This window comes from Agrobacterium sp. RC10-4-1 (genome assembly GCF_014138475.1).
Classification (GTDB): domain Bacteria; phylum Pseudomonadota; class Alphaproteobacteria; order Rhizobiales; family Rhizobiaceae; genus Agrobacterium; species Agrobacterium pusense.
On sequence record NZ_JACJIT010000003.1, the window covers coordinates 230,687 to 342,265 of the forward strand.

Genomic DNA, 111,579 nt, shown 5'->3' on the forward strand with positions numbered 1-111,579 from the left:
CGTTTTGGCTGCCAGTGTTCCGCGTAAGATCCCGCCGCCACGTGCGCCGACGACAACCCCATCAAACAGATAAACGCTTGGCGTGGATATATCGAGCAATGTTCCGACATTGCGATCCTGACTGACCTGAAACGCGGGGTTCAGATGGCGATTTTCGTTGCTGGCCTTGGTCGAATCCGCATCCGCAGCAGCCTGCGCAACGGCGTCGATTGCTGCCCGTTGCGCGTCACTTACAGGCTTGTCCTTGTCGGACGTGTTGTTGGCGTTGCTAAGGCCAACATCTGCCTTGTCCAGCGTGATATCGCCGGCAAGGTCTTTTCCATTCACCTTGCGAGTGGTCGGGACCTTTTCTGCCAACCCTTGGGAAAGGGCCTGCGCTGTCGCGTAGTATGCGGGCAACTGCCCACCAAACTTGAGCGTGTCGGGAGCTTTGCCGCCGATAATGATCTGGTCAATTTGCGCCTGCGCCAGATCGATCGAAGTTTTCAGATTTGCAAGCTGCGGCGCAACGTTCACCTGAATGTAGTTGAGTGACGCCTGAATGCCTTGGGCCTGCAAGCTTTCAAACGATGCCTCTAGTGCCTCGCGGGCCTTTAGCCGCTCATCAAGGTCGGCCATTGTGGAATTCCACAACAACCGATCAATGAGCGTCGTCGGCCAAGAGGGAAGCTGATAGCCGTTAGACCTCTCTGGCATAGTCAAGCACCTCGTCGCCTTCCTGTTCGATGATGGCCACCACGACCTTTCCAAGCATGGTGATTTCATTGAGCGGCTTGAAGGTGAAGGCCCCGCGCTTCACCGGGCGCGAAAGCTTCACCTGATAGGTTTTTTCCGTATCGATCTGGAAAGCCATGGGGACTCCTTAAAGGGCAGCAATGAAGGCGTCCTGCACGAACGGGACCGACACGACATTGTTTGTGGTTGCGGCTGGACGCATACGCGCAGCATTTGCCGCAGCGCCGAGCGTGTATGTGGAAAGATATGTCCGGCGCGTTGGCACCTGCGCATCAAAGATGATTTCCGTTGTGTCAGGATTTACCACCGCGTTGCCGACCATGATGGCAGGCGTGAAGGTGTGGCGCTCCGCGTCGAAAGCATCCAGCGTGTATTGCGTCTGGATATGCGTTGTAGCAAAACCGAACGGGAAGCTTTTGGTGACGGCCCGCATGGTGTTGCGGTTGCGGGCGACACGGGAAATCGCTTTCTCGTCAAGCTGGATCATGGGCTGCAAATCAGCCGTACCCATCATGACCATGCGCAATTCCACCGAGGCCGGAAGCCCGACAAGCGGATTGGTCGCCGGGTCGCCGTCATCAAGCTCCGTCCAAACGGTTGAGCCTGATGGACGGATTTCCCAGCCGAGGGCACAACCACCCGGCACCCAACCAGCGAACAACATGTCGATTTGCGTCATGCCGTCCGCGAGGTTCAAAGCCTGCATCGGGATAACCGTGCGAGGGCTGCGATAACGGGCGGCGTTGAGGCGGAAGCAGATATCTGTTTCCATCGAACCTTGAGCAAATGCGCCGTCAGTCGTCAGAAACTGCGTTCCGCCCGTGTACTTGTTCGCGGCGGAGACATGCAACGCATGCGCACCGGTCGTGACCGTCACGAAGGCATAGCGCTTGCCGCTCTCCAGTAGTGTGATGGGCAGAACAGCCTTGTTCCAACCGACGATAAGATTTGCGTGGTCAAGCTTGCCCTGCGCCAACACCGCATCGAAACGCGGCATGCCATTAGGTGTGGTTTCAACGATGAACACATGCACATCGCCATCAGCGCCGACGCGAGCAAACGAAAGGTCAAGGCTCGTCAACTGCATCGGTTGCGCGACAAGGAACGACTGCCCGTAGATGGAGCCGTTGACGCCAACTTTCTCAGTGACGTATTCCCAGAAGGGTTCGTTGTAAATCTCATATCGGATTTGCCGGACGCCATATTGCTGATGGCCCGGCCCGCCATTTGCGCCGACATAGACCACTTCGAAGGTCTCGCCGCCGACATTGAGCATTTGCCCCACCCTGGAATCACCCCCGAGGCCAGACCATCCCGCCACGTTTTCACAGGCCCATTGCGTCGGGCCATAGGTGATACGAATGCGGGAGGCTTCCTTGCGAACAAGCGTGGTTTCCGTGTGCACCAACTGCGAAATGTTCAGCGTGCCATCCAGCGACGTGTTTGCAATGCGCGTCACCTCGTCAAAGGCTGGCACCATGCGGCGACCGCGAAACACAATCTTTGGATCGTCTTCCGCCTGCAATTCGAGCCGGGCCTGAGCTTCGGCGGCAAAACCAAAGCGAACACCCTCTTCGATACGCGCAAGCCAGTCTACATGCACCATGTCCCATCGATCTTTGACAAGCGCGTTGTCGAAGACGTAGGCGCGGGCTTCGTCCGGCAAATCGACTTTCAAGCGGGCCGCGCCGATATCGCGTTGCATCTGGCGAATGATGACCGGACGGGGAATTTCCGTCAGCTTGGCCTTGATGTTGACGATCTGCGTTTCAATCGTCTCGGTCCGCATGAAGAGGCCATCAAGATCGACCTCCAGCGCGGTAACGCGGCCCTCCACTTCATAGAGGGTTTTCACGCGGTCACTATTGCCCGGCTCAATGGTATCTACCCCGGAAGAGGTCAGCAGCACAAAGGCAATACATGCGTCGGTGGAGGCCACAAGGGGCTTGACGGGAACCGGGTTCGCTTCGCCCGGCTGCACGATCAGTTCGACAACCCGGCGGATTGTCTTCGGCGTGGTGCGGTTGACGATGACGCTGGTTTCAGGATCGTCGGAAGTTTCGAACGGGCGGTTTGCCGTGTCCGTCACTTCTTTGCCGCGAAGCAGGATCGCAACCCAACGCTGGTCGGAAGCTGCCGCCGGGATATAAATCTGAAGGTTCATATCGTTCGGCGCTTCCTGCGCATAAACGATTTCCCCGGCAACATAGCGGCCAGCGGAGACCGTGATTTCCTGCGCCGATTTACGCGCCACCGTGAAAGCGGCCCAATGTGCGGGATAGCCGATGGCATCCAGCCAGAGGCCGTCCGTCGCGGCCTGCGCCTGTAAACCGATGGCTTCGAAATCGGCGTGATCGGCGATTTCAGCTTCTGCAAAGGAAGTGCGCTGCATGTGTCGTTACCCTCAATCCAGCCGCTTGCGATCCATGTAACCGCCGATGGCATGGCTTCCGTCGATGAAAATGTTGTCGTTAAAGGTGATGCCGCGCCGCCATGCGAAGGAAACCGAATAGAGCGTTTCCGGCGTCTTGGCGGTCGTCATGGCGCGCTTGGCGCGGCGGATAGGTTCAAGGTTGATTGCCGTCATCGCCGCCCGCCCGAAGGCGCTGCGGCCTATCTGAAAGCGGTTCTTCGGCGCTGTCAGCGTGACGCGAACAAGGTAATGCGCAACAAACGGCTGGTGCGCTATCGGCGTTCGGCCAATCACCGCCCGCCCGAAGGTGAAGCGGTTCGGATGTGCGATGCGATCCACGATTTCCGCATCAACAAACGCAAGGTAGCGTTTCAGCCCGACAAGCGTGCCTTTCAGCGCGCCCAAGGGAGAGGCGGGATAGAGCGTCGAAACCCCGGCGCACTGCGCAATCATTTCCCGCTTGCGCTCTTCGGTCCAATCATCAAACCAGAGATCGACGGAATGATGCACGGCCAGCCAAGGCAGGAACCGCGCGGGCGTCTGGTAGGGGTCCATCAGAACCGCGTAAGGTATCGGCAGATCGTCCGACATACCGGCGGCAAGCGCCTTTTCGAATGGCTCCGCCGATGATGGCAGCAACACGCCTACTTCGCTCATGCCCGCACCTCGACAGCGATGTTAAGGCTGGTCATCACCGGCACCTTGTAGGCGTCGGGCTGGATGACGACCGGCGAGAGGTCGCGCACCCTGATAACGCCGTCACCAAATGCCGCCCCCGAAAACAGCGCTTCGGGGATTTCCCCGCCAATCAGGATGCGGGAGGTCGCCGCTGCGGTGACACGCTTTTCCGCTTCCTGCCGAACGATATCCGCAGACGGCCCGACCGCCGGAATTTCGAGGACAAGCGAGACCGCGTATTCCGTGCGCCCGGCGGCCATGACCGAGATAGCCACGGATTCCGGGGCGCGGTTCGGGTTTGTTACCGACGACCGGACAGTGTCCAGCTCCAGGACGGTTGGAAGCCTGCCCATCGGGCCGATGATAACAACATCCGTATCACCGCGACGGCCATGCACAGCCCGGCCATTTACCCGCGCGTCCCAAAGCCCAAGGGCCTTGTCGGCAGATTGCGGCCAAGCCGTCCACGCATCAAACAGATATCGACCGGCTGAGGCAGCGGACGGTACATCGAAGGACAGGAAGTAACGTCGCAACAGCGCGTCATCGCCTTCCATAATTGCCGCCGCGTTTGCGGTTGCAGGGACAACGATGAGACGGAATACCTTCTGGTCCGCGACGACCGCATCAAGATCAGAACCTTTGGCATACGCCGCCAGCAGAGACCGGAAAGCGTCATTGACCCGTTGGCGATCAAGAAGCCTCAGATAAGACCACGCTTCGCCGACAACACCCGCCGGGTCCGTTTCGAGATCCTGCACGTCATATTCTGGCAGGCTTGGATTGATTGCTCGCTGCGCGTTCCAGAATGTGAGGAACCGGCTCTTGAACTGGCTGTAGAGCGTTTCAAAATCCAGCGGCTCAATTGCGTCTGGCACCGGCAGGCGGGACACATCAATCGTCGTCGGTACGTAAATCGCCATGGTCATCTGCCCCGATAAATGACGCGGACGCTGGCACTCTCCGCAATGGAGTAATCGCCACGATGGCCGCGAGGGTAATAGGTGCCGAAGATATCGAGCGCGATGACGCCACCGGCATCCGCTTCGGTCACGCGCCCGGCAGTCATGCGGAAGCGCGGTTCCCATTCGAGGATTGCCGTTGCGGCGGCAGAGTAGAGCGCAAGCACATTCCGCCGCGTCATCTTGCTGTCTATGAAATCAGGAACATTGCTGCCGAAGGTCCGCCGCATGACGCGGGAGCCTTTCGGCGTTTTCAGGATTTTGCGGATTGACTGCTGCGTATGCGGCCAATCATTCAGCGGTGCGCCGGTCTGACCGTTTACGCCGGTTGAGCTTGCCATGGGCGCTATCCTCTTTTTCAGGGAAAACGACATTGCCGAAGGGCGGCGCAAGCTCGCGGGCTTCGTCGTCGGTCAGGGGGATGATTTCGCCAGCCGACCGCCAGCGCCCGGCGATTTCGCAGCCGGTTCGAACCTTGTAGGTTTTCATGGGGATTTCCTCAGTCTACCGCGAAGACATGTTCCGAGCCTTCGACAATAGGCCACAGCCCCTTAGAAGAACCCGAGCCTACGTCCACCTTGTCGCCGATGCGGGCAACACGCTTGCCGCCGTCACCGCCAAGCTGAACGTTAGGTGATTCAATAATCACCGTCGGCGACGTGATTTTCACCTGTCCCGCAGCGGCTTCAATGACGGTGTCGTCAATCTTGATATGGAGCGGCGCGTCGCTGTTCTCGCGGGCATTGTCGTCGCTGTAGGTGGAAAAATCTATCTGCGCATCGGTCATGTCGCCGTTTTCGGAAACAACATCCACCTGTTCGCCGACGCTGTAGAGGACATCCACCTTGACGCCACCGGCAGCAAGCGTCCGCGCCTTGATCCATGGCGTCAGGTACGGCTTTCCCGCCTGTTCCGACAGCTTGACGCGATATTTGGATTTATCGTCGCTGACTTCCGCAATCGTTCCCTTGCGCCGCCGGTTGCGGTTCCGGCGCTCAAGTTCGGCCATGCGAACATAAAGGTCTGTTATCTGGTCAACCAAATTGGCCATCAGGGCGACCCCTCGTAAGGCGTGATCAACATGGCGTCGGCCTCGTCATGAATGAGACCGTACCGCCGCATGGCCTCCTGCAATTCGCTGGCGTTGCCTGAAAGCTGCGCACGAATGAGAGCAATCTTTTCCGCCATGGAAGGATCATTCGGAACAAGGTCGCTTTCGCACTTTGCAAGGAATTTGGCGAAAGGAGAGCCGGGATTGAGCGGTTGCCCGCACAACGGTTCGGCCACCATATTGGCAGTGATTTTCAGTTGGTGCGCGGCAAGCCGCATGCCGTTCGTATCGCCGCTGATGCGCGACCGCGAGGCGGAATGAAAAGACAGGCAAAGAGACCGGAAGATTTCCGCCCATTCGTTTTGCGGGTCATTGAGGGCATCGCCAGTCTGGCGAAGCGCCATATCAAGATGAAACTCAAATGTTGCATCCGTCGCAGGCATGCCGAGAATAACGCTTTCGTCCGTCTCGGCGTCCGTTACCGCGTGCGCCGTGGTTACGCCAGCCTCAAAAACGATATCGAGTTGCCCCGGCGAGGTCAGCGAGCGAAGCTCAAGGCCTTCCAAAAACTTCGAACCATCAGTGTAAACCGAGATAAACGGCTTATCCTTATCGGTTCGCAAGGAGCCATCGGCAGCGATATCGAGCACGCCGATTTCGCTGTCCAGCACGTTTTCGCCAACGACCGTGTTGCCCTTGGTCGCCTCCACGGCGGAGATACGGGCGGCAAAACGGATAAAGGACATGCAAGCTCCTAAATCTCTTTCAGGGCGACAGCAATAAGGTTGCTGTGCCGGTCACTGACGAAATCGACCGACCAAGCCGGTTCGCCAGCCCTGTCCATCGCACGCACCCGGTCACCGGATTGAAGCGCCGGGCCTTGGTATGTCGAGCGGTCAATGAACAGAACGGCATCCGCCGCAGCGAAGCGAACGCGATGAGGGCCGCTAGCGGCATTGCCTGCCGGTCGCGTTGTGTCGTCTTCCGTGTGAAGGGCCTCGCAGCGGATGACGATCTGCGGGCGTTCCGGGTCCACCCTGCCGTTCGACATGAACGACAAGCGGACCGTTTCGCCAAAAGCGCCGCCAACCTTACGGTCAACGGCAGCTTCCAGTTTCCGCCAATCGACCATGTTACTGGTCAACCAGCACTTCGCCGAAATCGGACGGGTTGATTGCATCCGCAGCGGCATAGCCGATCTTCGGACTCGCACCACCGTTGTCAGCGGTTGTTGCTTTAGCGCCATCCCAATAAAGGATTGCACCTTCAGCCCACCCCTGCGCTTTGGTCTTCGGCAGAGTGAAGAGACCCTTTCGGGCAATATTGACACGCTGACCAGCCTTGGCGGAAAACTCCGCTACGCCGAACAGCTTGCCGACAAGAACGCCGTCGCCGGAATTGACATCGGCGGGCGCGGTGACTTCCACCGTATCGGCGGGGCCTCGATAATTTTTCATGGTGATCTTCCTTGCGATCAACGTGAGGGGAAAGGGAGAGCCGGGCGGCTCTCCTAACGAAGTCAGGCGGGCGGCTTACGCTTGGCCGGGGTTGTGATAGCCGAAGCGGAAATCGGTCGCGCCGCAACCGAAGTCGTGTTCCACCGACATGCTGAAACCCTGCGAGCCGAAGGGTTCGTCCATGCGAACGCGCGGAGCCTCGTAACCTTCGAGGTAACCCCAACGGTAATTGGAGCCGGTCGAAGGATCGGCGAAGAGGTTCCAGGAATTGTCCGCGATCTGCGACGTTTCCACCAGTTCGAACTTGCCGGAGAAAATATTGACCGTGGAAACCGTGGCGGGCGTGATGGATGCCAGCAGCTTTTCCGCATCGGTCAACTGGTTCGGGCCGACCAGCATGATACGCGCCGGGTTTGCGAGCAACGGCTTGCCATCCAGAGAGGTTTGCCGACCCATCGACTTGCGGCCTTCGCCGACGCTATCGACAGTAATCGCAGAACCAGCAGCAGCAACGTTCTTATGGTCAGCATGGAAGACGGTTTTGCCGTCCGCAAGCTTGCCGTTGTACGCACCGCCGTAGAAGGTGACTTCTTCGAACAGGGCAACCGAAGCGCCGTAGCTCGTCAGCAGTTCGGCGATGGCGCCAAGATCGTCATTGATGAGCATCTGACGGCTGATATTCAGGGCGATGGCGTAACTGAAAGCCTGCACGGCTTCCTTACCTTCACCGAACGAACCGAACTTGATCTTGCCGTTTTCCAGAATCTTTTCCAGCATCGGGAAATCGCCGGTCTTGACGATCGTATCCGGGCGGAAGTCGCGGAAATTCTTCTTGCGGGCAAACCGCTTGAAGGTCGGCTGCGCCAGTGCGTAGCGCTGTTCCAGCGTGCGATTGACAGCCCCTTCAAAAATGACCGGGAAATCAGAAGTCGAATGCGCGGCACGGCTGAAGATGTTGTCGATATCGCGGGCATTCAGCATGCGGCGACCGTGGAAGTTCACGCAGTCGGCAGCGATATCGACCAGACCTTGGCCCATATACTGGCGAGCGGCGGCGGACGGACCGGCCTGCGGGACCGGCGCGCCGAGACCGTATGCCAGAGCTTCCACACGGGCCGAACGGATGGTATCGGCTTCGTCATTGCCGACCTGCACGCGAACGCGGCTATCGGTCGGCGTGGCGCGTTCATTGGTCACCATGTGGTCCAGAAGCAGGCCCCGGAAGCTATCCAGAGAAGTGCCGGAGCGGATATGGTCACGAGCGAAGTCAGGGAAACCCGCGCGCGCCGCCAGATCATCGATAGTCGTCACGCGCTCGCGTTCGGCCCGTTCCGCGTTCTGCGCGACAGCCTGCGGACTGGTGGCGATGGGCGTGGGAGCCGTGCCGCCGCGCTCCGCAGCTTCAAGCGCCGCAATCCCGGCGCGGACGCCGTCGAGTTCGGCAAGAATGTCCGAATGCTCTTTTTCGATGGCGCGGGCGGCTTCATCGGAAAGCCCTTCCACCAGTTCCTTGCGCTTGTTTTCAGCGCGCGTCGTCAGGTCAGCGGCGGTCGCCCGCAGTGCCAACAGTGCCGGCGTGGCCTGATAGACATGATCCAGCATGCCGCGCGTCTGCACGAATGCATCGTGACCGATCAGCGAGGCGGCGTGGGAAGGGTCGGCGGAAAGAATGGTGAAGGCGAGACCGAAGCAGACGATTGCGGCGACGGTCGCGAAAACATATGCAGCCTTTTTCATGGCGTGCGGTTCCTTTTGTATTACCGGGCAGGACAAGCGCCGTCGCCCTGCATCCCCGGTGGAAGTCAGGCGGCGAACTGAAAAAATTGGAATGAGTGTCAGCCTAAGCGGCGGGCCTCTTCGGCCATACGCATGCGGGCGGCACGAAGGCCGTGACCGGCGGCAGACTGGATAGAGAGCGGGAAGGTGGCTTCGCTGGATCGGACCTGCGCGCCGGGATCGGCCGGAACGGTGACGAAAGAAATCTCGTTCGGCGTCCAGCGCTCCACGTAAATCTTTTCGACCTCGCCTTTCTTCTGCGCTTCCTCCACCCGGATTTTATCGATGGAGTATCCTACCGACACATTCTTGATGATCTTGTCAGAGACCAGCCCGAACATGCGGTCGGCGGCAAGATCAATCCCGGCCTTCGGGAAACGGATGGTCGCCCATCCTTCGCCCTTTTCGATCCATGCCCGTTCGACAACAGCGATCTGCGAAAACGTGGACCACCGGGAATGGCTGTCCAGAACCGGCGCACCCAAATTCATGCGCGACAGGTCCAGCGCCCTTTCGCTGACGACAAGGATTTCATCGAACGGGACAGCCGTGTCCCATCCGGTATAGCGCAGACGGCGCACCGCTGCGCCGGCCGTGAATACCAGCGTCACGGTGCGCGCCTCTTCATCGATAGAACCGATATTGAGGTCTTGCCCGCGAACCTGCATCGGCAGGGACGCGGGCGCTTTGCGCAATTCAAGTTTCGTCATCGGCGGGGTCCTTGTCATCGTCTTCCGACTTGTCGTCGGGCGGGTCGTCTGTTTCGTCCCGCTGCTGCGCTTGCCCGGCCTGAGACATCCGCCGGGGGTCGCTGTCGAGAACAAGCTTGCGCTTGTCGATCTTGGCCGCGTCGGACGCGATTTCGTCCAGCACGTCATCCGGGTTTTCACCCATCTCGGCGATAACGCTGGACAGAGAGCGGAAGCCCGAGCGAACTTCCTTGATGCGGGCGTTCACGTCTTTGAGCGGATCGGCGGAATAGAAGCGCGGCGGCGACCACTCCACGGGAACCTTGGGCGTCTTGATGATGCCAGCGAAGTAAGCGGCTTCGCAGAACCAGTCCCAAATAGGCTGCAACAGCATCGGAATGATGATGAGCCATTGAACGGCGGAGATCGTCCGGCGGAAGCCTTCAAGCCCAACCTTGCTGGACGAATAGTTCACCTTGTCGAGCCGACCGGACAGGATAGCATGAGGAACGCGCCAACCTGCGGCAATGGTGTGCAGCATCGAGTTCTTGTACGGATCATAGCTGTCCGTCACTGCCGGTTGCGAAAACTCAATGCCCCGACCACCAACAGCATTATAGAACATGCCCGGCTCGAATTTTTCGACACGCCTGCCGTTCACGTCATAGATGCCGGGCTTCGTCGGCTGGCTATCCGCCATCGGCATTCCAAGCTGGTCGGCTTCGTCGCCGCCCGTCATCACGCCGACAATGCAGGCTTCCAGCCGCTTGCGCGTCAATTCCGATTGCTCGTATGACGCCAGATCGTAGGTATCGACCATTGCTGGCGCGCCCCACGGTGCGCCCATCACCTGCGTCCGCTGCTTCTCGAAAGCATGGGCAATATCGGACGCCGGAACCGGCTTCGAAACAATCGTGGATTTCGGGTCAAAGAAGCTATTGCCGGGATGCGAGCCGAACATCCAATAGGCGCGCTTCCTGCCGATGGCGTCAAATTCGATGCCTTGGATGATCTTGCCACCATCGGAAAGCACGCCTTCCTTGGTGGTGTCGATCAGGTCCGATTCCAGCACCTGTATTTGCAGCGGAACCGGCAGGCCATCTTCCAGCCTGCGGCGGCGGCGTCGGATCAGACCGTTACCGCTCTCAAACATTTCGCGGCCCGCGAGGTTAATACAGCCGTTGAAATCAAGATCGCCGTCCGCATCGCAAACCTTGCTCCACTCCGCAAAAAGCTTGTTGAGCTTTTTGTTTTTCGAACGGGGAATGATGCCGTCACCGATAGCGTGGGTGACAAGTTCGTGGATCGCCTTGGCAGCGTAAGGATTGTTTCGGGCGAGATCGCGCATGCGGTCCCGAAGCGCCCGACCGGCGCGCGCGATTTCCGCGTCCGCCGATGTGGATGGTGCGCGCCTGCCGGATTTCAGGCGGCTGGTTTCTGCACCGGCATATCCGCGCGTCATGATCGCCAGCGCGGCGCGGTGCTTTACCCGCCGAAGACCAGCTTCAGGCGAGAAATAACCAATGGTCCGGTCAAGAATGGTCGCGAGGCCCATCAGTCGAGCGCCGCAAAAATGGTACGGGAGCCGCCCGACCGGGTGGATTTCAGGGCGGCGAGTGCCTCCCTCATGTCTTTGAGAGAGTGATATTCCACCTCGCGGCGCGTGCCGCCAGAGTGGAATATCACCTTTCGCGCGCCCATTGCGATTGCATCTTCAAGCGCAGCAATTTGATCGTCTGTAGTCGCCATTATGCAAGCCACTCCGGTTTCGCGATTTCTTGTGTGTAGGTGGCGACCGCCGGTTCCGGCGGCGTCGAAAGTTCGCCCTCGCGGTGCGCCCAATTGGCATTGACCATCTGGCGGGCGGCGAAGGCATAAACGGTGCAGTCAAGCGCCTCGTGGCGTCGGCCCGGTATCGGGACAAACTGGCGGCTTGGCTGGCCTCGCAGATAGCGGACCTCCATCTTTTCGCCCGCAAGCTGCTCGTACCAGACTTCCGGCAAGTCCTTCGAAAACCGAATGGACTTAGGCCGGGCCAGCCTGCCGAAAATGTGGCTCTTGATGCCGTCCACGCCGACGATGAAAAGCCGTCCGCCCTTTACGCTGGTCTTGGAGCGCTCAATCCATGGCCGGTTGCCCGCAGCGCCCTTGATCGCCAGAACGCGGCGATTGAAACGCGGGAATGCGAAGCGATAGACCGTTTCCATGGTCTCGCCGTCCGAGCTATCGACGCAAACGGCATCGACCTTGATCCTGCCGCCAAGGGGATGGTCCCATTGCGTCGTCAGGGCAACGTCCAGTTCGGCCCATGTGGTATGGTCATCATAGCGACCCCACACAACCGTATGGCCGAGAACATAGGGAATGCCCTCTTTGTCCCAGCCGACGAAGGTTGCTTCCAGACGATCATCCTGCACGTCCACGCCGACCGTGATAATCAGCACTTGGACCGGGATATTTTCCAACCCGAAATCTTCGGCGCGGCCCGCAAGCTCGATATCGTCCAGTTCGTCGCCGTCCTCTTTCCACCCTTGGGCAAGGATGGTGTTGACGAAGGTTTGCAACGTCGAAGGGTCGTTTTTTACCGTGACGAATTCGCGCGCTAGCCGCCCCCAGGAGGCGTTAGGCAGAAGCGAAATCAGGGCGTTCATGCGGAAACCGGCATGATCCTTGATTTCCGGTCGAAGAGCGCGCCAGCGTCCATTCGCCACCATGCCCGGCTTGTGCCGTTCCTCCACAACAGAACCGCATTCGACGCAAACATAATACGCCTTTTCCGGTTCGCGCTCGGGCCAATGGATATCGGCCCATGTGATTTCATGGAAGTGACCGCACTCGGGGCAAGGCACCTCATAAATTCGCTTGTCCGATTGCTCATAGGCCCGCAACACATGGCTGGTCGCCTCGTAAACAGGCGTCGAACCCATGACAATCTTGCGGTCGGCAAAGGACAGCGTGCGGCGTTCCGCCAGCAGGATCGGCGACCCTTCCTTCGTCGCATCCATGCCGTCCGCCTCGTCAATGAAGAGGATGCGGACATTGTGACGGCGCAGGTTGCGCGGTGCCTTGGCGGCAATGACTTTCAGGAAGCCGCCGGGAAAGCGGCGGGCAAGAAGGGTGTTGCGTCCGCCTTCGCTGGTATCGCCGGTCAGAAGACCGCGAAGCGCTGGCGAGGCATCGAAAATCGGTTCAACGTCCGAAACCATATAGTCGCGGCAGTCGGCCTCTGTCGGCAGAAGCGAAAGGATCGGCGACGGGTCGTTTGAACAGAAACTGGCCATGGCGCTGGTCAACAGCGTCGTGAAGCCAACGCGGACCGGCTTGACCAGCGTGACACGCTCGATTGCGCTATCACCAATCGCATCGGCAATTTCACGCTGCGGGGGCCACAGCCGAACCTTGCCGGTCAGCGATGAAACGCCTTCCGGCAGATGGACGGTATGTTCAATCCATTCCGACAACCGAAGTTTCGGCGGCGGCAACAGGCTGTCCCATACCGCTCGCCGCAATGTCGTCAGCGCCGTTGTCATCGTCCTCGTCACCAAGTTCGGTAAGCGCCGACCGGATTTCTTGGCCGATCAGGTCCACATCGTAGGTCGTAAGATGCGGGAGCATCTGCCGACAGCGCGAAGGCACCGACAGAACGGCGTTGCGGATGCGTCGGCCTATGGAAACCCATTCGTTGCGCACGTCCGTCATCGAAATCAGTTCGCCGCGCATGGCCGCGTTTTTCATGGCCGTCTGGTCGGCCTGCTCTCGCGCCAGTCTGGCGCGTTCGGCAGTCAGAACATCCGCGCCGTCACCACCGCGACCGGCGGCAACACCACGCAAATGCTCACAGTAAAGCTGGATGGACTGGCGAAGATCGAAGCGATTCCGTTCTGTCTTCACCACGATTCCACGCTCTACGAAATCCGATACCGCCCGCTTCGAAACCTTCAGCAGTTCCGCCAGTTCGGACGCCGTGATTTCGATATCGAGCGAGGGCTTTTCCGGTTCGGCAGCTGCAGTTTCGGTAAGCAGCGGGAGGCTTTCGCCAGCTTCCGCATGTTTCTTGTGCGATTTGGCCGCGAAACTTGGGCTAACGTTGAACTTTGCCGCCGCCTCTCGAACCGTGTGGCCCTCGTCCATGAAGGCCACGACCTGTTCACGCAACTCGTCAGGATAGCTCTTTGCCATCTGATTCCGATTCCACTGAAAGGGCGGTGGAACCCCCCTATAATTTTCTTCACAGAGCGAAATCCCGCAGTCGCCCACACCCGCTACTTCGCCTCTTTTGGGGGAGGACCCGACCGAGGGGGGGGATGGGGTGGGTCGAGGTCGGGGGTCGGGGTGGCCGGTCAGGGGACCAGTTTGGCAAGAGCCGCTTCGACCCGCTCTTTCAGCAAGGGCGCAGCGATACGCTGGAATGCTTCGGCTGTCGCGCCGCTAGTCATTTCCTTCGGGATGAAGACGCCCGAGCGGGCGAAGGTGATCTTCGTGCCGGAGCGGTTGAGCCGGTAGTAGGCATGCCCGTTGAACTGCGCCACCGGTTTGCGATCAGGGAACTGTCCACCACGCAGGAACGCGCCGGGATAGAGCGTCGGCTTTCCGAATGGTCGAGCCACCACACCGGCTTCGGTTTCCTTTGGGCGCAGATATTTGAGGCGAATGTTTCCGCCCCGCGTGGTCATGTCATAGACGTAGCGGCCCGGCTTCGCGGTTGCCGGATTGCCGATGGCCTTAACGATGGTGGCGCGCGGCAAGCCCGTCTGTTTCGTCAATTCGCGGATGACAACGGTTTTCGTCCTGTTGCCGACCTGATTGACGATACGCGGCAGAACTGTCGGGAAGCGCCTTTTCAGTTCGGCTATCCGGTCGCCGTATTCCGCAAGATTGCGGTCGGCCCATTTCATGGACAGAACAGCCATCGTCAGATTTTCCCGGAAGTTGCCTACATCCTGTGCAAACGAAAAAGGCGACCGGGTTAGGGTCGCCTTCGCTCAAGTCCGCCGATGATATAGCTGTCGCACTGGCCTTGAATCGGTCTCTCTTGGCGAGAGGGTCAAGGCAGGGTCTACCCGGCATATCCGCGTGGAGGTTTTTGGAACCCCACTCGCCGGTCGAGACCGACGCGCTTGCACAGGATCAGCAGATCATCCTGCGCTATGCATAGTCACAACTTTTCGAGCAATGCAAGAGAGGTTTCGACAGGCGTAACAGCACCAAACATCTCTACGACGATGATAGCGCCGCTCGCGATACGTTCGCCGTCAACCACCTTATCCTTGCGCAGTTTGGTAACATGGCCAGTGAAACCCGCAAACGGCCCGCTGTTGAAACGAACGCCGTCACCCCGCCGAAAGCTCTTGCAGTGCTCCAAATCAAGGTCAAGCTCCTGAGTACCGAAGAGCTTGAATCGATTCATTTCCTCGTCTGATACACGATGCGGCGTGATCATGCCGCCGACGAAGCCAGCCACACCTTCCAGCCGGGCAATCCCGCAAACTGCGGCGGGAGAATACACGATGTTGACCAGCACATAACCGGGCATCATCGGGCGAGAAACATCATGGATAACCCGACCACGAACGACCTGTTTACCGCCGTTCTCCATAGGCAAAAAAGTTTTCACACCGGCTTTGCTAAGGGCGTCTTCAACAGCTTTTTCCGCCTTATGCTTCGTCTCCACCACGAACCATTCGTGTTTCCCCGGCTGATTCTCCGCCGCCATGGAAAGCATGGTGACGTTGAGTCGCTTCGTGTTCTGCATCTGGTCGAACAGAGACGCAAAACGCGACAGGTCATAAAGCTCCGGGTTGACCGGCTTGCTGGCGGCATAAATCTTCACGTTATGCATCATTGGTGCGTCCCTCGCTGATGGTGGAAAGAAATTTGGAAAGCGCGGCGTCAACCGCCGCTTCAAGATCGTCAGCCCCGTCATCGACCGGGGGGAAGTAGACCCATTCGGGCGGATGCTCGATAAAGGGCCAGCCGTTGCGCTCATGCAGTTGCTTCCAAGCCGCGAACAGATCGCTGTCGCGGTGCACCTGCCGGAAGTCCTGCACCAAGGGGAGAAGCGAGAGCGAGGTGTTGAAAGGCTCGCGGCGACGGGCAAGGTCTCGCATGGTGTTGACGAGTGGCCAGCCATTGTCACGGCGCTTTTCGAACATAAGCTGTTCGCGGGAAATCATGCCCTTGGCGATACGGGTTTCGTCAAAGCTGGTCACATACAGCAGGCCGGTCGGCTCTTTCGACAACGCCTCAAAGCGCGTTCCCATCCAGAGCTTGCCGCAAACCTTGGCGATGCCATGGGCGTTGATCGGCTCAGCAAGAACATGTTCCGGCAAGTCGCGCCAGTGACGGTTTTTGAGGTAGACCGCTGCGGCCATCAGGTCGGCAGGCTTGGCCCAACGAAGATAGGCAGGCGTCCGCTCCACGCACTCGGTCCGATCTTCCGGGGAAAGAGCGAACCATGCATTGCGGGCATATTCGATATCGCCCTTTTTCCACGTCGCGAACCACAGCGTGAAAGCGTGCTCAATCTTTTTTCGATCAACCTTTTTCAAAACTCCCTCTTCCGCGCCAGCGGCTGGAGAGTTTTCTGGAATGTTAGTTGGAAGATTCTTATCTTGGTGGAACTCCTCCACCACCTTCCGGTCGTCATTTCCACCACCTTCGGGAACGATTTCCACCACCTTGGCGACGGAACGCGGTGGAACTGTTCCACCACCTTGGGAGGCGCGTGCGTCGTCGGAACGTGGTGGAGGATTTCCACCACCTTCGCTGTCTTCGTTGCTGGCAGCATTGCCCGAAAGGTCACGGCCCGGCCACCGCGCAACATATTCGTTCCGCTTCCATTTCTGGCCGCGAAAACCGTGCTGCGTGACGACAATCCAACCGCTTTCTTCGGCGATTTCGAGGTGTTTCAGGACGGTTTTCTTGTCGAGGCCCGTCAGGTCCACCAGTTCCGAAATCGGCGGATAGCAGGAACCGCCGGTCGCATCCATTTTCAGGCCAAGCGTATGCAGCACAAGGCGCGTGATCGGCGGCAGGCCGGATTTACCGACCGCGTGACGCCAAGACCATGCGCGCGACATTGCGCCGTGATCCGGTTCCATCACTGTGCACCGCCTTTCCGCACCACGTCGCGCAGAAAAGAGCGCACGGCATGGACGCCGAGAACGACCGTATGCGGCAATCCGCCGTCCGGCAGGCGCGTGGCGTTGATGGCCGCAAACTCCACGTCCAACGCGTCCACGCCGAGCGTGAAATGCGCTTCCTGCAAAACCCGGCGGATAGTGGTGTGGTCGCGATAGATGACGCCCTGCGGCGCGCGCAAAAGCCAGTCGGCGCGCGCCGCGTCCGTCTGGCAGTCCGCCAGAATTTCAACGATGGGCATAAGGTCGGTCATCGGCTGATTTCCCGCTCTACCTTGCGCGCCAGAGCGCGGTAGCTGTCCATCGCCTTGCAGAGATCACCATGCGCCCGGCGCTGGTCAGCAACGGCCTTTTCGGCGCGCGCGGTCGCTTCATCGCAGGCGAGGAACGCACCTTCCACCAACTTTGTCTCTTTCAGGAACTCGTCATAAAGGGGGTTCGAACCTGCCGGGCCGAAGAACTGGTCGCGGACTTGTGCCACCCAATCACGCGGCACGCCCAAATCTTTCGCCACGGCAGAATCCGTCCAGGGGGATTTGTAGGCGTCTTGGGCGTAAACCTCATCCAGCTTGTCGTTGATAATGCGCCGGTCCTCGCGGCTCATGTCGCGTGGCCTGTCCGCAATCGTCGATACCGTGTCCGCCATGGCTTTCTGTCCTTTACGCTTGGCCGGGACGGCGTGGATCGAGCAGAAATCCTTGCGCGGATTGCTGCCGACCACCCATCCCTTGTTCTGAAAGTGCTGAGTTGCCGCGATTGGCGGCTTGCGATTGACCCCGGTTTGATGCGGGAAATAGGCGACAGCGCCGCAGCAGGCGCATGTGATCTGCATGGCCTTCGTGGACTTGTCGCCGTAGGGGATGGAAACTTCTGGAAAGATGCGGTCGCTCACACGGAAACCCTCTTTTTCCACGCGTCGAAGTCCGCCCGCAGGGCGATAAAAGCCCCCTGCGCACGTTCGTCCGTGTTGAGTTGCGTTTTGTTGGCGATGCCGAGTAGGCTTTTCAGCACGGTGGCGGCATGGCCTTGGTTGTAAATCGCGCGCGTCTGGTCCCGCATTTCCAAGAAGCGATGAAAAAGCGATTCCGCGCATAGATCATCGGCCAGCGCTGCAAAATCACCCTCGCGAAGTCCAACTTGACGCGCTTGCGCACCATTATGCCGGACGCGGATGGCCTCATAGGAGGCGAGGCGTTCACGCGCTGCCCGGACCGCAGTTTCGTCCCCGGCTGAGATAGCCGCAGCGAGCCGTAGCTTTGTCGTGTGAATGACCGGGCCAAACCGATCTGTTTCGATAGCGCCGCACTTGACTGCAAGAGTGCGCTTTGAAATTGCGATATCGAAGTGGACCCAACTGGCATTCCGATGTTTTCCGAAGGAAAGAACGGGATGCCCCTGAATCCACTTGCGTTGCACGCCGATGCGATCCGCCATCGCAAGCAGTTCGTCATCGGAATCCGCCCACATGTGACACATCACCATGTTGCCAAACGGGGCGCGCATGTCGTCAACGTAAACGCTCATGCCGCCTCGCTTTCCGCCGTCGCGGCTGCTTCCTGCGGCTGGAAATCCTTCCAGTCCACCCGGCGGACAACCGTGGCGCTGCCATAGTTTCCAGCCTCGTCACGTTCCCAAACGAACCACGCCGTGTTCATGCGGCTGCTGGCCTTGTTTCCGTCCCACCCGTCGCGGTGCATCATCGGAAGGCGGCGCTTGAAGACGTAGACGCGCGCAGGCGGGCAATCATCCATGACGAAATTGCGGTCATCGTCCGCGAAGCCGCAAAGGAAATTGAGATTGAGCAAAAGCGCCATTTTGCGCGGCTTGTAGACGCGGAGGGCGTAGGCCACGAAGGCATTGAGTATATCGCCGTAAGGCGGATTGGTGACGATGTCGTATGAGCCGGCTTCCGGCGGCTGCGAGGTCAAGAAGTCCTGCACCGCCTGCAATTCGCCGTTGCTGTCCGCCGTGCCATAATCGTTGATATCGGCCAGCACGACGCCGTAGTGAAACGCTTCCAGCATGCGCGAGATGGCACCGCGCCCGCAGGCGGGTTCCAGCACGCACGCGGTGAATTCTTCAAGTGCCAGCAGCGTAAACATCGCTTCCGGCGGCGTTTCGTAGAGATTCGGCCCACGCTCTTCCTTCGTGGCGCTAGCCGTGCCGACCGCCGCGCGAAGATTGGCCTTCGTCGGTTCAAGACCTGCTGAAAGCCGCGCCTGAATGGCCCGTTCGACAATGCCGGGTTCGCGCCGTTCCGCAGCGGCGAGCTTGCGGGCTTCGTGGATTTCTTTGCCGGTTAAGCCGGTTTCCGATTGTGAAAAAGTATTTCCATCGGAAATACTTTTGGGGCGACCACGCAAAGCCTCGCCTGACGCCTGCGCTTCATCCCACTGGTCGGCGATGATGATTTTGGCGCGACTTTCGATCAAGAGCGCGTCGGCTTGCATGCGCCGAGCCTTGGCGACCAGCTTTTCGGTTGCCCCGATCTGTTCCGCAAACTGCGCAGCGGTCTTCGCCTGATTATATGCGACCGACGCGACGATGCGGGCGTTCATAACGTCGCCTTCGTCCAGCAGCGCACGCGCCCGCTCTACCGTGGCGACCAACCCGGAAGCGTCCACGACCGGCACCACGGCGGCTTCCGTTTCGCGTTCCGGCATGTCGCCCGGCTCCGCAATCCCTTCAAGCATCGCCAGCATTTCGCGGGCGCGGTCGGTCGGGTAGTAGGTTTTGCCGTCCTTCTTATCGCGCGTAAGATAGCCGTTGCTTACAGACTTGTTTGCCGCAACACCTTGCTGTTGCGATTCGACCGTCACCACACCGTCGCGAACGGCGGCGCTGATGATGACAACGGCGCTTGGGCCGGGCTTGGGAAGCTTAACTTGCTTGTAAGGGGCCATCAGTGCGACCTCATCAAACGATCAAGGTACGCCTGCCCCAAGCCGGTAAGCTTCGCAGTCTCACCATCGGCGGTAATGTGGAGATAGCCGCAGCTGCGGCATTCTTCGGCGACGATATGGTAAGCGAGGCCAAGGGCGGACAAATCCAACTTGCCGCCCTCGCATTTCACATGTCGCAAAAAGCCCCTTGCACGTTCGGACAAGGGGCGCTTCATCAGTTCGGTGATAGCCGGATCGGTCTGGCGCTTCATTCCGCACCCCCGACGACGCTAAGCCCGACCTTGTGACCGCCCTTGGCTTTCACACTGGCGAGCGCCTTGCGAAATGCGGCCAGACCGGCTTCCAGTTCCGCCGCATCACGGTCCATTTTGGTCGCTTCGGCTGGCGTCACAACCATGTCGGCGATAGCAACCGCGCCGCCGGAAATCAGATCGCCAGCCTTGCGGACCATTTCGGAATAGGTGACGACGACGCACTGTTCGGCGGCGCGCTCGCCTTCCGGGTCGGCCAGCCGCCGCCCGTTAAGCTCCGCCATCGCAGAGGTAACGACCGGCACACCGCATTCACTTTCCAACGCGTAGACGGCATGCAGGGGCATCAATTCCGGGTCGGTCGCGTTGTTCATGCGCCCGATGTGGCTTTTTGAAATCGAGGAAATTTCCGCTGCACGCTCGATACCGCCCACGAGGCGGATAAGGTCACGTTGCGCGGCTTTGATGCGGTGAAACCATGCGTTTGAAATCATGAGACAATACCTTTCCCGCACCGGGAAAATCCCGGCGTTTTTCCCGTGGTGGGAACTGATTGGAGATGAGAGTTTCAGGGCGTCAGGAAGTTACGGAGGCCCACATGCAAAACGAGAGTTGCCCGCGCCGGGCGAGAAGAAGGAAAGCGCACCAGCGCGGGCCGCAGCAGGCCGGGAGGATTGGCCGCGCGAAGGAGAAACGAGGCCGCTCATTCTGCGGCCTCATGAAAAAGTTGCGGAAAGACGTTGCCCCGCGCCGCGAGGTTTGCCGAATAAATCGCCGAAACTTCCAGATTGGTAAGCGCGATAATGATTGGCCAATGGCGATCTGGAATCCCCCCTTTCGCCCACTTGTAAACCGCATCCTTCGAGAACGGATCGACAGTCAACCGGCTCGCATCCGCAATTGCTTTGGGGCCGCCAGCGCGGCTGATGATTTCAGCAATTGTGAGGGTCGGTGTCGTGTCCATGCACGCACCAATAATGGATTTAAAATCCAATTACAAGGCAACAGAAATCCAAAACGGAAAATAACTCCGGCTCTATGATGGCAAACATGAATTGGTGGCAAAGATTACAAGTGGCGATGGACGCCAAGGGCTGGAAGAAGAAGGAGCTTTCGAACCGCTCCGGCATTCCCTATGACAGCGTCAACAAATACCTGCGCGGAGACATCAGCCAACCTCGCGGCGATACCCTGAAAATCTTGGCTAATACGTTGGGCGTTTCGCACCTTTGGCTAAGAGACGGGATCGAGGTAACAGAGCATCAAAACGTTAAGCCCATTACAGGGCAACTTGTGGCAGCTGCGGTGATAGGCAGAGTCGAAGCCGGAACATTCCGAGAAGTTGACGCCTTCGACCAAAGAGAGCGAGAGCTAGTCTCGGTGCCGCCAGACGACCGATTCCCCAATGCGAGGCAGATGATATTTGACGTATCCGGGGACTCTATGAATGACCTCAAACCACGCCCAATCCTCGAAGGCGACAGAATTGTAGCCATTTCGTTCGAAGACATCGCCAATGAAGTGGTGTTGCGGGATGGCATGGTGGTTATAGTGGAGAGGTCAAAGGACGGCGGTATGACGCGTGAATGGTCAGTCAAGCAGGTGGAAATCTATCAGGACAGAACGGAATTTCACCCACGTTCAACGAACCCGAGGCACAAACCGATCATAATAAATCGTGACTATTCGGCAGATGACGGCACCCAAGTCGAGATTATCGCGCTGGCGCGCCGCATCATAAATGACTTGTCGTTTTAAGAGAGCCAACGGCGCTTGTTTATCGCGAATTCTCGGCACGCTTCGCTGATTTCCGTGATAATCCAAGGCTGCGGAGGCTCACACATCCGCATATTTCCCGCGTCGTCTAAAAAGCTCATTACCGGGATGACGTGAAAGCTATCGTCGTCATCCGACCCAACAGGCGCGATCCCTGCCACCTTAAAAGAATAGCCACGGAAACGCCTCTTGAGGAAGTCAGCGAAATGCGCTTCTGAAGCCGCTATCTGGTGGCGCTTTGGATATGGGGGAACGATAACAAATTCCAAAACTTCGGTTTCCCGCATGGCTTTACTCCTTTACTCCAATCAGTTGCGCAATCGGGTTGCCGCAAGGACCGCACGCGAACGGGATTTGCGCTAGGAAGCCGCTTTCAAGCAACTCGTCCACATCGCGCGGGCTGTCATCCCCAGGGGGAATTTCGACAACCCTAGACGTCTCACGAAGGCAGTTTTCACACCGCAGAAACAGCGTGAACGTCTTATATCTCATCAACGCATAGCCCATTTTGTTCTCCTTCCGTTCTAATATTTGCAAAAATGAACGGAGAGTCGAGTCGTTTTCGCATATTGGATTTTATTTCCATTTATAGATTGACAAACTCGTAATTGGATTTATTTTCCAATTCATCCAAGCCGCTAAACCTCGTTGCGGCTCTGGCAGAATGCCGGGCGGCGCACCCTCGAAATGTGAACATGCCGCCCGGCCCCCTTCAAAAGGATGGAGACAGGGCATGCACATCAAAACCGCGAATGACGAAGAGCTAACACAGGCGATGGCCGACGCTATCCAGCGTGTGGGCGAAGGCTGCACGAAAGCCGACCTGCGGGAATGGTTCACCGCAAAAGAAATCCGCCGTTGCGGTGATGCCGCTACCGCCCGCGTTCACGATACGCGGGTCAACGCTGCACGCGCTACGGACCCCGCTATCAAGTATCCCTACTACACGACCGCCGAGCTTGCGCGAGCAGCCACGGCGCCACGGCTTTCCACAGATGAGCGCATCAGGATGCTGGACGAAATCCAGCGCCGCGATGCTGTTGCAGCCGCTTGATGCCGTTTGGCGATGGCCTTCGGGCCATCATCAAACAGCATCACCGGAGAGCAAAATGGATACCGATGTAAAGAAGCTTCGCCAGCGCGCCTTGTATCTACGTCATTGCGCAGAAGTCGCGGAGCGCAACTTTGTCCCACCGACCATCGCCGAAGATGAAGATGCGGACGAAACCCCGACGCCGTTGCATGTGCGCCTGCGCGAAGCTGCGACCGAGGCGATTGCGGCGGCAAGCGCCCTCGAAATGGCGAGCGACCTTTGGCAGTACGCCGACGACTTAAACCGCGCCGCACTGGACGAGGCCAAGAAGCTCGATTGGTACGATGATGCTTATACGGGCTTCTGCGACGGCATGGCCGCAGTCTGAAACGTCCGCTCCGGTTTCCGCCTCACACGAGGCGGTTTCCCGAACGGATGGAGACAGCCTTGATCCAGATTTACCCCATGATCCCGACCGAGCGCCCTAAGCAGGCAACCCCGCCCTATGGCCGGTTCTTTCTGGCCTGCATTTGCGCCGTCCTCATCCTCGCCATCATCGGCGGCGCGGCGCTTTGCGCCACCAGCCTCGCCGAGATCAAGCGCCACCACGACGCCGCCTTGCGCGCGTGACCATCCTCCAAACCACAAGGAACCATCCGCATGAAGAAAATACGCGATGCCTCCACCATCATTGGCATGCTGGAAAACGGGCAGCTAAACCCCGCCTTTTCCGCCGAGATCGGCCAGACGTTGGAAAAGCTTTCGGACATGTCCGAAGCCAACCCCATGCAGAGCTTTAAGGGTTCCGTGACCCTGAAACTGTCCCTGTCCGTCAAGGACGGCATGGTGACGATTGCCGCCGACATGGAATCCAAAACCCCGAAGCTGCCGCGCAAGAACTCGGTCTTTTGGGTTGTCGAAGACGGCGCGCTTTCGACCGAGCATCCCCGCCAGCACGACATGTTTTCGCCGCGCGAAGTCTCCGCAGGCTGATTTCCCAATTTTAGCAACCGCGTCCGGCCAGTGACCGGCGCACCAACAGAGGAACCGAAATGGACCAACTCACCCAAACCGCCGTCGCCGAAATCGCAAAGCTAGCGGCGCTGACCAACGCCGCGATTGTGCAGGTTCCGGCACCTGCCGACGCCAAGGGCATTCCCTCCACCGTCCCGGCGCTGCTGGACCCGACCAGCGGCAAGCTGTCGGACGTGTCGGCAGTCTTCGCACCGTGGCGCACCCGCCCGGAGCGCAAGCAGGGCACCGCTTATGCCGAGACGCTGGAATCCTTCGTCCAGCTTGTCGAGCGCCACAAGACAGGCAACAGCGTGATTTTTGCTATTACGGACTGGCGTAGCCCGGCCTTCACTGCCGTTATAGACTATCATGGCGGCGACCCGGACAACGGCAAGCACCGCGTACACTATGCGTTTCCGCTTTCCGAAGAATGGAAAGCTTGGCAGGGCATCAATGGCAAACCGTTGACGCAAAACGAGTTTGCGGAGTTCATCGAAGACCATATTGCCGAACTGGCCTCGCCGGATTCTGACGAGACCAAAGACCTCGAATTGCTGTTCAAGGCCAAAGTGGCCTATCCGAACGAACTTGTAGTGCTTTCGCAGGGCTTGCAGATCAACGCCGAAACCCGCGTCAAGACGGCGGTAAAACTGCAAACCGGTGAAAGCCAGATCGTTTTCGAGGAAGACCACAAGAACGCCAACGGCGACCCCATCACCGTGCCGGGCGTCTTCGTCCTCAATATCGCGCCGTTCTTCCAGGGTGAAAGCATCCGCTTGCCCGTGCGCCTTCGCTACCGCCTTCGCGAAGGCAAGCTTTCGTGGACCTGCATGCTTTACCGGCCCGATACCCACATCACCAAGGCAGTAACCTTCGCTCTGCACGAAACCGCCGCAGAACTTGGCCTGCCGAAGTTCGCGGGCAAGCCGGAAATGTCGGTCTGATTTCACCCGGAGCGCGGGCGGTCGCCGCCCGCCTCCACACACTAAGTTACCCGAAACCGGTGTTACATGACCGAAGCCACATCAGCCGCTAATCGAAAGCAACGTCGCCCTTCCCTTCGAGTTCGCGACGTGGCCGCTACGCTTGAGGCATTGAAAAAGAACGGCATGACCCCAACCGCGCTGGATACATTGCCAGACGGTACATTTCGATGGCATTTTACGCCACCAGCACAGAGCGACGAAGATGATCTGGACCGCGAGCTTGCGGAGTTTGATAAAAAGCATGGTTACAGTTGAGCTAAAGGGCATCCACACCGTAAGGGCCAAGGGCAATGTTTACTATTACGCTTGGCGCGGTGGCCCAAGGCTCGACGGCCAGCCGGGAACGGCGGCTTTTATGGCATCATATAACGAAGCCATCGCCAGCCGCATGGAACCGGAAAGCGGTCGCTTCCGCTCCATCATCACCCACTACAAAGCAACCGAATTCAAGAAGCTTGCCGATTCCACGAAGCGCGTCTGGTCGCCGTGGATTGATCGCATTTCCGAATACTTCGGCAATCTGAGCATTGCGCAGTTCAACCGCACCGACAAAATCCGCCCCCGCATCCGGCAATGGCGCGGCCAGTACAGCGAAACGCCCCGCGCCGCAGACACCGGAATGCAGGTTCTTTCCCGCATCCTGTCCCACGGCGTGGACCCGATGGGCAAGCTTAGCGCCAATCCCGCCGAAGGCATCAAGCACCTTTACAGTTCCGACCGATCCGAAATCATATGGACGGACGCGGACATTGCGCAGGTAAAAGCCGCATGCTCTGACGAGTTGAAGTGGGTGATTGACCTTGCCGCCCATACAGGCTTGCGTGTAAGCGATTTGCTGAAACTGTCTTGGTCGCATGTCGGCACCGATGCCATCATCATTTCGACCGGCAAGAGCAAGCACAAGCGCGAGGCCATTATACCGCGCTACGACGCATTGAATGAAATTCTTGAGCGCATACCCAAGCGTTCGCCCGTCATCCTTACCAGCTCCAAAAAGAAGCCATGGAAGCCGAGCGGGCTGAATACAATGTTCTGGCGGGCGAAAGAAAAGACGAACATGCTGGAACGTGATCTGCACTTCCATGACCTTCGAGGGACCGCCGCTACAAAGTTCTATATTGCCGGTCTATCCGTTCGTGTGATCGCCGAGATCATGGCGTGGGAGGAAGAAACCGTTGAAAGAATCATCAGACGCTACGTTGGCCGCGCATCCGCAACAAAGGAAATGATCCGCTTGCTCAACGCCGCGAAGCTATCATCGGCAGATCAGTGAACGGATGAGTATTTAAACGAGCTTTTTTGGAGGACGGTAGTCGGTCGGGTCCAGACAAGCGTCATAAAACGCCTGATCCATTTTTATCCATTGAGTGTTATCTATCCCGCGCCTTGAAGTTGCACTCGGTCCATCAGGATAAGCGCAACAAATTTCCACGCTCCGGCCTTGCTCGTTCGCGATAGCTCTTACTTCGCTTGCAACCTCGGCTAGATCTTGGTCTTGACTAAATATGATGGCAACATCCCACTCCGACCGCCGTGCAGTGGCTACGATATCGAGAGCGAGACGGACATCGATCCCTTTCTCATGCGCCGTCACCACTGTGCAAGGGCTTCCCGATGCATCAAATGAACTCTCACGGTGATATCGCAACTTACGATGCGTGACATTTATCCCTGCGGTCTTCATAAACATGATGCGCTTCGCCCAATATGCGGCCCACATCGCACTTTGTTCATGACTCGGGACTCCGGTGTAAAACCGGGTCAAATTTGGAACCCAGCCTTGTTGGGCGCAGACTGCGTTATGTAGTTTAATAGGGTCGTAGTTTGGGTGGTGGTGGCCAAACGCATCCTTCGCGTGCTGAAATAGATTTTGGCCATCAAAAAAAGCCATCGCATGCTTTTTCTTAGTCGCTGTCGTCAATGTAACCCCCAGAAACCAAAAACCCCGCCGGGGGCCTTGCGGCCTGATCCGAACGGGGAGCTATTATGAACTCATAAGTAAGAGAAATAACTAGAAACGTCAATACGAACTGAATTGAAATTTTAGATGCGCTCAAATTCTCACGATAATCCAAACCTGAAATTATGGCGTGAATAGATGGGCGAAATACACCGCCTCCGTCTTTGCAAAATTATTTTATTCCCAGCTTTCCTTCGATATATGTTTGTAGGACGCCGAACCCAGCATCGACCACACCCGCGCCGAATTTATTCAGGAAAGTTTGCAAAAGCCTGCCGGCGCGTAGGCGCTTTTGCGGTGACGTAGCATCGTCCTCCAACTCATAAACAGCTGATTGAAGTTCAGCCCGGTTACTAAAGTCGCCTTGCCGAATGAGTTCCAGAAGCTCCGCTGTTTCCGGACCCACATGCTGATCCCCGTACATCTCTTGAGAAACGATTCCTTTAACATGGTTGATGAATTGAGGCCGTACGTTCACCGTTAGACTCGAAATAGCGTCCTTCCGGCCAATAGAAGTGCCAATACCCATAACATCGCTAAATCCAGCATTTTTCGTAACAACTTGTTCAACAAGATCAGCGATGGCTTGCAAATCGGCTCGATCCGCCACTTCGATGAGATCACTTTCGAGGCGATGGCGAATGTCTAGGACTTTTCGTTCACGGTCTTGCTTTATGTCGTTCGTCAAACGCCGGAGTTTTTTTGAATAGTCTGTTACTAACCTACCAACGGCATCGGCATCCGCCCCTTGTCGAATAAGCAACTGCTCAGCTTCTGAAGGATTCGCTAGACATAAATCCATCACGTTTGTGAAATCATCAAACTTTTCAGCGACGTCATCCTGTGACAACTGACCGTCTCCAAAGAACTCGTAGACGGTGCCATTGCTTGTTCCATGAGTAGATTGCTTCACCTGTAGACCCAGCGAGCGGCTGAGGTAATCCCGGAACAGAGTTAGCAACTCCACCGTCTGTTCTGCATAAATCTTGCCCGACGGCACATAGAACCGGAAAATTAAATTACTCTGATGAGACTCTACAAAGTCACCGGCCAACAAGCTCAACTCGAAGTTACGTCGGTACGGTACGACATTTAGACCATAAGATTTGAAAAGTTGGCTGACCTGAGTGCGCTGCTCTTCCGGTAACGATCCAAAGAGAACTTGCGGGCTTCCGAACCAAAGGTCTTCATCTTCGTCCTCTTCGGAAAACTCCGGGATGTCGTCGGGTTTGAAAAAAGTTTCATGCACGAAAACGATATGAGAACTTTGACTGATCTTCGTCAGCAGCGCAGCAGCAACCTCTGCATAATTCGGAGCTAGTAAAAGACCCATCGTGTAGTTTGTAAGTTTTACAAGCACGCCGAGCGGCGGGTCGGTTTCAAATATATCGACTATTGTCTCCCAGTTAGAAGCTCGCGATTCCAACCTTTTTTTTATGTATGGGACTCCAGCGGCCACCAATCGACTTTTCGCAGACTCTCTATCGCTGTCACTGAGGAAGAGAAACTTTTTTCGAGCTTTAGACATAGTGATTAAGGTCTCAATCAATCAAACAATATGCATGAGGAACTACGGCGTTTACAGGGTTGGAAAGGATGCTTTTCCGAAAAGTGCCCTGCTTCACGGGAGCCAAAATGGCGCGGCAAAAGAGATGACCCGCCAGCTAAATGAGGCAAGAGCGAACAAACCGTAATGCGATTTGGAAAGGTCGTGTCAGTCGGCAAATCTGCCTACTCACCCGACCTCCTCTCCAGCCTCATTAAGCTCAAGCTCTTCGAATGAACTCCGACCAGACGAGGCGACACCGCCGGGACTTGGTGGAAGTGGCGGAAACGGCGTTCCCATTTGGTGCGACACCACTGCAAACAACGAAGAGAACGCATGCCAAGCGGAAGTTGCGACAAAGGATTTGCCAACAGCCTCGACCGTCGGAATGTCATCGGACGGGTGCTGAAGGATGCATCCGTAAGTTGCCATCACAGACTGAAGTTCTTCGTCAGACCCAGCCTTTTTTTTCGTCACCGAAAAATCGCAACGAAAGAAAAATCTGTTGTCTTCAAGCTTCTCCGGTGTGTCTATCGAGGCCTGGTAGCGCAGCTCTACCTTTTCGCCATCGGCGTGGGGCAGCGCCATCAAATCGACCTCGACCAAGGACTGCCCGAGAAGCTCTATTGTGACTTCAGACGTTTCCATTTTTGGTTTGGCTGCTTTAGCCATGCAACTTCACTCTAGACATAGGTTTTAAACTTGCTTCTCTCACGCCGCCTCTGTGTTGCCCGACGTACATAAGCCCGTCGTCATCCTGTATCGCGTGATAAATCCCCTCGTAGAACGCACCACGATTAAAGTGCTGCTGCGCCTGCAAAAGTTGGATGGTCGCGGTGACGCTCATTTCTTGTCGCTTTTTAGAGAAAACTCCATCGAACCGGTCAGCGATGCCAGTGCAATCAAGTTTTTCTGTCGCGGCCAAGCAAATCCATGCGTTCAACGATATGCCCAAATCCGCAGCGGCCATTGCGGACTTGCGGTGCAAATCCGGCTCCATACGAACATTGAAGGAACCCTTGAACGGCTTCTGAGGATCGCGGCCAAGCTCTTTGCAGGTCGCGATATAATCATCAATAAGAGCGCGCGCACACGCCTCGACCTCAGACGCACTCTCGCACTCCGCGACGAGCAGGTCATCGATATGAAGAACTTTAATGAAGAGGCTTCCGTCCTCATATTCGACAGAAGCTTGATAACCCTTATAAGCGATCGGCTTCATAATTCTTTCCTATCAACGAGGAATTCTCGGATTTGCTTGACGAGATAGAACTTTATCTCTTTTCCCGGATGCGGCTCATGCGCAATGATGACCTTTTGGGACTCCTTGTGCACAAACTTCCTAGCAGAACCTTGTCCATTCTTCACTTCATACCCCAACCCCTCTAGCAGCCTGACCAGCTTGCTATAAGGGAAAGGCCCCTTGCATGACTTGAATTCGGATTTCAACGTATCGAAGCGCGTCATCTGTCATACCAATAATGAACGAGCCGCACTTCCGTTCCGTCGCGACTGAATTCCAGTTGCAGGGTTTTCCTATACATAGTTTTCGTTATGATCAAGTTAAATCCCTGCAACAAAATTTTGATTCGCCGCACAGCATACAAAGCGCAGAAACAATTTCAAATTGAATGCCCATTGGAATGCACTTAGGCACAGCGCGAATGATATTTCTTTCCCACTTTCTAAGGCGGGAACCACTGTGAGCAGACTGAACAGAGAACATAAGCTGTAAAACAGGCTGTAAAACTCACCTGCTTTTAGAACACAAAAAACGGCGGAAAGCCCTGAGAAATAAGGTGGAGCGGGTGAAGGGAATCGAACCCTCGTATTCAGCTTGGGAAGCTGCTGCTCTACCATTGAGCTACACCCGCACCCACAAACAAGACATCGGATAGTTCGCGGCGGGTGTCAAGCGCCCGCCGCAGCTCATTATGCGGCGCGAAAGTGCTTGGAGAGCTTCAGCCCCTGCGCCTGATAGTTGGAGCCGAGACCGGTGCCATAAAGGCCTTCCGGTTTTTCCAGCATATGCTCGTAAACAAGCCGTCCGACGATCTGGCCGTGTTCCAGGATGAAGGGCACCTCGTGGCTGCGGACCTCAAGAACGGCGCGGCTGCCGGTGCCGCCGGCCTGCGCATGGCCGAAGCCGGGATCGAAGAACCCGGCGTAATGTACGCGGAACTCGCCCACCAGCGGGTCGAAGGGGGTCATTTCGGCCGCATAGAGCGGCGGCACGTGGACGGCTTCGCGCGAAACGAGAATATAGAACTCGTCCGGGTCGAGGATCAGTTCGGCGCGGCCGCGCGCATAGAGCGGTTCCCAGAAATCGAGAACATCGTGCTGGGCCTTCTTGTCGACATCCACCACCGCCGTATGGTGTTTGCCGCGATAACCGATCAGCCCGTTTTCGCCAAATCCCTTGAGGTCGATCGAGAGTGCGATACCACCGCCCGTCACGTTCGGGCTTTCGCTGGCGACCAGCGTTTCCGTCTCGTGCAGTTTCAGAAGCTCGCTTTCACTCAGGAGCGAATGGCCAATGCGGAAACGGATCTGCGACAGGCGCGAGCCACGGCGAACCACCACGGGGAAGGTGCGCGGGCTGATTTCCAGATAGAGCGGACCTGTGTATCCCGCCGGTATCTTGTCGAATTCCTGCGCATTGTCGGTCATGACGCGGGTGAAGATATCGAGGCGACCGGTCGAACTCTTAGGATTGGCCGAGGCCGACATGTCCGCCGGCAGCGCAAGGCTTTCCATCAGCGGAACGATATAGACACAGCCGGTTTCCAGCACCGCGCCCTGGCTGAGATCCACCTCGTGAAGGCTGAGACGATTGAGCTTGTCGATGACCTTGGTTCCGGGGCCGGGCATGAAACTTGCACGAACACGATAGGCCCTGGAGCCAAGCCTGAGGTCGAGGCTGGCGGGCTGCACCTGATCGACATCGAGATCGGCCTCGCTTTTCAGCTTGCCGCCTGCAAACAGCGCGCGGATTGCGCCATCCGCCAAAATGCCCGTGGTTCTCATCATGGTCGTCATTCCTTTTTACGGCGACAAAACCAAAAGGAAAGCATTGACGCAAGCCGGTAACGGCAGTATGGCAAGCTTATCCCGTGGTGATTTGGCCGGTCGGCTTGCAGCCACGTTAAACAAGTGGCTAAAAAGACCGGGTGCTAGGAACCGGTCTGCTTTTGCGGCCGGTTTTTTTGTTTTGAAGGTGATCACATGAGCAATAAATGGCGCCCGGCAACCCAGCTCGTTCACGGCGGTACGCTACGCTCCCCTTACGGTGAGACGTCGGAAGCGATTTATCTGACCCAAGGCTTCGTCTACGAAAACTCTGAAGCAGCCGAAGCGCGCTTCAAGGGTGAAACCGACGGCTTTATCTACGCCCGATACGCCAGCCCGACCAATGACATGTTCGAAAAGCGCATGTGCCTGCTGGAAGGCGCTGAAGACGCCCGCGCACTTGCTTCGGGCATGGCCGCCGTCACCGCCGCCATCATGTGTCAGCTGCGCGCCGGCGACCATATCGTTGCCGCCCGTGCGCTCTTCGGCTCCTGCCGCTGGGTGGTTGAAACGCTCGCGCCGAAATATGGCATCGAATGCACGCTGATCGACGGACGTGATCTCGGCAACTGGGAAAAGGCAATCCAGCCAAACACCAAGCTGTTTTTCCTCGAAAGCCCGACCAATCCGACACTCGAAGTGGTGGATATCGCCGGCGTGGCGAAGCTTGCCAACCAGATCGGTGCGAAAGTGGTCGTTGACAATGTCTTCGCCACACCGCTTTTCCAGAAGCCGCTCGAACTCGGCGCCCATATCGTCGTTTATTCGGCCACCAAACATATTGACGGCCAGGGTCGCTGCCTCGGCGGCGTGATCCTTTCCGACAAGAAATGGATTGAGGAAGAGCTGCAGGATTATTTCCGCCACACCGGCCCGGCCATGTCGCCGTTCAATGCCTGGACGCTTCTGAAGGGCATCGAGACGCTGCCGCTGCGCGTGAAGCAGCAGACGGCCAATGCCTCGAAGATCGCGGATTTCCTGGCCGACAGCGGCAAGGTCGCCAAGGTCATCTATCCCGGGCGCGCCGATCACCCGCAGGCCGACGTCATTGTACGGCAGATGTCCGGTGGTTCGACGCTGGTGGCTTTCGAATTGAAGGGCGGCAAGGAGGCGGCCTTCAAGCTGCAGAACGCGCTTGAGATCGTGAAGATTTCCAACAATCTGGGCGACGCCAAGAGCCTCATCACCCATCCCGGCACCACGACGCACAAGAACCTCACAGACGAGGCACGGGCGGAACTCGGTATCTCCGGCGGCACTTTGCGCCTTTCCTGCGGCATCGAGGATACCGACGATCTGCTGGAAGATCTGGCAAAGGGTCTGGCAGCCGTTTCGGCCTGACATTCATATTCAATAATCGACATGGCCCCGCGGGAACGCCGGGCCATGTCGCGTTTGATGGCCTCGAAAGCCAGTATCAGGCAACCATTATTTACCTTTTCCGTTATCCCTAACGGTAAAAAACAGCGCAAGGGGAGACAGCTCCTGCCCCTCAAGTCATTCATTTTCTTGACGATAGCCAGAGCCTATAGTGTAGGATAAGCGGGCAGGGAAAATATCGAGGTGTGGCGCGTATGTATCGTGCTCTGACAAGGGATATCGAGGTGACGGTTGATCCGTATTATCTCGAAGAACAATCCGACCCGGATGACGACCGCTACGTCTGGGGCTACAAGGTCGTGATCGCGAATAACTCGGATGTTCCCGTTACTCTCATCAATCGCTATTGGCATATCACTGACCAGAATGGACAGGTGGACGAAGTCTACGGACCGGGTGTCGTGGGAGAACAACCGCATCTCAAGCCCGGCGACACCTACGAATATTCCTCCGGCTGCCCGTTGGACACGCCGTCCGGCCTTATGTTCGGACATTACGAGATGGAAACGGAAAGCGGAGAAGTGTTCAACGTCACCATACCCGCTTTTTCGCTGGATTCTCCGGGGCTGATGCGGGTCTTAAACTGACCCGCAGGCCATGAAAAACCGCGCCTTTGCAGGCGCGACCCTTATTCAGGCGTTTTCAAATTCGCTAACATCGTAGCGATAAGTGGTCGAGCAGAACTCACAGGTCACGGCAATCGCGCCATCTTCCTCGCTTGCCTTGATCTCTTCGGCGGTAAAGCCCGAGAGCACGCCCTTGATCTTATCCCGCGAGCAGCTGCAGCGATCGAAAATGGACTGCGGATCATAGATGCGCACGCCGCTTTCATGGAACAGCCTGAAGAGGAGTCGTTCCACCGGCACCTGCGGATCCGTCAGTTCGTCCGTATCCACGGTGTTCAAAAGCGTCACGGCTTCCGTCCAGGCATCGTCCTCCTGCACATCGTGACCGCCTTCATCGCCGTCGCCGCCGTGCAGGTCACGCATACGCAGCCGCTCGGGCGCCTGCGGCAGGAACTGGGCGATAACGCCGCCCGCACGCCAGCCATGACGCGGCTTGCCTTCCCCGTCGCGATCGAAGAATTCGGCCACACCGAGGCGCACACGGGTTGGAAGCTGCTCCGACTGACGGAAATAAACCCCGGCAATGTCTTCCAGCGACGAGCCATCGAGTGGCACGATGCCCTGATAGGGTTGCATGCCCGCGCCCTGATCGATCGTGAAGGCCAGAATACCGTTGCCCAACAATTGTTCCGGCGAAGTCGCCCCTGCCGCAAGGGCCTCCGCCAGCCGCTCCTCATCAAAACGGGCATAAGCGCGCATGCTTTCCGGCGCGGTGAAATCCGCCACCAGCAGGTCCACCGGACCGTCGCCCTTGGTCTGTACCGTCAGCTTGCCGGAAAACTTGAGCGATGTGCCGATCAACGCCGTCAGAACGGTCGCTTCCGCCAGCAGGCGGGCGACCGCAGCCGGGTAATCGTGGCGCTCGAGAATGGCATTCAGCAGCGGACCCACCTGCACGCCGCGGCCGCGCACATCCAGACCTTCGACCTGAAAGGGCACGACCTTGTCGTCGCCAGCAAAATCGAGATCGTCCAGTTCAACCGTTACATCTGCCATGTCATACTCCCTGGCGCAGCCGTGGCGCCGCTACCGTCCAAAAGTCCGGCTTTCGAAATGTGCTTTTTCCGCTTGTCGCACAGAGACCCGGGAAGAGAAACCGCTTCCGGGGAAAAACGTGCAAATCGTGACGAGGGCCCGCCAGAAAACCGACGAGCCTCTTCGAAGTCCAACAGATGGTAATCGCTGCCGAGAAGTTCAAGCACCCGCCCGACGTTGATCAAACGGGTGATATTTTCAGATGACGCCCATGCACCAGGCGATGATGGATTTCTGCGCGTGGAGGCGGTTTTCCGCCTCGTCGAAGACCACCGATTGCGGGCCGTCGATCACCGCATCCGTCACCTCTTCGCCGCGGTGAGCCGGCAGGCAATGCATGAACAGCGCGTCTTTTTCCGCCTTGGCCATCAGGGCTTCATTGACCTGATAGGGCTGGAAGATGTTGTGGCCGCGCGCCTTGTGTTCCTGATTCATGGAGACCCAGGTATCGGTGACGACGCAATCAGCGCCCGCCACCGCCTTGTCGGCATCGTGGCACAACATGATCTCGCCGCCATTGTTGCGGGCCCAGTTCAGGAACTTGTCATGCGGTTCGGAGCCCATCGGCACTGCCATCGTCATGCGGTAGCCGAAACGGGCCGAGCCCTCCACGAAAGAATGCAGGACATTATTGCCGTCCCCTGTCCACGCAATCGTCTTGCCTTTGACCGGACCGCGATGTTCTTCGAAAGTCATGATGTCAGCCATGATCTGGCATGGATGCGTGTCATCCGTCAGGGCGTTGATGACAGGCACTGTCGCATGTTCGGCAAGCTCGAGCAGGCGCGAATGATCTGTCGTGCGGATCATGATGGCGTCAACGTAACGCGACAGCACCTTTGCCGTATCACCGATCGTTTCTGCGCGGCCGAGCTGCATTTCCGTACCAGAGAGGAATAGCGTCTCGCCGCCAAGCTGGCGCATCCCCACATCGAAGGAGACGCGGGTCCGCGTGGATGGCTTTTCGAAGATCATGGCCAGCATCTTGCCGGCAAGCGGTTTTTCTGCCGTTCCAGCCTTGGTGGCCGCCTTGCGTTCGCGGGCATCGTCGAGAATTACCCGCAGGTCCTGCGAGCTGACGGCCGACAGGTCGAGAAAATGTTTAGGTGAAGCCATTTCAAACTGTCCCATGCTTGCGAGCCCCAGGAAAGAGGCCCGCCCTTCAGTGTTTCCTCAGGCGATTTTTGCCTGTTTCGCTGTGAGAGAAGCGGCGGCCGCTTCCACGCGTGCCAGCCCCTCACGGGCTTCTTCCGCCGTGGTGACGAGCGGCGGCAGGAGACGAATGACATTATCGCCCGCTGGTACGCCCAGCAGATGCTCGGCGCGCATGGCCTGCAAGAGCTCGCCCGAGGGCACCTTGGCCTTGATGCCGAGAAGCAGGCCTTCGCCACGGATTTCCTCGATAACGTCAGGATAACGGTCCTTCAGCGAAGCAAGGCCCTGGCGGAAAACCAGCGCGACGTCACGAACCTTTTCCAGAAAGCCGTCAGAGAGGACGACATCAAGCACGGCATTACCGACTGCCATGGCCAGCGGATTGCCGCCATAGGTGGTGCCATGCACGCCCGCCGTCATACCGGAAGCGGCATCAGCCGTTGCAAGGCATGCGCCCAGCGGAAAACCACCGCCGATGCCCTTGGCAACCGCCATGATATCGGGGGCGACACCAGTGTGTTCATAGGCAAAGAGCTTACCCGTGCGGCCAACGCCCGTCTGCACCTCATCGAAAATCAGCAGCAGACCGTGTTCGTCGCAAAGCGACCGCAGTAACTGAAGGAATTCCTTGCTGGGTGCGCGAATACCGCCCTCACCCTGAATGGGCTCGATCAGAAGCGCTGCCGTCTCGGCCGTGATGGCGGCTTTCAGCGCATCGACATCACCGAAAGGTACCTGGTCAAAGCCTTCGACCTTGGGACCGAAACCTTCGAGATATTTCTGCTGGCCGCCGGCTGCGATCGTTGCAAGCGTACGACCATGGAAGGCGCCTTCGAAGGTGATAATCCGGAACTTTTCCGGGTGGCCCTTGGAATAATGATAACGACGCGCGGTCTTGATTGCACATTCCAGTGCTTCCGCGCCGGAGTTGGTGAAGAAGACCTTGTCTGCGAACGTTTCCTCCGTCAGGCGCTTGGCAAGCTTTTCCTGGCCCGGAACTTCATAGAGGTTCGAGACATGCCAGACCTTTTCGGCCTGCGTCTTGATCGCGTCGACAAGATGTGGGTGGGCATGGCCCAGCGAATTGACGGCAACGCCGGCCGCAAAATCGAGATATCGCTCGCCGCTTTCGGTGTACAGCCAGACGCCCTCGCCTCGCTCGAAGCGGAGGGGGGCTCTTGCAAATGTATCGAACAATGGCGCGGCGGCTTCGGCCATGGCTGTATCACTCCTTGCGCGGATGCGCTGTCAGACGGTTGTCAATAGGCTTCGAGGGTTATCCCTCGCCTGAAAATCAAAAATGCCGCCTCGCGGCGGCAGGGGCACTATTGTCACTTCGCTTGCCGATGTCAACAAAAGTCCGTATTTCCTAGGCTTCTCAAGCCCTAGTAGGTGGCAGGTCGCAAGGCCCAAGGTGTTGCCTTTCTGACTCAACTCGCCAGCAAGTTGGGGAAAACCGGAAAATCGATTCGAGATGATTCCCGCGACTCTTGCCACGGAGTCTGCGTGGCACTAGGTTAATCGCTAATTACTAGACTGCATTGCGGCGGAACTAGTCACCAAAAATCAGGCAGAAACCACGCTCGCGGCATGCCCGCGAGACGGAGAAGGATTCTGTCGAAATACACGCGAAAAGCGGAGAAGCGGCATGAACTGGACAGACGAGCGGGTCGAGAAACTCAAGAAATTGTGGGCCGAAGGACTGAGCGCCAGCCAGATAGCAGCTCAGCTGGGCGGCGTCAGCCGCAATGCCGTGATCGGCAAGGTCCATCGTCTTAATCTGCCCGGACGCGTCAAGGCTGGCGGCCCGGTGACGTCGGCGCGTTCTGCGCCCAAGCGGACTGCTGCACCTGCCCCGCGCACGGCGAATTTCGCTGGCCGCGTCAACGCTGCACCTGCTCGGATCCTGACCCGCTCCAACGCGGCGACCGCTCTTCAGGAAGAGGTCGGCATCGAAACCGCTGAAATTCTCGATTACGTTCCGTCCAGAAACGTCGTTACTCCGATCTCCCGCCGGCTGACGCTGACGGAACTGACGGAGCGCACCTGCAAGTGGCCGGTCGGCGACCCCCTGAAAGACGATTTCCATTTCTGCGGCTGTGAAGCGCTGGAATCGTCACCTTATTGCAAATTCCATGCGAAACTCGCCTACCAACCGGTCAGCGAGCGCCGCAAGGCTTGAGTGTTGCGGCACACATTTGACACTCAAAAACTACGGGCCTTCGGGCCCGTTTTTTGTGACAAAATACCGCGCTTCCCGGGCAGCGACAGCAGAACACCAAGGCTTACTCATCGTCGTCGGGTTTCGCCCCTCAATCCGAATTTCGGTGGACTCTCAACCGTTCGTCAAAGAAATGAAAATATCGTGCTTGCGGAAGGTTCAAAATGAAAAGGCCCGACACCATTCCGGTTTCGGGCCTTTCGATTCTGGCGGAACGTCATGCTGAGGGGAACCCTCAGTTCGGTTCCGATCAGGCTTCCATCGAATATCCGGCACCGCGCACGGTGCGGATGACATCCTGCATATGGGAAAAGTTGAGCGCCTTGCGGAGACGTCCGACATGCACGTCAACCGTCCGCTCATCCACATAGATATCGTGACCCCAGACGCCGTCCAGCAATTGCGAACGGGAGAACACGCGGCCCGGAGAGGTCATCAGGAATTCCAGCAGGCGGAACTCCGTCGGACCGAGACGCACCTCGCGGCTTTTGCGGTGAACGCGATGCGTCTCGCGATCCAGCTCGATATCGCCGCACTTCAGCACCGAAGACAGAACCTCCGGACGGGCCCGGCGCAGCATGGCCTTGACGCGGGCCATCAGTTCCGGCGTGGAAAACGGCTTGACCACATAATCGTCCGCGCCGGTGGCGAGTCCGCGAACCCGTTCGCTTTCCTCGCCGCGCGCCGTCAGCATGATGATGGGAAGGCGCTCGGTTTCCGGCCGCATCCTGAGCCTACGGCACAGCTCGATACCGGAAACGCCGGGAAGCATCCAATCCAGGATGAGCAGATCCGGAACACGTTCCTGCAGCCTGATCTCTGCCTCGTCTCCACGGGGTATGGTGTCGACGTCATATCCCTCAGCCTCGAGATTGTAACGAAGCAGGACGCTCAGCGCTTCCTCATCTTCCACAACTGCAATCTTGGGCACCATATGCTAACTCCGCAAGCCGCTGCTTGTCTGTTACTCGGTCACCGAACCGAGCGTGTTGGAACTGTCGTCCTTCGGACGCTCGCCCTCCGGCTGGCTGCCGGTGGTCATGTAATAGATCGTCTCGGCGATGTTGGTGGCATGGTCACCGATGCGCTCGATATTCTTGGCGCAGAACAGAAGATGCGTGCAGGTGGTGATGTTGCGCGGATCTTCCATCATGTAGGTCAGAAGCTCGCGGAAGAGCGAGGTATACATGGCGTCGATTTCCTCGTCGCGCTCGCGAATGGCATTGGCCTTTTCTGCGGAACGTGTCGAATAGACGTCAAGGACTTCCTTCAGCTGTACCAGCGCCAGCTCCGACAGGTGCTCTATGCCGCGGGCGAGTTTGCGCGGCACGCCCGTTCCGGCGACCGCGATGACGCGTTTTGCGGTGTTCTTGCCGAGGTCGCCAACGCGTTCGAGGTCGGCGGCGATCCGCAGGGTGCCGATGATTTCGCGAAGGTCTGCCGCCATCGGCTGGCGCTTGGCGATGGTGACGATGGCCTTGTCGCCGATCTCCCGCTCGGAATGATCGAGGATAGCGTCATCGGAAATGACCTTCTGGGCAAGCGCGGCGTCGGAATTGACGAGCGCACGCACGGCGTCAGCACACATCTGCTCGGCGAGACCGCCCATCTCGGCGATGCGTCGCGTCAGGAACTTCAGTTCGTCATCATAAGCAGACAGAATATGCGAATGGGTCGTTGTCTGGTTCACGGTCTATTCCTCCGGCTTGGCCTTGCATGCGACCGCCCGAAGCGGGGCCGCAGCGGCACCAGTCTTGTTGGGTTGCGATAAAGCGCCGGCCGCGATCAGCCGAAGCGGCCCATGATGTAATCCTGCGTGCGCTGGTCATCCGGATTGGTGAACATCTTGTCGGTTTCATTTTCCTCGACAAGGTGACCGAGATGGAACATGGCCGTACGCTGGGAAACACGTGCCGCCTGCTGCATGGAGTGCGTGACGATAACAATCGTGTAATTGGTGCGCAGTTCGTGGATCAGTTCCTCGACCTTGGCAGTGGCGATCGGATCCAGCGCCGAGCAGGGTTCGTCCATCAGGATCACTTCCGGGCTGACGGCAACGGCGCGTGCAATGCACAGGCGCTGCTGCTGACCGCCGGAAAGACCGGTGCCGGATTCGTGCAGACGATCCTTAACCTCGTTCCAGAGACCCGCCTTCTGAAGGCTCTGCTCAACGATCTGGTCCATATCCGCCTTGTTGCGGGCGAGACCGTGAATGCGTGGACCGTAGGAAATGTTTTCGTAGATCGACTTCGGAAAAGGGTTTGGCTTCTGGAACACCATGCCGACGCGGGCGCGCAACTCCACGACGTCAATCGCCTGATCATAGATATCGTCGGTGTCGAGCGTGATCTTGCCCGTTACCCGGCAACCGTCGATCGTGTCGTTCATACGGTTCAGGGTACGCAGGAAGGTGGATTTACCGCAGCCGGACGGGCCGATAAGCGCGGTTACCGTATTTTCGCGAACGTTGAGGTTCACGTCGTAAAGCGCGCGTTTTTCGCCGTAATAAACCGAAACGTCCTTGCCGATCATCTTGTATGAGACTTCATTCATTTTCTTGTCCAGCGCCTTTTCAACTGCTGCTTCCGACAACATGTTCATTGCTCAATCTCCCTTTACCAGCGCCGTTCGAAGCGGCGACGCAACAGGATTGCGCCAACATTCATGACGATGAGGAACAAAAGCAGGATGATGATAGCGCCTGAAGTCCTTTCGACAAAGGCGCGCTCCGCTTCATTCGCCCACATGTAAATCTGCACCGGCAGGGCCGTGGACGGGTCCATCGGCGTTGTCGGGTAATTTGCTACGAATGCCACCATGCCGATCAGCAGCAGCGGCGCAGTTTCGCCCAGCGCGTGTGCGAGGCCGATGATGGTGCCGGTGAGGATGCCGGGCATGGCGAGCGGCAGCACGTGGTGGAAGATCGTCTGCATCTTGGACGCGCCGAGGCCCAGGGCGGCGGCGCGGATTGACGGCGGCACGGCTTTCAGGGCAGCGCGGGTCGCAATGATGATCGTCGGCAGGGTCATCAGCGTCAGGACGAGGCCGCCGACCAGCGAGGCCGAGCGCGGAAAGCCCATGAAGTTGATGAAGACGGAGAGGCCGAGCAGACCATAAACGATCGAGGGAACAGCCGCGAGATTGTTGATGTTCACCTCGATGAGATCAGTCAGACGGTTCTTCGGAGCAAACTCCTCAAGGTAGATCGAAGCTGCAACACCGATCGGCAGCGACAGCACCAGCACGATCAGCATCATGTAGAAGGAGCCGATCAGCGCCACGCCGACACCCGCCGCTTCCGGACGGCTCGAGGCGCCGTTGATGAAGATGCCGGTATTGAAATGCTTGCCAAGCTGCCCGCTTTCGGCGAGTTGGTTCATCCAGCCGAGCTGCTGGTTCGAGATACGGCGATTGGCTTCATCCGCCGTCAGATCGACCTGGCCCTTGAAGGCGCTGTCGACGTCGCCCGAGGCCAGCAGCGTCACCGTGCGGGTGGTGCCGATAACGGCGGGGTCGGCAACGACGATATCGCGAAGCTGCGTACGTACGCTATCGGAGATCAGAAGGTTGACGGCGCGAAGACCGGTGCGGTCCGTTGGCGCGACGCCCAGAACCTTGGCAACCGCATCACGGGCAAGAACGGGATAATTGGCCGTCATAAGCTTGGTCGGATTGGTGGCACGCTCGTTCTTGGGATCGATGATCTGTTCGGAGAACTCCACCGGAACGGTGATCATCGTCTGCTGGAACGCGGTGTAACCCTTGGAGACAACCGAGAAAAGCAGAAGGAAGAGAAAGATGAGGCCGAAGGAAATCGCTGCCATGCCATAAGCACGGAAACGGCGTTCGGCGGCATAACGGCGCTTGATGCCGATATCACGACGCGTCGCCTTGACGGCGTTCGCACCAGCTGCGGGAGAGGCGATGTCGGTCATTCATATTGCTCCCGGTATTTGCGCACGATGTAAAGCGCGTAGATATTCAGGCAAAGCGTGATGGCGAAAAGCGTGATGCCAAGCGCAAAGGCAACCAGCGTCTGCGGCGAGGTGAATTCAAGGTCGCCCGTCAACTGGCTGACGATCTTGACCGTCACCGTGGTCATGGGCTCGAAGGGATTAAGCTGCAGTCGGGCAGCGACACCTGCCGCCAGAACCACGATCATGGTTTCGCCGATGGCGCGCGACGCCGTCATCAGCACGGCGCCGACGATGCCGGGAAGAGCAGCCGGAAGAATGACCCTCTTGATGGTTTCGGAGCGCGTGGCGCCAAGTCCGAGCGAACCATCGCGCAGCGAACGCGGCACGGCGGTGATGATGTCATCCGACAGCGACGACACATAGGGGATCAACATGATACCCATGACGAAGCCGGCGGTGATGACACTCTGCGCCTGGATGAAGTTGGCGTAGTTACCCGTCGCCAGCCCGTTGATCTGCGCAGAAATGTCTCTGAGGAAAGGACCGACCGTCGTCAGCGCGAAAAAGCCGTAGACGATGGTGGGGATGCCGGCGAGCACCTCGAGCAGCGGTTTTGCCACCGAGCGCAGGCGGGGTGAAGCATATTCCGACATATAGATCGCCGAAAACAGTCCGACGGGAACGGCAACCAGCATGGCGACGAAGCCGATATAAAGTGTGCCGGCAAGCAGCGGGATCAGGCCGAACTGTCCCGATGAATCGGTCGCACCGGCAGCCGCAAAACGCGGATCCCACACCGTGCCGAAGAAGAACTGGTGAGCCGGAACCATGTTGAAGAACTGGATCGCTTCCGTCAGCATCGACAGAACGATGCCGATCGTTGTCAGGATAGCGATGGAAGATGCGACAAGAAGAGCGCCGAGAATGACCTTTTCGACCTTGTTGCGTGCCCGGAAGCGCGGTGCAATCGCCCGCAGCGCATAGGTGGCGCCGCCAAGCGCGGCCAGCAGCACGACAGCGATCATCGCAAGACGGCTCGTGGCGGTCATGGTGTTCAGCGTTTGGGCGGCGTCAACCATGAACCGTTCCGGATCACCGGCAATCGCCACGCCCTTGGATGCAAGCAGAGGCCTCACCGCGCTTGTGTCCGCATCGACCTGCGCCGTTTCTTCCGGTGTCAGCCGCTGAAGGCCGCGGGCGATGGAGGTTACCATGCCGTAGGTCAGGCTCTGCTGCGCCTCGGATTGCGCCCGGATGTCTTCCGGGAAATCGCCGCGGACCGCTGACGTCACGATGAGCGGGCTGATAATCAGCCAGACGCTGAGAATGAACGCCGCGGGCAGTACCGCCCAGACGACCGCGTATGAACCGTGATAACCGGCTCGGGAATGCATGCTGGAAGGACGCCCACCAGACAGGGCAACGGCACGGCGGCTGCCGAGCAGATAACTGCCGATGCCGATCAGCGCCAGTATCAGCAAAAGGATCGATGTGTTCATTAGAGTTCCCTCGGCGTGCCGCAGGAGCACGGTGCGATATAGGGCAAATCAAAAAGTCATCAAAACGAGACCGCTGGACCATCCCGGAATGCCTGCCAAGTGACTGTATCAAAGTCCGGCAAGCGTCAAGGTTGATACATCCTATCCATCTGTAATCCATAGACAATCATGTGGACGACGATGAATAGGAACTGTCAACCGGAGACATTCGCCCAAGCGGAGAGGCACCGGATGGTATGAGGGGCGCGGCAGGCCGCACCCCTCCTTCTTCATTACATCGTGGAACCGGCCGAGAACTTGGCACGGATTTCTTCGCGCTCTGCGTCCGGAGCGGCAACCAGGCCGTAATTTGCGAGCGGGGAATCCGGGCCGATCATTTCGTCGGAAACGAAGAACTCGACATATTCCTTAAGGCCCGGGATAACGCCCAGGTGAGCCTTCTTCACGTAGAAGAACAGCGGGCGGGAAACCGGGTACTTGCCGCTGGCAACGGTTTCAGTGGACGGAACAACGCCCGAAACGGTTGCGACCTTCAGGCGGTCGGCGTTGTTTTCATAGAAAGCGAGGCCGAAGACGCCGAGGCCTGTCTTGTTGGCGTCGATGCGAGCGAGCGTCTCGGTGTAGTCGCCGTCGATGTCGACTGCAGCGCCGTCCTTACGGACTGCTACGCACTTGGCAGCAGCCTGCTTGGCGTCGGTGATCAGCGTCTTGATGACGTCGGTCGCTTTGGCTTCCTTGCAGCCGTCAGCCATGATCTTCTCTTCGAAGACTTCGCGGGTGCCGTGCTTGGAACCCGGGATGTAAGCGGCGATCGCTACATCCGGCAGTTCCTTGTTGATTTCCGACCACTTCTTATAGGGGTTGGCAACGAGCTTGCCGTCCTTGACGATTTCAGCGGCGAGAGCGAGGTAAAGGTCCTTCGGCTCAAGCTTGATGTCCTTGTTGGAAGAATCCATTGCGAAGACGATACCGTCGTAACCGATCTTCACTTCCTGAACGTCGGTAACGCCAGCAGCCTTACAGGCGGCCAGTTCGTCGCTCTTGATCTTGCGCGATGCGTTGGCGACGTCGATGGTGCCTTCGCCCACGCCCGAGCAGAACGCCTTCAGACCGCCACCCGTGCCGCCCGACTCGACGACCGGAGCCTTGAAGTTCGGGAAGGTTTCGGCAAAAGTCTCGGCAACGATCTTGGCATAAGGCAGAACCGTGGAGGAACCGGCAACCTGGATCTGGTCGCGAGCAGCGGCGGCGCCAGCGAAGGCGACAGAAGCCACCAGAGCTGCTGCGGAAAATTTAACGAAGTTCATTTGTCTCTCCCGTCGTGGGCTTGTTTGTGGACGCAGCCGATAGCGGCACTCGCTCTTAGCATGCGCTCGGCGACCTCTTCTTAACCACCGTAGCCCCATCCTTTTATGTCACTTCAATGAAAGATTTGTGACAAGCTAAATAATTGATTTAAAAGGCAAATTTACGTGATATTTTGTATGTACGGGTGTTTATGTCAGAATCTGACGGTAAAATCCGTGCCGCTGCCCAGTTCAGATTTAATGATGAGCCGAGCGCGGTGGCGGGTGAGAATGTGCTTGACGATGGCAAGACCAAGCCCCGTTCCCTTTTTGGAGCGGCTGTCGGCGACGCTGACTCGATAAAACCGTTCCGTCAGCCGCGGCACATGTTCGGCCGGTATGCCCGGCCCCCGGTCGACGACGCTCACCTCTACCGGCTTGCCGGGCTCAGCCCGCAGCCAGACATCAACAATCTTGCCTTCCTGGCCGTATTTGCATGCATTTTCCACGAGGTTCTGGAATACCTGCACCAGTTCGTCGCGATCTCCCTGCACCTCCGCAGGACCATCCGGCAGATGCAGGGTGATATCGACATCGAGTTCGTTGGCAAGCGGCAGAAGCGTATCGCGCACATGGCCTATGACGGGAACGAGATCGACCTTCTGATCCGGCGCGATATTGGCGCGCAGCTCCAGCCTCGAAAGGGACATGAGGTCATCCACGAGCCTGCTCATGCGGGTTGCCTGATCGAGCATGATGGCGAGGAAACGCTCCTGCGCCTTGGGATCGTTGCGTGCCGGCCCCTGCATGGTTTCGATGAAACCGCGCAGGGAAGCCAGCGGAGTGCGCAGTTCATGGCTGGCATTGGCGACGAAATCGCTGCGCATGCGGTCGATGCGGCGAAGTTCCGAGACATCGCGGAATGACAGGATGTAGAAAAGCGGGCCCGCCCCCTCGCCCATATCCGCACGGGCGATACGGACGATGAAGACCCGTTCTGAGGGGAAACGCTCGGAATGTTCGACCTGATTGGGCTCCCCGGTGGTGATGGTTTCGCGAATGACATCCAGCAGGCCCGGCGAGCGCAGCCTTGCGGAAATATGCGCCCCGGCGGGAAGCTGACCAAACGCCCGTTCGGCCGCGCCGTTCTGAAACAGCACGCTGGCATTCTTGTCGAGAATGAAAACGGGCGTATCCAGCACGGCAAGACCTGCCCTGACGCCGGAAATGACACTTTCAGCCGGAACATCAGGCTCATCCACCTGTCCGGCCGCATTTTTGGCCTTTTCGGAAAAGGCCGGTTTTTCGCGAACGGCCAGAATGGCGATGACCGCACAGAGCCAGAGGACGGCCGGCATATAGGGCGTGTGCAACTCGGAAACTGCCACGATGGCGAGCATGCTGACGACGAGCACGGGCAGCCAGTTCCGGCCAAGCTTCTTTGCCAAAAGCCTTAATCCACCATCGCCTTCCATGACTGCCATTTCAGCCTGCTTTCCACTCTCGCTCGACAGCGCATCGAAATCTCATAGGCCAGCTTCATGACAGAGATTCATCACCGCATATTTTCCACAGCGTATATGTGCAAATTCCACGCTGCAATCGTCACACCGCCACAGCTTTCTCAAGCAACCCTCTTTCGCTTGAATTCTGCCGGGCGATGTGAACTCATTGGCGGCGAGTTGCCTTTACACAACAACAGCCGGAGGAAACCATGGCCGATGAAACGAAGAAGCGGACAGTCGAGATTACCGTTGGCGGAAAGCTGCGCAGCTTTGACATCGACGATCCGGTTCTTCCCGACTGGGTGGAGGAAAACAAGCTCTCGGCCGGCAATTTTCCCTATGACAAAAAAATGAAGCGCGAGGAATACGATGCCGCGCTGGAGGCGCTGCAGATCGAGCTTGTGAAGGTCCAGTTTTGGCTCCAGGCCACAGGCAAGCGGGTCATGGCAGTTTTCGAGGGCCGCGATGCGGCCGGCAAGGGCGGCGCCATCTTCGCGATCCGCTCTTATCTCAACCCACGCTATGCCCGCGTCGTGGCGCTGACCAAGCCGACGGAAACCGAGCGTGGGCAATGGTATTTCCAGCGCTATATCTCGCATTTTCCCACGGCAGGCGAACTAGTTCTGTTCGATCGCTCCTGGTACAATCGGGCCGGAGTGGAACCGGTGATGGGTTTCTGCACCCCCGAGGAACATAAGCGCTTCCTCAAGGAAACGCCGCGCCTGGAAAAGATGCTCGCCCACGAGGACATCCACTTTTTCAAGTTCTGGCTCGATATCGGACGGGAAACGCAGATCGACCGTTTCCACGATCGCCGCCATAGCCCGCTGAAGTGCTGGAAACTTTCGGACATGGACATAGCCGCGCTGACGAAGTGGGACGACTACACGCAAAAGCGCGACGAGATGCTGGAAAAGACCCATACCGATGTCGCGCCCTGGACGGTGGTACGCGCCAATGACAAGCGCCGGGCCCGGGTCAATCTCATCCGCCACATTCTCAATTCGCTGGACTACGAAGGCAAGGACGAGAAGGCGATCGGCGAGATCGACAATAAGATATTGGGGGCGGGGCCGAATTTTCTCGGAAAAGCCGAAGAGAAATGAGGAGAGCCGCCTTTGGCGGCTGCTCGTACCCTTTTATTGACCCGGCAGGATGCGCACGGAATAAAGGTTGACCGGGCGGCCGCTGCCATCGATATCGCTGTTGATGAAAATCCTGCCCGGCGCGTTGGGGGCCAGCGAACGCTCGAATGTCGCGTTCAGCAGCATGTCGGCGCGCTCGGCCGTGGCCGTAAAGCGGTGGCGCGAACAATCGCCCAAGGTAGCGAAATCGCATGCGACGGACACCTGCGTCTGCCGGTCACTGGAAGATTGCAGGGTAATGGATATGGTCGAGGATTTACCGGCCATGTCCCGCATCACTTCGACTGGAACCTCGATGCTGACGGCGCCATCCTGCGCCACGCTTCTCGACGTCACCCGAATTGCCTTGCCGGCGGGCGTTGCGATATTTTCGACATTGGCGCGTGGGCCTGCCGAAACTCCGGAATTACCGCGCTCGGCGTTAAAAACCTCGACCCAGTCGTCGGAAAAACCACGCCCGGCCGATAGGCTCGGGGCGGGTTCGGCGCCATTAAAGTCCTCTGCCTGCACCTGCGCCGGCGGATTGGGCACGCTGGTATCCCGCTGTTCCGGAGAGAGCAGGACACCCGAGGAATAGGCCCACCAGGCGCCGAAACCGACGAAGGCCAGAAGCGTGACATAGATGAAAAGCCGGGCAAAAAGCCCGCGGCGCTTGCGGCGACCAACAGCACCTTCGGGGCGGAAGGCAAGCGATGCGTCAGCCGCGCTGGAACCTCTCCTCGATGGTTTTCCGCCGCGCCGGCCTGGTCGGGGGGATTCCGGGGCCGTGGCGGCACCGGGTCGCGCATCGCGCGTTTCACCGCGCAGTTCCGGCTCGACAGCCACTTCATCCCGATGGGGCGGCTGCGAAACGGGATAGACGGAATCATCATCCTGCGCCGCGCTTTCCTGCACGGGCGGTCGCAATTGCTGCTCCACCCTGTCCAGAAGCCGGTTGCGTTCCTCGTTCTCGATGAGGTGGATCAGGCTTTCAAGCCGCTGGCGCTGCTGGGCAACAATCTGCGGGTCGTCGATGCCCTGCTTGCGCAGGCCCGCTTCCAGCGCCTGACGGGACGATTGATAAATACGTGCACGAACTTCGGCGTTCGATCTGTCCGATTTTTCCAGAGCATTTCTGATTGCCGTTTCCAGTCCGCTCACGACCGATCCTTGTTCTAATGCGCTTTGCAAAATATGCGGCGCTGCGCCATGGGTTCACGATTCGGTAACGGCTATGCCGCCCCTCCGCAAGCATCGTTTGTGATAAAGACCGGATTGTCTTGGGGAAAATCGATCTATTGTGGCGCTACGAACGCAGGTTCGGCGACGCCTCGCGGTACTGTTTTCGCTTCCAATCCGACACCGAACACGATAATGACTTACGTGCGCGTAAACGTAATCTGGGGGAGGAGCCATGCTACCGTCCGTGCTGAAAGACAATCTGCGTCTTCCGGTCATAGCGTCACCATTATTCATCATTTCGCACCCGCAACTGACGCTGGCGCAATGCAAGGCGGGCGTCATCGGCGCTTTCCCGGCGCTGAATGCGCGGCCGGAAAGCCAACTCGATGAGTGGCTGGCGATGATCACCGAAGAGCTTGACGCGCACAACCGGGCCAACCCGGATCGTCCGGCGGCGCCTTTCGCGGTCAATCAGATCGTGCATATGTCCAACCGGCGACTGGAACATGATCTCGGCCTTTGCGTGAAATATAAGGTCCCGGTGGTTATTTCCTCGCTCGGTGCCGTGCCGGAAGTCAATGCGGCCGTGCATTCCTATGGCGGCATCGTCCTGCACGATGTCATCAACGATCGCCATGCAAGGTCGGCCATCCGCAAGGGCGCGGATGGGCTGATCGCCGTCGCGACGGGCGCCGGCGGCCATGCGGGCACACTTTCTCCCTTCGCCCTCGTGCAGGAAATCCGCGAGTGGTTCGATGGCCCGCTGCTGCTTGCCGGCGCCATCGCCAATGGCGGCTCCATCCTCGCGGCACAGGCGATGGGCGCGGACATGGCCTATATCGGCTCCCCTTTCATCGCCACGCAGGAGGCCCGCGCATCCGACGCCTACAAGCAGGCAATCGTCGATGCGCATGCCAAAGACATCGTCTATTCGAACTATTTCACCGGTGTTCACGGCAATTATCTGAAAAGTTCGATCGTCGCCTCCGGCCTCGACCCCGACAAGCTGCCGGAAGCGGATCCCTCAAAGATGGATTTCGAATCGGCTTCCGGCGGCGCAAAAGCCTGGAAGGACATATGGGGCGCGGGCCAGGGTATTGGCGCGGTCAAGGCGGTGGAGCCGGTAGCGGCTCTGGTTGATCGGCTGGTCCAGGAATACGAGGTTGCGAGGGGCCGCATCTGCGCCGGAGCCTGATACGCCCCTTAAACATTGGACAGGCAAAGCTTTTTGCGGAAATTTCAAAAGCCACGCATTCAAGGCTTGAAATCCGTCGGCATTGCCTGTATCAGCCCGCCATGAAGCTGATCCGTGACAGACGGATCACAACCGGGCCGCTTTAGCTCAGTCGGTAGAGCACATCATTCGTAATGATGGGGTCACGTGTTCGAGTCACGTAAGCGGCACCATTTTCAAACAAAAATCTCTCAAAAAGCACGTCCGTGCTTAAGTGAAACCAAACCGCCCCACACACGTTCTCCGGCTGGTCAACAGTCAACCGGAAGGCCTGTCATCGTGGACGTCATTCGTATTCTCATCGCCATCATCCTGCCGCCGGTTGGTGTATTTCTCCAGGTCGGACTGGGGCTACACTTCTGGCTCAACATTCTTCTGACGCTGTGCGGTTATGTGCCCGGCATCATCCACGCGATCTGGGTGATCGTGCGGAGGTGACGTTCCGCATCGCGTGACGATGGAATGTCCGCAATTTTTTAGCACGTGATTAAATTATCATGTGCTTCTGGAACCGCATCTTCTCCTTCACGTTATGGTGATGACATAGACAAGGAGAAAATCATGAACCAGATCATCTACATCGTCGGCCTCGTCGTTATCGTCCTGGCGATCCTTTCGTTTTTCGGCTTCCGCTGATCACCGTTGTCAATTCCATTGCTTGCGCTTATCCTAGGCGGCAGTGACACAGGACAGCGTTCATGGGTTGCTCCGCTGTCGGGTTTGTTTCGGGATCGCGTTGCTCTGGGAGGTGCACGATGAAGAACGAGAGATGGACAGAGCCTGTTGAGGTCAATCTGGATGCGAACGGCAAGAGTGTCGTCGCCGGCCCATTCGAAGCACTGAGATTGTTGACCGAAGGCTGGCCAAATCGGCGCGGATTGAGTTTCGTGAGAGCCAGAAGTGCCTGCCGCGCTGCACTAGACGGGCGAAAATCGCCGGAGGAAGCGCGTAAGTGCTTCACAGATGCGGTTTCCGACATGCAGAAGAACCCACATTAATACAGAAAAAACGGCTCCTTCAGGAGCCGTTTTCGTCAGGCGTTTCCGGCTGAAGATGAGCCGAAAACGCCACAATGCCCGTTGGCAAGATTATTCGCCTTACATCCAGTAAGGGGCGACGCCGTAATAGTCGTAGACCTTACGATCCCTTGCGTTCAGCAATTCGTCATCATCGAGATTGGCGAAATGCGGGGCATTTTCGATCTGTTCCTTTGTCAGGTCGATGCGGTAGCCGTCGAGCTCTTCGTCGTAATGCAGCTTTTCCCACGGCAGCGGATAATAATCGTCGCCGATGCCGAGAAAACCGCCGAAGCTCAACACCGCATAGGCAACGCGGCCGCCGCGCTTCTCAAGAATGATGCGCTGGATCGAGCCGATATGCTTGCCGTCGGCGCCGTAAACGCGGGTGCCTTCCACCTTGTCGCTGGCGATGAGGCTGGGCGTGTCCTTCACATAGGGGTCCTGGCCGGCGCGGGGTTCCTGATGCAACATGATAGTTTCCTCCTTGATTTCCTCAATGGGTCACGTCTGTAAACCCGTCGCCGGAGAAATCGTTCCGGGGCGTTTCAGATGCCGTCAGGGAATTTTTTGGAGAAAGAACGGAACAAAAGGCAGTTACTGGCGGCTCCTCTGCCAGACCGAGGGGGACACCCCGACCATCTTTCGAAAGACGCGGGAGAAGTGCGCCTGATCGGAAAATCCGGCTGCGATGGCAATGTCGGTAAGCGCCATCTCGGTTCGCATCATCAGATCCTTGACCCGATCAATACGCGCCTGCATCTGCCACTGGTGCGGCGGGACGCCGGTGGAGGCCTTGAAGGCATGGCTGAAATGGGATTGCGACAGGTTTGTAAGTTCCGCAAGTTCCTCAAGCCGGATCGACCGAAGGCAATGTTCGCGGATATAATCCGTCGCCGCCCTTAATTGCCAGGCGGCGAGCTTGCTGCGCTTTTTGACCGGCTCCCGCCTCACTTTCAGAAAATCCGTCAGCAGCGCCAGCACGAGGCTCTCGCCATAGAGATCGTGCAGCGGATCGGGATTGTCGCATTCGGCTGCGATCAACCGCGCCAGCGCCAGCAGGCGCTCATCCTCGAACATCAGATGCGGGTCGAGCAAACCGTGCGGATCGAAACCCTGCACCAACCGAGCCCCCAGCAGTCCAGCGTCGAAGTGCAGATCGAGGTGGCGGAGGAAGGAAACGTTGCTCAACTCCGCATGCACATCCAGATCGGCAGGCACGAAGGAAATACGGTTCACCTCGGAGGCGGTATACTTGTCGCGGCGGCAGCCGTTCATGACGAACCTGCCATCATCCTTTCCATCCATCTCCAGCAGAAAAACAAACCGCGGGTCCTTGCCGACATAACGTCCACCTGCTTTCGGTGCACAACGCACGTCCCAGAGGTCGGCAACGATGCCGTTCCAGACCCTTGAGCGCGGGCCGCCTATAACGGCAAAACCGTCGATCTCATTTTCCATCCGCACGCGGAAAGCCATGGCTTCTCGATCCCGCAGGGCGCGCCATGGCGCCACTATAACATGATAAACTTATTCATGTTTATAGTGGCAAACCAATTTTCCCGCAACTATGGCCTTTGACCAGGCCTTACCACTTCCTGGAAAGCTTGAAGGTGATGGTGCGGCTGTCGCCCCAGCCGCAGACGGAGATACCGGCGCAGCCCTTGACGTATTCCTTGTCGAAGACATTGGCGACGTTGATGGATGCGGTCCAGTCGTCCTTCTGGTAACGGACCGCGGCATCGAAAACAGCGGCGTCAGGAACGCGCAATGTATTCGCCGCATCCGCCCAGGACTTGCCCTGATAGCGCACACCGCCGCCGATGCTCAGTCCGTCAAGTGTATCCGTGGTGAAAGCATAGTCCAGCCACAGCGAAGCGGTATGGGCGGGCACGATCCATGGCGATTTGCCAATGAGATTTGGATTGGCATCGCGGGTAATGTCGATATCGGTGTAGGAATAGGAGGCAAGTGCCTTCCAGTTTTCATTGAGATTGGCTTTGGCCTCCAGCTCGAAGCCGGTGGATTCGACCTGTCCGAACTGGCCGCTGGTGGTCACCCCACCCGCCGTATAGGACACGATAGCATTATCCTTGACCAGCTTGAAGACCGAGGCGGTGATGCTGCCATCGAAGAACGTCGGCTCGTATTTGATGCCGGCTTCGAACTGGTGGCCTTCTTCCGGCACGGCGGGTGTGCCGTCTGCAAGCGTATCGATAAGCGGATTAAAGAAGGTGGCGGCGGAGACGTAGGGCGTCAGGCCATTGTCGAATTCGTAGGCAAGGCCGGCGCGGCCGCTCAGCGCGTCGTCACTGGAGCGGCGGGACAGGCCCGTCGGCAATCTGTTGTTCAGCTCCGTATCGACATAGTCGTAACGGCCATTCAGCGTCACAAGCCAGCCATCTCCGAACCGCAGCTGGTCCTGCGCATAAATGCCGATCTGCTGTTGTGTCACGATGTTATCGGCATAAACGAAATTCGTTCCCTGCGCCGAACCGTAAACCGGATTGAGCGCGCCGATCGCATTCGACCCGCAGCAGGCCTGCACCTGATCCAGCCGGTAATATTTATAGTCCAGACCAAAGAGCAGTGAATGGCTGACGGCGCCGGTATCGAACTGGCCTTCCAGTCGGTTATCCACACCGAAGCTATCGACCTTCGACACGCCGTCGTAACCGAAGCGGGTCAGCATATAGTCCTTGGTGATCGGATCGAGTCTCGGCTGGCCGTTGGCATCGGCATTTGCCCAGCCGCCGGGATAGGGCCCGGTCTCGTGCTTGTACAGATGCCCATAACGGGCGTTCTGACTGATCTTCCAGCCATTGTCGAATTCATGGCTGACCTCGTAGCCCACCATCGATTGATAGACGCGGCCGTTATCAAGGTCCGGCTCACCATAAAAGGCTTCACGGTTGAGCTTGCCGAAGGGCGCGTCGGCCACGGTGCCGACATAAGGCAGGAAACCGTTGCCCACATGCACCTGGTCAAGCGCCGAAAAATACCCATAGAGCGTGGCGCTTGTCTGCGCATCCGGCTCGAAAGTGACTTGCGGCATGATGAAGCCGCGCAAATCCTCGGAGTAATTCGTATAGTTGTCGCCGCCCGAGACCTTGCCGGTGACGCGGTATTTCCATACGCCCTCATCATCCACCTTGTCGCCGAGATCGAAACCGAAGAAAGCGTTGCCGAAATTATTGATGCCGATTTCCGTTTCGCGAACGGGTTCTTCCTGGGTGCGCTTGCGGATCATCTCAACGATGCCACCGGGATTGGCGCCGCCGTAGAGCACCGACGCAGGCCCCTTCAGGACTTCAACCCGCTCCAGACCATAGGCATCCATCTGGAAACCGCCGAAACCGTAACTGAACAGGTTCAGCCCATCCAAAAACACCCCAGTCTGGGTGGCCTGAAAACCGCGAATGTAAAACCAGTCCGTATCCGGATCCGTGCCAAAGGGCTCCGCCGTCACGCCTGGAGTATACCGCAGCACCTCGTCGATCTTCGTCACCGCGCCGCGGTCGTTCATTTCCTGACGGCCGACGACCGATACGGATTGCGGAATATCTCTGGTTTCCGTCTCGGTTTTTGAACCCGTCGCGCTTTTCTTCGCGACGTAGCCCCGGACGGGACCGGTTGCGTTTTCCGTGCCCTGCCCGTCAACGGTAATCTGCTGAAGGACGGTTGTGTCCTGCGCGTGCACCATCGCGGGCGCCTGCAAAACTACGGCAGCCGTTCCCAAAGCCAGATGGCGCAAAAACATCCCATGCAAATTTTTCAAGATATGCCCCGAAAACATCGCGACCGTATTGATATCCCAAGGGTCGCAGCACCTCAATTAAGCTGAGTATTTACATCAGGATTAAGGCGCGATGCTTGTCGTTTTCTGGGTGGATTTGAAGCTTATTGGCCTCTCGCACAATTTTGCGCCCGCAATTTATCCGGCGGAGCTTCGATGTCAGCTCTTGCGCCGGCCGATCCTTGCAAGTTGCATGACCGGAAGCATGCCAATGACGACGATTGCCAAGGCTGCGATGGCCGCCTCCTCGTAGGTGCCACGCGCCGCTTCGCCATAAAGATGGGTAGCAAAGGTTTCGAAATTGAGCGGCCGCAACAGGAGCGTAGCGGGAAGCTCCTTGACGCAATCCACGAAGATCAGCAGTGCCGCAGCCGCAAGTGAGGCCTTGGAAAGCGGAAGATGGACGTGTCGGAATGTCTGCGTCGCGGATCGCCCGAGCGTTCGCGAGGCGTGATCGAAGGACTGCGGGATGCGGCTGAGGCCAGCATCCACCCCACCGGCGGCAATGGTAAGGAAACGTGCGGAATAGGCGTAGATCAGCGCGGCGCCACTGCCGATGAAGATGAGGCCTGTCGATAGGCCGAACCAGTCGCGCATGGTCTCGTCGACAAAGCGGTCAAAGCCGCCGAGCGCGATCAGGACGCCGATGGCGATGACCGTTCCGGGGGCAGCATATCCCACCGTCGAAAGACGATAGGACCAGAGCGACAGGCGGCCCGGCGCAAGGCGCATGGCGTAAGCGACGACAAGGCCGAGGATGAGGGTGATCACCGTCGCCACCCCGGCAAAGACGATGGTGTTCAGGGCCTCATCGGCAAAACGGGGGGACAAACCGTTGAAACGAAACCGTTTCCATGCCTCGGTGACGAGATAGCTGGCTGGCGCCATAAAACCGATCAGGACCGGCAAGCTGCCCAACAAGAAAGCGGCCCAACCCTTCAGGCCATTGAGCCGCAGCGGCTCCAGTTGCCTGCTTTTCTGCGCAGAGACCGCGTAGCGCTGCTTGCGTCGCGCCCAGCGCTCAAGCGCCACGAGGGCGACAACGATGAACAGCATGGAAAGCGCAATCTGCGCCGCACCCGGCAGGTCGGATTTCGTGACCCAGGTGGTGTAGACGGAGACGGTGAGTGTGCGGACGCCAAGAAATTCGGACGCGCCGATATCGTTCAGCGCTTCCATCAAGGCAAGGCTGACGCCGACCGCAATCGCCGGGCGCGCCAGCGGCACCGCTACCTTGAAGAAAGCCGCACGTCTGGAGACTCCGAGCGTGCGCGCCGCTTCCAGCAGGTTGCCTGCCTGCGTGAGGAACATGGCGCGCACGGGAATATAGACATAGGGAAACAGCACGAAGCCGAGAAGGACGATGCATCCGGTCATGGACCTTATGTCCGGAAGACGGAATTCACGCGGGCTGGAATAGCCGAGCAGCCAGCGGATCGCGCCCTGCACAGGCCCGATGGGATGCAGAATATCCAGATAGGCGTAAGCGACGATATAGGTGGGCATGGCCAGCGGCAGCAGCAGCGCCCATTCCAATATTTTGCGGCCGGGAAAATCATAGGCGGTGACCAGCCAGGCGGCACAGGTTCCGACGATACCTGCCAGCAGCCCGACACCGGCAAGAAGGATCGCCGTATCCGGAAGCGCCGTCCAGAGCACGGTTGAGCCCAGATGCGACCAAAGGCCATCAGAACCCTGCAACGCCTGCGAGACAAGCGCCAGAACCGGAACCATGGCGCCGCAAACCGCCAGCACTGAAAGGCACAGCCACCAGAAGGAGGATGAAAATCTGGCTCGGGCACGAGGTGACAATGGCTGGGTGGCGTCTGGGTTCATGTGCTTCTGGAAAATACGCGGAAAGGCGCCCGCAATTGCGAACGCCTTTCACATGTTATCGCTGATTGGCCTTTACTTGTCGAAACCGACCTTGTCGACCAGCTCGCTCGCCTGCTTGCGATGCGATACGATTTCCGTCAGCGGCTTGTTATCGATCTTCAGCGTGCCGAACGAAGCGACGATCTCGTTGAGAGCCGCGCCCTGCTTGACCGGATATTCGTAGTTGGCCTCGGCATAGATCTTCTGAGCTTCGTCGGAAACGAGATATTCCAGAAGCTTGACGGCTTCCGCCTTGTTCGGCGCATTCTTCGCCACGGCTGCGCCGCTGATATTGACCTGCGTGCCGCCATTCTTGAAGGTCGGCAGAACCACCTTGATGGCGTCGCCCCACTTCACCTGCTCCTCGCCGCCCTTGCCCGAGCGCATCAGGCCGACATAATAGGAGTTGGCGATACCGATATCGCAAATGCCGCCGAGGATGTCCTTGGCGACATCGCGGTCACCGCCGCCTGCCTTGCGGGCGAGGTTTTCCTTGACGCCGGCAAGCCACTTCTCGGTGTCTTCAGCGCCATAATGGGCGATGTAGTCGGCAAACAGCGCCGTATTATAGGGATGCTGGCCGGCGCGAATGCAGACCTTGCCCTTCCACTTCGCATCAGCGAGATCTTCATAATTGAAGGAAGCGAGATCAAGGTCCTTGGCTGCATACAGAACGCGGGCTCGCATGGAAAGCGCGAACCAGTGACCCTTGGCATCGCGCAGTTCAGCGGGGATGGCCTTGCTCAGGGTCTCGGATTCGACCGCCTGCGTTACGCCCTTTTCAGCGAGATCGACAAGATTGCCGGCGTCCACCGTCATCAGAACGTCAGCCGGCGAACTCGCGCCTTCGCTCAGCACACGCTCCGCAAGGCCGTCCTTCAAAAACACGGTATTGACCTTCACGCCGCTCGAAGCGGTGAAGGAGTCCAGGAGGGGCTGAATGAGGCCCGGCTCGCGGGTGGTATAGATATTGAGTTCAGCGGCATTGGCTGCGCCGGCTGCAAAGGCAACCGTGCTAGCAAGCAGGGCGAACCCGGTAAATTTCTTCATGTTTTGTCTCCCTCTCCGATAACGGCAATAGGGGGAGCAGACATCATACATGATGATACAAATCAAGTTTTATTTCGCCATTTTCCGCCGCCTTTTGATCACCAAGAGTTGAAAACGGGGAGAAAACGAACATGCAAATGCGCTCATTCAACTTTAGGTAAATATCAGCACGCCCTTCGGATCAATTCCGAAGCGTATCGCCCGCGTCTTGGCGGCTGTACGCTGCATTGTTCTGACGCGAAGATCAGCTGGTAATCCGGGCACGGCGATGCCGAGCTGTTCGATCTCCCCCAGGAAGACCCGGCTCGATATTTCGCCAGCGATACCTTCTTTCGCGGCGTCTTCGATAATCGAAATCGCATTGGGCCGAACATAGGCAACCGCCGCGAGGCCATCGGGCAGATCGGAGGCATCCCCCAGCAGGCCAAGCGGCGTTTCCACGCGACCCTGCCTTACCCGTCCTTCAATCTTGTTGAAGGCGCAGAAAAAATCAGCGGCATAGCGGGTCTTGGGATGGTCGTGGATTTCGTAACCCGTGCCGCTTTGCACGATCCGTCCGCGCTGCATCAGAACCACGCGATCGCCCGCCGAAAGCGCTTCTTCGGGATCGTGAGTAACCATGATTGCCGTCGTACCCAGCTGGCGTAGAAGACCTAGCGTCTCTTCGCGCACATCGTCACGCAATCCCCTGTCCAGATTGGAAAAAGGCTCGTCCATCAGCAGAAGGCCAGGCTGCGGGGCGAGTGCACGGGCAAGCGCGACGCGCTGCTGCTCACCGCCCGACAGCGTATGGGGATAACGTTTCGCAAGTTCCTTGAGATGCACATGTTCGATCATCTCCGCAGTGCGCGCCCGGGCCTGCGCTTTCGGCAGCGAGCGGAGGCCGAACATGACGTTCTGCTCGACGGTAAGATGTGGGAAGAGCGCATAATCCTGAAATACGAAACCGATATTGCGCTTTTCGGGCTCGATGAAAGCTCCAGACCCGGCCACGACAGCGCCGTTCAGGGAAACGCTGCCTTTATCGGGTGTCTCCACGCCTGCGATGATACGCAGCAAGGTTGATTTTCCGCAGCCGGAACGCCCTACAAGACAAATGATCTCACCGCTTTCGACGGACAGATCGATGTCGGACAATACATCCGTATCGCCGAATTTCTTGCCCACCGATTTCAGTTCTAGCGCTGCGCTGCCTGCCATTTCCAATCCTGCCTTGCTTTGCGAATTATGTTGATCGCTCAAATCAGGATTAAAGTCAAAAAAGACCGGGAAAATGCGTTTTCCATCACGAGTTGGCGAGATGTGCGGCAGCAATATTGACGTTTACGTTAGAGTTAAATAGGTTTCGCCGACAAGATGGACGTCAAGGGATTACGCGTCTATCATTCGTCACCGGGGAGCGGGAGGAGCAGTCGATCCGGTGACGTCACAAGTGGTTCCCTCACGCCGGCAGATGCCGGCAGGTGCGGGAGCCTCGTGAACATCAGGCAGCCGAAAGCGCTGTTCACGCGTTCCACAGAATGCGCGGCGCGAAGAGACTCTGGGAGGAGCAGCATGAGTGAATTGTCCCTGGGACACCCGCAGAACGCCGTCATTGGGAAGCGCTGGCTGTCTTCCTATCCGCCGGGCGTTCCTTCCGAAATTCCCGTATCGACCAATGCCTCCCTCGTCGATCTTCTCGAAAAGAGCTGTGTGCAGTTTGCCGACCGGAAGGCCTTTTCCAGCATGGGAAAGTCGCTGACCTACCGGGAACTGGACGCTGAAACCCGAGCCGTCGCCGCCTGGCTGCAGTCCAGAGGACTGGAAAAGGGCGACCGGGTTGCCGTGATGATGCCGAACATCCTGCAAAATCCGGTTGCGGTCTATGGAATCCTGCGGGCAGGCATGGTGGTGGTCAATGTCAATCCGCTTTACACACCGCGCGAGCTGGAACATCAGCTGAAGGATTCCGGCGCGAAGGCGCTTTTCGTGCTGGAGAACTTTGCACATGTGGCGCAGCAGGCGGTGCCGAAAACCGCGGTGCGGCACGTGGTCGTCGCGGCGATGGGCGATCTTCTCGGCCTCAAGGGACATATCGTCAATCTGGTGGTCCGCAAGGTCAAGAAACTGGTGCCCGCCTATACCATTCCCGGCTCCATCAGCTTCAAGGCGATGCTGAAGGAAGGTCAGGGATTTTCGCTGAAGCCGGTCAGCCTCACGGCGCAGGACATTGCTTTCCTTCAATATACCGGGGGCACGACGGGTGTATCCAAGGGTGCGGTTCTCACGCATGCCAACCTTCTGGCCAACAAGCTTCAGATCAGCCTGTGGCTGGACGCCGCCTTCAACGGCCAGAAGGATCGCCCTGAAGTTCTCAACTTCATCTGCGCGCTGCCGCTCTGCCACATCTTCGCCTTGACGGTGAATTCGCTGATGGGCATTGCGCTTGGCGGCCACAATCTGCTGATTGCCAATCCGCGCGATATTCCCGGTTTTGTGAAAGAATTGTCGCATTATCAGCCGCATATTTTCCCCGGCATCAATACGCTTTTCAACGCGCTGATGAACAACGAGGATTTCCGCAAGCTCGATCTGTCGTCGCTCATTCTGGTTCTCGGCGGCGGCATGGCGGTGCAAAGGCCTGTCGCGGAACGCTGGCTTTCCATCGTCGGCTGCCCCATTGCGGAGGGTTACGGCCTCTCCGAGACATCGCCGGTTGCCACCGTCAACCGCCTCGATTCCACGGAGTTCAGCGGAACCATCGGCCTGCCGATCTCTTCCACCGAAATCGATATTCGCGACGAGGACGGCAACAGCCTGCCCACCGGAGAGGTCGGAGAAATCTGCATTCGTGGGCCGCAGGTGATGGCGGGTTATTGGCAGCGGCCGGACGAGACGGCAAAGGCGATGACATCAGACGGCTTCTTCCGTTCCGGCGACATGGGCTTCATGGATGAACGCGGTTATACCAAGATCGTCGACCGCAAGAAGGACATGATCCTCGTCTCCGGTTTCAACGTCTATCCGAACGAGGTGGAGGAAGTGGCCGCCAGCCATCCAGGCGTCCTGGAATGCGCCGCCATCGGCGTTCCGGACGAGCACTCCGGCGAAACCGTCAAGCTTTTTGTGGTCAAGAAGGACCAGTCGCTCACGGAAGCGGAACTCAAGGCTTTCTGCGCCAAGAACCTGACAAACTACAAGCGGCCGAAGATCATCGAGTTCCGTACCGAGCTGCCGAAATCGAATGTCGGCAAGATCCTGCGGCGCGAATTGCGCAATCTGAACTGAACGAATTCGAGCCGGGTGACCGGCTCTTTTCTTTTATCGAAGCCGCCTTGATTTGGCCGCCTGAAAAAGAATAGTTTCCTCATCCTTCCACGGAAGCCGAGGAGCACGAGATGCAGGCCACCATCGAAAAACTGAAAGCAACGGCGAGCAGCACAGCCGCAACCGATCTTCGCGCCGCCTTTGCGGCCGATGACAAGAGATTCAGCCGTTTCAGCGCCAAGTTCGATGACCTGCTGATGGATTATTCCAAGTGCGCCGTGAATGAAGAGATCGTCACGCTTCTCGAACAGCTTGCACAAGAAGGCGGCGTCGAGGCCAAGCGCGAGGAGATGTTCTCCGGCAAGGCGATCAATTTCACCGAAGACCGTGCCGTCCTGCATACCGCGTTGCGCAATCGCGCCAACACGCCGGTTCTCGTTGACGGCAAGGACGTGATGCCCGATGTGAACGCGGTTCTGTCTGCCATGGGCAAGTTTGCCGATGCCATCCGTTCCGGTTCGCTGAAGGGCGCGACCGGTAAAAAGATTACCGATGTCATCAATATCGGCATTGGCGGTTCCGACCTCGGCCCGGTCATGGCAACGCTGGCGCTGGCACCTTTCCATGACGGCCCGCGGGCGCATTTCGTCTCGAACATTGATGGCGCGCATATTGCCGATACGCTGAAGCTCATCGACCCCGAGACGTCGCTCTTCATCGTGGCGTCGAAGACCTTCACCACCATCGAGACGATGACGAACGCCGCCACGGCGCGCCGCTTCATCGCCGAAAAGCTGGGTGAAGACGCCGTCAAGCATCACTTTGCCGCGGTTTCCACAGCGCTGGACAAGGTTACCGCCTTCGGCATCGAAAGCGACCGCATCTTCGGTTTCTGGGACTGGGTTGGCGGCCGTTACTCGATCTGGTCTGCCATCGGGCTGCCGCTGATGATCGCCATCGGTCAGGATAATTTCGGCAAGTTCCTGGATGGCGCCCACGCCATGGATCGCCACTTCCGCGAGGCGCCGGTCCGTGAAAATCTGCCGATGTTGCTCGGCCTGATCGGTTTTTATCACCGCAACGTACTGAATTACCCGACGCGGGCGATCCTGCCCTATGACCAGCGGCTCTCGCGTTTCCCGGCTTATCTGCAGCAGCTGGACATGGAATCAAACGGCAAGGGTGTGACCATCGACGGCACGCCGGTCGAAGGCCAGTCCGGCCCGGTCGTCTGGGGCGAGCCCGGCACGAATGGTCAGCACGCCTTCTATCAGCTGATCCACCAGGGCACGAGCGTCATCCCGGCGGAATTCATGATCGCAGCCAACGGTTTCGAGCCCGAACTGCGCCACCAGCACCAGCTTCTCATCGCCAATTGCCTGGCGCAGTCGGAAGCGCTGATGAAGGGGCGGACGCTGGCTGAGGCAAAAGCCCAGCTCACCTCCAAGGGCGTGGACGACAGACATGCGGATTTCATTGCGCCGCACCGTGTCTTCACCGGCAATCGTCCGTCCATCACCTTCGTCTACGACAAGCTGACGCCATTCGCGCTTGGCCGCCTGATCGCGCTTTACGAACATCGCGTCTTCGTCGAAGGCGTGCTGTTCCGCATCAACTCCTTCGACCAATGGGGCGTGGAGCTTGGCAAGGAACTGGCGACCGGCCTGCTTCCGGTCGTAGAAGGAAAGGAAAGCGCCGCTGGCCATGACAGCTCTACGCAGGGCCTAGTGAAGGCGCTGGCGGGTCTGGCGGGGTAAATCCAGGCACTGCAATTTACGAAAGCCGGAGGGCGACTTCCGGCTTTTTTCAATGCAGCGTTGATCGAATGTCATTTGGAGGTGCATATGTCGTTCCGGCCGGGCAGGGACTTTCTGGAGTTTCACAACCTGAGTGCGGACGCGATCTTCTCGATCATCGACCGCGCGTGCGCTCTGGCCGAGGACTGGTTACAAGGCACGATGCCACAGACGCTCAAGGGAAAACGTGCCGGGCTGATCGTTGACGACACCGGCTGGCGCAATACCGCCGCCTTTGATCTCGGTATCCAGGCGATGGGCGGCACCTGCGTTACCGTTCCGATCAACTTTAACGGCCGAGAAGAGATTGCCGATCTGGCTGGTTATCTCGACAATTGGTTCGATCTTTTGATTATCCGCACGAAGGAACTCTCGACACTTCGGGCACTTGCAGCCGACATGCGCGCACCTGTCATCAACGCGCGGACAAAATTCAATCATCCATGTGAAACGCTTGGTGATTTAGCCTATGTGAAAAGCCTGAGGGGCCAGACAGCCGGCCTCAAAATCGTCGGTGTGGCACCGGACGCCAATATTTTACGCTCTTGGGTCGAAGCCTCGATTTCACTGCCCATTCAGGTCACGCAGGTTTACCCGGATCAATGGCACGTCACGGATGCCGCGCTCATCAATCCGAACTTCCGGGCAAGCACGGACATGGATGAGCTACTGGATGCGGATGTGGTCATTACCGATTCCTGGCCGTCCGACGCCAATCATCATCTGGCCGATTATCGTATATCCGCGTCCCTTCTCGACAGGATGCGGCCTGATGTGATTTTTTTGCCCTGTCCGCCAGTCTCGCGTGGCCAAGAGGTGACCGCGGACGCAATGGCCCATCCGGCCTGTCAGAGCCGGTCGGCAAAAGCTTTTCTTCTACATGCCCAGAATGCCCTGATGGAATTTCTTCTCGCCTGAGGCACGGGCTCCAGCCTCAAATATAAAGCGCCGCCATCTTGCGCCACGCACCCGCCCGATGCGCGCGGCCTTCCCATACATGCATCTGGTGCCCCACCTGCTTGCCCGAAAGCACGCGGCTTAAGTGGTGATTGTTGTCCAGAAAGGGGTCTGCATCGCCAATGGTGAAGACCATGTCGATGCGGCGCAGGTGATCGAGCCGCCATGGGCAGTTTAACCCGGGAAGAAAGTGGCTCGGCATGTGGAAATAGACGTCATCGTCATAATAGCCGTCGAATAGATCACCGAAAGACTCCACCTCCATCGTCAGGTCATAGCGGCCGGAAAAAGCGACGAGCTTGGTGAAGAGATGCGGGTGACGGAAGACGAGGCTGGCGGCCTGAAAGGCACCGAGGCTGCAGCCCTGCACGATGGTGCTGCCGCGCGGATTTTTCTCCGCCATCAGCGGCAGCACTTCGCCCAGAATATAGGCCTCGAGTGCGGCGTGACGTCGGAGACGGTCGGCGGGGTGATTGTGGCCCGCGTAGAAACTTTCCCGTGCCAGACCCTCGATACAATAAAGCTGGAGGTGGCCGGCCTCCAGCTTGTGGGAAAGACTTTCGACGACGCCCAACTCCTCATATTCGAAGAAGCGCCCGTCGCGTGTCGGGAACATCAGCACCTTCGCGCCGGCATGACCGAATATCAGGAGCTCCATGTCGCGATGGAGCCTGTGACTATACCAGCGGAGATATTCGCGTTTCATGGCACCTTGAAAAACCGTCTGACCTTGTCCTTATGGACCGCATCTTGCGATGCGCTGTCAGGGTAATCGAAATGCCCGGCGTCGAGGATGAAGATTTCATTAAATTTTGACGGCGGCAAAGCGTTGGCCACCGCGAACTGGCAGGGCGGCGCCACGGCTGGATCAAAAAGCGCAGGCGCAATCAGCATGGGCACGCTTATGCGGGCGGCCGCGCAGGCCGCATCGAAGAGGCGCAACGTTTCAAGCACATGGGCGTGCGTCTTCGCATAGGTCTGGACGGCGTCCGCGCTGCCGACCGTTGGCAGCGTCAGCCAGAACGGTCGGTGGCCGAAGGTCGGCACGACGAGATGGCCGCGGTCGATACGCTTATCATAAGGGATCGCAAGAGCGCCGATACCACCCCCGAAGCTGATGCCGCTATAACCCACCTGCCCTTCCAGCCAGGGATAAAGGCTGACAAGCGTCGAGACCGCGATCCAAAGGTCATCGACACAGCCTCCGATAATATAATCGTCTTTCCGCTCGATATTATAGAGAACGTGAAGGGCCGGATCGGATGAAATCGGCGGACAGGCACTCAGCGACAGTCCACGAAAGCAGGGAAACAGCACGGCTGTCTCTTCCACCGGCACATCGAAATCAGGCTCGCCGCGCCCGCCATAACCGTGGCCGACGATCAGGCCGCGGCGGACCTGTCCTTCGCGCGGCAACAGCAGCCATCCACCGATACGGAAACCGTCGGTGGAGGTGTAGGTCAGATCGAGGACCTGCCAACGGGGATCGCTCAGCTTGCTCCGGCGCAGCACCGGGCGCGGATCAGTGGCGAGCGCGCGGCGATAGCGCTTCTCCCAGAAGTCATCGAAACCGGGTGGCGCTTCCGGGGGCGTGATGGCAAGCAACTGCTCGCGTTGCATGCCGTAGGTCGGGTCGAAATCAAAGGGATGGGCTGTTGAAACACTCATGCGACGCTTGTTTCTCGAAAAAACAGCAGACACAAGCTTGATAATACCGAAATAACGGTTTTTCACGATTTTGGCGGCGTGATGCGTGTTGAACCATCTTTTCAAAATGGTTCAACCCTAACCCATCACAAGCCGATTTCGTGCGCAAAAGGCGGATTGGCGCCAGCGCGCGAAACGGTGACTGCCGCCGCCTTTGCACCGAGCGCAAGCGCCTTTCTGATCTGCTCTTCCGTCAGTGACGCCACCTGCGCCTTGGTCAGCAGGCCCTGCATTTTTAGCGAAGCCAGAATGCCGGCATCAAAGGTGTCGCCCGCACCGACGGTGTCCACCACCTCCACGCGTTCAGAAGCAACTTCGACCTTCAGGCCGGTCGTATAGCCAACGGCGCCTTTCGCACCGCGGGTGACGACGACCAGCTTTGCGCCGTGGTGCAGCCAGTGGCGGGCGAGTGTATCCTCATCCCCTTCCAGACCGAACCAGGCAAGGTCCTCATCCGAGAACTTGACGATATCGGACATGGCGGCCATGCGGCGGATGCGGGCCATATGCGACTGCTTGTCCTTGATGAAGCCGGGGCGGATATTGGGATCGAGCGAGATGACACGGCTTTCTTGCTCGCGCGTCATCAGCGCTTCATAGGTGCTGCCGCAGGGTTCGGGGATGAGGCTGATGGCTCCGAAATGCAGCGCTTCGCAATCGGCGCCCAGCGCCGGAAGCTCGGCTTCGGTAATCATCCGGCCGGCGGTGTTCTCGTCATAAAAGGCATAGGTCGCATGACCGTCGACCAGCTTCACGAAGGCGATGGTGGTCGGGCGCGAAAGAGTGGCGCAATAGCTGAAATCCACGTTGCTGGCGCGCAGGGTCTCCCGCAGGATATCGCCCATCATGTCATCGGAAAGACCGGTGAAAAAGGCGGAGGGAACGCCGAGACGTCCCAGCGCGATAGCCGTGTTGAAGACCGCACCGCCTGCATAAGGGGCAAAACCCGCCTCTCCCAGCGTTGTCTGCCGGGGCAGCATGTCGATCAGGGCTTCACCACAACACAGGATCATTACGGTCCTCCTCAAAACAGCAAATCAAATGGACTTAAATCGATTTAGACGAAGATGGATCGGAAGACCAGCCACAAGCTGGCCACCCGCATCCGAAATCAAGATTGCGGCAATTCGCTGACACCGCCGCGCTTTGCAGACCAGGGCAGCGGGTTATCGAGGAAGGCTTCAACCTCGGAGAGGGTCTTTTCGTCGAACAGTTTTTCAGCCCGGGCAACGGCCAGAACATCGCGCCAGGTCGTCAGGTAATGCAGCTTAACATTGCCGTTGGCAAAGCGTGCTTCCGCCTCCTGGAAGATGCCGTAATAGAAGAGTGCGATGCCGTGATCGACGATGCCGCCCGCCGCACGGATGGCGTCGATAAAGGTAAACATCGAACCGCCTGCGGTCGTCAGATCCTCGATGACGAGAACGCGGGCACCCTCGGGCATATGTCCTTCGATCTGGGCATTGCGGCCATGGCCTTTCGGCTTCTTTCGGCAATAGATCATCGGAAGGCCGAGACGCTCGGCAAGGAAAGCGGCGAAGGGAATGCCCGCAGTTTCGCCGCCGGCCACACAGTCAAACTTCTCGAAACCGGCCTCGCGCAGGACAGCCGCCGCCGCAAAATCCATGGCTGCGGAGCGAATGCGCGGGAAGGAGATGAGCTTGCGCATGTCGATATAGACAGGGCTCTTCATGCCTGACGCGAAGGTGTATGGGCTTTCGGAATTAAAATGGACCGCCTTGATTTCCCACAACATTTTGGCAACCAGTTCGGCAACGACGGCGCGATCGGTGAATGTGAAGTGGTTCATAGGCGTTCTCCTTTTAGGTCTTGGTTTCTCGCTCCGAAAACCCGGATCGGTGTTCGGAAAGCACGCGTCTTTGTTCGGTATTTCGTGCGCCAGCCGAGGTGCCGGCGGACCATAACAAAACCGCCGGCAGTGCCGGCGGTCATAAAATCAGTTTACATCCCAATGAAGCGGGAACATCGGATCGAATACGGTCACCGGCCCGGCGCCCGTTTCGATCTTGGCGGGGAATGACACTGGCTCGTCGCGCTTGACCAGCGTGATCGTCTCCTCATTCGGCGCCAGACCATACCAGGCCGGGCCGTTGAGCGAAGCGAAAGCTTCCAGCTTGTCGAGAGCGTTTTCGTCCTCGAAGACATGGGCAAGGCAGCTCATCGTATTGATGGACGTGTAAATGCCCGCGCAACCGCAGGCGCATTCCTTCAGCGGGTCCACGTGCGGCGCGGAATCCGTGCCAAGGAAAAAGCGCGCATCGCCAGAGGTCGCGGCAGCCCGCAGCGCAAGCCTGTGCTCCTCGCGCTTGGCGACGGGCAGACAGTAATAATGTGGCTTGATGCCGCCAACCAGAATGGCGTTGCGGTTGATGATGAGATGATGCGTGGTGATCGAGCCGGCCAGATTGGCCTTGGAAGACTTGATATAGTCAACGCCATCACGGGTGGTGATGTGCTCCATCGTCACCTTCAGCTCCGGCAGGCGCTGGCGCAGCGGTTCCAGAACCGTCTCGATGAAGACCTTCTCGCGGTCAAAAATATCAACTTCCGGCGTTGTTACTTCTCCATGCACGCAGAGGGGCAGGCCGATCTTCGCCATGCGCTCCAGAACAGGCATGGCCTTGTTAAAATCGCGCACACCGCCGTGGGAATTGGTTGTGGCACCGGCGGGATAAAGCTTTACGGCGGTAATCAGGCCGCTTTTCTTGCCCTCTTCCACGTCGTCGGCCTGCGTGTCCTCGGTCAGATAGAGCGTCATCAAGGGCTCAAAGCTGTCGCCCGCGGGAATGGCCTTGACGATGCGATCGCGATAGGCGCGGGCATCTGCGGTGGTGACAACCGGCGGCACCAGGTTCGGCATGATGATGGCGCGGGCGAAATGACGGCTCGTATCCCCGATCACCCCTTCCAGCATGGCGCCATCACGAAGATGCAGGTGCCAGTCATCAGGGCGGCGCAGGGTGAGCGACTTCATCGGGATACCTCGGAGCATGATGGAATTGCGCCCGCTTAGCATCTTTTGTCGCGGGAAAACAGCCGCCCGACACGATCAGGCAGCCGTAAATGTCATTTTTTTGAAGCGCGCTTCAGATGTTGCCCGCTTCCGGACCCCAAACGTCGGTCATGGCAAAACCATCGGCCAATGGGTCGAAAGGATCGAGGCCGACCTGATGGAGACCAAAGGTGAAACCACGACCCGCGATAGTGGGAATGACGGCCGGACGGCCCGCCACCTCGGTGACGGCGGAAAGGCCGACATCAAATTCCGAACCGATGATCGAGCGGGATTTATACTCGTCGCCCACCTTCACCTTGCCGCGCGCATAAAGCGTGGCGAGATTGGCGGAATTGCCCGTGCCGCAGGGCGAACGATCCGCCCGGCCGGGCCACATGGTGGTGCAGGTGCGGATGGAGCCATCGGAGTCCACATCGCGGAACATCACATAGGCCACGCCCGATATGGCGGGGATTTCGGGATGCACAACGGTCATTTCGCGGTTCACCAAATCCTTAAGGATCATGCCCGCAGAGACCAGCTTTGCGGCATTGGCTTTTTCGATCGTTAGACCAATCTGACGCACATCCACCAGCGCATAAAAAATGCCGCCATAGGAGATGTCCATCGTCACCTTGCCCCATTGGGGTGTGTCGATGCTGACATCAAGCGCATGCACGAAAGACGGCACCATGGTCAACTTGACCTTTTCGCAGCGCCCGTCACGGCAGGTGGCCGTTGCCTTCACCAGACCGGCCGCCGTTTCCAGAATGATGACGGTTTCCGGTTCGTGCATCTCCACCATGCCGCTTTCCAGAAGCGCAGTCGTCGCGCATATGGAATTCGATCCGGAGCTGGCATGCGCCTGGTCCGGCTGAAGGATGACGAAGGCGGCGTGCGCATCCGGATGCTTCGGCGGCAGCAGAAGATTGACCGAGCCCATGGGCGTGCCGCGCGGCTCCAGCGTCAGGAAGCGACGAAGCGCCTCTCCCTTTGGGTCGGTATTCATCCAGTGAAGCTGTTCAGCCACCGTATTGCCGGGAATTTTCGGCGCGCCGCCGGTGACGACACGGCCGATTTCGCCTTCGCAATGAACATCGAGAAGCTGAAGGGTGCGTTTCCAACGCATGGGGTCTTACTCCGAAAAGGGTTGTCGACCGACCATACAGATAAAAATACAAGCTGTATACAAATCTGCGACGCTCTGTGACAAAAAGCGCCTAGCGTTCCCGCTGCCCCTAACGCATCGCAGTTTAGCGATTGCGGCATTCCGCCCGGTTTCGATTGGCAGCGGCATCGCAATTGATCCTTGACGACTGAAGCGCCTGATCGTCCACCACGGAGCCGGCCGTATCACCCACCGATCCCACGGTATTTTCCACCGAGCGGCCAAGCCGCTCCACCTGCCTGCCGTAGTTTTCCCGCGTGCGGGGATCGAACACAGCAATTGGCGCGCTGACCACAACGCTCGCTGCTGTTCCCACCGTCTGCGCGGCACCGATGCTGACGGCGCCCAAGGCTTCGCCCAGGCCGACATCAGAATCCGTCACGGTCTGGCCCGCGATGAGGCGGTCGCCGATCAGACGCACGACCTCCGGGCTTTCGGCAAACTTGCCGTGGTTCAGGCGGTCACCCGATTGCAGCTTCGTCAAATCGAGAACCGTGATACCGGCCTTTTCCAGCTGGCTGCTGTAGGGCTCAACGGAAGGATCGATCTGGCCAAGACGGTCAACATTGCCGGAAATGCGGCGCGACAGGCTGAGCGCGCGGTCATCCTGCGAAACGAAGAGCGTGAATTTCGGTGGTGTCTTGCCGAGGCTCGCGAACTGGCGGCTGAAGACATCCACGTCGAGATCAGGTGCTGCCAGAATGACGTTGCCGATCTTCGGATCGACGCGGCCATTGCGGATGGCCATCTGCCGCAACGCCTCCACTGCAAGCCAGGTGCCCATGGAGTGCGCCATGACCGTGACTTCACGGATGGATTTGTCTTTCGCCAGCCGCGTCAGCATCTCTTCCAGCGCGTCACGGGAATAGTTGGTGCTTTCCTTGTCGTAATTATAGTCGAAGATGCTGGCGCGTGACGGCCAGGTGAAGACGACGGGCACGACATCGGTTCTGGAATCATGGACGATCTGGGCAAATCGATAGACGGATTCCTCGTAGCGGTTGTTGAAACCATGCACGAAGACCAGCACGCGGCGGTCCTTTTCAATATGCCGGCCGATCCAGCTTCGCGTCTCGGCTTCGGAGCGGATGGGCTCGACCGCAACGGTAGTGAAATCCTTCAGCGGATTGGGCGGCAGCTTCTTCGGCCACTGCACCTGCCCGACCTTGCGGTTGGCGTCTGGCGGTATCGAGACGGTGACCGCGTCGACCTTCAGCCCCGTACCCCGCTCGCCGCCGAAAAGAACCGCAGGATTGTCAGACGGCGCGCGTGTCGTCGCGACAAGGAGATTCACCGGCGTCGTACCGGCCACTGTTTGTCCCGTTGGCGTCATCACTCCGATCGGCCGCCCACCGCAACCGGCAAGCAGGGCAACAATCGCGATCATGGCGACGAAGCGAATGGGCATTACATCACTCTCCTGCAACCCTGAGGCAGCCGGGTCGCTGCCGAGAGAGAGGATTTTCTACCGGAGGCGGAACTGACGCGCCAGCAACCACAGCGAAGTGGCGGATGATTTCCATCCCGGTGTGTCCAAACGGACCCAATTTCGCGTGGGCGCGTCCGATACCTCAGGCTGGATTCCTGATCCGCCGCTATTTCTGCGGCAGCATGGTGCCCCTTTCACGCAGGGCGCCATGCCACGAAAGCGCTTCTTCGATGAGATGCGGCGTGTGCCCTCCCCGCGAGACTGCCCGCTGGAAATAGTCCGTTAGCGCATCACGATAGGCCGGATGCACGCAGTTCTCGATGATGACCGCTGCGCGTTCACGAGGCGCAAGGCCACGAAGGTCGGCAAGGCCCGTCTCGGTCACGAGGATATCGACATCATGTTCGGTGTGATCGACATGGCTGACCATGGGAACGACGCTCGATATGGCGCCGCCTTTGGCGATAGACTTGGTGACAAAGATGGACATATAGGCGTTCCGGGCAAAATCCCCCGAGCCGCCGATGCCGTTCATCATATGCGTTCCCCCGACATGGGTCGAATTGACGTTTCCGTAAATATCGAATTCCAGCGCCGTGTTGATGCCGATGATACCGAGGCGACGGATAACTTCGGGATGATTGCTGACCTCCTGCGGGCGCAGAATGAGCCTGCTTTTATATTCGGCCAGACGCGGCATGACCCGCTCATTCATGGCGGAGGACAAGGTGATCGACGAACCCGACGCGAAAGTCAGCTTGCCCGCATCGAAAAGTTCGAATGTGGAGTCCTGCAGTACCTCCGAATACATTTTGAGATCGTGAAACGGCGTATCAATGAAACCGTGCATCACAGCATTGGCGATCGTGCCGATGCCGGCCTGAAGCGGCTGAAGTTCGTGGGTCATACGGCCTTGACGCACCTCGTTCAGCAGGAATTCAGTGAGGTGGCCGGCAATGGCCCTGGTTTCATCATCCGGCGGCAGCACTGTCGAGAAGCTGTCGCTCTTGTCACTCAGGACAATAGCGGCGATCTTTTCCGGCGGCACCGGAATGAAGGGTAGTCCGACACGGCTATCCGTCGCCACCACCGGGATGGGCATGCGGGTTGGACGTTTTGCGGGAATGAAGATGTCGTGCAGCCCCTCCAGCACCTCGGGCTGGGACAGGTTGATCTCGACGATCACCTTATCGGCCAGGATGGCGAAACTCGCGGAATTGCCAACGGAGGTGGTGGGCACGATGCCACCTTCAGCCGTGATCGCCACGGCTTCAACGATGGCGATATCGACGCCGTGAATCTGACCGCCGCGCAATTGCTCGACGGTCTCGGAGAGATGCTGGTCAATGAACATGACCTTGCCGTCATTGATCGCCTTTCGCAAAGCCGGATCGGACTGGAACGGCATGCGACGCGCCAGCATGCCCGCCTCGACCATGGTCTTGTCGAGATCATTGCCCAGCGATGCCCCCGTCATCAGGGTGATTTTCATGGGATGCAGCTTGGCATGCTCCGCCAGCGCCAGCGGCACCGCCTTGGCCTCGCCGGCACGCGTGAAGCCACTCATGCCCACAGTCATGCCATCCCGAATGAGACTGGCGGCCTCTTCGGCACTGACGATCCGGTTCAAAAGGGACGCGTTGCGAATACGCTTTTCAAGCATGCACTTCTCCATGATCTGCAATCACGATGGCACGGCATTCGGTCGCCCATCTCGCGGCGACTATGGCGTGCAGTTTCATCGATCAAACTGACATAGATCAAGGGCAAGAAGGGAACCATCACTTCTGCGTATCAAATCCCGTTCAGCGACAGTAAGTGACGCATCGTCGCGACAGGCTGGCAGGCCCTCACACCATACCGGCCCTGCGATCGGCAGGAGACTTCCGTTACGCCGTGATCGGCGAGGAGTGACGAGCCCACTTCGCGTCATCGCAGTGAGGAAAAAGCATCTCGTCAGGGGCCTTCGCAGACAGGCGCCCGCCCAAGCACGACCTGCCCCACTTCTACATCATAGGCACGCAGGCCGAACGCGCCGAGGCTTATGACCCGGTAACAGGGATTGCCGCCCGTCCACAGGGGATCGACAACGTCGATATCGGTGATAAAGCGATGCGCGCAGGCCTGACCGGAACTATAAGCGATGCCTTCGGCCGTCGTGCCTGCCATTGGCACATGGATATGGCCAAAGATGATGTGACGCACACCGGCCGGGTGAGCGGCGAGCCGGCGCATGACAGCTCCGTCATCGTGCATGCCGATATGTTCAAAATGGCGGATGCCACAATCCATCGGCGGGTGGTGAATGAAAACCGTCACGGGCAACTCGCCCGCGCTTTCCAGCGCGCTCTCCAGCCATGCCAGACGATCCTCACCATACATGCCGCCTATGACATCGGCTTCATGGCTGTCCAGAAACAGTAAACGACCAAAATCGGTGTCGATGAAGGACTGGATGTAACCGTTATCGTCGCGAGGCTGTTCGGGAAAGGCGGCCACGAATTCCGGGCGGCGATCGTGATTGCCGAGCATCAGCCGCACCGGCATGGAGACCGACGCGAGGATGCCGCGCAGCAGCTCATAGGCTTCCGGCTCACCGTAATTGCAAAGATCGCCCGTCATGACAAGAAGATCGGCGTCGGCGTGTTTTTCAACGATATCGGCGATTGCCGCGCGCAGCTGCTTTTCCGGGTCGACGCCATTTATGGCGACGCCGGGCAGCAGAAGATGGGTATCGGTGATCTGGATAATCTTCATTTGGGGCTTCCTGCGCAAAATGGCTGCGGGAACGGATTTCCCGCAGCCTCTCGATGGTGCTGATTATTTCAGCAGGGCGTTGGTCTGCTCGACGATCTGCTTGAGACCGGCTTCCGGCGTCACCTCACCGCGCATGACGGTGCCGATGATATCGCGCTGGGTGCGCCAGATGCGGACGGAATCGCCACCGGGGTAACCGGCCCAGGGCAGAGAACGGTCAGCCTGAAGCGAAGCGGTTTTCACATTCGGGTTCTCGACGTAATAAGGAGCGAGGAAGTCCGGGCCGGTTGCCAGCTTGTTGGTCGGCAGGTAACCGGTGATGCGAACGATGGTGTTCTGCGCTTCCGGACCGGTGATCCACTTCAGGTATTTCCAGGCAGCATCCTGCTTGGCCTTGTCCTGCGTCAGGATAACGGCAGAGTTACCGCCGGTCGGAACGCCGCCCTTTTCCTTGTTGTCCAGCGGGAAGGTCGCCGTCTTCAGCTTGAAGCGATCGCCGACCAGACCCTGGATTGTCTGAACGTGAGCGGGCGTTGAGAAGATGAAGCCGGTGAGGCCTGCACCGAACTGCTGGCGGGACTGGTCCCAATCGAGCAGGTTCTGGCCACCTTCGGTGACGAACTGGCGGGTCATCTTCAGGGCGTTGAGGCCGATCTCGTTGTCGAAGGCAACGGTCTTGGTCTTCTCGTCGACGAGCTTGCCGCCCTGTTCGACAATGAGCGCCTGCCACAGCCAGTCATCCGGCCAGCCGTTGATGTCGTAGCTCATGCCAGCGAACTTGGGGTCGAGAGCCTTGATCTTCTTGGCAAGAGCGATGAGCTCCGCAAAGGTCGTCGGCATCTTGTCCGGGTCGCCGCCGGCCTTGGTGACGAGGTCCGAGTTGATGTAGATGATCGGCGAGGAAGCGTTGACCGGCAGACCATACTGCTTGCCGTCGATCTGGCCGAGTGCCGCCATCTTCGGGCTGTAGTTCTTGTCGAGGAAAGCCTGGCCGCCTTCAGCCTGAATGAACGGGCCGAGATCGGTGATCTGGTTGCGCGGTGCGAGCGTGTGCACCAGTTCCGCCGTCAGATTGTAGCCCGAGAAATAAACGTCGGGCAGATTACCGGTAACGGCAGAGCGCAGAACCTGCTGCTGGCCTTCGTTATAACCGGCAGCCGGAGCGAGGAAGTTTATCTTCACGTCCGGGTTCTTCTTCATGAATTCATCGGCCAGCGGCTGATGGAATTTCGTGAAGCCCGGCAGGTTGTAGAGAACATTGAGCGTGATTTCGTTGGCGAAAACCGGCTGAGCGAGGCCCGCAAAAGCCATGCCAAGGGCCAGACCGCCCATCACAGCGCGTCGGTTTAGTTTCATGTCAGTCTCCAGAGAGGTTGGGAGGAGGAAGTCTGAACGGCGTCACTTGACGCCGGTCATGGTAATACCGGCGATGAAATGCCGCCGTGCCAGGAGGAAGCACAGCACCATCGGCGCGGTAATCAGTGTCGCGCCCGCCATCAGCGCACCGTAATTTGCGCCGGATTCAACATCGGCGAAAAACATCATGCCAAGCGGCGGTGGCGCGAGATTGGTGTCAGAGATAACGATCATCGGCCAATAAAGGTCGTTCCAGTGGGCGACGAGCGAAAAGACCGAGAAGGCGGCGAGTGAAGGCAGCGAACCACGCAGCACAAGCCCCCAGCAGATCTCCATTTCAGAGAAGCCGTCCATGCGTGCCGCTTCGATGATTTCATCCGGATAGCTGCGGAAGGACTGATTGAACAGGAAGATGGCGAAGACGGAGAGAAAGAAGGGCATCATCATCGCGAAATAGGTGTTCAGCAGCTCCGTCTTTGCCAGACCGACGAAAAGCGGCAGCGCAAGGGCCTGGATGGGAACGCAGAGCGCGGCGACGACCAGGCCAAGAAGCAGCTTGCGGCCCGGGAACCGCAGTTTCGCCAGAGCGTAGGCCGCCGGCACAGATGTCAGTATCTGGACGACGAGAATACCGACGCAGACGATGACGCCATTGAGCATGAAGCGTGCCATGGGCACTTGCCCGGCTGCACGGGTGTAATTATCGGCCGCGTCGAATTTCTCCGGGATCGGCCAGAGCGAAACGTTGAATATTTCCGCCGGCGAACGGATTGACGTCAGCACCATCCAGTAGAACGGCAGGAGCATCAGGAAAGCGCCGAGCGCCAACACAAGATGCGGAAGATATTTGCGGAGTGCGGCCATCAATAATGCACCTTCCGGTCCATATGCAGCGTCTGGCCGATCGAAAGCACCAGTACGATTGCGAGGAAGATCACCGTCAGCGCGGCGGCATAACCGGTGTTGGAATACTCAAAACCTTCGAGATAGAGATCGAACAGCAACGTCTCCGATCCGAAACGGCCCTTGGTCAGCACTGCCACCGTCTCGAACACCTTAAAGGCCGAGATGGAGGTGGTGACCACAACGAACATGGTCGTCGGTCCGAGCATCGGCCATGTCACCGTCAGGAAGCGGTCCACCGGGTTCTTCGCGCCATCGAGACGCGCCGCCTCGTGCAAATCCTTCGAAATGGCGGTGAGACCGGCAAGGAACAGCACCATGTTGAAGCCGAGTATTTGCCAGACGCCCATCAGCGCCATGGTAGGGATAAGGAGAACGGGGTTGGAGAGGAAAGCGACGGGCTCGAAGCCCATCCACTTGATCGCCGCATTCACCGGGCCGAGCGATGGATGGAGCAGGAATTGCCAAACGGTCGCCATGGCCACCAGCGTTGCGGTGACCGGAAGGAAGTAAGCTACTTCCCAGAAGGCGCGGCTGCGCTTGCGATTATAGACAAGCAAGGCTACGCCGAGCGCCAGAAACACGCCGAAGGGAATGACGATGGCAGCGTAGATGGCCGTATTCGTCAAGGCACGCAGGAAAACCGGATCCTGAAACGCCTTGACGAAATTTCCCAGTCCCACAAAGCGCGTGGACAGCGCGCCAAGCTGATAATCCGTGACGGAAAAACCGGCGAGAACGAGCATCGGCACGATATAGATCGCCAGAAGCAGCAAGCTTGCGGGTGCCGCAAAGATCAGGCCGCGCCGGATCATCCGCCGGTCAGCCTTTGAAAGCCGCGGGCGAGCGCTGGCAGGCGCCGCGCCAGAAAAATCAACCGCCGTCATGCCGGCACCTGCTCGCGAACGGTCACCTTGCGGCGGAGACCATCGGCGGCGAAAAGATGCGCGCGCTCCGGCACAAAACCGAGGGTCATGACGCCATCCGCATCAGCGCCAAGCGTTTCGCCGGCACCCTGTCGCAGGGTTACGGCCACCGTCTCATCACTTAAAAGACGGCAACTCACGAAGCGGTCTGCGCCATGGGTTTCGCTGCGGACCACACGCACGGCCAAACCTTCCGCGCCGGGACGCAGATCCTCTGCGCGAAGACCAAGCGTTGCGGGACCGGCGTCGCGGCCCGCGGCTTCGAGACCAAGATCCCGGGCGAAAGCCGTCACCTTGCCGCTGGCGGCGATTTCGACCGGCAGCAGATTGATGGAGGGCGTGCCGATGAAGCGCGCGACGGTGAGCGTGGCGGGCTTGCGGTAGAGTTCATCCGGCGCGCCAAGCTGCTCGATACGACCTTCAGACATCAACGCGATACGATCGGACATCGTCATGGCTTCGATCTGGTCATGGGTGACATAGATGAAAGTTGCGCCGAGCCGCCGGTGCAGGCCGGCCAGCTCTTCGCGCATGTGGGCGCGAAGCTTCGCATCAAGATTGGAGAGCGGTTCGTCCATGAGGAAGGCGGCCGGCGAACGGACCAGTGCCCGGGCAAGCGCAACACGCTGACGCTGGCCGCCGGAAAGCTGCGCCGGCTTGCGATCCAGCAGATGCGCGATCTGCAGCGTCTCGGCCGCCTGCTCGACGGCTGCTTCGATCTCTCTCACCGTTTCGGCCGGGGCCGCAAACCGCCCGATCAGCGGTAGCCGCGCGGCAAAGGGCAAACGGCGCATCCTAAGCGGCGTCGCGATGTTCTGGCGCACGCTCATATGCGGATAAAGGGCGTAGGACTGGAACACCATCGCGAGATTACGGTCGCTCGGATCGATCTCGGTCACATCCTGTCCGCCGATGGACACCGAACCGCGATCCGGCGTTTCGAGCCCTGCTATGATGCGCAGCAGCGTGGACTTGCCACAGCCCGACATGCCAACCAGGGACAAAAACTCTCCGGGGCGGATGGAAAGATCGATCTCTTTCAGAACATCGTCGGCGCCGAAGCCTTTGCCGATGCCCGAAAGTTCAAGTGATTGTGGCGTCATTCTGCGCTCCTTTTCTGAAGCGCATATGCTTATATTGTATGACAATATGACGAAGGTTTGAGGAAAGTTCGATGACACGCGAAAGCCCGGAAATATCGGACAATCGGAAACCGCGATGAATGGGCCTTTACTCAAAACCACTAATATTGATGGGTATTTCCGCGCTTGTCCGTGAACCGAAAATCGCTGGGGGCGCAGACTTATAATGCGGCGAGAATCACATGCGCCTGAATTTTGCCGGTAACCTCACCGCTGCCATGGCGGGCTTCAATGGCTGCGGTGACGTAATCTGTCGCAGCATCCAGTGTTCCGGGGGCCCTTGCCTCGATTTCCGTGCGCAGAACCGTTCCCTGGCAATAAGCGACCGCCGGAACACGGGGCGAAGCGGCCCGACTTTGCGCCGCCACCGTCTCGGTCGTCACCCGGGAAAACCCCGCGTCCTCCAGTTCGCGACGGATCGCGGCCACATCATGATAACCATGCGGGGCGCGTGCCAGGAAGCGGGGTGGATCATCGGGAAACAGGCGCGCCAACGCGTTTGTCACTTCATCTGCGAAGTGGTTTTCCCCTATGCGATCCCAGACATTGAATAAATAATGCCCGCCGGGCTTCAGCACCCGCTTTGCCTCACGATAGGCCGACGGCCGATCACCGAAGAACATTGCGCCGAACTGACAGAAGACAAGATCAAAGACAGCGCTTGCAAAAGGCAGGAGCTGGGCATCGGCCTGTTGCCATTTTATGCGGTGATCCGGTGCCTGCTGCGACGCGGCGAAGTCGAGCATAGGCTGATTGAGATCGGTCACCACATAGCTGGCGGCAGGCAATAGTCGGGACGTGAGTTCGCGCGTGACGGCGCCGGTTCCTGCAGCGACCTCCAGAATATCAACCGGCATCAAGGCCGCCGCCCGCCGCGCCAGATCAGTGGCGAAAGGTGCGAAAATCAACGGCACCATATAGCGGTCGTAATTTTCCGGAATCGACCCCGCAAATACCTTATCCGCTTCCAGCATGGCTTTCACCCCGAGCCATCTCACGATCGGATGATTTTAACATATATTCGGGATGTGTGGAATTCGTTCGGTCCTGCCGCGTGCCAGAGGGGCCGAGGAATCTGGCGGAACGGACTTGCTCATCCAAGCCGCATACGAGGCTAGAAATATCGCGTGTTTCAATGCTTGTTTTTAAGAAAGGAAATGGCGCACCCGAAGAGATTCGAACTCCTGACCCCCAGATTCGTAGTCTGGTGCTCTATCCAGCTGAGCTACGGGTGCGTGCCGTTCCGGTCGTTTCCGGTGGCGTGGCGATCCTCTAAAACGTCCTCATTCCGATTGCAAGCGATTTTGCTTCGAAATTGTCATTTTTCCGCAGCAATTCAATTATCGCATTGAAAATAAACGACATTCCTAAACGTGCGTTTTCGAGAGCGCATGAGCCGCATATCATCCAGCGGGTATGAAGGCTGCGCTGGACTATCCGGCTGGGGGTCTTTCAGGCGGTTCTGGCCGCCTGCACCGTCGTGGCGCGATCGGCGATTTCGATGCGGAACTGCGTGCCGGGGCCCGGCTTCTCGACAAGCGCGATGGTGCCGCCGTGGGCCAGCACCAGTTCGCGGGCGATGACCAGGCCGAGCCCGGTGCCGCCGGAACGGGCCGAGCCCCTGAAGGCGGAAAACAGGTTCTCCTTGGCCTTCCGCGGCATACCCGGACCGTTATCGTCGATCACGATGCTGACGACGCTGCCGGCCCTCTGGCCCGAGATGGAAAGATACCTCGGCGCGGCATTGGCGGCATCGGATTGCAGGGCCTGGACGGCATTGCGACACAGATTGTGGATTACCCGGAATAGCTGCTCCGAATCCGCATCCACCGTCAGCTCCGCGGGCACGCTGTCGCGGAATTCAATACCGCTGTCCGGCTCCAGCGCCAGGATATCGCGCACGTCCCGCACCAGAAGGCTCAACTGCACCATCTTGCGTTTCGGCGCACCTTCCGTCGCCTGGCCATAGGCCAGAACTTCGCCGGTATAGGCAACGGCACGGTCGATGGTACGCAGCAGTTTCGGCGCGAAGCTTCGCACCATCGGGTCCTTTGCATCCACCAGACGGTCAGACATCAACTGCGCGGACGAGAGGATGTTGCGCATGTCGTGGTTTATCTTCGAGACGGCGAGGCCGAGATCCACGAGGTTTTTCTGTTGCCGCAGCGTTTTCTGCAGTTCCGTCTGCATATCGGCGAGATGACGCCCGGCAACGGCCAGCTCGTCCGTTCCCTCCTCCGGCACGAAAATCCGCTCCGGGTTGCCAGGATCTTCCGAAAAATTCTGCATGCCGAGCGTCAGCCGGCGTATCGGCCGTATCATGATGCGGTTGATGGAGATGAAAATGAGGCCGGCGGTGATCAGCGACAGAACGATGGAAATGAGGAACACATTGCGGGCATAGGCCAGCATGGCAGCCCTGAGCTTGTTCTCGCCCAGCACCAGTTCGATGATGGTGTCGCTGTCGCCAACGACATCGAAAACGCGGATGACGCGGTTACCGCCGAACAGCAGGGTGGAAAAGGCATCCCGTACTGCGGCCACCTGCGACACATCGGAAAGATCATATTGCTCATCGACGCCGGGCGGCGTTTCCGCAGCCGCCAGCAGCCGCGACGTACCGTCCTTGCGCAGGGCTATCAGTTTTGCCCCTGTCGCCATCAGGGTATCGTTCTGCACACTTCGCGGCAATTCGGCCTGCAGTCCGTCAATCACCGCGCCGGCCGCGGCAGCCGTATTCAGACGATCCCGCAACCAGGACAGGCGCATATTGGCGACGGAAGGCACGAAGATGAGCACTTCCGCGATCATGACAAAAATGACCGTGAGCAACAGCAGCCGCCCGGAAAGACCGGCAGTCAATCCCGGCATGCCGTGCGCCGGATTATCTTCCGTGCGGTCCAAGCTGTCTACGCCTTTAGAAAACACCGGGCCCTGATCCTGTATGCGCGCCGCCGCTTCGGTTGAACGGCTCGGTTTATATGCACCAACGATAATAGGACCTAACGGATTTTTTTCCAATGCGCTGCGACGCAAGGTTTTCATCGCAATAAAACAAACGCCGCCACAAGGCGGCGTCTGAAGCAAAAGGCGGCTTAGTTATCAGGCAACCCCGTCAGAATTCCTGCCAGTCCCCCTGCGCCGGCGCTGCGGCTGGCTGAACGCTAAGTGCCCGGCTGACGCTGTTCATCAATTTGCGCGCCGGAGAAGCCACCGCCGTCGTTCTGTCTGACACTGCAACGGGCCGCATGGGCTGCGCGGCGCGGGCCGGACGCGACGCGGTCTCGGCGCGAAGGTTCCGCTGAACACCATCCGCGCCGACATTGAAGCGGGTCACCAGCGTGACAAGATGGTCCGCCTCGCTGCTGAGCTTATGGGTTGCGGCCGAGGTTTCCTCCACCATGGCGGCATTACGCTGTGTAACCTGATCCATCTGGTTAATGGCGGTATTCACCTCGTGCAGGCCTGTGGACTGTTCCTTCGCCGCGGTAGCTATGGAGTGGATATGCTCGTTGATCGCCAGGACGCGCGTTTCTATCTCGCTCAAAGCGCTGCCGGTTCTCTGGACCAGCGATACCCCGCGCCCGACTTCCTCACCGGACTTGGTGATCAGCGCCTTGATGTCCTTGGCCGCCGTTGCCGAGCGCTGTGCGAGCTCGCGCACTTCCTGAGCGACGACTGCAAAACCCTTGCCTGCCTCGCCGGCCCTGGCCGCTTCCACGCCCGCATTCAGAGCAAGGAGATTGGTCTGGAAGGCGATTTCATCGATGACATTGATGATCTGGCTGATTTCCCGCGACGCATGCTCTATACGGTCCATCGCCGAAACGGCATCGCGTACGACATTGGCGGATTCTTCGGTCTTCTGCTTGGTTTCAGCCACCATGGCGCTGGCTTCCTGGGCGCGGTCGGTGGAATTTCGGACGACGGCAGTGATCTCGTCCAGAGCGGCGGATGTTTCCTCGAGCGCCGCGGCCTGCTGTTCCGTTCGCCTGGAAAGATCATCGGCGGCCGAGCGCAATTCGCCGGCATTACCGCTGATACCCTCCGTGCTGCTGCGCACTTCGCGCATTGTTTCCCGCAGCTTGGCCAGCGTCTGGTTGACGTTCGACTGGAGTTCGGCGAACACGCCGCGGAACTCGCCATCCATCTTCTCCGTCAGATCGCCCCGCGCAAGACCTTCGATGACGCGGCTGGTCTCGGAGACACCATTGTCCACCCCGATGAGCAGGGCGTTGATCGTGGCTGCGAAACGGTTGAGGTTGTCGTCGCCATAATCCTTGTTGATACGGCGGCTGAAATCCCCTGCGGCGGCGGCATCGACGACAACGGCCATGCCGGCCTGCAGGTCGTCACTCTTGGCCCGCATGGCGGATTCCTGAGCGTTCATGCGGCGCACTTCGCGGCCATTGGTCTTGAAGACCTCGACGGCCGCGGCCATTTCGCCGATCTCGTCCTTGCGCCCAAGGTAGGGAACTGCCGCATCCAGATTTCCGTCGGCCACCTCGCTCATGACTTGGGACACCCGGCGGATCGGCGCACTCAGTTGACGCGTTCCGATATAGAGGCCGAAAGCAGCCCCCGCCCCCACGCCGGCGACAGTCACCGCGACAATCACCCAGAATATGGCAGTGCTGAAAGCGTCGACCCCCGCCTTGACGACTTCAAGCTCGGCAATGTCGTTTTTCACGATACTGTCGATCTCCGCCTGATAGGCCTTGCGATTGGCGCGGTTTGCTTCGTTGTTGCCCTGCTGGCTCGCCGCCTGCGGCCCGCTTTCCTTAGCCAGCCGGACGGTCTCCAGGCGGAAAGTCCGGAATTCCTTCGAGCGGCCGGCAAGCTTGTCGAAACCAGCCTTCTGTTCCGCCGGCACGAGCGGTGCCCAGCTGGTAATGAGCTTGTCCATGGCGTCGAGGTTCTTGACCATGCCGTCGGCAAAGGGTGCGGCCGCAGCAATGTCCGCCGCTGCATAGATGCCACGCGCCTCCATGACGACTGCCGTTACCAGACGGTTGAGCGCTTCGCCCTTGTAAGCCCGTTCGGCCGCTTGCTCGAAATGGTGCGACCGAACCCAGAATTCGTTGATCGCATAGATGGACAGCCCGCCGATGGTACAGGCAACAAGGCTCATCAGCCCGACAAGTAGATTGATACGACCGCGAATTCTCAATTTCGTTCCCCCAACAAAAACCAGCTGCGCTATGAAAATGGGAAGCTGGCATAACTTTTCGCGTCACAAGATTTATCAATGCGGCCTTAAGAAAGAATTTCAGATTTTATCGATTGCGGATGGGAATCGGCCCTCATCTGTCGTCGACAAGAGAAATCGCGGTGCGTTTTCCGCAAAAGGTGAAGGGCGAAAACCCCTTCGGCAATTGACTTTGCTTGGCCTATGCCCTTATAAGCCGCGCACGCTCGGCCATTGAAAGCTCGCCCAGGCGGGTTTAGCCGTGCAAAAAACGAAACGCTCTTGCAAATAATTGCAAATTCAAGAAGGGCCGCACACCGCGGTATTAAATAAATGTCGAAGCGTACCTACCAACCGTCCAAGCTTGTTCGCAAGCGTCGTCATGGTTTCCGTGCCCGCATGGCTACTGCCGGCGGCCGCAAGGTTCTCGCAGCCCGCCGTGCGCGCGGCCGCGCTCGTCTGTCGGCTTAATTGCCGATCTGTGGCCCGATGAAAGTCGTGGGCACATGAGCGAGACTAAGAAAAGCCCCGGCCGGCTTAAAAACCGGTCGGAGTTTCTTGCCGTTCAGGCAGGTGAAAAACGGCGGGGAAGCACCTTTCTTCTGGAAGTACTTGATCGGAAATCCCCGGAAACCGAGCCTCGCGTCGGTTTCACCGTAACAAAAAGACAAGGCAACGCGGTCGAGCGAAATCGCATGCGCCGCCGTCTGAAGGAAGCCGTCAGGCTTTCTGCCGGGGTCGCAATGAAGCCCGGTCATGACTATGTGATTGTCGCCCGCAGGGATGTGCTTGATACGGCCTTCCCGAAACTTCAGTCTCTCCTTGCCGAGCGCATTGAAGGAACGGCGAAACCGAAACGGTCCCAGGAGACCCGCTCCAGGAAAGAATGATGGAAAAGAACCGCAATTACTTCATCGCGATAGCCCTTTCGGTTGTCATCGTCCTCGCCTGGCAATTCCTTTACATGAATCCGCGTATCGAGCAGCAGCGCCGCGCCGAAGAGGCCCGCCAGGCGCAGCAGCAGACCACGCAGCAACAGCAGCCGGCGCCGGGCGCCGCACCAGGTGCTGCCGTTGAAGGCGCACCGCCCGCCTCCTCACCGCAGACTGCCGCAACGGCAACCCGCGAAGAGTCGATTGCAAGAACCCAGCGTGTGGCCATCGACACCAACGCCATCGCCGGCTCGATCAATCTCACCGGCGCCCGCTTTGACGACATCCGGCTCAAGGACTACCATGAGACCGTCGATGACTCGAGCCCGATCATCACGCTGTTCTCGCCCGCTGACACCAAGGACGGTTACTTCACCGAGCTCGGTTACGTTGCAGCGCAGGAAGTCGGCGGCGTTCCCGGTCCGACCACCGTCTGGACGCTCGCAAGCGGCGACAAGCTGACGGAAAACACGCCCGTCACCCTCACCTACACCAATGCCAAGGGTGTGATTTTCTCCCGTACGGTTTCGATCGACGAGCATTACATGATCTCGGTCGCCGACAAGGTTGAGAACCCCGGCCAAGCGGCCATCTCCTTCGCCACCTATGGCCGCGTGACGCGTAACAACAAGCCCGCAGTTCCTCCGGTCTTCGTCATCCATGAAGGTTTTCTCGGCGTTTCGGGCAAAGACGGCAGCCTGACGGAAGAAAAGTACAAGGACGTCGAAGAAGCACCGGTAACGGTTGCCAAGGCGACCGGCGGCTGGCTCGGCATCACTGACAAATATTGGGCTGCGGCCATCGTTCCGCCCCAGACGACGCCATTCGAAACCCGTTATTCGCACATCACCGGCAATCAGCCGAGCTATCAGGCAGATTTCAAGAGTGACCCGATGACGGTCGAGCCCGGCCAGTCGATCGAGCTGAAGAGCCTTGTTTTCGCTGGCGCCAAGGAAGTGCCGCTGGTTGACCGATACGAGACGACCTACGCAATTCCGAAGTTCGACCTTCTGATCGACTGGGGCTGGTTCTACTTCATCACCAAGCCGATGTTCAAAATGATGGATTTCTTCTTCCGTTATTTTGGTAACTTCGGCGTAGCGATCCTGCTCACCACCATCGTCGTTAAGGCCCTCTTCTTCCCGCTCGCCAGCAAGCAATATGCTTCCATGGCGAACATGAAGCGCGTGCAGCCGAAGATGGAAGAGCTGAAGGCCAAGCATGGCGATGACCGCATGGCCATGCAGCAGGCGATGATGCAGCTCTACAAGGAAGAAAAGATCAATCCTGTTGCCGGCTGCTGGCCGATGCTGCTGCAGATCCCGGTCTTCTTCGCGCTCTACAAGGTCATCTACGTCACCATCGAAATGCGGCACGCGCCGTTCTTCGGCTGGATCCACGACCTTTCCGCGCCGGATCCGACATCGCTGTTCAACCTCTTCGGCCTTCTGCCTTACGATGTGCCGCACTTCCTGATGATCGGTGTCTGGCCGCTTGTCATGGGCATCACCATGTTCCTGCAGATGCGCATGAACCCGACGCCGCCCGATCCGACGCAGGCGATGATCTTCAACTGGATGCCGCTGATCTTCACCTTCATGCTGGCCTCCTTCCCGGCCGGTCTGGTCATCTACTGGGCATGGAACAATACGCTCTCCATCACCCAGCAGGCGGTCATCATGAAGCGCCAGGGCGCCAAGATTGAGCTGTTCGATAACATCAAAGGGCTGTTCAAGCGAAAGCCGGTGCAATCGAAATGAGTGAAACCGGCGCGGCAACCGAAAAGCCACTATTCGGACGACCCTGGATTTTCATTCGCGGCGTCCCCGCGATGAAATTCCTGCCGCCTGAAGGGCCGCCGGAAATTGCCTTCGCCGGTCGTTCGAATGTCGGCAAGTCCTCGCTCATCAATGCGCTGGTGGGCCACAAAGGGCTTGCCCGCACCTCCAACACGCCGGGACGCACCCAGGAACTGAATTATTTCGTTCCCGATGGTTACTCCGGTGCTGAGGGCGATCTTCCGCCGATGGCGTTGGTCGACATGCCCGGTTACGGTTATGCGCAGGCCCCCAAGGATCAGGTCGATGCCTGGACGAAGCTCGTCTTCGATTACCTCCGCGGCCGTGCGACGCTGAAGCGCGTCTACGTGCTGATCGATTCCCGCCACGGCGTGAAAAAGAATGACGAGGAGGTTCTGACCCTCCTCGACAAGGCGGCCGTGTCCTACCAGATCGTGCTGACGAAGACGGACAAGATCAAGGATGCCGGCGTGCCGCGGCTGATTGGCGAAACGCTTGAGAAAATCCGCAAGCGCCCTGCCGCCTATCCGGAAGTTCTCGCCACATCCTCGGAAAAATCAGTCGGGCTGGATAACCTGCGGGCCGAGATCATCAGAACGATCTCTCTTTGAGAGGCGTGCCTCTCAGGCGATGGTGAAAAGCAGAACGGCGGTCCAGAGCATCGCCGTCAAAGCCATAAGGCGCCAGAAGCGCACGGAATGCCAGATCTCCGAGAGCATGGCTGCGAACATGCTGCCACTCCGCAACGGCTGGCTCCTGAATGGCAGACCGGATCGGCGGGGGTCCCGTTCCAGCAACGCAGCGACGGTCGCATTTTCGCGATATTCGGTTTCCGCCAGATTGTCACGCCAGCGCCTGACCATGGCCGCGAACTGCCTGTCGCGTTTTACGCGCTTGGCAAGCTCCGCCATGCTTTCCGGCGGCAGGGCACCCAGCACATATTCGCCCGCGAGCACTTCGTCCCGCAAACCGCTTTGCTTGTCTCGATCGGGTGCCGTCATGTATTTAATCACTCCTCGGTCGTTCAGGTGCACCATTTCCACGGCGCGAGACATCTCCATCACCCTGAATTAATCCCTCCCCTTCATCAGCAAGGCTGGTCCCATTGGCCCTTTATGTCAATCTCATTACAGGGCCGGAACAGGCAAAAAAAAGAAATTTGACCGCAGCCGACACAATAAGGCCCGGAGGTTATTTCATCCGTCAAAGACTTGCTTTAGAGCGGTGACAGGCTTCAACGGCCGCAACCACAGACCGAGGTTTTTAGATGACGTCTTCCGAAAGCGAAACTCAGGCGCGGCTGCTCGCACAGGCTCTGCCTTTCATGCAGAAATACGAGAACAAGACCATCGTGGTGAAATATGGCGGCCACGCCATGGGCGATTCCACGCTTGGCAAGGCATTCGCGGAAGACATCGCCTTGTTGAAGCAGTCGGGAATCAACCCCATCGTCGTGCATGGCGGCGGCCCGCAGATCGGCGCCATGCTGAGCAAGATGGGCATTGAGTCAAAATTCGAGGGCGGCCTGCGCGTCACCGACGCCAAGACGGTCGAGATCGTTGAAATGGTTCTGGCCGGCTCGATCAACAAGGAAATCGTCGCCCTCATAAACCAGACGGGCGAATGGGCCATCGGCCTGTGCGGCAAGGATGGCAACATGGTCTTCGCCGAGAAGGCGAAAAAGACCGTGATCGACCCCGACAGCAACATCGAGCGCGTGCTCGACCTCGGCTTCGTCGGCGAAGTCGTGGAAGTCGACCGCACACTGCTCGACCTGCTCGCTAAATCGGAAATGATTCCGGTCATCGCACCGGTCGCCCCTGGCCGCGATGGCGCGACATACAACATCAATGCCGATACCTTCGCCGGCGCGATTGCGGGTGCACTTCACGCTTCGCGTCTGCTGTTCCTCACCGACGTTCCCGGCGTTCTCGACAAGAACAAGGAACTCATCAAGGAGCTCACCGTCTCGCAGGCACGCGCCCTCATCAAGGACGGCACCATTTCCGGCGGCATGATCCCGAAGGTCGAGACCTGCATCGACGCCATCAAGGCTGGTGTTCAGGGCGTGGTGATCCTCAACGGCAAGACGCCACATTCGGTGCTTCTGGAAATCTTCACCGAAGGCGCCGGCACGCTCATCGTGCCCTGATGTGCTTCAGGGTGGCGGACGGCAAATCTGTCCGCCACATCAGGTATTAGCCGAATGCCAGGAGCGACAGCACACCGACCACAATCAGCAGGCAACCGGACAGTTCAAGCCGGTTGATCTTCTCCTTGAAGAAAAGCACGGTCGAAGCGAAGGCGAACAGCATCTCCACCTGCGCCAGTGCCTTCACCACGGCGGCCTGCTGCAGGGTCATTGCCGTGAACCAGCCGAACGAGGCCGTGGCACCCACGAAACCGACCGCAAGCGACGGTTTCCACACCCTGGCGATGCGCCGCAGTTCTTCCCTCTCCCGCCAGATGATCCACAGGAACATCGATACCGTCTGCATGACGATGACGATGACGAGGGTGAAGCCCGCCTGCATCATCGCATCCGAGGCGGGCAGGCTTGGTGCTAGCGCCAGCGATGCCGACCGATAGGCAACAGACGACAGTCCGAAGAACGCACCCGAGGCGAGGCCGATACCCGCCGTTCGGCTGAAGATCGAGGTCAGGAAGGAAGCGGGCGTTACTTCCGTGCGCGCCACGGAAATCAGCATGACGCCGGCAACCGAAATCGCTATCGCCGCCAATGTACCGCCCGTGACGCTCTCGCCTATGAAAATGAGAGCAAACAGCGCCGCCTGTGCCGGCTCCGTGCGGGAATAGGCCGTGCCGACAGCGAAATTGCGGAAAGAGAACAGGTGTACCAGCAGGAATGTGGCGGCGATCTGCGCCATGGCCCCGACCGTTGCCCACACGGCGAAGGCCATGTTCGGCACCGGCAGCGGACGCCCAAGCCCAAGATGCAGGAATGCAAGATAGGCGAGAGCGAAGGGCATGCCGAACACGAAGCGCACAAACGTTGCACCCGTGGTGCCCATCATGCCCTTGAGGTGTTTTTGCAAAGTCGAGCGCAGGTTCTGCAAAAACGCGCTTGCGAAAGTAATGCCTATCCAGAGTTCCATGGCTTTGGCGGTATCATGCGCGCGAGGCCGCAGCCAAGCCCGAATTTCTGATCAATCGTCCTCTTTTCGATTTTCTTCCGCTATCGAAACAGGCATAAAGCTGCCCATGGACACAAAGCCGAAAAACCTGCCAGACGCCGCCGATTTCGCCCATGTCAGCGAATGGGTCTTCGATCTCGACAACACGCTCTATCCGCATCACGTCAATCTGTTTTCCCAGATCGACCGCAACATGACGGCCTATGTGGCGGAGCTTCTGAAGCTCGACCCCGACGAAGCGCGCGCCTTGCAGAAGCGTTATTATCACGACCACGGCACGACACTGCAGGGCCTGATGATCCATTACGGCATCAGCCCGGACGAGTTTCTGGAACGCGCCCATGCAATCGACTACTCGGCGCTGAAACCGCATCCGGAACTGGGTGAGGCCATCAAGGCTTTGCCGGGTCGGAAGTTCATCCTCACCAATGGCAGCGTCAAGCATGCGCAGGCTGCCGCCGGAGCGCTCGGCATTCTCGATCAGTTCGAGGATATTTTCGATATCGTCGCCGCGGGTTATTTGCCGAAACCTGCCAGCGCAACCTACGAGAAGTTTGCAGCACTTGCAAAACTCGATACGAAAAAGGCTGCGATGTTCGAGGATTTGCCGCGCAATCTCGCGGCCCCGAAAGCGCTGGGCATGAAGACCGTGCTACTCGTGCCATCAAATCTTGAGGGCGTCATCATGGAACGCTGGGAAATCCCTGATGTGACGGATGAGCATATCGACTACGTTACCGACGATCTGACCGGGTTCCTGACAAAAACCATCGCCCGCTGAGTAGCGAACATTACCGAAGCTTCATGCACCTTACGGATGTTTAAGTGGTGGGGCTTGCTGGACGTCACTATCTTTTCTTCAGGGACACCAAAGAAAGGTAATGACGATGACCACACGCAAAATCGCCCTGTCTGCTCTTGGCGCAGCCCTTGTGCTCAGCACGGCCGCAACGGCCAGTTTCGCCGCACCTGGTAAAGGCCATAAGGATCGCATGCCGATCCGCCAGGAGGCTGCCTTCGTTCACCTGCTGAAGGTGGCCGACACGAACAAGGATGGCAAGATTTCCAAGGAGGAATTCACCGCCCGTCAGGATGACCTGTTCGCTGAGATCGACAAGGACAAGGACGGCTCGATCACGCCAAAGGAAATGCGCGAATATCGTCAGGCAAAGATGGAGGCCTTCCGGGCCGCTCACCCGCGCCCCGAGCGGGAAGAGGCCAAGGCGGATGAAGCCAAAGCCCCTGAGGGCAAGCGTGCCGAGCGTGACCATGGTGGTCGTTTCGGCCATCAGGGCTGGGGCAAGCACGGCGGTAAAGGTGGCGGCTTCGCGCTGATCCGCTGGGCCGATACTGACGAGAACGGCCAGGTCAGCAAGGCCGAATTCGCCGCCGCTGGAGAAAAGATGTTCGAACGGCTGGACAAGAACAAGGACGGCGTCATCTCCATCGACGACATGCCGGACCGGCCGTTCCTCTAATCCAAAAAAGCAGAAAGCCCGCTCAACCGGCGGGCTTTTTCTTAATGCAGGCTGACGGTTTTAAGATCGTCTTCCGCCGCCTTGAAGAAGGTGCTCGAACGATTGTCTGTCAGGAGAATTGGCGTCCCGTCCGCGCCGAACAATGCCCAAAGGTCCAATTGCGGATCGAGATCGGGCGCCTCCGGGAAACAGCGGCTGACGTCTTCCGCTCGGATCTTGCGGATATATCCCACTTCTCCTTCGCCGATATGGGCGAGCTGGGATTGGGTGAGACGCGCATGCGCTTCTTTCAAAAGCATATTTCAGCCTCCTTCTTCACGCCGAGCGATTCATGTCCGATTCCGGCGTTCATGGTCTACTCTGAGACGGAAATATTAATTTTCTTTACCACGTTTGAAATTTCGGGCCGGACCAGATCGATGGAAAGAAGGCCGTTGCGCAGGCGCGCCGCCCTGACCTGCATGCCATCGGCAAGCACGAAGACGCGCTGGAACTGGCGTGCCGCGATGCCTCGATAGAGAAAATCGCGCTTCTCCTGTTCCTGCTGGCGTCCGCGAATGACGAGCTGATTATCAGCCGTCGTCACGTCGAGATCATCCTCGGAGAACCCCGCCACGGCAATGGTGATGCGCAGGCGTTCCGGTACGTCATCGCTGCCGGGCAGGCGCTCAATATTGTAGGGAGGGTAGCCGTCATTGGCCTTCGCCATGCGCTCCAGCGTCTTTTCCATGGCATCGAAACCCAGCAAAAGCGGGTGGGTAAATGGCGTCATGCGGCTCATATCTGTTCTGTCCTTGCAACCAAGCGACGTTTAGCGGCCCCGCTTCCGGCAACCTCGCCGGTCAATCGCACCGGCCCCTGCAATATGGGAAGCCGAACCGCGATGCGCAAGTCAAAGTGACCGGTGAGCGGCGGCAGGAATGAGGCTTGACAAGTGAGCACCCGCGGCTCGAAAAAAGCGCTCATCTCAACGGCGGGCAAGACATGGCAGAACGCAGAAAAATCATTATCGACACCGATCCCGGACAGGACGACGCAGCCGCGATCATGCTGGCTTTCGGCAGCCCGGAAGACATCGAAATTCTGGGGTTGTGCGCAGTTGCCGGCAATGTTCCCCTGAAGCTGACAAGCCGTAACATTCGCATCATCTGCGAATTGTGCGGTCGCACCGACATTCCCGTTTACGAGGGCGCCGAAAAGCCGCTGGTGCGCAGGCCCATCACCGCCGAACATGTTCACGGCAGTACAGGTCTCAACGGCCCGGTTCTCGACGAACCGACCATGGAGGCAGAAAAGCAGCACGCGGTCGATTTCATCATCGAGACGGTGATGCGGGAGCCTGAGGGCACCGTTACCCTCTGCACCCTCGGGGCCTTGACCAACGTGGCGCTGGCGCTCCTGAAGGCGCCGGAGATCGCTGATCGCGTCAAAGAACTGGTGATGATGGGCGGCGGCTTCTTCGAGGGCGGCAACATCACGCCCGCGGCGGAATTCAACATCTATGTGGATCCGCAGGCTGCCGACATCGTCTTCCGCTCCGGCATGCCCATCGTCATGATGCCGCTCGATGTCACGCATCAGTTGCTGACGACCAAGGCACGCGTCAATCGCATTCGGGAGATCGGCACGAGGCCGGCGATCGCCATGGCGGAAATGCTGGAATTCTTCGAGCGGTTCGACATCGAGAAGTACGGTTCGGATGGCGGTCCGCTGCATGACCCAAGCGTTATTGCCTATCTCATCAAGCCCGAACTGTTCGAGGGCCGCGAATGCAATGTCGAGATCGAGGTCCATTCCGAACTGACCATGGGCATGACCGTGGTGGACTGGTGGCGCGTGACGGATCGCCCCGCCAATGCCCGCGTGATGCGAAAGGTGGATGCGGATGGTTTCTTCGAGTTGCTGACGGAGCGTTTCGCGCGTCTTTGACGGACGCTGATAATAAAGAAGGCCGCTGGCGATACCAGCGGCCCTTTATATTTCAAACGGAAAACCGCATCAGAATTCCGTCCAGTCATCCTGAGCCAGCGCATTTGCGCCGCTGGTTCTAGGACGCGCGCGGGGCGCAGCTGGACGGGCGGACGTCGGGGCGGCAGCAGCGGGAGCGCGCATGGCCGCAGCGGCGGCACGCAATTGCTGGCTGGGCTGACCGCCGGAAACTACGAAACCGGCGACAAGCGATTTGAGCGTTTCGGCCTCGCTGTTGAGCGTCACGCTGGCCGCAGTGGTTTCCTCCACCATCGCCGCATTTTGCTGGGTGACCTGATCCATCTGCGTAACGGCGGAGTTGATTTCCTTCAGGCCCACCGCCTGCTCACTGGCTGAGGCCGAAATCTGCCGTATAAGCTGGTTGATCTGCAGAACTTGATCGGCGATCTTTTTCATCGTGTCGCCGGCCTTGCCGACCAGCTGAACACCCTCGCCCACCTGCGTGGCCGAGGTGTTGATGAGACCCTTGATCTCCTTGGCAGCAGTTGCAGAGCGCTGCGCGAGTTCGCGCACTTCCTGTGCGACAACGGCAAAGCCCTTGCCGGCATCACCCGCGCGGGCCGCTTCCACCCCGGCATTCAGCGCCAGAAGATTGGTCTGGAAGGCGATCTCGTCGATGACGCCGATGATGCGAGAGATTTCCGCCGAAGATTGCGCAATGCCCTGCATGGAGTTCACGGCCTGCTGCACAACCTCGCCAGACTTGCCGGCGTCTTCACAGGCATGGCTGACGGCACCGGCCGCCTCTGCGGCGTTTTCGGCGCTGGAATTGACCTGGGCGGTCAGCTCGTTAAGCGCAGCGGCAGTTTCTTCAAGGCTGGCGGCCTGCTGTTCCGTGCGATGCGAGAGATCGCTGGCGGCGCGGGTGATCTCACCGGTGCCATTGCCGATGCTGACGACGGTTGCGTTGACGGTGGAAACCGTTTCCTCGAGGCTGGCAAGCGCCGAGTTGAAGTCCTCGCGCAGCTTTGCATACTCACCCGGGAACTCGTCCTGAATGCGGTAGGTCAGATTGCCCTGCGACAGGGCATTCAGGCCGGAACCGAGAACGCTGACAATGTGCTGCTGCATGCGGCTGTTTTCATTGCGCTCGAATTCAGAGCGCTGGCGCTCCGTTTCGGCGTGACCACGCTGGGCGTCGGCTTCGGCCTCCATCTCACGGATGCCGGCAAGCTTGGCGCGGAAACCTTCAAGCGCTGTCGCAACCGAACCGGTCTCATCCTGCCGGTCTTGACCGGAGACGGGCACGTCGTAGCGACCGTCGCTCAGCGTCCTCACGTCGGTAACTAGCGATGCAAGCGGGTTGCGAACGAAATAACGGACTGCAAAATAAAGCGCTGCAATGACGGCGGCAAGAATGACGATCGCACCGATGATCATCAGATAGGTCTGCTCCTGAACCGGAGCGTTCAAGGCCTGATGGGGAATATCAACAAGGACGACCCAGGTTGCGTTGAGCCCTGGAACGGCGAAGGGATAAACGAGACGGTTATACGGCGCGTCGGTATCAAGGCCGAGGTCTTCGATGAGGCCCTGCTTACCCGAAGCGATCGCGGTCTGGACAGTGGCTGCGCCCTCTCCGTCATAGGCTTTCATGTTCTGCTCGGGCGTCGGCGGCACCAGCCACTGGCCACCCTGGGAGACGAGCGTCACACGGCCGGTCTCGAAAGGATGCAGAGCCTGCAGTTTCTGGGTGAGAGACGCGAGCGAAATATCGACACCCGCCACGCCGATCATCTTGCCATCCGACATGACGGGATAGGCAAGCGAGGTCATGGTGGTCGGCACTTCCGTGCCTTCGGCGAGATAAGGTTGGGTAATCGCTCCCTTGCCGGTCTTGGCGGCCAGCGCATACCACTCCGCTGCGTAATCGTTCTTGAAGGTCGAGAACTGGATATCGCCCTTCTGGGTCTTGGACCAGTAAGGTGCGAAGGCGCCGGTCGCGTTGGTGCCGAGATCGAGCCTGTTGGCGATCTCTGTCGTCTGACCATCGAAAAGACCGAGCTGTTCGCAGAACCAGCTGCCGAATGCAAAAGTATTCTGCTCCACATTGGCCTTGAGGATGTTGACGATGCCAGGGCGATCCATCGACTTCGCCTGATGCGCCCGACCGATGACGCCAGCCATTGAGCGGGCAGCGCTGCCGAGTTCACCGACATCGGCGGCGATGACGTTGGCGATGGCGCGGGCTTCCGTATTGGCCTGATCCATGGTCAACGCGTGCACGCGCTCACTGGTCTGGGAGATGAGGAAAGAATTGGATGCAACGAGAACCGTGGTGATGGCACAGCCGGTTACTAGGATCAGCTTGGTCGCAAGCGACTTCACTTTGAGATTGAACATTTAGGCCCCAATGGAAATCGTCAACCCGAAGGAGCTGACGTCAACGGATGACAATCTCCGTCATGGAGGCCCGTCCGCATGGGACAGTGCGCTGCAGCGCGACAGGGCGAAGTTAGAATATGATTGCTAATTAAGCCCTAATAATACTTCGCCGCGCCGTGCATCTTCAGTGTTCGTAGTAGTCGGAGATGATCTTCCAGGCATCGTCCGCCGTTTCGGCAAAGTGCAGGAGATTCATATCCTCGGGAGCGATGGTGCCGAAATCCGCCAGGAACTCGAAATTGACGACGGATCGCCAGAACTTTTCTCCAAAAAGAATGAGAGGGATCGGGGCCATGCGCTTGGTCTGGATCAGCGTCAAGGCTTCAAAAAGCTCATCGAGCGTGCCAAAACCGCCGGGGAAAACCACCACGGCCTTTGCCCGCATCAGGAAGTGCATTTTCCGGATCGCGAAGTAGTGGAAATTGAAGCTCAGTTCCGGCGTTACATAAGGGTTGGGCGCCTGCTCGTGCGGCAGGACGATATTGAGGCCGATGGAAGGGCCGCCGGCATCCATGGCGCCCCGGTTACCCGCCTCCATGACGCCGGGACCGCCGCCGGTGACCACCACATATTCCAGGTGACCGGATTTCGCGCCGTAGTCGGTGCAAAGGCGGGCGAATTTGCGTGCTTCGTCGTAATAAACCGAGGATTGCTCGAGATTGCGCTTCTGCGTTTCATTGCGCGCCGCCCAGGCCTCTCCTCCCGGTTCGGGAATGCGGGCGCCGCCAAACATGACGACGGTGGAATTTATCCCGCGTTCGGTGAGCGCCATTTCCGTCTTCAGAAGTTCCAGCTGCAGCCTGACGGGTCGCAATTCCTCGCGGCAGAGAAAGTCCGTATCCACATAGGCCAGCCGGTAGGACGGGGAGTCCGACTGCGGCGTCTTGACAACGACCTCGGCCTGCTGCTTGTCCACAGCGCTGCGCTTCAACGGGTCCCATACCCCGTCCTTGCGCCGCAATTTGCCGTTTTTCAGTCGTGTCATTTCCATGCCTTTCATCTGCGGCGCCAAATCACCCAAATCGCATTGACGCCTTTCCAACACTCCCTTAGATCAAATGGCCAAAGCCTTCCAGCGGCACGGAACCCGCCGTGACCACGAACACACGCGACTTTAAGGAATTTTCCATGAGCCTCACGGATCTCTCTTCCCTCGAAACGATCATCGAAACCGCCTTCGACAACCGCGACAGCGTGAATGTATCGACGAAGGGCGAGGTTCGCGACGCCGTGGACACATCTCTTCAACTTCTCGACAGCGGCGAGGCACGCGTTGCTGAAAAGCAGGCGGATGGAAACTGGAAGGTGAACCAGTGGCTGAAAAAGGCCGTGCTTCTCTCCTTCCGTCTCAATGACATGGAAATCGTGACCGGTGGTCCGGGCGAAGCCACCTGGTGGGACAAGGTTCCGTCGAAGTTTGAAAACTGGGGTGAAAACCAGTTCCGCGCCGCCGGTTTCCGCGCGGTGCCAAACGCCATCGTGCGCCGCTCGGCTTACGTGGCCAAGAACGTCGTGCTGATGCCTTCCTTCGTCAATCTCGGCGCCTATGTCGATGAAGGCACGATGGTCGATACCTGGGCAACGGTCGGCTCCTGCGCGCAGATCGGCAAGAACGTGCATCTCTCCGGCGGCGTCGGTATCGGCGGCGTTCTGGAGCCGCTGCAGGCAGGGCCCACCATCATCGAAGACAATTGCTTCATCGGTGCGCGTTCGGAAGTCGTGGAAGGCTGCATCGTGCGCGAGGGTGCTGTTCTCGGCATGGGCGTCTTCATCGGCAAATCGACCAAGATCGTTGATCGCGCCACCGGCGAGATCACCTACGGCGAAGTCCCGCCCTATTCCGTCGTCGTTGCCGGCACCATGCCGGGCAAACCGTTCCCGAATGGCGAGCCGGGCCCCAGCCTCTATTGCGCCGTGATCGTCAAGCGCGTCGATGAAAAGACCCGCTCCAAGACCGGCATCAACGAGCTTCTGCGCGACTGATATAAAGCTGATACCATGACCACGACCGATCCCGTTGCCAATCTCGCCGCCCTCATCCGTTGCCCTTCGGTGACGCCTGCGGAAGGCGGCGCGCTTACTCTGCTCGACAACCTGCTTTCGCCGCTCGGTTTCGTGGTGGAAAAAATGGTGGCGAGCGAGGCGGGAACACCCGATGTAGAGAACCTCTATGCCCGTCTCGGCAACGAGGGGCCACATCTGATGTTTGCGGGCCATACGGATGTGGTTCCCGTTGGGGATGAGGCCGCGTGGAGTCACCCGCCTTTTGCCGCAGAGATTGCCGGTGGCGAAATGTTCGGTCGCGGTGCGGTGGACATGAAGGGCGGTATTGCCTGTTTTGTTGCCGCCATTGCCCGCCATATTGAAAAACACGGCAAGCCGCAGGGCTCCGTCTCCTTCCTGATCACCGGTGACGAGGAAGGCCCATCAATCAACGGCACTTCCAAGCTGCTGGAATGGGCTGCTGCAAAGGGCGAGACGTGGGACGCGTGTGTCGTCGGGGAACCGACCAATCCCGACCAGCTGGGCGACATGATCAAGATCGGCCGGCGGGGATCGCTCTCCGGTCGCATCACGGTCCATGGCGTGCAAGGCCACGCTGCCTATCCGCATCTCGCCGACAACCCAATTCGCGGTCTGCTGCAGTTGACGCATGCGCTGATGCATCCGCCCTTTGATCACGGCACGGATAATTTCCAGCCTTCCAATCTCGAAGTAACGACCGTCGACACCGGCAACGCCGCCACCAATGTGATCCCGGCGCGGGCGACTGCCTCCTTCAACATCCGTTTCAACGACACATGGACAGCGGAGAGCCTTCGGGCGGAAATCATCCGCCGCCTCGATGCCGCTGCGGCAGACGGCGAGCTCCGCCCCGACCGCACACCGGTAAAGTACGAGATCGTCTGGGCGGACCGACCGGCCCATGTCTTTTTGACCCGGAACAATGCGCTCATCTCATCGCTCTCAGGCGCGGTCGAAGCCGTCACCGGCAAGGAGCCAAAGCTTTCGACCACCGGCGGCACGTCGGATGCGCGCTTCATCAAGGACTATTGCCCTGTCGTGGAGTTCGGCCTTGTCGGGCAGACCATGCACATGGTCGATGAGCGGGTAGCCATTGCCGATCTTGAGACGCTGACGCGCATTTACGAAACCTTTATCGAGCGCTGGTTCGCCCATGCCGACGGCAAGTGAAGTAAGGCTCTATCTGACGGGCCTGTGGCTGTTGCTGCTCGGCGACCATAATGGCGCACGTTATCTGGACCTGACCGAACGCGGCATGTGGCGGTCCTTCTATTCCGTCCTTTGGTGCCTGCCCGCCATGCTGGTTTCCTGGCTGTGGCTGCGGGCAGCGTTTCTCGCCAGCTACCCGCCGGGAACAGGAACGGGGTTCATCTTCTTCTTTCGCCTGGCGATGGTGGAGGCCATTTGCTGGATCGTGCCGCTGCTTTTGATCGGCATGTTGCTCTTTGCCTTTGGCGCACGTGAAAAATTCACGCCTCTCGTCACCACCATGAACTGGCTGTCGCTGCCCTTCTCATACGCCTACGCCGTTCTGATCCTGATTGCGTTCTTCCTGCCACCGTTGCAGGGGCTGATCGCGATTTTGTGGCTGGCGCTGCTTCTGTCGCTGGTCTTTGCCTTTTCACGGATCGTGCGGTTTTTTATCCGCGACCAGTCGCTGCTCGTCTCCGCCATCGTCATGACGCTACTGGTGCCCGGCATGCTTCTGTCGGAAGCGTTGCAGCGCTTTCTCGGTGTCTATCCGGCCTGAGAGAATTAGACGTCAATCCGCATCCTGCGTCACCTCGGGTTCGAGGTGGCGGCGCGGCGGAATGACGTCGGGATAATCGACCTGCATGAAGTAAAGACCGTCCGGCGGTGCGACCGGGCCACAGGCTTTTCGATCGCGTGCCTCCAGTGCGGCACGCACGTCCTCTGGCGTCATCGTGCCCTCGCCTGCCAATTTCAGCGTGCCGGCGAAAGAGCGGATCTGGTTATGAAGGAAGCTCTGCGCCGTCGCGCGTATCTCGATGAGATCGCCATTGCGCGTCACATCCAGCCGGTCGAGCGTGCGCACGGGGCTGTTCGCCTGGCAGTGCACGGAGCGGAAGGTGGTGAAATCATGCCGGCCGACGAGCATCTGGGCAGCTTCATGCATGCACTCGTGATCGAGGTCCTTCGACACCCACCACGCCCGCTTGTGCTCCAGCGCCAGCCGGGCTTTGCGGCAGACGATGCGGTAGAGATAGTGCCGACGAAGGGCGGAAAAACGGGCGTCGAAATCCTCAGTCACGGAAGCGGCATCGAGCACGGCCACCGCTTCACCCGCCATGGCGAGATGCGCATTGATGGCATTGCGTAGCTTGTAGGGCTCCCAGTCTCGCGAGAGATCGACATGGACAACCTGCCCAACGGCATGCACGCCGGAATCGGTGCGGCCAGCGCCGCGAATGGAAACGCTCTCGCCGGTCAGCGACCGAACCGCAGCCTCCAGCGCACCCTGAACCGAGGGGCCGTTTTCCTGTCTCTGCCAGCCATAATAGGGCGTACCGTCATATTCGACGGTCATGCGGAAGCGTGGCATCAGCCCAGCCTCGTAGTGGCCGGAACCGGGGTACCGCGCACGAAATCGGCCGCCGACATCGGCTTGCCGCCCGCCTTCTGCAAACGGGTGAGCCGTACGGCGCCGCTGCCGCAGGCAATGGTGAGAACATCATCCAGTGCGCTGCCTGCCTCGCCCATTCCGCTGGCGAGCTCGGACGCCAGTACCTTGACGCGCTCGGGCTTGCCGCCGATCTCCATCTCCAGCCATGCGCCAGGAAACGGCGAAAGGCCGCGAATATGATTATGCACATCCTGCGCCGGCCTTGAAAAATCGATACGGGTCTCGCTCTTGTCGATTTTTGCCGCGTATAGAACGCCCTCTTCCGCTTGCGGGACGAGGGGCAGGTCATCTGCTTCCAGCTTGTCCATCGCCTGACGCATCAACCGAGCGCCTGTCAGCATCAGGCTGTCATGCAGCTCGCCGGCCGTCATGTTCTCGCCGATCGTGACCTTTGCCGTAAGTGCAACAGGGCCGGTATCGAGACCCTTTTCCATTTTCATGACCATCATGCCGGTTTCGGTGTCACCCGCCATGATCGCCCGCTGGATGGGAGCCGCGCCGCGCCAGCGCGGCAGCAGCGAAGCGTGACCATTGTAACAGCCAAGCCGCGTGCCGGAGAGGACCGCTTCAGGCAGCAGCAGCCCGTAAGCCACGACGACCGCGACATCGGCATTGAAATCCCGAAACTGCTGGCGATCTTCCTCCGCCTTGAAATTCAAGGGTGTCAGTACCGGTAAGCCCAGCAGTTCCGCAGCCTGATGCACCGGCGATTTCTGCAGATCAAGGCCGCGACGGCCGCCTGGACGCGGTGGCTGGGTATAGACGGCAGCAATCTCGTGGCCCGCTTCCACCAGTGCACGCAACGTCGGAACGGAAAAATCCGGCGTGCCCATGAATATGATGCGAAGAGCCATGATTGCCCCCTGCCCTGTCTTCCGCTCCGTCAGCTGTGCGACGGATCAGACTTTTGCGCGGGCTGCTTTCGTAAATTTCTTGATGACCATGTCCCGCTTCAACCGCGAGATATGGTCGATGAACAGAACACCATTCAGGTGATCGATCTCATGCTGCAGGCAGGTTGCCAACAGACCATCCGCCTCGACCGTCTGCTGCTTGCCGTCACGACCGACATATTGCACCGTGAGCGACGCAGGGCGCTCCACCTCGGCATAATAATCGGGAATCGAGAGACAGCCTTCCTCATAGGTGGAAATATCATCCGAAACCTTGAGGATTTCCGGATTGATGAAGACGATCGGGGTCTTTTCTTCGCCTTCACGCGCAACATCGATCACCAGCAACCGGCGCGGCACACCTATCTGGATGGCGGCAAGGCCGATGCCGGGGGCATCATACATCGTTTCCAGCATGTCGTCCGCCAAACGCAGCACCTCGGCATCCACCTTTTCGATGGGCTTCGATTGCTGGCGCAGCACGGGATCGGGCAAAATGATAAGCGGTTTGATGGTCATGGCTTCCCATAACGTATCTCTCGCGCGGAGGAAATAAAAAACACGACGATGAAAACGGCTCGCGGCATCCGTTCTGCCGGACTCATTTCCGCCGCAGGAATGTTCTTGTTTTGATCTTCCGAATCGATCGAAATCTGCTAGATTTAGTCATGAACACAGACTTCTCCGTTCTCCTTCAACCCGCGCTGCGGGCCGGCTCAGTCGATATCAGCTTCGGCGCGCTTCTCGCTGCCGCGATTTTCGGCCTTGTCGTTACATGGCTTGTGACGGCAAACCGGTCGAAGAAAGCTGGGGCCGATGGCGAGATCTCCGACCTGCTCAAAACCCAGTCCGAACTGCATGGCCGGATCGCGGCCATGGCGGAAACGCTCGGCACGCGTCAGACGGAGATGAGCCAGACGCTGAACCAGCGTCTTGATGGCATGTCGCAGCGGCTGGGCGAAACGCTGACGGAGCAGACCCGGTCTACCCATGAAAATCTGAGCCGCCTTCAGGAGCGCCTGGCGGTCATCGATGCCGCACAGGGCAATATTCAGGATCTGGCCAAGGACGTGGTCGGGCTTCAGGCGATACTTTCCAACAAGCAGACACGCGGAGCCTTCGGACAGGCGCGCATGGAGACGCTGATCGCCGACGCCCTGCCGCCGGGTTCCTTCCAGCTGCAGCCGACACTTTCCAACGGTTACCGGCCGGACTGCACCATCAAGATGCCGAACAATGCGCCGCCGCTCGTCATCGATGCCAAGTTTCCGCTGGAAGCCTGGAACGCCATCAAGGCGGACGAGACGCCGGAAACCAAACGTGCCGCCGTGCAGCAGTTCCGCAGGGACATGGAGGTGCATATTCGCGATGTCGCCGAGAAATATCTCATTCGCGGCGAGACACAGGATACCGCCTTCATCTTCGTGCCGTCGGAATCGATTTTCGCCGATATCCACCAGCATTTCGAATATCTGGTGCAGCGCGCCCATCGCGCCCGGGTGGTCATCGTTTCGCCATCGCTGCTGATGCTGTCGGTACAGGTCATCCAGTCCGTGCTCAAAGACCAGCGCATGCGCGAACAGGCGCATCTCATTCAGGGTGAAGTGGCGCTGCTCATGGACGATGTGCGGCGGCTGGACGATCGGACGCGGAAGCTGCAGGCCCATTTCGGGCTGGCGCAGAAGGACGTCGACATGATGCTTATCTCCTCCGACAAGGTGCTGGCGCGCGGACAGAAAATCGAGGGGCTCGATTTCTCACCAACGGAAAAAGACGTGCCGCACGGAGAAATCGAGCAGGCCCGGCGCTTTGCCGAAAACCGAGCCGGTGCGGCCAAATTGCGGGTGGTTGACGACGAGTGATCGTCTCGGGCAAAGTCGCCGCCTTGCTTAAATTTCATACGGACCCAGCGCCCCATGATTACTGTTTTCGGCTCCATCAACATGGACCTCGTCGCGACCGCCAAACGTCTGCCCAAGCCCGGTGAAACCGTAACGGGAGAGACATTCTCCACGGCCGCCGGCGGCAAGGGAGCCAATCAGGCGCTGGCCGCACGGCGTGCGGGCGCCGCGGTCAAGATGGCGGGCGCTGCGGGTGATGACACCTTTGCCGCTCCAGCACTGACCTTGCTGCGGGACGCGGGAACCGATCTGTCATTGGTCAAAACCGCGCCCGGCCCGACTGGAACGGCGGTTATCCTGATCGGCGAAGGCGGAGAGAACATGATCTCGGTCATTCCCGCTGCGAATGGTGAGGTCTCGGCATCCGACGCGGCAAAGACCATATCCGAAATGGCTCCAAGCGATATTCTCATGCTGCAGTTCGAGATACCGGCACCCGCCATCGAAGCTGCACTGACGGCCGCAAAGGCGAAACGCGTCACCACCGTCATCAACACAGCACCGCTGACCGCGGACGGACCGCGTCTCGCCGGCCTTGCCGATATCGTCATCGCCAATGAAACCGAGTTCGAGCTGCTGATCGGCAAGAATGGCCTCTCCAGCGACGAGCGGGAAAACGAACTCAAGGCCCTTCACGAGAGGACCGGCCAGACTTTGATCGTCACGCTCGGTGCGGATGGCGTGATCGCCATTCGTAATGGCAAGCTCTACAGGGCTTCCGGCCTGAAGATCGAGCCGGTCGATACGGTTGGTGCGGGCGATACCTTCTGCGGATATCTCGCCGCGAGCCTCGATCAGGGAATGGATTTCGAAAGGGCTCTGAAGCGGGCCGCAGTCGCAGGCTCACTCGCCTGCACGCGTGCCGGCGCGCAGCCTTCCATTCCGCAGGCAGCGGAAGTTGACGCGGCCCTTTAAGGGGTCTTGCCGTTAGCGCATTTTCCGGACGTAAAACCGCTGCACACTTTTACTTGAAATGCTTTAGCGACGGATGAAGGTGAGATAGGCCGAGCTGCGGCCTTCTCTTTTTGCCTTGTTCTCGTAACGCGTGCCCGGCCAGTTGGCATAGGGCGTGCGCCAGTCATCAGCGCTTGTCGCCGTCCAGTCAAAGCCGCCGTGCCGGGCGCAATGCTGCAGCGTCCAGTTGACGTAAGTGTCGATGTCGGACGCAAAGCAGAACTTGCCGCCGGGTTTCAACACACGATGGAAACGGGCGAGATTGACGTCTGACACGAAACGCCGCTTCCAGTGCTTCTTCTTCGGCCAGGGATCGGGATAAAGCAGATCGATGTGATCGATCGATCCTTCAGGCAGCCAGTCGAGTAACTGCGTCGCATCATCGTCGTAAAGGCGGATATTCATCAGTTCACGTTCGCGAACCGTGGCAAGCAGTTTGGCCATGGAATTGACGAAGGGTTCGACACCGATGAAACCCGTCTCGGGATTTTCGACCGCGCGGTGGGCGAGATGTTCGCCACCGCCGAAACCGATCTCCAGACGGATCGATCGCACATCTGCCGGAAAGAGCGCGGCGAGATTTTGCGGGGGCACGCTTTCCAGATCGATTTTCAGCAAAGGCAGCAGATTTTCGATCGTATCGACCTGCTGATTGCGCAGGGGCTTGCCCTTGCGCCTGCCAAAAAACGCTTCCGTCGCGCGCGAACGCCGTTCTTCCGTCATCTCATACTCTCAAGACCAAATAGACTTAACCCGCACAGCACCCCGTGAGGCACTGTGCGGGTTACAAAACTCGGTGACGGTATCTCTCAATCGCCGCCAAATAACAAGCGCGATATCCAGTTGACGCATTTTCCGGACGTAAAACCGCTACGCACTTTTACTGGAAATGCTTAAGCGCTCAAAGCTTCCTTGAGCGGCTTCACCAGATCGAGCTTCTCCCAGGAGAAGGAGCCGTCGCGGCCAGCCTTACGGCCGAAATGACCATAGGAAGACGTCTTGGCGTAAATCGGCTTGTTGAGATCGAGATGACGGCGAATGCCCGATGGCGAAAGGTCCATGACCTTGCGGATCGCGGCCTCGACCTGATCTTCGCTGACCTTGCCGGTGCCATGCAGATCGACATAGATCGACAGCGGCTGGGCAATGCCGATTGCATAAGAAATCTGAATGGTGCAGCGCTCGGCGAGGCCGGCAGCCACGACGTTCTTGGCGAGGTAGCGGGCGGCATAGGCGGCGGAACGGTCGACCTTGGTCGTGTCCTTGCCCGAGAATGCGCCACCACCGTGCGGGGCAGCACCGCCATAGGTGTCAACGATGATCTTGCGGCCGGTCAGGCCGGCATCACCATCGGGACCGCCGATGACGAACTTGCCGGTCGGGTTGATATACCACTGGCAATCGTCGGCGATCTTCAGGTCGCCAAGCGCTTCGCGGATATAGGGTTCGACAACAGCACGAACCTTCTTCGAATCCCAGCTTGCATCGAGATGCTGCGTGGACAGCACGATGGAAACGGCTTCGGAAGCCTTGCCGTCGACGTAACGAACCGTCACCTGGCTCTTGGCATCGGGGCCGAGCTTCGCCGCCTCGCCTTCGCCGCTTTTACGGGCGGTGGCCAGCAGCTGCAGGATACGGTGGGAATAATAGATCGGCGCCGGCATGAGGTCAGGCGTTTCCTTGCAGGCGTAACCGAACATGATGCCCTGGTCGCCGGCACCCTCGTCGCCCTGCTTGTCGGAAGCGTTGTCCACACCCTGCGCGATATCAGCCGACTGCGGATGCAGGAGAACGTCGATCTTGGCGGTCTTCCAGTGGAAACCATCCTGCTCGTAGCCGATATCGCGGATAGCCTTGCGGGCGGCGGATTTGAACTTCGAGGGATTGATAACCGGATGGCCGGCTGCGTCCTTGAGGACCTTGCCGTCCTTGTCCTTCTTCAGCAGCGTATCGGGAACCCGAACCTCACCCGCAATCACGACGCGGTTGGTCGTTGCAAGCGTTTCGCAGGCGATGCGCACGGTCCACGGGTCCACGCCCGTCTTGGCCGCTTCACGGTAAATGAGATCCACGATTTCATCGGAAATACGATCACAAACCTTGTCCGGATGACCCTCGGCCACGGACTCGCTGGTGAACAGATAATTGGCACGCATGCGGGATTCCCCTCAAAGAACGGTCTTCGAGTTTGTTAGTCATTTCGGCCGCGAAAAACAAGGACACAACCACATAAATATATCTTTATGTGAGAATTCCTTTCTAATCTGGCACAAAAAAACGGTCCCTGCGGACCGTTGAGTGCCCGGCATCCCATGCCGGAAATTTTCTGCGCTGCAGGGGCCAGGCCCTACTCGGCATCGCCCTCGGCGGCGAGCGCCTTGACGAGATCGACCAGACGGCGACGGACCTTCGGGTCGGCGATCTTCACGAAGGCGCGATTCAACTGCAAACCTTCAGCCGAAGACAGGAAGTCGACGACGTAATTGGAGCTCGAGGCTTCCGCCATGCCGGATGTACCGCCAGCCTGATCGCCGGGTGCGTCTTCGAAAAAAAAGGAAACCGGTACATTGAGGATCGCCGAGATATTCTGCAGGCGGCTGGCGCCAACACGGTTCGTGCCCTTTTCGTACTTCTGAATTTGCTGAAAGGTAATTCCGAGACTTTCACCCAGTTTTTCCTGGCTCATGCCGAGCATGGTTCTGCGAAGACGAATTCGGCTTCCGACATGAATGTCGATGGGGTTAGGCTTTTTCTTATTTTCGGTCATCATGCGGTCCTGACACTCGGATGGGTTGATATCTCGCTTCATTACTATTCGAAGAAATGAGCCGGTATTTCGACAGCAGCTAAACTTGTTTTACGACTGACGTATTCACTATGCAATTGCAGGAGTTCCCGGTCAATTCTGGCGCCGGGCAAAACTCCAGGCAGGAAATACCGCAGCGATCATCATCACGGAAAAAATCAACCAGAAATACGTCCGATGTGTGTCGTAAGTAAATGCGTCGTTTGACCCACCACTCAAAGTGGCGTCAACAATGCCCACCCGACCGTAATCCAATCCGGCAATAATGCGGCCATAAGGGTCTATAACCGCCGAGATACCCGTATTGGCACCGCGAATCACCGGCACACCCGTCTCAACCGCCCGCACCCTGGCCTGAAGAAAGTGCTGATACGGCCCAGGCGTATCACCAAACCAGCCGTCATTCGTCACGTTGAGGATCGCCGCCGAGCCAACGAGAGCCGGAGTCATCTCACCGGGAAAAATGATCTCGTAACAGATCAGCGGATAAAAGGTCTTTCCGGATGGAAGCGTCAGGGGCGTGCGCGAAGAGGCTGCTGAAAAGCCCCCGGGCAGGGCGATGACATTATCAATGCCAAACTCCCGCAGGATACCCTCGAAGGGAACATATTCTCCAAAGGGGGTCAGATGGACCTTGTCCGTCGCGCCGATGATTTCTCCCTGACTGTCGATGGCGTAGACCGAGTTATAATAACGCGGCGGCCTGCCAGCACCCGCATCTTCCATCCTGACGGCTCCGGTGAAGAGCACCTGCCCGTCTTGCAGCGTCTTTGCGATCTCGGCCAGCGCGTCGGGATTTTGCGTCAGGATGAACGGCACCGAGGTTTCGGGCCAGACAATGATGTCGGGGCGCTTTTTGCCTTCGCCCGGAGGCAGGGCTGTCAACCGCAGATGCTCGCCGAAAATCTCGGCGCGGTCATCATTCAGCATCTTGCGAGACTGATCGATGGACGGTTGGACGATTCTGACTGTCACCGCATCTGCCGGTGTCTCCGCGGGTGTCTGGAGGCGGTAGAAGCCATAACCCACATGGCTGGCCAGCAGCAGCGCCGCCAGGGAAAGGCCGGGCCACATGCCTTTTCTCGTGGCGATGAGCGCGGGGGACGCGAAGATGAAAACGGCAAGCGTGGTCACACCGAAAAGACCGATCAGATGCGCCGACTGCATCATGACCGGGATCGGCATGATGCCGTAACCTATGGCGTTCCACGGAAAGCCCGTCGCCAGGAAACTGCGCAGCCATTCCGTAAATCCGAATGCGGCGGCAAGGGCGGCGATCCGGCCTAGACCGTTCGACCACACAAGATTGGCCGCAGCAACCGCGAAACCGTAAAACAGCGCCAGAAAGGCCGGAAGCCCAAGGATGGCAAGCGGCAGCGCCCAGGCAAATTCATCCGCTTCAAGCAGAAGCGCGTTGCCCAGCCACCACAGGCCAGCCACGAAATAACCGAGACCGAAACACCAGCCTATACCAAAAGCGGGAAGGATGCGGCTGAAGAGGCCGCCGCCCGGCTTGCCGGTGCAGCCATCCACCAGCCAGACCAACAGGGTGAAAGACAGGAAAAGCGCTGCGAAGAAACCGAATGGAGGCAGGGCGAGCGCTCCGACCGCGCCTGCAGCAATCGCCATCACTGCGCGGCTCATGCCGCCGGCCAGCATCACCCTGCCTGCAAGACGCTCCATGCCATCTCCGTATCATGCGCATCCGGAAACCCGCTCCAGGCAAGCCATTCGGCGAAATTTCCCTTTCTTTCGACGTAAAGGAAAAAAGATTCGCCGTCCACATCAGGCAGGGCAGATCGAGCGGGATCTCATGCCCGGGTAGTCGAACCCGCAGAATCCGGAAGATCAAACGGCGGGATCGACGGGGGCTACCCGTCTATCCTTCAGTCCACGTTCTGCTGATGGGCGATCAACCGCGTCTCCGGCGGCGGCAATGCAATCACCTCACCGGCATCGCCGGGGGCGCGGTCGTCTTCCCCTTCGGAGCCATGATCGCGTACGATACGGACACCCTTGATACGCCTCGTATCCGCATCGAGGATCTGAAACTCGAAACCGGGCACGGCGCGAACGACCTCGCCCTTGGCGGGAATACGGCCCAGCGCGAAGAAGATGAGTCCACCGAGCGTATCGATTTCTTCCAGATGTTCGCGCACGTCGAATTCCGGACCGATAGCCTCGGCAAGTTCGGTGAGTTCCGCGCGGGCATCCGCCACGAGCACATCGGCAGAAAGACGCGAGAACATCGCCTCGTCCTTGTCGTGCTCGTCGTCGATGTCCCCAACCACCATCTCGACGATGTCTTCATGGCTGACAAGACCGTCGGTACCGCCATATTCATCGATCACCACGGCGAGCTGGGTTCTCTGGGCCTGCATGGTCTTCAGAAGATCGGAGGCCAACATGGAGGGCGGCGCGAAAAGAATCTTGCGCACCAGCCCGGCGTCGGCAACCGTCTTTTCCAGATCGACCCGCGCCAGATCGAAATTCGGCCGCGGCGACCGCGGCGCCTTCACTTCACCGTAAGCGACGCCACGCGATCCCACCCGGCGCTTGTTGCGAGCCTGTTTGGCAACATAGGCAAGCAGATCGCGGATATGGATCATCCCCTTGGGGTCGTCCAGCGTCTCTTCATAAACCGGCATGCGGGAACGTCCGGTTTCCTCAAACAGGATCAGCGCGTCACCAATCGTCATATTCTGATCGAGACCGTCAATATCCACCCGCGGGATCATGATATCTTCGACCCTGATCTCACGGAAACGGAGGATGTTGTGTAGCATCGCCCGTTCTTCGGGCGTAAAAGCGGCGCCTATTTCAGTGTCGTCCATCAGCGCATCGGTCAGATCCTCGCGCAGGCGCTCACCCTGAGACGGTTTCAGCAACCGCGCGATGCGCGACCAGATGGTCGATCTCGGTTTGGCATTGTAGTCCTGACGTAAGTGACTACTGCCCTCCTCCGAAGAGGACTGCTCGCCGTTTTCTCTGCCCTCATTGGCAGGTCGTGCAGAATGTTCGTTCATGGCTCCAGACAATATTTAAAGCGGTTCTTGACCCGCATAGGGATCAGATAGGCCAAGCACCGCCAAAATGCGAGTCTCAAGCGACTCCATTTCTTCCGCTTCTTCCTCGTCCATGTGGTCATAACCAAACAAATGCAGGAACCCATGAACGAGAAGATGGGTCAGATGATCCTCGAAACTCTTCTCAAGTTCAAGGGCCTCTCGCTCTACCGTTTCTCTCGCGACGACGATATCGCCCAGCATAGGGCCGGGCATTCCGCCCGGCTCCAGCGGAAAAGCAGGGAAAGACAAGACGTTGGTCGCCTTGTCCTTGTCACGCCACTCTGCATTGATTTCCCGGATATTTTCATCGTCGGTGAAGACCAGCGAGAGCTCGACCGGCATTTTCGGGAAGGGTTGATCCTCTTCCCGCTTCAGAAAATCGACCGCCGCATCCAGCGTCTTTGACGCAAAGGCAGACAGGTCCTCTTCCGAGGACCAACCTTCGGCCTCGATGCTGATTTGAATATCCAGAGCTGTCATTGTCTTTTCGTCAGTCGCCCTTCAGCAGGCTCTCATCCGGCACAGCCGTATGGGATTCATAGGCCCGGACAATGCGCGCCACCATCGGGTGACGGACAACGTCCACATCCTTGAACCGCACAACGGACACGCCTTCCACATCCGTGAGGATCTGCAGGGCTTCCACGAGGCCAGACTTCACGCCGCGCGGCAAGTCCACCTGGCTTGGGTCGCCGGTCACAATCATGCGACCGTTTTCGCCAAGGCGCGTCAGGAACATTTTCATCTGCATCGTCGTCGTATTCTGGGCTTCGTCCAGAATGACGGCGGCATTGGCAAGCGTGCGGCCGCGCATGAAAGCCAGAGGTGCAATTTCGATGACGCCTGCCTGAATGGCGCGCTCCACCTTATCACCGGGCATCATGTCATACAGCGCGTCATAAAGCGGGCGGAGATACGGATCGACCTTTTCCTTCATGTCACCAGGCAGGAAGCCCAGACGCTCACCCGCTTCAACGGCGGGACGCGAAAGGATGATGCGATCGACCGCGCCACGCTCCAGCAGCTGCGCGGCATGCGCCACGGCCAGATAGGTCTTGCCCGTGCCGGCGGGGCCAACACCGAAAACGAGTTCGGATTGTTCCAAGGCGCGCATATAGACGTCCTGCGTGGGCGTCCGCGCCGAAATGGTTTTCTTGCGCGTGGAAATCTGCGCCATGGAAATCTTCGCCTTGCGCTCCATGGTCGGCAGCGTCAGCTGGTCGTCCGCTGCGACGGCCATGCGGATCGCCCCCTCGACGTCAGAAAGCTCGACGGCGCCACCCTTCAGCAAACGCTCGTAAAGGAAATCAAGCGCGCGGCGGGCCTGATTGGTGGAGACCACATCGCCGGTGATGGCGACTGAATTTCCACGCGGACGAGCGTCGATATTGAGGCGCTGCTCCAGAAGCTTCAGGTTCTGATCGAACTGACCGAATAGCTCTCCCGCTATCCTGTTATTCTCGAACGTGAGGACGAAGTGATTGGCGTCGGTCGCGGCTTGGCGTGGCTGGCGCGATGAATTTGATACCAATTCGTGTGCGTTCAAGCGGTCAGGCTCCTGTCCCAATCAGTGTCGGCTCCCCACTCTAACTCTCTGCCACCTCGGCAAACAAGCTGTTTGGACCCGTTGCGGTGATTCGTACATTAACAATGTCACCGATTTTCAAAGTCTTTGCATCAAGATTCACGGATTGCAGCCACGGAGAACGACCTATCAACTGCTCAGTCATGCGGCCGGGCTTTTCCAGCAGCACATCCATGGTCTTTCCGACCAGCGACTCCGCAAATTCCTTCTGTTGCCGCAGCAAGAGAGCCTGCAATCTTTCCAACCGCTCGGCCTTCACGTCTTCCGCAACCTGGTCCGTGAGGTCGGCCCCCGGCGTGCCGGGACGGGTGGAGTATTTGAACGAGAAGGCCTGCGCGTACTTCACCGTTTCGACCATCGCCATCGTATCTTCGAAATCGCGATCCGTCTCGCCGGGGAAACCGACAATAAAGTCTCCAGACATGGCAATATCAGGGCGGGCGGCGCGGATTTTTTCAATAAGCTGGATGTATTCCTCGCCCGTATGGCGACGGTTCATCGCTTTCAGAATTCGGTCCGAACCGGACTGAACCGGCAGATGCAAATAAGGCATCAGGATGCGCAGGTCGCGATGGGCGCCGATCAGGCGATCGTCCATGTCGCGCGGATGGCTGGTGGTGTAGCGAAGCCTCGCAAGGCCCGGAATTTCCGCCAGCCGGTAAAGCAGTTCGGCAAGGCCCCATTTTTCGCCCTTCGGGCCTTCGCCCTGCCAGGCGTTGACGTTCTGGCCGAGCAGCGTGATCTCACGCACGCCGGCATCGACAAGCTTCATCGCCTCATCAACAATCTGGCGCACGGGACGGGAAACCTCCGAACCGCGCGTATAGGGCACGACACAGAAGGTACAGAACTTGTCGCAACCTTCCTGCACGGTCAAAAAAGCCGTAACACCACGCGTTCGCAGCGTGGATTTCTCGGCAACCGGCAGGTGTTCGAACTTGTCCTCAACCGCGTATTCGGTCTCGATGACGCGCTCGCCTCCACGTACCCGTTTCAGTGCTTCCGGCAGGCGGTGATAGGTCTGCGGGCCGATAA

General features: G+C 58.6%; 115 protein-coding genes, 3 tRNA genes and 1 riboswitch (2 of these 119 only partly in view). Of the genes, 32 read left to right on the forward strand and 86 right to left on the reverse strand.

The annotated features are described in order from the left end of the window. The 27 genes from FHW77_RS09630 to FHW77_RS09760 all read right to left on the reverse strand — a co-directional run. Positions 1-618, reverse strand: partial view of a hypothetical protein gene (locus FHW77_RS09630; RefSeq protein ID WP_182590458.1) — the 5' portion only. 822 nt of this gene lie to the left of the window's left edge; 618 of the gene's 1,440 nt are visible here — the first part of the coding sequence; the start codon lies at positions 616-618; its stop codon lies off the left edge, out of view. Positions 619-679: 61 nt separating this feature from the next. After that, positions 680-853, reverse strand: a complete 174-nt coding sequence (locus FHW77_RS09635) for a hypothetical protein (protein ID WP_182590459.1) — start codon at positions 851-853, stop codon at positions 680-682. 9 nt (positions 854-862) lie between these two features. Next, positions 863-3,127 carry a hypothetical protein gene (locus FHW77_RS09640; RefSeq protein ID WP_182590460.1) on the reverse strand — a complete coding sequence of 755 codons (2,265 nt, stop codon included), beginning with the start codon at positions 3,125-3,127 and terminating at the stop codon, positions 863-865. A gap of 12 nt (positions 3,128-3,139) precedes the next feature. After that, positions 3,140-3,805: a phage tail protein I gene (locus tag FHW77_RS09645; protein WP_182590461.1), complete on the reverse strand. Its 666-nt coding sequence runs from the start codon at positions 3,803-3,805 to the stop codon at positions 3,140-3,142. Beyond that, on the reverse strand, positions 3,802-4,749 hold the full coding sequence (locus tag FHW77_RS09650) for a baseplate J/gp47 family protein (RefSeq protein WP_210276993.1): 948 nt from the start codon (positions 4,747-4,749) through the stop codon (positions 3,802-3,804). The genes FHW77_RS09645 and FHW77_RS09650 overlap by 4 nt, the downstream gene beginning before the upstream one ends. A gap of 2 nt (positions 4,750-4,751) precedes the next feature. Then, positions 4,752-5,129: a GPW/gp25 family protein gene (locus FHW77_RS09655; RefSeq protein WP_182590462.1), complete on the reverse strand. Its 378-nt coding sequence runs from the start codon at positions 5,127-5,129 to the stop codon at positions 4,752-4,754. Continuing rightward, positions 5,080-5,277 carry a hypothetical protein gene (locus FHW77_RS09660; protein ID WP_182590463.1) on the reverse strand — a complete coding sequence of 66 codons (198 nt, stop codon included), beginning with the start codon at positions 5,275-5,277 and terminating at the stop codon, positions 5,080-5,082. Before FHW77_RS09660 ends, FHW77_RS09655 begins: the two co-directional genes overlap by 50 nt. Positions 5,278-5,287: 10 nt before the next feature. Further along, complete coding sequence (locus tag FHW77_RS09665) at positions 5,288-5,839, reverse strand: phage baseplate assembly protein V (RefSeq protein ID WP_182590464.1); 552 nt, start codon at positions 5,837-5,839, stop codon at positions 5,288-5,290. Then, on the reverse strand, positions 5,839-6,585 hold the full coding sequence (locus FHW77_RS09670; RefSeq protein ID WP_182590465.1) for a hypothetical protein: 747 nt from the start codon (positions 6,583-6,585) through the stop codon (positions 5,839-5,841). Before FHW77_RS09670 ends, FHW77_RS09665 begins: the two co-directional genes overlap by 1 nt. Positions 6,586-6,593: 8 nt before the next feature. Further along, positions 6,594-6,983 carry a hypothetical protein gene (locus FHW77_RS09675; RefSeq protein WP_286086104.1) on the reverse strand — a complete coding sequence of 130 codons (390 nt, stop codon included), beginning with the start codon at positions 6,981-6,983 and terminating at the stop codon, positions 6,594-6,596. Continuing rightward, positions 6,973-7,296 (reverse strand): DUF2190 family protein, encoded by a 324-nt coding sequence (locus tag FHW77_RS09680; protein ID WP_164056264.1) that lies wholly within the window; start codon positions 7,294-7,296, stop codon positions 6,973-6,975. The genes FHW77_RS09675 and FHW77_RS09680 overlap by 11 nt, the downstream gene beginning before the upstream one ends. Positions 7,297-7,371: 75 nt before the next feature. Further along, the gene (locus tag FHW77_RS09685) at positions 7,372-9,033 is read right to left on the reverse strand and encodes a phage major capsid protein (RefSeq protein ID WP_182590466.1); all 1,662 of its coding nucleotides are present in this window, start codon (positions 9,031-9,033) and stop codon (positions 7,372-7,374) included. A gap of 98 nt (positions 9,034-9,131) precedes the next feature. Next, the gene (locus FHW77_RS09690; RefSeq protein WP_182590467.1) at positions 9,132-9,782 is read right to left on the reverse strand and encodes an HK97 family phage prohead protease; all 651 of its coding nucleotides are present in this window, start codon (positions 9,780-9,782) and stop codon (positions 9,132-9,134) included. Then, entirely contained in the window at positions 9,769-11,316 is a 1,548-nt protein-coding gene (locus FHW77_RS09695) for a phage portal protein (RefSeq protein WP_182590468.1), read from the reverse strand. The genes FHW77_RS09690 and FHW77_RS09695 overlap by 14 nt, the downstream gene beginning before the upstream one ends. After that, positions 11,316-11,510, reverse strand: coding sequence for a phage head-tail joining protein (locus FHW77_RS09700; RefSeq protein WP_080810788.1), 195 nt, complete (start codon positions 11,508-11,510; stop codon positions 11,316-11,318). Before FHW77_RS09700 ends, FHW77_RS09695 begins: the two co-directional genes overlap by 1 nt. After that, a complete protein-coding gene (locus FHW77_RS09705) occupies positions 11,510-13,291 on the reverse strand; it encodes a phage terminase large subunit family protein (protein WP_182590469.1) in 1,782 nt (593 codons plus the stop codon). The genes FHW77_RS09700 and FHW77_RS09705 overlap by 1 nt, the downstream gene beginning before the upstream one ends. Then, entirely contained in the window at positions 13,206-13,940 is a 735-nt protein-coding gene (locus FHW77_RS09710; protein WP_210276994.1) for a MerR family transcriptional regulator, read from the reverse strand. The genes FHW77_RS09705 and FHW77_RS09710 overlap by 86 nt, the downstream gene beginning before the upstream one ends. Before the next feature lie 161 nt (positions 13,941-14,101). Beyond that, positions 14,102-14,671, reverse strand: coding sequence for a hypothetical protein (locus tag FHW77_RS09715; RefSeq protein ID WP_112200735.1), 570 nt, complete (start codon positions 14,669-14,671; stop codon positions 14,102-14,104). 245 nt (positions 14,672-14,916) lie between these two features. After that, positions 14,917-15,603: a transcription termination/antitermination protein NusG gene (gene nusG / locus FHW77_RS09720; protein ID WP_182590471.1), complete on the reverse strand. Its 687-nt coding sequence runs from the start codon at positions 15,601-15,603 to the stop codon at positions 14,917-14,919. Next, positions 15,593-16,861: a helix-turn-helix domain-containing protein gene (locus FHW77_RS09725; RefSeq protein ID WP_182590490.1), complete on the reverse strand. Its 1,269-nt coding sequence runs from the start codon at positions 16,859-16,861 to the stop codon at positions 15,593-15,595. Before FHW77_RS09725 ends, nusG begins: the two co-directional genes overlap by 11 nt. Then, positions 16,861-17,154, reverse strand: coding sequence for a hypothetical protein (locus FHW77_RS09730; protein ID WP_010970900.1), 294 nt, complete (start codon positions 17,152-17,154; stop codon positions 16,861-16,863). The genes FHW77_RS09725 and FHW77_RS09730 overlap by 1 nt, the downstream gene beginning before the upstream one ends. After that, positions 17,151-17,792 carry a hypothetical protein gene (locus tag FHW77_RS09735; RefSeq protein WP_353618972.1) on the reverse strand — a complete coding sequence of 214 codons (642 nt, stop codon included), beginning with the start codon at positions 17,790-17,792 and terminating at the stop codon, positions 17,151-17,153. The genes FHW77_RS09730 and FHW77_RS09735 overlap by 4 nt, the downstream gene beginning before the upstream one ends. Next, a complete protein-coding gene (locus tag FHW77_RS09740; RefSeq protein WP_502709246.1) occupies positions 17,789-18,367 on the reverse strand; it encodes a DUF4031 domain-containing protein in 579 nt (192 codons plus the stop codon). Before FHW77_RS09740 ends, FHW77_RS09735 begins: the two co-directional genes overlap by 4 nt. A gap of 53 nt (positions 18,368-18,420) precedes the next feature. Then, positions 18,421-19,803: a TRM11 family methyltransferase gene (locus FHW77_RS09745; protein WP_182590473.1), complete on the reverse strand. Its 1,383-nt coding sequence runs from the start codon at positions 19,801-19,803 to the stop codon at positions 18,421-18,423. Beyond that, positions 19,803-20,054, reverse strand: coding sequence for a hypothetical protein (locus tag FHW77_RS09750; protein WP_112951066.1), 252 nt, complete (start codon positions 20,052-20,054; stop codon positions 19,803-19,805). The genes FHW77_RS09745 and FHW77_RS09750 overlap by 1 nt, the downstream gene beginning before the upstream one ends. Beyond that, the gene (locus FHW77_RS09755) at positions 20,051-20,548 is read right to left on the reverse strand and encodes a hypothetical protein (protein WP_182590474.1); all 498 of its coding nucleotides are present in this window, start codon (positions 20,546-20,548) and stop codon (positions 20,051-20,053) included. Before FHW77_RS09755 ends, FHW77_RS09750 begins: the two co-directional genes overlap by 4 nt. A 209-nt stretch (positions 20,549-20,757) precedes the next feature. Next, a complete protein-coding gene (locus FHW77_RS09760; protein WP_182590475.1) occupies positions 20,758-21,018 on the reverse strand; it encodes a carph-isopro domain-containing protein in 261 nt (86 codons plus the stop codon). An 86-nt stretch (positions 21,019-21,104) separates the two neighbouring features. Between FHW77_RS09760 and FHW77_RS09765 the strand changes: the two genes are divergently transcribed. Beyond that, on the forward strand, positions 21,105-21,812 hold the full coding sequence (locus FHW77_RS09765) for a helix-turn-helix domain-containing protein (protein WP_112161596.1): 708 nt from the start codon (positions 21,105-21,107) through the stop codon (positions 21,810-21,812). Here the strand turns inward: FHW77_RS09765 and FHW77_RS09770 are convergent. Next, positions 21,809-22,117: a hypothetical protein gene (locus tag FHW77_RS09770; RefSeq protein WP_112161523.1), complete on the reverse strand. Its 309-nt coding sequence runs from the start codon at positions 22,115-22,117 to the stop codon at positions 21,809-21,811. The genes FHW77_RS09765 and FHW77_RS09770 overlap by 4 nt on opposite strands. Before the next feature lie 446 nt (positions 22,118-22,563). Between FHW77_RS09770 and FHW77_RS26700 the strand changes: the two genes are divergently transcribed. The 7 genes from FHW77_RS26700 to FHW77_RS09805 all read left to right on the forward strand — a co-directional run bounded on the left by FHW77_RS26700 (position 22,564) and on the right by FHW77_RS09805 (position 26,136). Next, positions 22,564-22,884: a hypothetical protein gene (locus tag FHW77_RS26700; protein WP_286086105.1), complete on the forward strand. Its 321-nt coding sequence runs from the start codon at positions 22,564-22,566 to the stop codon at positions 22,882-22,884. Positions 22,885-22,939: 55 nt separating this feature from the next. Continuing rightward, positions 22,940-23,251 (forward strand): hypothetical protein, encoded by a 312-nt coding sequence (locus FHW77_RS09780; protein ID WP_182590476.1) that lies wholly within the window; start codon positions 22,940-22,942, stop codon positions 23,249-23,251. 59 nt (positions 23,252-23,310) lie between these two features. Beyond that, positions 23,311-23,493: a hypothetical protein gene (locus FHW77_RS09785; RefSeq protein WP_182590477.1), complete on the forward strand. Its 183-nt coding sequence runs from the start codon at positions 23,311-23,313 to the stop codon at positions 23,491-23,493. 30 nt (positions 23,494-23,523) lie between these two features. Beyond that, positions 23,524-23,856: a YfdP family phage-associated protein gene (locus FHW77_RS09790; RefSeq protein WP_037089328.1), complete on the forward strand. Its 333-nt coding sequence runs from the start codon at positions 23,524-23,526 to the stop codon at positions 23,854-23,856. A gap of 59 nt (positions 23,857-23,915) precedes the next feature. Further along, positions 23,916-24,821 carry a YfdQ family protein gene (locus FHW77_RS09795; RefSeq protein WP_182590478.1) on the forward strand — a complete coding sequence of 302 codons (906 nt, stop codon included), beginning with the start codon at positions 23,916-23,918 and terminating at the stop codon, positions 24,819-24,821. Positions 24,822-24,887: 66 nt separating this feature from the next. Next, positions 24,888-25,118: a hypothetical protein gene (locus FHW77_RS09800; RefSeq protein WP_182590479.1), complete on the forward strand. Its 231-nt coding sequence runs from the start codon at positions 24,888-24,890 to the stop codon at positions 25,116-25,118. Beyond that, on the forward strand, positions 25,105-26,136 hold the full coding sequence (locus FHW77_RS09805) for a tyrosine-type recombinase/integrase (protein WP_182590492.1): 1,032 nt from the start codon (positions 25,105-25,107) through the stop codon (positions 26,134-26,136). The genes FHW77_RS09800 and FHW77_RS09805 overlap by 14 nt, the downstream gene beginning before the upstream one ends. Before the next feature lie 12 nt (positions 26,137-26,148). On the opposite strand, the gene FHW77_RS09810 is transcribed toward FHW77_RS09805, so the two are convergent. From FHW77_RS09810 to FHW77_RS09840, 7 genes are all read right to left on the reverse strand, one after another. Continuing rightward, positions 26,149-26,784: an NYN domain-containing protein gene (locus FHW77_RS09810; protein WP_182590480.1), complete on the reverse strand. Its 636-nt coding sequence runs from the start codon at positions 26,782-26,784 to the stop codon at positions 26,149-26,151. Between the two features lie 211 nt (positions 26,785-26,995). Further along, positions 26,996-28,282, reverse strand: a complete 1,287-nt coding sequence (locus FHW77_RS09815; protein WP_182590481.1) for a hypothetical protein — start codon at positions 28,280-28,282, stop codon at positions 26,996-26,998. A gap of 276 nt (positions 28,283-28,558) precedes the next feature. Then, positions 28,559-29,041 carry a hypothetical protein gene (locus FHW77_RS09820; protein ID WP_182590482.1) on the reverse strand — a complete coding sequence of 161 codons (483 nt, stop codon included), beginning with the start codon at positions 29,039-29,041 and terminating at the stop codon, positions 28,559-28,561. Beyond that, positions 29,034-29,591, reverse strand: a complete 558-nt coding sequence (locus FHW77_RS09825) for a type II toxin-antitoxin system HicB family antitoxin (protein ID WP_182590483.1) — start codon at positions 29,589-29,591, stop codon at positions 29,034-29,036. The genes FHW77_RS09820 and FHW77_RS09825 overlap by 8 nt, the downstream gene beginning before the upstream one ends. Continuing rightward, positions 29,588-29,836: a type II toxin-antitoxin system HicA family toxin gene (locus FHW77_RS09830; RefSeq protein ID WP_182590484.1), complete on the reverse strand. Its 249-nt coding sequence runs from the start codon at positions 29,834-29,836 to the stop codon at positions 29,588-29,590. Before FHW77_RS09830 ends, FHW77_RS09825 begins: the two co-directional genes overlap by 4 nt. A 333-nt stretch (positions 29,837-30,169) precedes the next feature. Further along, positions 30,170-30,243, reverse strand: a tRNA-Gly gene (locus tag FHW77_RS09835). 58 nt (positions 30,244-30,301) lie between these two features. Then, positions 30,302-31,399, reverse strand: a complete 1,098-nt coding sequence (locus FHW77_RS09840; protein WP_004439780.1) for a 2'-deoxycytidine 5'-triphosphate deaminase — start codon at positions 31,397-31,399, stop codon at positions 30,302-30,304. A gap of 73 nt (positions 31,400-31,472) precedes the next feature. Beyond that, positions 31,473-31,551: riboswitch (SAM riboswitch) on the forward strand. Positions 31,552-31,594: 43 nt separating this feature from the next. Here FHW77_RS09840 and FHW77_RS09845 point away from each other — a divergent pair. Continuing rightward, positions 31,595-32,779, forward strand: coding sequence for an O-succinylhomoserine sulfhydrylase (locus FHW77_RS09845; RefSeq protein WP_004439779.1), 1,185 nt, complete (start codon positions 31,595-31,597; stop codon positions 32,777-32,779). A 233-nt stretch (positions 32,780-33,012) separates the two neighbouring features. Next, positions 33,013-33,405, forward strand: coding sequence for a Co2+/Mg2+ efflux facilitator ApaG/CorD (gene apaG, locus FHW77_RS09850; RefSeq protein WP_004439778.1), 393 nt, complete (start codon positions 33,013-33,015; stop codon positions 33,403-33,405). 45 nt (positions 33,406-33,450) lie between these two features. On the opposite strand, the gene FHW77_RS09855 is transcribed toward apaG, so the two are convergent. From FHW77_RS09855 to FHW77_RS09865, 3 genes are all read right to left on the reverse strand, one after another. After that, on the reverse strand, positions 33,451-34,440 hold the full coding sequence (locus FHW77_RS09855; RefSeq protein WP_034496084.1) for an Hsp33 family molecular chaperone: 990 nt from the start codon (positions 34,438-34,440) through the stop codon (positions 33,451-33,453). Between the two features lie 237 nt (positions 34,441-34,677). Continuing rightward, positions 34,678-35,595: an ornithine carbamoyltransferase gene (argF, locus tag FHW77_RS09860; RefSeq protein ID WP_004439776.1), complete on the reverse strand. Its 918-nt coding sequence runs from the start codon at positions 35,593-35,595 to the stop codon at positions 34,678-34,680. A 57-nt stretch (positions 35,596-35,652) separates the two neighbouring features. Next, positions 35,653-36,852: an aspartate aminotransferase family protein gene (locus FHW77_RS09865; protein WP_004439775.1), complete on the reverse strand. Its 1,200-nt coding sequence runs from the start codon at positions 36,850-36,852 to the stop codon at positions 35,653-35,655. A gap of 430 nt (positions 36,853-37,282) precedes the next feature. Here FHW77_RS09865 and FHW77_RS09870 point away from each other — a divergent pair, with 430 nt between their 5' ends. Then, entirely contained in the window at positions 37,283-37,816 is a 534-nt protein-coding gene (locus FHW77_RS09870) for a GcrA family cell cycle regulator (protein WP_004439774.1), read from the forward strand. 289 nt (positions 37,817-38,105) lie between these two features. Here FHW77_RS09870 and phoB read toward each other — a convergent pair whose 3' ends face one another. The 7 genes from phoB to phoR all read right to left on the reverse strand — a co-directional run bounded on the left by phoB (position 38,106) and on the right by phoR (position 46,041). Further along, complete coding sequence (phoB, locus tag FHW77_RS09875; protein ID WP_004439772.1) at positions 38,106-38,789, reverse strand: phosphate regulon transcriptional regulator PhoB; 684 nt, start codon at positions 38,787-38,789, stop codon at positions 38,106-38,108. A 30-nt stretch (positions 38,790-38,819) separates the two neighbouring features. Beyond that, positions 38,820-39,545: a phosphate signaling complex protein PhoU gene (gene phoU, locus FHW77_RS09880; protein ID WP_004439770.1), complete on the reverse strand. Its 726-nt coding sequence runs from the start codon at positions 39,543-39,545 to the stop codon at positions 38,820-38,822. A gap of 95 nt (positions 39,546-39,640) precedes the next feature. Beyond that, positions 39,641-40,456 (reverse strand): phosphate ABC transporter ATP-binding protein PstB, encoded by an 816-nt coding sequence (pstB, locus tag FHW77_RS09885; protein WP_003519986.1) that lies wholly within the window; start codon positions 40,454-40,456, stop codon positions 39,641-39,643. Positions 40,457-40,470: 14 nt separating this feature from the next. Then, positions 40,471-41,790, reverse strand: coding sequence for a phosphate ABC transporter permease PstA (gene pstA / locus FHW77_RS09890; protein ID WP_004439767.1), 1,320 nt, complete (start codon positions 41,788-41,790; stop codon positions 40,471-40,473). Then, positions 41,787-43,271: a phosphate ABC transporter permease subunit PstC gene (gene pstC / locus FHW77_RS09895; RefSeq protein WP_004439765.1), complete on the reverse strand. Its 1,485-nt coding sequence runs from the start codon at positions 43,269-43,271 to the stop codon at positions 41,787-41,789. The genes pstA and pstC overlap by 4 nt, the downstream gene beginning before the upstream one ends. A gap of 272 nt (positions 43,272-43,543) precedes the next feature. After that, entirely contained in the window at positions 43,544-44,578 is a 1,035-nt protein-coding gene (locus FHW77_RS09900; protein WP_004439763.1) for a substrate-binding domain-containing protein, read from the reverse strand. A 194-nt stretch (positions 44,579-44,772) separates the two neighbouring features. Further along, positions 44,773-46,041 carry a phosphate regulon sensor histidine kinase PhoR gene (gene phoR / locus FHW77_RS09905; protein WP_004439761.1) on the reverse strand — a complete coding sequence of 423 codons (1,269 nt, stop codon included), beginning with the start codon at positions 46,039-46,041 and terminating at the stop codon, positions 44,773-44,775. A 230-nt stretch (positions 46,042-46,271) separates the two neighbouring features. Between phoR and ppk2 the strand changes: the two genes are divergently transcribed. Continuing rightward, the gene (gene ppk2 / locus FHW77_RS09910; RefSeq protein ID WP_004439759.1) at positions 46,272-47,168 is read left to right on the forward strand and encodes a polyphosphate kinase 2; all 897 of its coding nucleotides are present in this window, start codon (positions 46,272-46,274) and stop codon (positions 47,166-47,168) included. Positions 47,169-47,201: 33 nt separating this feature from the next. On the opposite strand, the gene FHW77_RS09915 is transcribed toward ppk2, so the two are convergent. Next, a complete protein-coding gene (locus FHW77_RS09915; protein WP_004439757.1) occupies positions 47,202-48,347 on the reverse strand; it encodes a hypothetical protein in 1,146 nt (381 codons plus the stop codon). 253 nt (positions 48,348-48,600) lie between these two features. Here FHW77_RS09915 and FHW77_RS09920 point away from each other — a divergent pair, with 253 nt between their 5' ends. The 4 genes from FHW77_RS09920 (at position 48,601) to FHW77_RS09935 (ending at position 50,600) form a co-directional block, all read left to right on the forward strand. Continuing rightward, the gene (locus FHW77_RS09920; RefSeq protein ID WP_004439755.1) at positions 48,601-49,563 is read left to right on the forward strand and encodes an NAD(P)H-dependent flavin oxidoreductase; all 963 of its coding nucleotides are present in this window, start codon (positions 48,601-48,603) and stop codon (positions 49,561-49,563) included. 136 nt (positions 49,564-49,699) lie between these two features. Beyond that, positions 49,700-49,775: transfer RNA gene (locus tag FHW77_RS09925), tRNA-Thr, on the forward strand. Positions 49,776-49,881: 106 nt separating this feature from the next. Beyond that, a complete protein-coding gene (locus tag FHW77_RS09930) occupies positions 49,882-50,040 on the forward strand; it encodes a YqaE/Pmp3 family membrane protein (protein ID WP_004439740.1) in 159 nt (52 codons plus the stop codon). A 317-nt stretch (positions 50,041-50,357) separates the two neighbouring features. Further along, positions 50,358-50,600 (forward strand): DUF982 domain-containing protein, encoded by a 243-nt coding sequence (locus FHW77_RS09935; RefSeq protein WP_004439737.1) that lies wholly within the window; start codon positions 50,358-50,360, stop codon positions 50,598-50,600. 99 nt (positions 50,601-50,699) lie between these two features. Here FHW77_RS09935 and FHW77_RS09940 read toward each other — a convergent pair whose 3' ends face one another. The 6 genes from FHW77_RS09940 to FHW77_RS09965 all read right to left on the reverse strand — a co-directional run bounded on the left by FHW77_RS09940 (position 50,700) and on the right by FHW77_RS09965 (position 58,539). Then, positions 50,700-51,092 carry a PRC-barrel domain-containing protein gene (locus FHW77_RS09940; protein ID WP_004439734.1) on the reverse strand — a complete coding sequence of 131 codons (393 nt, stop codon included), beginning with the start codon at positions 51,090-51,092 and terminating at the stop codon, positions 50,700-50,702. Between the two features lie 123 nt (positions 51,093-51,215). Beyond that, positions 51,216-52,097: a helix-turn-helix domain-containing protein gene (locus tag FHW77_RS09945; protein ID WP_004439732.1), complete on the reverse strand. Its 882-nt coding sequence runs from the start codon at positions 52,095-52,097 to the stop codon at positions 51,216-51,218. A gap of 109 nt (positions 52,098-52,206) precedes the next feature. Beyond that, positions 52,207-54,414 carry a TonB-dependent siderophore receptor gene (locus FHW77_RS09950; protein ID WP_004439731.1) on the reverse strand — a complete coding sequence of 736 codons (2,208 nt, stop codon included), beginning with the start codon at positions 54,412-54,414 and terminating at the stop codon, positions 52,207-52,209. Positions 54,415-54,573: 159 nt separating this feature from the next. Continuing rightward, complete coding sequence (locus FHW77_RS09955) at positions 54,574-56,250, reverse strand: ABC transporter permease (protein WP_004439730.1); 1,677 nt, start codon at positions 56,248-56,250, stop codon at positions 54,574-54,576. Between the two features lie 72 nt (positions 56,251-56,322). Beyond that, on the reverse strand, positions 56,323-57,339 hold the full coding sequence (locus FHW77_RS09960) for a Fe(3+) ABC transporter substrate-binding protein (protein WP_004439728.1): 1,017 nt from the start codon (positions 57,337-57,339) through the stop codon (positions 56,323-56,325). Positions 57,340-57,492: 153 nt separating this feature from the next. Then, positions 57,493-58,539, reverse strand: coding sequence for an ABC transporter ATP-binding protein (locus FHW77_RS09965; protein ID WP_004439724.1), 1,047 nt, complete (start codon positions 58,537-58,539; stop codon positions 57,493-57,495). Between the two features lie 354 nt (positions 58,540-58,893). Here FHW77_RS09965 and FHW77_RS09970 point away from each other — a divergent pair, with 354 nt between their 5' ends. From FHW77_RS09970 to FHW77_RS09980, 3 genes are all read left to right on the forward strand, one after another. After that, positions 58,894-60,606: a long-chain fatty acid--CoA ligase gene (locus tag FHW77_RS09970; RefSeq protein ID WP_004439720.1), complete on the forward strand. Its 1,713-nt coding sequence runs from the start codon at positions 58,894-58,896 to the stop codon at positions 60,604-60,606. Between the two features lie 110 nt (positions 60,607-60,716). Next, positions 60,717-62,342: a glucose-6-phosphate isomerase gene (gene pgi / locus FHW77_RS09975; protein WP_004439717.1), complete on the forward strand. Its 1,626-nt coding sequence runs from the start codon at positions 60,717-60,719 to the stop codon at positions 62,340-62,342. A gap of 87 nt (positions 62,343-62,429) precedes the next feature. After that, complete coding sequence (locus tag FHW77_RS09980; RefSeq protein WP_004439716.1) at positions 62,430-63,299, forward strand: ornithine carbamoyltransferase; 870 nt, start codon at positions 62,430-62,432, stop codon at positions 63,297-63,299. 16 nt (positions 63,300-63,315) lie between these two features. Here FHW77_RS09980 and FHW77_RS09985 read toward each other — a convergent pair whose 3' ends face one another. The 17 genes from FHW77_RS09985 to FHW77_RS10065 all read right to left on the reverse strand — a co-directional run bounded on the left by FHW77_RS09985 (position 63,316) and on the right by FHW77_RS10065 (position 82,912). Then, the gene (locus FHW77_RS09985; protein ID WP_004439714.1) at positions 63,316-64,044 is read right to left on the reverse strand and encodes an esterase family protein; all 729 of its coding nucleotides are present in this window, start codon (positions 64,042-64,044) and stop codon (positions 63,316-63,318) included. Then, positions 64,041-65,006, reverse strand: coding sequence for an acetylxylan esterase (locus FHW77_RS09990; RefSeq protein ID WP_004439711.1), 966 nt, complete (start codon positions 65,004-65,006; stop codon positions 64,041-64,043). Before FHW77_RS09990 ends, FHW77_RS09985 begins: the two co-directional genes overlap by 4 nt. A 125-nt stretch (positions 65,007-65,131) precedes the next feature. After that, a complete protein-coding gene (locus FHW77_RS09995; RefSeq protein ID WP_004439708.1) occupies positions 65,132-66,058 on the reverse strand; it encodes a carbohydrate kinase family protein in 927 nt (308 codons plus the stop codon). A gap of 98 nt (positions 66,059-66,156) precedes the next feature. Continuing rightward, positions 66,157-66,855 carry an orotate phosphoribosyltransferase gene (locus FHW77_RS10000; protein WP_004439706.1) on the reverse strand — a complete coding sequence of 233 codons (699 nt, stop codon included), beginning with the start codon at positions 66,853-66,855 and terminating at the stop codon, positions 66,157-66,159. 147 nt (positions 66,856-67,002) lie between these two features. Then, positions 67,003-68,040 (reverse strand): dihydroorotase, encoded by a 1,038-nt coding sequence (gene pyrC, locus FHW77_RS10005; protein WP_004439702.1) that lies wholly within the window; start codon positions 68,038-68,040, stop codon positions 67,003-67,005. A 112-nt stretch (positions 68,041-68,152) separates the two neighbouring features. Beyond that, positions 68,153-69,190, reverse strand: coding sequence for a 4-hydroxyproline epimerase (locus tag FHW77_RS10010; RefSeq protein WP_004439700.1), 1,038 nt, complete (start codon positions 69,188-69,190; stop codon positions 68,153-68,155). 124 nt (positions 69,191-69,314) lie between these two features. Then, on the reverse strand, positions 69,315-70,637 hold the full coding sequence (locus FHW77_RS10015) for an alpha/beta hydrolase (protein WP_004439698.1): 1,323 nt from the start codon (positions 70,635-70,637) through the stop codon (positions 69,315-69,317). A 187-nt stretch (positions 70,638-70,824) separates the two neighbouring features. Then, on the reverse strand, positions 70,825-72,321 hold the full coding sequence (scpC, locus tag FHW77_RS10020; protein WP_004439696.1) for a succinyl-CoA:acetate CoA-transferase ScpC: 1,497 nt from the start codon (positions 72,319-72,321) through the stop codon (positions 70,825-70,827). Between the two features lie 293 nt (positions 72,322-72,614). After that, positions 72,615-73,415 (reverse strand): phosphodiesterase, encoded by an 801-nt coding sequence (locus tag FHW77_RS10025; protein WP_004439694.1) that lies wholly within the window; start codon positions 73,413-73,415, stop codon positions 72,615-72,617. A 63-nt stretch (positions 73,416-73,478) separates the two neighbouring features. After that, positions 73,479-74,771, reverse strand: coding sequence for an ABC transporter substrate-binding protein (locus FHW77_RS10030; RefSeq protein ID WP_004439693.1), 1,293 nt, complete (start codon positions 74,769-74,771; stop codon positions 73,479-73,481). A gap of 42 nt (positions 74,772-74,813) precedes the next feature. Continuing rightward, positions 74,814-75,635: a carbohydrate ABC transporter permease gene (locus FHW77_RS10035; protein ID WP_004439691.1), complete on the reverse strand. Its 822-nt coding sequence runs from the start codon at positions 75,633-75,635 to the stop codon at positions 74,814-74,816. After that, a complete protein-coding gene (locus FHW77_RS10040; RefSeq protein WP_004439689.1) occupies positions 75,635-76,561 on the reverse strand; it encodes a carbohydrate ABC transporter permease in 927 nt (308 codons plus the stop codon). Before FHW77_RS10040 ends, FHW77_RS10035 begins: the two co-directional genes overlap by 1 nt. Beyond that, complete coding sequence (locus tag FHW77_RS10045) at positions 76,558-77,703, reverse strand: ABC transporter ATP-binding protein (RefSeq protein ID WP_004439687.1); 1,146 nt, start codon at positions 77,701-77,703, stop codon at positions 76,558-76,560. The genes FHW77_RS10040 and FHW77_RS10045 overlap by 4 nt, the downstream gene beginning before the upstream one ends. Positions 77,704-77,903: 200 nt before the next feature. Then, a complete protein-coding gene (locus FHW77_RS10050; RefSeq protein WP_034496094.1) occupies positions 77,904-78,716 on the reverse strand; it encodes a class I SAM-dependent methyltransferase in 813 nt (270 codons plus the stop codon). Between the two features lie 184 nt (positions 78,717-78,900). Beyond that, a tRNA-Arg gene (locus FHW77_RS10055) sits at positions 78,901-78,977 on the reverse strand. 217 nt (positions 78,978-79,194) lie between these two features. Continuing rightward, a complete protein-coding gene (locus FHW77_RS10060) occupies positions 79,195-80,613 on the reverse strand; it encodes an ATP-binding protein (RefSeq protein WP_006698926.1) in 1,419 nt (472 codons plus the stop codon). Positions 80,614-80,857: 244 nt separating this feature from the next. After that, on the reverse strand, positions 80,858-82,912 hold the full coding sequence (locus FHW77_RS10065) for a methyl-accepting chemotaxis protein (RefSeq protein ID WP_004439682.1): 2,055 nt from the start codon (positions 82,910-82,912) through the stop codon (positions 80,858-80,860). Between the two features lie 351 nt (positions 82,913-83,263). On the opposite strand from FHW77_RS10065, the gene rpmH reads away from it, so the two are divergent. From rpmH to yihA, 4 genes are read left to right on the forward strand one after another with little or no spacing between them, the layout of a single operon-like run. Beyond that, a complete protein-coding gene (rpmH, locus tag FHW77_RS10070) occupies positions 83,264-83,401 on the forward strand; it encodes a 50S ribosomal protein L34 (RefSeq protein ID WP_003493611.1) in 138 nt (45 codons plus the stop codon). A 35-nt stretch (positions 83,402-83,436) separates the two neighbouring features. Next, positions 83,437-83,820 (forward strand): ribonuclease P protein component, encoded by a 384-nt coding sequence (gene rnpA / locus FHW77_RS10075; protein WP_004439680.1) that lies wholly within the window; start codon positions 83,437-83,439, stop codon positions 83,818-83,820. Further along, positions 83,820-85,622 (forward strand): membrane protein insertase YidC, encoded by a 1,803-nt coding sequence (gene yidC / locus FHW77_RS10080; protein ID WP_004439678.1) that lies wholly within the window; start codon positions 83,820-83,822, stop codon positions 85,620-85,622. The genes rnpA and yidC overlap by 1 nt, the downstream gene beginning before the upstream one ends. After that, the gene (gene yihA, locus FHW77_RS10085) at positions 85,619-86,272 is read left to right on the forward strand and encodes a ribosome biogenesis GTP-binding protein YihA/YsxC (protein WP_004439676.1); all 654 of its coding nucleotides are present in this window, start codon (positions 85,619-85,621) and stop codon (positions 86,270-86,272) included. Before yidC ends, yihA begins: the two co-directional genes overlap by 4 nt. A gap of 12 nt (positions 86,273-86,284) precedes the next feature. Here the strand turns inward: yihA and FHW77_RS10090 are convergent, their stop codons facing one another. Next, the gene (locus FHW77_RS10090) at positions 86,285-86,662 is read right to left on the reverse strand and encodes a hypothetical protein (protein ID WP_034496327.1); all 378 of its coding nucleotides are present in this window, start codon (positions 86,660-86,662) and stop codon (positions 86,285-86,287) included. A 266-nt stretch (positions 86,663-86,928) separates the two neighbouring features. On the opposite strand from FHW77_RS10090, the gene argB reads away from it, so the two are divergent. Beyond that, complete coding sequence (argB, locus tag FHW77_RS10095; RefSeq protein ID WP_004439672.1) at positions 86,929-87,813, forward strand: acetylglutamate kinase; 885 nt, start codon at positions 86,929-86,931, stop codon at positions 87,811-87,813. 46 nt (positions 87,814-87,859) lie between these two features. Here argB and FHW77_RS10100 read toward each other — a convergent pair whose 3' ends face one another. After that, positions 87,860-88,777, reverse strand: a complete 918-nt coding sequence (locus FHW77_RS10100; RefSeq protein WP_004439670.1) for an EamA family transporter — start codon at positions 88,775-88,777, stop codon at positions 87,860-87,862. A 106-nt stretch (positions 88,778-88,883) separates the two neighbouring features. Between FHW77_RS10100 and FHW77_RS10105 the strand changes: the two genes are divergently transcribed. Both FHW77_RS10105 and FHW77_RS10110 read left to right on the forward strand, forming a co-directional pair. After that, positions 88,884-89,597, forward strand: a complete 714-nt coding sequence (locus FHW77_RS10105) for a pyrimidine 5'-nucleotidase (RefSeq protein WP_004439667.1) — start codon at positions 88,884-88,886, stop codon at positions 89,595-89,597. A gap of 100 nt (positions 89,598-89,697) precedes the next feature. Then, entirely contained in the window at positions 89,698-90,294 is a 597-nt protein-coding gene (locus FHW77_RS10110) for an EF-hand domain-containing protein (protein WP_034496098.1), read from the forward strand. 41 nt (positions 90,295-90,335) lie between these two features. Here FHW77_RS10110 and FHW77_RS10115 read toward each other — a convergent pair whose 3' ends face one another. Both FHW77_RS10115 and FHW77_RS10120 read right to left on the reverse strand, forming a co-directional pair. Further along, entirely contained in the window at positions 90,336-90,593 is a 258-nt protein-coding gene (locus tag FHW77_RS10115) for a BQ00720 family protein (protein WP_003503706.1), read from the reverse strand. Positions 90,594-90,649: 56 nt separating this feature from the next. After that, entirely contained in the window at positions 90,650-91,075 is a 426-nt protein-coding gene (locus FHW77_RS10120; protein WP_004439657.1) for an Hsp20 family protein, read from the reverse strand. 203 nt (positions 91,076-91,278) lie between these two features. Between FHW77_RS10120 and FHW77_RS10125 the strand changes: the two genes are divergently transcribed. Next, positions 91,279-92,223, forward strand: a complete 945-nt coding sequence (locus FHW77_RS10125; protein ID WP_004439655.1) for a nucleoside hydrolase — start codon at positions 91,279-91,281, stop codon at positions 92,221-92,223. Between the two features lie 69 nt (positions 92,224-92,292). Here FHW77_RS10125 and FHW77_RS10130 read toward each other — a convergent pair whose 3' ends face one another. Both FHW77_RS10130 and FHW77_RS10135 read right to left on the reverse strand, forming a co-directional pair. Further along, positions 92,293-94,626: a methyl-accepting chemotaxis protein gene (locus FHW77_RS10130; protein ID WP_004439652.1), complete on the reverse strand. Its 2,334-nt coding sequence runs from the start codon at positions 94,624-94,626 to the stop codon at positions 92,293-92,295. A gap of 166 nt (positions 94,627-94,792) precedes the next feature. Beyond that, positions 94,793-95,653: an LOG family protein gene (locus FHW77_RS10135; RefSeq protein ID WP_004439649.1), complete on the reverse strand. Its 861-nt coding sequence runs from the start codon at positions 95,651-95,653 to the stop codon at positions 94,793-94,795. 143 nt (positions 95,654-95,796) lie between these two features. On the opposite strand from FHW77_RS10135, the gene dapD reads away from it, so the two are divergent. Genes dapD through FHW77_RS10150 form a run of 3 tightly spaced genes read left to right on the forward strand, consistent with a single transcriptional unit; the run spans position 95,797 to position 98,443 of the window. Continuing rightward, positions 95,797-96,651, forward strand: coding sequence for a 2,3,4,5-tetrahydropyridine-2,6-dicarboxylate N-succinyltransferase (dapD, locus tag FHW77_RS10140; RefSeq protein WP_004439646.1), 855 nt, complete (start codon positions 95,797-95,799; stop codon positions 96,649-96,651). Between the two features lie 15 nt (positions 96,652-96,666). After that, positions 96,667-97,863 (forward strand): succinyl-diaminopimelate desuccinylase, encoded by a 1,197-nt coding sequence (dapE, locus tag FHW77_RS10145; protein WP_004439645.1) that lies wholly within the window; start codon positions 96,667-96,669, stop codon positions 97,861-97,863. Further along, positions 97,847-98,443: a hypothetical protein gene (locus FHW77_RS10150; protein ID WP_004439642.1), complete on the forward strand. Its 597-nt coding sequence runs from the start codon at positions 97,847-97,849 to the stop codon at positions 98,441-98,443. The genes dapE and FHW77_RS10150 overlap by 17 nt, the downstream gene beginning before the upstream one ends. 12 nt (positions 98,444-98,455) lie before the next feature. Here FHW77_RS10150 and truA read toward each other — a convergent pair whose 3' ends face one another. From truA to def, 3 genes are read right to left on the reverse strand one after another with little or no spacing between them, the layout of a single operon-like run. Next, the gene (gene truA / locus FHW77_RS10155) at positions 98,456-99,256 is read right to left on the reverse strand and encodes a tRNA pseudouridine(38-40) synthase TruA (protein ID WP_004439639.1); all 801 of its coding nucleotides are present in this window, start codon (positions 99,254-99,256) and stop codon (positions 98,456-98,458) included. After that, on the reverse strand, positions 99,256-100,191 hold the full coding sequence (gene fmt, locus FHW77_RS10160) for a methionyl-tRNA formyltransferase (RefSeq protein WP_004439636.1): 936 nt from the start codon (positions 100,189-100,191) through the stop codon (positions 99,256-99,258). Before fmt ends, truA begins: the two co-directional genes overlap by 1 nt. A 45-nt stretch (positions 100,192-100,236) precedes the next feature. Next, complete coding sequence (def, locus tag FHW77_RS10165; RefSeq protein ID WP_004439632.1) at positions 100,237-100,749, reverse strand: peptide deformylase; 513 nt, start codon at positions 100,747-100,749, stop codon at positions 100,237-100,239. Between the two features lie 149 nt (positions 100,750-100,898). Here def and FHW77_RS10170 point away from each other — a divergent pair, with 149 nt between their 5' ends. Beyond that, entirely contained in the window at positions 100,899-102,092 is a 1,194-nt protein-coding gene (locus FHW77_RS10170; protein WP_004439630.1) for a DNA recombination protein RmuC, read from the forward strand. A gap of 54 nt (positions 102,093-102,146) precedes the next feature. Beyond that, positions 102,147-103,046, forward strand: coding sequence for a ribokinase (locus tag FHW77_RS10175; RefSeq protein ID WP_004439628.1), 900 nt, complete (start codon positions 102,147-102,149; stop codon positions 103,044-103,046). Positions 103,047-103,109: 63 nt separating this feature from the next. Here the strand turns inward: FHW77_RS10175 and trmB are convergent, their stop codons facing one another. The 8 genes from trmB to miaB form a co-directional block, all read right to left on the reverse strand. Then, positions 103,110-103,808 (reverse strand): tRNA (guanosine(46)-N7)-methyltransferase TrmB, encoded by a 699-nt coding sequence (gene trmB / locus FHW77_RS10180; RefSeq protein ID WP_004439625.1) that lies wholly within the window; start codon positions 103,806-103,808, stop codon positions 103,110-103,112. 170 nt (positions 103,809-103,978) lie between these two features. After that, complete coding sequence (gene metK, locus FHW77_RS10185) at positions 103,979-105,241, reverse strand: methionine adenosyltransferase (protein ID WP_004439623.1); 1,263 nt, start codon at positions 105,239-105,241, stop codon at positions 103,979-103,981. A gap of 191 nt (positions 105,242-105,432) precedes the next feature. Continuing rightward, the gene (locus FHW77_RS10190) at positions 105,433-105,852 is read right to left on the reverse strand and encodes a helix-turn-helix domain-containing protein (protein WP_004439621.1); all 420 of its coding nucleotides are present in this window, start codon (positions 105,850-105,852) and stop codon (positions 105,433-105,435) included. A gap of 132 nt (positions 105,853-105,984) precedes the next feature. Continuing rightward, entirely contained in the window at positions 105,985-107,574 is a 1,590-nt protein-coding gene (gene lnt, locus FHW77_RS10195) for an apolipoprotein N-acyltransferase (protein WP_004439618.1), read from the reverse strand. Positions 107,575-107,777: 203 nt separating this feature from the next. Continuing rightward, positions 107,778-108,917, reverse strand: coding sequence for a hemolysin family protein (locus tag FHW77_RS10200; RefSeq protein WP_004439615.1), 1,140 nt, complete (start codon positions 108,915-108,917; stop codon positions 107,778-107,780). 15 nt (positions 108,918-108,932) lie between these two features. Then, a complete protein-coding gene (gene ybeY / locus FHW77_RS10205; RefSeq protein ID WP_004439612.1) occupies positions 108,933-109,439 on the reverse strand; it encodes an rRNA maturation RNase YbeY in 507 nt (168 codons plus the stop codon). A gap of 10 nt (positions 109,440-109,449) precedes the next feature. Further along, positions 109,450-110,505, reverse strand: coding sequence for a PhoH family protein (locus FHW77_RS10210; protein ID WP_004439610.1), 1,056 nt, complete (start codon positions 110,503-110,505; stop codon positions 109,450-109,452). Between the two features lie 40 nt (positions 110,506-110,545). Continuing rightward, a protein-coding gene (gene miaB, locus FHW77_RS10215; protein WP_004439608.1) for a tRNA (N6-isopentenyl adenosine(37)-C2)-methylthiotransferase MiaB crosses the window boundary here: on the reverse strand, positions 110,546-111,579 show its 3' portion. It continues 406 nt past the right edge of the window; only the last 1,034 of its 1,440 coding nucleotides appear in the window; its start codon lies beyond the right edge, outside the window — the gene reads right to left on this strand; its stop codon occupies positions 110,546-110,548.

What these genes read in the sequence shown, in the direction of transcription:
- FHW77_RS09695 (WP_182590468.1), bottom strand. Translation starts at nt 11,316, where the DNA reads ATGGGCCTCGCGACCATTCTTGACCGGACCATTGGTTATTTCTCGCCT.
- FHW77_RS09935 (WP_004439737.1), top strand. Translation starts at nt 50,358, where the DNA reads ATGAAGAACGAGAGATGGACAGAGCCTGTTGAGGTCAATCTGGATGCG.
- metK (WP_004439623.1), bottom strand. Translation starts at nt 105,241, where the DNA reads ATGCGTGCCAATTATCTGTTCACCAGCGAGTCCGTGGCCGAGGGTCAT.
- ppk2 (WP_004439759.1), top strand. Translation starts at nt 46,272, where the DNA reads ATGGCCGATGAAACGAAGAAGCGGACAGTCGAGATTACCGTTGGCGGA.
- FHW77_RS09770 (WP_112161523.1), bottom strand. Translation starts at nt 22,117, where the DNA reads ATGCGGGAAACCGAAGTTTTGGAATTTGTTATCGTTCCCCCATATCCA.
- FHW77_RS10110 (WP_034496098.1), top strand. Translation starts at nt 89,698, where the DNA reads ATGACGATGACCACACGCAAAATCGCCCTGTCTGCTCTTGGCGCAGCC.
- FHW77_RS10200 (WP_004439615.1), bottom strand. Translation starts at nt 108,917, where the DNA reads ATGAACGAACATTCTGCACGACCTGCCAATGAGGGCAGAGAAAACGGC.
- argF (WP_004439776.1), bottom strand. Translation starts at nt 35,595, where the DNA reads ATGGCTTCACCTAAACATTTTCTCGACCTGTCGGCCGTCAGCTCGCAG.
- FHW77_RS09755 (WP_182590474.1), bottom strand. Translation starts at nt 20,548, where the DNA reads ATGATTTCAAACGCATGGTTTCACCGCATCAAAGCCGCGCAACGTGAC.
- ybeY (WP_004439612.1), bottom strand. Translation starts at nt 109,439, where the DNA reads ATGACAGCTCTGGATATTCAAATCAGCATCGAGGCCGAAGGTTGGTCC.
- FHW77_RS10060 (WP_006698926.1), bottom strand. Translation starts at nt 80,613, where the DNA reads ATGCCGGGATTGACTGCCGGTCTTTCCGGGCGGCTGCTGTTGCTCACG.
- FHW77_RS09715 (WP_112200735.1), bottom strand. Translation starts at nt 14,671, where the DNA reads ATGGCTGTTCTGTCCATGAAATGGGCCGACCGCAATCTTGCGGAATAC.
- FHW77_RS09900 (WP_004439763.1), bottom strand. Translation starts at nt 44,578, where the DNA reads ATGAACTTCGTTAAATTTTCCGCAGCAGCTCTGGTGGCTTCTGTCGCC.
- FHW77_RS09665 (WP_182590464.1), bottom strand. Translation starts at nt 5,839, where the DNA reads ATGGCCAATTTGGTTGACCAGATAACAGACCTTTATGTTCGCATGGCC.
- FHW77_RS09870 (WP_004439774.1), top strand. Translation starts at nt 37,283, where the DNA reads ATGAACTGGACAGACGAGCGGGTCGAGAAACTCAAGAAATTGTGGGCC.
- FHW77_RS09945 (WP_004439732.1), bottom strand. Translation starts at nt 52,097, where the DNA reads ATGGCTTTCCGCGTGCGGATGGAAAATGAGATCGACGGTTTTGCCGTT.
- FHW77_RS09780 (WP_182590476.1), top strand. Translation starts at nt 22,940, where the DNA reads ATGGATACCGATGTAAAGAAGCTTCGCCAGCGCGCCTTGTATCTACGT.
- FHW77_RS10010 (WP_004439700.1), bottom strand. Translation starts at nt 69,190, where the DNA reads ATGCGTTGGAAACGCACCCTTCAGCTTCTCGATGTTCATTGCGAAGGC.
- FHW77_RS10170 (WP_004439630.1), top strand. Translation starts at nt 100,899, where the DNA reads ATGAACACAGACTTCTCCGTTCTCCTTCAACCCGCGCTGCGGGCCGGC.
- argB (WP_004439672.1), top strand. Translation starts at nt 86,929, where the DNA reads ATGACGTCTTCCGAAAGCGAAACTCAGGCGCGGCTGCTCGCACAGGCT.
- FHW77_RS10045 (WP_004439687.1), bottom strand. Translation starts at nt 77,703, where the DNA reads ATGACGCCACAATCACTTGAACTTTCGGGCATCGGCAAAGGCTTCGGC.
- FHW77_RS09950 (WP_004439731.1), bottom strand. Translation starts at nt 54,414, where the DNA reads ATGTTTTCGGGGCATATCTTGAAAAATTTGCATGGGATGTTTTTGCGC.
- FHW77_RS09745 (WP_182590473.1), bottom strand. Translation starts at nt 19,803, where the DNA reads ATGGCCCCTTACAAGCAAGTTAAGCTTCCCAAGCCCGGCCCAAGCGCC.
- pstC (WP_004439765.1), bottom strand. Translation starts at nt 43,271, where the DNA reads ATGAACACATCGATCCTTTTGCTGATACTGGCGCTGATCGGCATCGGC.
- FHW77_RS09825 (WP_182590483.1), bottom strand. Translation starts at nt 29,591, where the DNA reads ATGAAGCCGATCGCTTATAAGGGTTATCAAGCTTCTGTCGAATATGAG.
- rpmH (WP_003493611.1), top strand. Translation starts at nt 83,264, where the DNA reads ATGTCGAAGCGTACCTACCAACCGTCCAAGCTTGTTCGCAAGCGTCGT.
- FHW77_RS09840 (WP_004439780.1), bottom strand. Translation starts at nt 31,399, where the DNA reads ATGATGAGAACCACGGGCATTTTGGCGGATGGCGCAATCCGCGCGCTG.
- def (WP_004439632.1), bottom strand. Translation starts at nt 100,749, where the DNA reads ATGACCATCAAACCGCTTATCATTTTGCCCGATCCCGTGCTGCGCCAG.
- scpC (WP_004439696.1), bottom strand. Translation starts at nt 72,321, where the DNA reads ATGCTTGAAAAGCGTATTCGCAACGCGTCCCTTTTGAACCGGATCGTC.
- FHW77_RS09680 (WP_164056264.1), bottom strand. Translation starts at nt 7,296, where the DNA reads ATGAAAAATTATCGAGGCCCCGCCGATACGGTGGAAGTCACCGCGCCC.
- FHW77_RS09640 (WP_182590460.1), bottom strand. Translation starts at nt 3,127, where the DNA reads ATGCAGCGCACTTCCTTTGCAGAAGCTGAAATCGCCGATCACGCCGAT.
- FHW77_RS09740 (WP_502709246.1), bottom strand. Translation starts at nt 18,367, where the DNA reads ATGTGGGCGGATTCCGATGACGAACTGCTTGCGATGGCGGATCGCATC.
- FHW77_RS09655 (WP_182590462.1), bottom strand. Translation starts at nt 5,129, where the DNA reads ATGGCAAGCTCAACCGGCGTAAACGGTCAGACCGGCGCACCGCTGAAT.
- FHW77_RS10040 (WP_004439689.1), bottom strand. Translation starts at nt 76,561, where the DNA reads ATGACGGCGGTTGATTTTTCTGGCGCGGCGCCTGCCAGCGCTCGCCCG.
- FHW77_RS09705 (WP_182590469.1), bottom strand. Translation starts at nt 13,291, where the DNA reads ATGACAACGGCGCTGACGACATTGCGGCGAGCGGTATGGGACAGCCTG.
- FHW77_RS10135 (WP_004439649.1), bottom strand. Translation starts at nt 95,653, where the DNA reads ATGACACGACTGAAAAACGGCAAATTGCGGCGCAAGGACGGGGTATGG.
- FHW77_RS09645 (WP_182590461.1), bottom strand. Translation starts at nt 3,805, where the DNA reads ATGAGCGAAGTAGGCGTGTTGCTGCCATCATCGGCGGAGCCATTCGAA.
- FHW77_RS10120 (WP_004439657.1), bottom strand. Translation starts at nt 91,075, where the DNA reads ATGAGCCGCATGACGCCATTTACCCACCCGCTTTTGCTGGGTTTCGAT.
- FHW77_RS09855 (WP_034496084.1), bottom strand. Translation starts at nt 34,440, where the DNA reads ATGGCAGATGTAACGGTTGAACTGGACGATCTCGATTTTGCTGGCGAC.
- FHW77_RS09730 (WP_010970900.1), bottom strand. Translation starts at nt 17,154, where the DNA reads ATGACCGACCTTATGCCCATCGTTGAAATTCTGGCGGACTGCCAGACG.
- FHW77_RS09985 (WP_004439714.1), bottom strand. Translation starts at nt 64,044, where the DNA reads ATGAAACGCGAATATCTCCGCTGGTATAGTCACAGGCTCCATCGCGAC.
- FHW77_RS09750 (WP_112951066.1), bottom strand. Translation starts at nt 20,054, where the DNA reads ATGAAGCGCCAGACCGATCCGGCTATCACCGAACTGATGAAGCGCCCC.
- FHW77_RS09795 (WP_182590478.1), top strand. Translation starts at nt 23,916, where the DNA reads ATGGACCAACTCACCCAAACCGCCGTCGCCGAAATCGCAAAGCTAGCG.
- FHW77_RS10190 (WP_004439621.1), bottom strand. Translation starts at nt 105,852, where the DNA reads ATGACCGAAAATAAGAAAAAGCCTAACCCCATCGACATTCATGTCGGA.
- FHW77_RS09760 (WP_182590475.1), bottom strand. Translation starts at nt 21,018, where the DNA reads ATGGACACGACACCGACCCTCACAATTGCTGAAATCATCAGCCGCGCT.
- FHW77_RS09990 (WP_004439711.1), bottom strand. Translation starts at nt 65,006, where the DNA reads ATGAGTGTTTCAACAGCCCATCCCTTTGATTTCGACCCGACCTACGGC.
- FHW77_RS09820 (WP_182590482.1), bottom strand. Translation starts at nt 29,041, where the DNA reads ATGGCTAAAGCAGCCAAACCAAAAATGGAAACGTCTGAAGTCACAATA.
- pstB (WP_003519986.1), bottom strand. Translation starts at nt 40,456, where the DNA reads ATGAACATGTTGTCGGAAGCAGCAGTTGAAAAGGCGCTGGACAAGAAA.
- FHW77_RS10030 (WP_004439693.1), bottom strand. Translation starts at nt 74,771, where the DNA reads ATGAAACTAAACCGACGCGCTGTGATGGGCGGTCTGGCCCTTGGCATG.
- FHW77_RS09765 (WP_112161596.1), top strand. Translation starts at nt 21,105, where the DNA reads ATGAATTGGTGGCAAAGATTACAAGTGGCGATGGACGCCAAGGGCTGG.
- FHW77_RS10050 (WP_034496094.1), bottom strand. Translation starts at nt 78,716, where the DNA reads ATGCTGGAAGCGGATAAGGTATTTGCGGGGTCGATTCCGGAAAATTAC.
- FHW77_RS10090 (WP_034496327.1), bottom strand. Translation starts at nt 86,662, where the DNA reads ATGACGGCACCCGATCGAGACAAGCAAAGCGGTTTGCGGGACGAAGTG.
- FHW77_RS10000 (WP_004439706.1), bottom strand. Translation starts at nt 66,855, where the DNA reads ATGAACCACTTCACATTCACCGATCGCGCCGTCGTTGCCGAACTGGTT.
- phoR (WP_004439761.1), bottom strand. Translation starts at nt 46,041, where the DNA reads ATGGCAGTCATGGAAGGCGATGGTGGATTAAGGCTTTTGGCAAAGAAG.
- FHW77_RS09710 (WP_210276994.1), bottom strand. Translation starts at nt 13,940, where the DNA reads ATGGCAAAGAGCTATCCTGACGAGTTGCGTGAACAGGTCGTGGCCTTC.
- FHW77_RS10100 (WP_004439670.1), bottom strand. Translation starts at nt 88,777, where the DNA reads ATGGAACTCTGGATAGGCATTACTTTCGCAAGCGCGTTTTTGCAGAAC.
- truA (WP_004439639.1), bottom strand. Translation starts at nt 99,256, where the DNA reads ATGCCACGCTTCCGCATGACCGTCGAATATGACGGTACGCCCTATTAT.
- pyrC (WP_004439702.1), bottom strand. Translation starts at nt 68,040, where the DNA reads ATGAAGTCGCTCACCCTGCGCCGCCCTGATGACTGGCACCTGCATCTT.
- FHW77_RS09725 (WP_182590490.1), bottom strand. Translation starts at nt 16,861, where the DNA reads ATGGAACCGGATCACGGCGCAATGTCGCGCGCATGGTCTTGGCGTCAC.
- FHW77_RS10015 (WP_004439698.1), bottom strand. Translation starts at nt 70,637, where the DNA reads ATGCCCATTCGCTTCGTCGCCATGATCGCGATTGTTGCCCTGCTTGCC.
- FHW77_RS09800 (WP_182590479.1), top strand. Translation starts at nt 24,888, where the DNA reads ATGACCGAAGCCACATCAGCCGCTAATCGAAAGCAACGTCGCCCTTCC.
- FHW77_RS09865 (WP_004439775.1), bottom strand. Translation starts at nt 36,852, where the DNA reads ATGGCCGAAGCCGCCGCGCCATTGTTCGATACATTTGCAAGAGCCCCC.
- FHW77_RS09920 (WP_004439755.1), top strand. Translation starts at nt 48,601, where the DNA reads ATGCTACCGTCCGTGCTGAAAGACAATCTGCGTCTTCCGGTCATAGCG.
- FHW77_RS09670 (WP_182590465.1), bottom strand. Translation starts at nt 6,585, where the DNA reads ATGTCCTTTATCCGTTTTGCCGCCCGTATCTCCGCCGTGGAGGCGACC.
- FHW77_RS09955 (WP_004439730.1), bottom strand. Translation starts at nt 56,250, where the DNA reads ATGAACCCAGACGCCACCCAGCCATTGTCACCTCGTGCCCGAGCCAGA.
- FHW77_RS09965 (WP_004439724.1), bottom strand. Translation starts at nt 58,539, where the DNA reads ATGGCAGGCAGCGCAGCGCTAGAACTGAAATCGGTGGGCAAGAAATTC.
- FHW77_RS09685 (WP_182590466.1), bottom strand. Translation starts at nt 9,033, where the DNA reads ATGAAAAAGGCTGCATATGTTTTCGCGACCGTCGCCGCAATCGTCTGC.
- FHW77_RS10150 (WP_004439642.1), top strand. Translation starts at nt 97,847, where the DNA reads ATGCCGACGGCAAGTGAAGTAAGGCTCTATCTGACGGGCCTGTGGCTG.
- rnpA (WP_004439680.1), top strand. Translation starts at nt 83,437, where the DNA reads ATGAGCGAGACTAAGAAAAGCCCCGGCCGGCTTAAAAACCGGTCGGAG.
- FHW77_RS09790 (WP_037089328.1), top strand. Translation starts at nt 23,524, where the DNA reads ATGAAGAAAATACGCGATGCCTCCACCATCATTGGCATGCTGGAAAAC.
- apaG (WP_004439778.1), top strand. Translation starts at nt 33,013, where the DNA reads ATGTATCGTGCTCTGACAAGGGATATCGAGGTGACGGTTGATCCGTAT.
- yihA (WP_004439676.1), top strand. Translation starts at nt 85,619, where the DNA reads ATGAGTGAAACCGGCGCGGCAACCGAAAAGCCACTATTCGGACGACCC.
- FHW77_RS09700 (WP_080810788.1), bottom strand. Translation starts at nt 11,510, where the DNA reads ATGGCGACTACAGACGATCAAATTGCTGCGCTTGAAGATGCAATCGCA.
- FHW77_RS10105 (WP_004439667.1), top strand. Translation starts at nt 88,884, where the DNA reads ATGGACACAAAGCCGAAAAACCTGCCAGACGCCGCCGATTTCGCCCAT.
- pgi (WP_004439717.1), top strand. Translation starts at nt 60,717, where the DNA reads ATGCAGGCCACCATCGAAAAACTGAAAGCAACGGCGAGCAGCACAGCC.
- FHW77_RS10115 (WP_003503706.1), bottom strand. Translation starts at nt 90,593, where the DNA reads ATGCTTTTGAAAGAAGCGCATGCGCGTCTCACCCAATCCCAGCTCGCC.
- yidC (WP_004439678.1), top strand. Translation starts at nt 83,820, where the DNA reads ATGGAAAAGAACCGCAATTACTTCATCGCGATAGCCCTTTCGGTTGTC.
- FHW77_RS09660 (WP_182590463.1), bottom strand. Translation starts at nt 5,277, where the DNA reads ATGAAAACCTACAAGGTTCGAACCGGCTGCGAAATCGCCGGGCGCTGG.
- FHW77_RS09650 (WP_210276993.1), bottom strand. Translation starts at nt 4,749, where the DNA reads ATGGCGATTTACGTACCGACGACGATTGATGTGTCCCGCCTGCCGGTG.
- pstA (WP_004439767.1), bottom strand. Translation starts at nt 41,790, where the DNA reads ATGACCGACATCGCCTCTCCCGCAGCTGGTGCGAACGCCGTCAAGGCG.
- FHW77_RS10035 (WP_004439691.1), bottom strand. Translation starts at nt 75,635, where the DNA reads ATGGCCGCACTCCGCAAATATCTTCCGCATCTTGTGTTGGCGCTCGGC.
- FHW77_RS10175 (WP_004439628.1), top strand. Translation starts at nt 102,147, where the DNA reads ATGATTACTGTTTTCGGCTCCATCAACATGGACCTCGTCGCGACCGCC.
- FHW77_RS09830 (WP_182590484.1), bottom strand. Translation starts at nt 29,836, where the DNA reads ATGACGCGCTTCGATACGTTGAAATCCGAATTCAAGTCATGCAAGGGG.
- nusG (WP_182590471.1), bottom strand. Translation starts at nt 15,603, where the DNA reads ATGATGCATAACGTGAAGATTTATGCCGCCAGCAAGCCGGTCAACCCG.
- fmt (WP_004439636.1), bottom strand. Translation starts at nt 100,191, where the DNA reads ATGGCTCTTCGCATCATATTCATGGGCACGCCGGATTTTTCCGTTCCG.
- FHW77_RS09970 (WP_004439720.1), top strand. Translation starts at nt 58,894, where the DNA reads ATGAGTGAATTGTCCCTGGGACACCCGCAGAACGCCGTCATTGGGAAG.
- FHW77_RS26700 (WP_286086105.1), top strand. Translation starts at nt 22,564, where the DNA reads ATGCACATCAAAACCGCGAATGACGAAGAGCTAACACAGGCGATGGCC.
- FHW77_RS09690 (WP_182590467.1), bottom strand. Translation starts at nt 9,782, where the DNA reads ATGACGAAACTTGAATTGCGCAAAGCGCCCGCGTCCCTGCCGATGCAG.
- FHW77_RS10125 (WP_004439655.1), top strand. Translation starts at nt 91,279, where the DNA reads ATGGCAGAACGCAGAAAAATCATTATCGACACCGATCCCGGACAGGAC.
- FHW77_RS09845 (WP_004439779.1), top strand. Translation starts at nt 31,595, where the DNA reads ATGAGCAATAAATGGCGCCCGGCAACCCAGCTCGTTCACGGCGGTACG.
- FHW77_RS09635 (WP_182590459.1), bottom strand. Translation starts at nt 853, where the DNA reads ATGGCTTTCCAGATCGATACGGAAAAAACCTATCAGGTGAAGCTTTCG.
- FHW77_RS09805 (WP_182590492.1), top strand. Translation starts at nt 25,105, where the DNA reads ATGGTTACAGTTGAGCTAAAGGGCATCCACACCGTAAGGGCCAAGGGC.
- dapD (WP_004439646.1), top strand. Translation starts at nt 95,797, where the DNA reads ATGAGCCTCACGGATCTCTCTTCCCTCGAAACGATCATCGAAACCGCC.
- FHW77_RS09980 (WP_004439716.1), top strand. Translation starts at nt 62,430, where the DNA reads ATGTCGTTCCGGCCGGGCAGGGACTTTCTGGAGTTTCACAACCTGAGT.
- FHW77_RS10025 (WP_004439694.1), bottom strand. Translation starts at nt 73,415, where the DNA reads ATGAAGATTATCCAGATCACCGATACCCATCTTCTGCTGCCCGGCGTC.
- trmB (WP_004439625.1), bottom strand. Translation starts at nt 103,808, where the DNA reads ATGACGGAAGAACGGCGTTCGCGCGCGACGGAAGCGTTTTTTGGCAGG.
- FHW77_RS09960 (WP_004439728.1), bottom strand. Translation starts at nt 57,339, where the DNA reads ATGAAGAAATTTACCGGGTTCGCCCTGCTTGCTAGCACGGTTGCCTTT.
- FHW77_RS10130 (WP_004439652.1), bottom strand. Translation starts at nt 94,626, where the DNA reads ATGTTCAATCTCAAAGTGAAGTCGCTTGCGACCAAGCTGATCCTAGTA.
- phoB (WP_004439772.1), bottom strand. Translation starts at nt 38,789, where the DNA reads ATGGTGCCCAAGATTGCAGTTGTGGAAGATGAGGAAGCGCTGAGCGTC.
- FHW77_RS09940 (WP_004439734.1), bottom strand. Translation starts at nt 51,092, where the DNA reads ATGTTGCATCAGGAACCCCGCGCCGGCCAGGACCCCTATGTGAAGGAC.
- FHW77_RS09995 (WP_004439708.1), bottom strand. Translation starts at nt 66,058, where the DNA reads ATGATCCTGTGTTGTGGTGAAGCCCTGATCGACATGCTGCCCCGGCAG.
- dapE (WP_004439645.1), top strand. Translation starts at nt 96,667, where the DNA reads ATGACCACGACCGATCCCGTTGCCAATCTCGCCGCCCTCATCCGTTGC.
- lnt (WP_004439618.1), bottom strand. Translation starts at nt 107,574, where the DNA reads ATGGAGCGTCTTGCAGGCAGGGTGATGCTGGCCGGCGGCATGAGCCGC.